This window comes from Dermatophilaceae bacterium Sec6.4 (assembly GCA_039636865.1).
GTDB lineage: Bacteria > Actinomycetota > Actinomycetes > Actinomycetales > Dermatophilaceae > Allobranchiibius.
The window spans coordinates 3,395,332-3,510,674 of record CP144172.1; the positions used below are offsets into that span (position 1 = coordinate 3,395,332).

The 115,343-nt window shown below is 65.3% G+C and carries 100 protein-coding genes, 3 tRNA genes and 3 rRNA genes (2 of these 106 only partly in view); 34 read left to right on the forward strand and 72 right to left on the reverse strand.

Translation table 11 applies throughout. The features are described 5' to 3' along the window. The 7 genes from V3G39_16220 to V3G39_16250 form a co-directional block, all read right to left on the reverse strand. Positions 1–874, reverse strand: partial view of an alpha/beta hydrolase gene (locus tag V3G39_16220; GenBank protein ID XAS76173.1) — the 5' portion only. The gene continues 311 nt to the left of window position 1, outside the view; only the first 874 of its 1,185 coding nucleotides appear in the window; it begins with the start codon at positions 872–874; its stop codon lies off the left edge, out of view. Next, the gene (gene alr / locus V3G39_16225) at positions 874–2,031 is read right to left on the reverse strand and encodes an alanine racemase (GenBank protein XAS76174.1); all 1,158 of its coding nucleotides are present in this window, start codon (positions 2,029–2,031) and stop codon (positions 874–876) included. The genes V3G39_16220 and alr overlap by 1 nt, the downstream gene beginning before the upstream one ends. Before the next feature lie 191 nt (positions 2,032–2,222). Continuing rightward, a complete protein-coding gene (locus V3G39_16230; GenBank protein XAS76175.1) occupies positions 2,223–3,677 on the reverse strand; it encodes a hypothetical protein in 1,455 nt (484 codons plus the stop codon). Beyond that, a complete protein-coding gene (locus V3G39_16235) occupies positions 3,674–5,224 on the reverse strand; it encodes an NAD(P)H-hydrate dehydratase (GenBank protein XAS76176.1) in 1,551 nt (516 codons plus the stop codon). Before V3G39_16235 ends, V3G39_16230 begins: the two co-directional genes overlap by 4 nt. 28 nt (positions 5,225–5,252) lie before the next feature. After that, a complete protein-coding gene (locus V3G39_16240) occupies positions 5,253–6,479 on the reverse strand; it encodes an MFS transporter (GenBank protein XAS76177.1) in 1,227 nt (408 codons plus the stop codon). 16 nt (positions 6,480–6,495) lie between these two features. Continuing rightward, complete coding sequence (locus tag V3G39_16245) at positions 6,496–7,035, reverse strand: GNAT family N-acetyltransferase (protein XAS76178.1); 540 nt, start codon at positions 7,033–7,035, stop codon at positions 6,496–6,498. 82 nt (positions 7,036–7,117) lie between these two features. Next, the gene (locus V3G39_16250) at positions 7,118–7,354 is read right to left on the reverse strand and encodes a hypothetical protein (protein ID XAS76179.1); all 237 of its coding nucleotides are present in this window, start codon (positions 7,352–7,354) and stop codon (positions 7,118–7,120) included. A 294-nt stretch (positions 7,355–7,648) separates the two neighbouring features. On the opposite strand from V3G39_16250, the gene V3G39_16255 reads away from it, so the two are divergent. Together V3G39_16255 and V3G39_16260 are read left to right on the forward strand one after the other, a co-directional pair. After that, positions 7,649–8,227 (forward strand): DinB family protein, encoded by a 579-nt coding sequence (locus V3G39_16255; protein XAS76180.1) that lies wholly within the window; start codon positions 7,649–7,651, stop codon positions 8,225–8,227. A gap of 53 nt (positions 8,228–8,280) precedes the next feature. After that, a complete protein-coding gene (locus V3G39_16260) occupies positions 8,281–8,547 on the forward strand; it encodes a DUF664 domain-containing protein (GenBank protein XAS76181.1) in 267 nt (88 codons plus the stop codon). Between the two features lie 421 nt (positions 8,548–8,968). Here the strand turns inward: V3G39_16260 and V3G39_16265 are convergent, their stop codons facing one another. From V3G39_16265 to V3G39_16295, 7 genes are all read right to left on the reverse strand, one after another. Further along, on the reverse strand, positions 8,969–10,345 hold the full coding sequence (locus V3G39_16265; GenBank protein ID XAS76182.1) for an MFS transporter: 1,377 nt from the start codon (positions 10,343–10,345) through the stop codon (positions 8,969–8,971). A gap of 425 nt (positions 10,346–10,770) precedes the next feature. After that, positions 10,771–11,340, reverse strand: coding sequence for an MBL fold metallo-hydrolase (locus V3G39_16270; protein XAS76183.1), 570 nt, complete (start codon positions 11,338–11,340; stop codon positions 10,771–10,773). A gap of 785 nt (positions 11,341–12,125) precedes the next feature. After that, positions 12,126–12,857, reverse strand: a complete 732-nt coding sequence (locus V3G39_16275) for a HEAT repeat domain-containing protein (GenBank protein XAS76184.1) — start codon at positions 12,855–12,857, stop codon at positions 12,126–12,128. Positions 12,858–13,556: 699 nt separating this feature from the next. Next, positions 13,557–14,531: a class I SAM-dependent methyltransferase gene (locus tag V3G39_16280; GenBank protein XAS76185.1), complete on the reverse strand. Its 975-nt coding sequence runs from the start codon at positions 14,529–14,531 to the stop codon at positions 13,557–13,559. Between the two features lie 554 nt (positions 14,532–15,085). Then, complete coding sequence (locus V3G39_16285; GenBank protein XAS76186.1) at positions 15,086–16,528, reverse strand: multicopper oxidase family protein; 1,443 nt, start codon at positions 16,526–16,528, stop codon at positions 15,086–15,088. Beyond that, on the reverse strand, positions 16,518–16,754 hold the full coding sequence (locus V3G39_16290; GenBank protein ID XAS76187.1) for an SHOCT domain-containing protein: 237 nt from the start codon (positions 16,752–16,754) through the stop codon (positions 16,518–16,520). Before V3G39_16290 ends, V3G39_16285 begins: the two co-directional genes overlap by 11 nt. A 347-nt stretch (positions 16,755–17,101) precedes the next feature. Then, positions 17,102–17,323 carry an SHOCT domain-containing protein gene (locus tag V3G39_16295; protein ID XAS76188.1) on the reverse strand — a complete coding sequence of 74 codons (222 nt, stop codon included), beginning with the start codon at positions 17,321–17,323 and terminating at the stop codon, positions 17,102–17,104. Between the two features lie 259 nt (positions 17,324–17,582). On the opposite strand from V3G39_16295, the gene V3G39_16300 reads away from it, so the two are divergent. Together V3G39_16300 and V3G39_16305 are read left to right on the forward strand one after the other, a co-directional pair. Beyond that, positions 17,583–18,275, forward strand: a complete 693-nt coding sequence (locus V3G39_16300) for a response regulator transcription factor (GenBank protein XAS78264.1) — start codon at positions 17,583–17,585, stop codon at positions 18,273–18,275. Further along, entirely contained in the window at positions 18,272–19,378 is a 1,107-nt protein-coding gene (locus tag V3G39_16305; GenBank protein ID XAS76189.1) for an ATP-binding protein, read from the forward strand. The genes V3G39_16300 and V3G39_16305 overlap by 4 nt, the downstream gene beginning before the upstream one ends. Before the next feature lie 594 nt (positions 19,379–19,972). Here the strand turns inward: V3G39_16305 and V3G39_16310 are convergent. Together V3G39_16310 and glmS are read right to left on the reverse strand one after the other, a co-directional pair. Further along, the gene (locus tag V3G39_16310; GenBank protein ID XAS76190.1) at positions 19,973–20,323 is read right to left on the reverse strand and encodes a holo-ACP synthase; all 351 of its coding nucleotides are present in this window, start codon (positions 20,321–20,323) and stop codon (positions 19,973–19,975) included. Positions 20,324–20,336: 13 nt separating this feature from the next. Continuing rightward, positions 20,337–22,202: a glutamine--fructose-6-phosphate transaminase (isomerizing) gene (glmS, locus tag V3G39_16315; GenBank protein ID XAS76191.1), complete on the reverse strand. Its 1,866-nt coding sequence runs from the start codon at positions 22,200–22,202 to the stop codon at positions 20,337–20,339. A 93-nt stretch (positions 22,203–22,295) separates the two neighbouring features. Here glmS and coaA point away from each other — a divergent pair, with 93 nt between their 5' ends. Next, positions 22,296–23,246, forward strand: a complete 951-nt coding sequence (gene coaA, locus V3G39_16320; GenBank protein ID XAS76192.1) for a type I pantothenate kinase — start codon at positions 22,296–22,298, stop codon at positions 23,244–23,246. Here coaA and V3G39_16325 read toward each other — a convergent pair whose 3' ends face one another. The 3 genes from V3G39_16325 to V3G39_16335 form a co-directional block, all read right to left on the reverse strand. After that, complete coding sequence (locus V3G39_16325; protein XAS76193.1) at positions 23,247–23,609, reverse strand: hypothetical protein; 363 nt, start codon at positions 23,607–23,609, stop codon at positions 23,247–23,249. A gap of 75 nt (positions 23,610–23,684) precedes the next feature. After that, positions 23,685–24,491, reverse strand: coding sequence for a hypothetical protein (locus V3G39_16330; protein XAS76194.1), 807 nt, complete (start codon positions 24,489–24,491; stop codon positions 23,685–23,687). A gap of 197 nt (positions 24,492–24,688) precedes the next feature. Further along, the gene (locus V3G39_16335) at positions 24,689–25,453 is read right to left on the reverse strand and encodes an isoprenyl transferase (protein ID XAS76195.1); all 765 of its coding nucleotides are present in this window, start codon (positions 25,451–25,453) and stop codon (positions 24,689–24,691) included. Between the two features lie 182 nt (positions 25,454–25,635). Here V3G39_16335 and V3G39_16340 point away from each other — a divergent pair, with 182 nt between their 5' ends. After that, positions 25,636–26,340: a hemolysin III family protein gene (locus V3G39_16340; GenBank protein XAS78265.1), complete on the forward strand. Its 705-nt coding sequence runs from the start codon at positions 25,636–25,638 to the stop codon at positions 26,338–26,340. Positions 26,341–26,376: 36 nt separating this feature from the next. Here V3G39_16340 and V3G39_16345 read toward each other — a convergent pair whose 3' ends face one another. Both V3G39_16345 and mca read right to left on the reverse strand, forming a co-directional pair. Next, complete coding sequence (locus tag V3G39_16345; protein XAS76196.1) at positions 26,377–26,589, reverse strand: hypothetical protein; 213 nt, start codon at positions 26,587–26,589, stop codon at positions 26,377–26,379. Further along, positions 26,582–27,553, reverse strand: a complete 972-nt coding sequence (gene mca / locus V3G39_16350; protein XAS76197.1) for a mycothiol conjugate amidase Mca — start codon at positions 27,551–27,553, stop codon at positions 26,582–26,584. The genes V3G39_16345 and mca overlap by 8 nt, the downstream gene beginning before the upstream one ends. A gap of 49 nt (positions 27,554–27,602) precedes the next feature. Between mca and V3G39_16355 the strand changes: the two genes are divergently transcribed. From V3G39_16355 to V3G39_16365, 3 genes are all read left to right on the forward strand, one after another. Continuing rightward, positions 27,603–27,965, forward strand: a complete 363-nt coding sequence (locus tag V3G39_16355) for a DUF4307 domain-containing protein (GenBank protein XAS76198.1) — start codon at positions 27,603–27,605, stop codon at positions 27,963–27,965. Between the two features lie 250 nt (positions 27,966–28,215). Continuing rightward, entirely contained in the window at positions 28,216–28,701 is a 486-nt protein-coding gene (gene greA, locus V3G39_16360) for a transcription elongation factor GreA (GenBank protein ID XAS76199.1), read from the forward strand. Positions 28,702–28,788: 87 nt separating this feature from the next. Then, entirely contained in the window at positions 28,789–29,808 is a 1,020-nt protein-coding gene (locus V3G39_16365) for an alcohol dehydrogenase (protein ID XAS76200.1), read from the forward strand. 140 nt (positions 29,809–29,948) lie between these two features. Here the strand turns inward: V3G39_16365 and V3G39_16370 are convergent, their stop codons facing one another. The 5 genes from V3G39_16370 to V3G39_16390 all read right to left on the reverse strand — a co-directional run bounded on the left by V3G39_16370 (position 29,949) and on the right by V3G39_16390 (position 36,619). Beyond that, positions 29,949–30,776, reverse strand: coding sequence for an ABC transporter permease (locus V3G39_16370; protein XAS76201.1), 828 nt, complete (start codon positions 30,774–30,776; stop codon positions 29,949–29,951). Then, entirely contained in the window at positions 30,776–31,768 is a 993-nt protein-coding gene (locus tag V3G39_16375) for an ATP-binding cassette domain-containing protein (GenBank protein XAS76202.1), read from the reverse strand. Before V3G39_16375 ends, V3G39_16370 begins: the two co-directional genes overlap by 1 nt. Before the next feature lie 166 nt (positions 31,769–31,934). Continuing rightward, the gene (locus V3G39_16380; protein XAS76203.1) at positions 31,935–33,128 is read right to left on the reverse strand and encodes a cystathionine gamma-synthase; all 1,194 of its coding nucleotides are present in this window, start codon (positions 33,126–33,128) and stop codon (positions 31,935–31,937) included. Positions 33,129–33,159: 31 nt separating this feature from the next. Next, on the reverse strand, positions 33,160–33,540 hold the full coding sequence (locus V3G39_16385) for a VOC family protein (GenBank protein XAS76204.1): 381 nt from the start codon (positions 33,538–33,540) through the stop codon (positions 33,160–33,162). Positions 33,541–33,595: 55 nt separating this feature from the next. After that, positions 33,596–36,619, reverse strand: a complete 3,024-nt coding sequence (locus tag V3G39_16390) for a glycine--tRNA ligase (protein ID XAS76205.1) — start codon at positions 36,617–36,619, stop codon at positions 33,596–33,598. 122 nt (positions 36,620–36,741) lie between these two features. On the opposite strand from V3G39_16390, the gene V3G39_16395 reads away from it, so the two are divergent. Then, on the forward strand, positions 36,742–37,944 hold the full coding sequence (locus V3G39_16395; protein XAS76206.1) for a hypothetical protein: 1,203 nt from the start codon (positions 36,742–36,744) through the stop codon (positions 37,942–37,944). 151 nt (positions 37,945–38,095) lie between these two features. Here V3G39_16395 and V3G39_16400 read toward each other — a convergent pair whose 3' ends face one another. Further along, a complete protein-coding gene (locus V3G39_16400) occupies positions 38,096–38,806 on the reverse strand; it encodes a class I SAM-dependent methyltransferase (GenBank protein ID XAS76207.1) in 711 nt (236 codons plus the stop codon). A gap of 359 nt (positions 38,807–39,165) precedes the next feature. Between V3G39_16400 and msrA the strand changes: the two genes are divergently transcribed. Then, positions 39,166–39,837: a peptide-methionine (S)-S-oxide reductase MsrA gene (gene msrA / locus V3G39_16405; GenBank protein ID XAS76208.1), complete on the forward strand. Its 672-nt coding sequence runs from the start codon at positions 39,166–39,168 to the stop codon at positions 39,835–39,837. A gap of 103 nt (positions 39,838–39,940) precedes the next feature. On the opposite strand, the gene V3G39_16410 is transcribed toward msrA, so the two are convergent. Beyond that, complete coding sequence (locus tag V3G39_16410) at positions 39,941–40,804, reverse strand: hypothetical protein (protein ID XAS76209.1); 864 nt, start codon at positions 40,802–40,804, stop codon at positions 39,941–39,943. A gap of 70 nt (positions 40,805–40,874) precedes the next feature. Continuing rightward, a complete protein-coding gene (locus V3G39_16415) occupies positions 40,875–41,876 on the reverse strand; it encodes an alpha/beta hydrolase-fold protein (protein XAS76210.1) in 1,002 nt (333 codons plus the stop codon). Positions 41,877–42,043: 167 nt separating this feature from the next. On the opposite strand from V3G39_16415, the gene V3G39_16420 reads away from it, so the two are divergent. The 5 genes from V3G39_16420 (at position 42,044) to V3G39_16440 (ending at position 50,212) form a co-directional block, all read left to right on the forward strand. Then, a complete protein-coding gene (locus V3G39_16420; protein XAS76211.1) occupies positions 42,044–42,727 on the forward strand; it encodes a hypothetical protein in 684 nt (227 codons plus the stop codon). 8 nt (positions 42,728–42,735) lie between these two features. After that, positions 42,736–44,313 carry a DNA polymerase Y family protein gene (locus tag V3G39_16425; GenBank protein ID XAS76212.1) on the forward strand — a complete coding sequence of 526 codons (1,578 nt, stop codon included), beginning with the start codon at positions 42,736–42,738 and terminating at the stop codon, positions 44,311–44,313. Positions 44,314–44,336: 23 nt separating this feature from the next. Next, positions 44,337–47,795 (forward strand): error-prone DNA polymerase, encoded by a 3,459-nt coding sequence (locus tag V3G39_16430; protein XAS76213.1) that lies wholly within the window; start codon positions 44,337–44,339, stop codon positions 47,793–47,795. Between the two features lie 84 nt (positions 47,796–47,879). After that, complete coding sequence (locus V3G39_16435) at positions 47,880–49,310, forward strand: amino acid permease (protein XAS76214.1); 1,431 nt, start codon at positions 47,880–47,882, stop codon at positions 49,308–49,310. Then, positions 49,307–50,212, forward strand: coding sequence for a universal stress protein (locus V3G39_16440; protein XAS76215.1), 906 nt, complete (start codon positions 49,307–49,309; stop codon positions 50,210–50,212). Before V3G39_16435 ends, V3G39_16440 begins: the two co-directional genes overlap by 4 nt. Before the next feature lie 39 nt (positions 50,213–50,251). Here V3G39_16440 and V3G39_16445 read toward each other — a convergent pair whose 3' ends face one another. From V3G39_16445 to V3G39_16465, 5 genes are read right to left on the reverse strand one after another with little or no spacing between them, the layout of a single operon-like run. Next, a complete protein-coding gene (locus V3G39_16445) occupies positions 50,252–50,971 on the reverse strand; it encodes a gamma-glutamyl-gamma-aminobutyrate hydrolase family protein (protein ID XAS76216.1) in 720 nt (239 codons plus the stop codon). Positions 50,972–50,981: 10 nt separating this feature from the next. After that, positions 50,982–51,749 (reverse strand): 3-oxoacyl-ACP reductase, encoded by a 768-nt coding sequence (locus V3G39_16450; protein ID XAS76217.1) that lies wholly within the window; start codon positions 51,747–51,749, stop codon positions 50,982–50,984. A gap of 31 nt (positions 51,750–51,780) precedes the next feature. Continuing rightward, entirely contained in the window at positions 51,781–53,154 is a 1,374-nt protein-coding gene (locus V3G39_16455) for an aldehyde dehydrogenase family protein (GenBank protein ID XAS76218.1), read from the reverse strand. Continuing rightward, a complete protein-coding gene (locus V3G39_16460) occupies positions 53,151–54,515 on the reverse strand; it encodes a glutamine synthetase family protein (GenBank protein ID XAS76219.1) in 1,365 nt (454 codons plus the stop codon). The genes V3G39_16455 and V3G39_16460 overlap by 4 nt, the downstream gene beginning before the upstream one ends. A gap of 37 nt (positions 54,516–54,552) precedes the next feature. Further along, positions 54,553–55,281, reverse strand: coding sequence for an FCD domain-containing protein (locus V3G39_16465; protein ID XAS76220.1), 729 nt, complete (start codon positions 55,279–55,281; stop codon positions 54,553–54,555). Between the two features lie 133 nt (positions 55,282–55,414). On the opposite strand from V3G39_16465, the gene V3G39_16470 reads away from it, so the two are divergent. The 7 genes from V3G39_16470 (at position 55,415) to V3G39_16500 (ending at position 63,661) form a co-directional block, all read left to right on the forward strand. After that, positions 55,415–56,980 (forward strand): amino acid permease, encoded by a 1,566-nt coding sequence (locus V3G39_16470; protein XAS76221.1) that lies wholly within the window; start codon positions 55,415–55,417, stop codon positions 56,978–56,980. A 43-nt stretch (positions 56,981–57,023) separates the two neighbouring features. Beyond that, positions 57,024–57,176 carry a hypothetical protein gene (locus V3G39_16475; GenBank protein ID XAS76222.1) on the forward strand — a complete coding sequence of 51 codons (153 nt, stop codon included), beginning with the start codon at positions 57,024–57,026 and terminating at the stop codon, positions 57,174–57,176. A gap of 421 nt (positions 57,177–57,597) precedes the next feature. Beyond that, a complete protein-coding gene (locus V3G39_16480; protein ID XAS76223.1) occupies positions 57,598–58,566 on the forward strand; it encodes a substrate-binding domain-containing protein in 969 nt (322 codons plus the stop codon). 226 nt (positions 58,567–58,792) lie between these two features. Then, positions 58,793–59,725: an ABC transporter permease gene (locus tag V3G39_16485; GenBank protein XAS78266.1), complete on the forward strand. Its 933-nt coding sequence runs from the start codon at positions 58,793–58,795 to the stop codon at positions 59,723–59,725. Further along, positions 59,722–60,519 carry an ATP-binding cassette domain-containing protein gene (locus V3G39_16490; protein XAS76224.1) on the forward strand — a complete coding sequence of 266 codons (798 nt, stop codon included), beginning with the start codon at positions 59,722–59,724 and terminating at the stop codon, positions 60,517–60,519. The genes V3G39_16485 and V3G39_16490 overlap by 4 nt, the downstream gene beginning before the upstream one ends. 92 nt (positions 60,520–60,611) lie before the next feature. Then, positions 60,612–61,616 (forward strand): LacI family DNA-binding transcriptional regulator, encoded by a 1,005-nt coding sequence (locus V3G39_16495; protein XAS76225.1) that lies wholly within the window; start codon positions 60,612–60,614, stop codon positions 61,614–61,616. Positions 61,617–61,651: 35 nt separating this feature from the next. Continuing rightward, entirely contained in the window at positions 61,652–63,661 is a 2,010-nt protein-coding gene (locus V3G39_16500; protein XAS76226.1) for a thioredoxin domain-containing protein, read from the forward strand. Here the strand turns inward: V3G39_16500 and V3G39_16505 are convergent. The 6 genes from V3G39_16505 to V3G39_16530 form a co-directional block, all read right to left on the reverse strand. Beyond that, on the reverse strand, positions 63,644–64,576 hold the full coding sequence (locus V3G39_16505; GenBank protein XAS76227.1) for an amidohydrolase family protein: 933 nt from the start codon (positions 64,574–64,576) through the stop codon (positions 63,644–63,646). The genes V3G39_16500 and V3G39_16505 overlap by 18 nt on opposite strands. A 15-nt stretch (positions 64,577–64,591) precedes the next feature. Further along, positions 64,592–68,029, reverse strand: coding sequence for a bifunctional lysylphosphatidylglycerol synthetase/lysine--tRNA ligase LysX (lysX, locus tag V3G39_16510; GenBank protein ID XAS78267.1), 3,438 nt, complete (start codon positions 68,027–68,029; stop codon positions 64,592–64,594). A 166-nt stretch (positions 68,030–68,195) separates the two neighbouring features. After that, positions 68,196–68,313, reverse strand: a 5S ribosomal RNA gene (gene rrf / locus V3G39_16515). A 122-nt stretch (positions 68,314–68,435) separates the two neighbouring features. Next, positions 68,436–71,575, reverse strand: a 23S ribosomal RNA gene (locus V3G39_16520). A gap of 343 nt (positions 71,576–71,918) precedes the next feature. Next, positions 71,919–73,450: ribosomal RNA gene (locus V3G39_16525) — 16S ribosomal RNA — on the reverse strand. Together the 16S, 23S and 5S rRNA genes form the textbook arrangement of a ribosomal RNA operon. Positions 73,451–73,825: 375 nt before the next feature. Continuing rightward, positions 73,826–75,202 carry a cystathionine beta-synthase gene (locus V3G39_16530; GenBank protein ID XAS76228.1) on the reverse strand — a complete coding sequence of 459 codons (1,377 nt, stop codon included), beginning with the start codon at positions 75,200–75,202 and terminating at the stop codon, positions 73,826–73,828. A gap of 119 nt (positions 75,203–75,321) precedes the next feature. Here V3G39_16530 and V3G39_16535 point away from each other — a divergent pair, with 119 nt between their 5' ends. Then, complete coding sequence (locus V3G39_16535) at positions 75,322–76,404, forward strand: SGNH/GDSL hydrolase family protein (protein XAS76229.1); 1,083 nt, start codon at positions 75,322–75,324, stop codon at positions 76,402–76,404. Further along, entirely contained in the window at positions 76,401–76,739 is a 339-nt protein-coding gene (locus V3G39_16540) for a hypothetical protein (protein ID XAS76230.1), read from the forward strand. Before V3G39_16535 ends, V3G39_16540 begins: the two co-directional genes overlap by 4 nt. Before the next feature lie 83 nt (positions 76,740–76,822). Here V3G39_16540 and V3G39_16545 read toward each other — a convergent pair whose 3' ends face one another. Further along, positions 76,823–77,737, reverse strand: a complete 915-nt coding sequence (locus V3G39_16545) for a Bax inhibitor-1/YccA family protein (GenBank protein ID XAS76231.1) — start codon at positions 77,735–77,737, stop codon at positions 76,823–76,825. A gap of 208 nt (positions 77,738–77,945) precedes the next feature. On the opposite strand from V3G39_16545, the gene V3G39_16550 reads away from it, so the two are divergent. Further along, positions 77,946–79,115: an alpha/beta hydrolase-fold protein gene (locus V3G39_16550; protein XAS76232.1), complete on the forward strand. Its 1,170-nt coding sequence runs from the start codon at positions 77,946–77,948 to the stop codon at positions 79,113–79,115. Between the two features lie 20 nt (positions 79,116–79,135). Here V3G39_16550 and V3G39_16555 read toward each other — a convergent pair. The 13 genes from V3G39_16555 to V3G39_16615 form a co-directional block, all read right to left on the reverse strand. Next, positions 79,136–79,212, reverse strand: a tRNA-Leu gene (locus V3G39_16555). A 21-nt stretch (positions 79,213–79,233) separates the two neighbouring features. After that, positions 79,234–80,202 (reverse strand): exopolyphosphatase, encoded by a 969-nt coding sequence (locus V3G39_16560; GenBank protein XAS76233.1) that lies wholly within the window; start codon positions 80,200–80,202, stop codon positions 79,234–79,236. A 4-nt stretch (positions 80,203–80,206) separates the two neighbouring features. After that, complete coding sequence (locus V3G39_16565) at positions 80,207–80,728, reverse strand: DUF501 domain-containing protein (protein XAS78268.1); 522 nt, start codon at positions 80,726–80,728, stop codon at positions 80,207–80,209. Then, on the reverse strand, positions 80,728–81,153 hold the full coding sequence (locus tag V3G39_16570; protein XAS76234.1) for a septum formation initiator family protein: 426 nt from the start codon (positions 81,151–81,153) through the stop codon (positions 80,728–80,730). Before V3G39_16570 ends, V3G39_16565 begins: the two co-directional genes overlap by 1 nt. Before the next feature lie 129 nt (positions 81,154–81,282). Then, positions 81,283–82,563 (reverse strand): phosphopyruvate hydratase, encoded by a 1,281-nt coding sequence (eno, locus tag V3G39_16575; protein XAS76235.1) that lies wholly within the window; start codon positions 82,561–82,563, stop codon positions 81,283–81,285. Positions 82,564–82,676: 113 nt separating this feature from the next. Then, positions 82,677–83,702, reverse strand: coding sequence for a MazG family protein (locus V3G39_16580; protein ID XAS76236.1), 1,026 nt, complete (start codon positions 83,700–83,702; stop codon positions 82,677–82,679). Further along, a complete protein-coding gene (locus tag V3G39_16585; GenBank protein XAS76237.1) occupies positions 83,675–84,199 on the reverse strand; it encodes a hypothetical protein in 525 nt (174 codons plus the stop codon). Before V3G39_16585 ends, V3G39_16580 begins: the two co-directional genes overlap by 28 nt. 55 nt (positions 84,200–84,254) lie before the next feature. Then, positions 84,255–87,839 carry a transcription-repair coupling factor gene (gene mfd, locus V3G39_16590; protein XAS76238.1) on the reverse strand — a complete coding sequence of 1,195 codons (3,585 nt, stop codon included), beginning with the start codon at positions 87,837–87,839 and terminating at the stop codon, positions 84,255–84,257. Between the two features lie 135 nt (positions 87,840–87,974). Next, the gene (gene pth, locus V3G39_16595) at positions 87,975–88,571 is read right to left on the reverse strand and encodes an aminoacyl-tRNA hydrolase (protein ID XAS76239.1); all 597 of its coding nucleotides are present in this window, start codon (positions 88,569–88,571) and stop codon (positions 87,975–87,977) included. 127 nt (positions 88,572–88,698) lie between these two features. Beyond that, a complete protein-coding gene (locus V3G39_16600; protein XAS76240.1) occupies positions 88,699–89,358 on the reverse strand; it encodes a 50S ribosomal protein L25/general stress protein Ctc in 660 nt (219 codons plus the stop codon). Positions 89,359–89,609: 251 nt separating this feature from the next. After that, positions 89,610–90,587 (reverse strand): ribose-phosphate diphosphokinase, encoded by a 978-nt coding sequence (locus tag V3G39_16605; GenBank protein ID XAS76241.1) that lies wholly within the window; start codon positions 90,585–90,587, stop codon positions 89,610–89,612. Then, a complete protein-coding gene (glmU, locus tag V3G39_16610) occupies positions 90,587–92,077 on the reverse strand; it encodes a bifunctional UDP-N-acetylglucosamine diphosphorylase/glucosamine-1-phosphate N-acetyltransferase GlmU (protein XAS76242.1) in 1,491 nt (496 codons plus the stop codon). The genes V3G39_16605 and glmU overlap by 1 nt, the downstream gene beginning before the upstream one ends. Before the next feature lie 93 nt (positions 92,078–92,170). Beyond that, a tRNA-Gln gene (locus V3G39_16615) sits at positions 92,171–92,249 on the reverse strand. 109 nt (positions 92,250–92,358) lie between these two features. Here V3G39_16615 and V3G39_16620 point away from each other — a divergent pair. After that, positions 92,359–93,036, forward strand: coding sequence for a TetR/AcrR family transcriptional regulator (locus tag V3G39_16620; protein XAS76243.1), 678 nt, complete (start codon positions 92,359–92,361; stop codon positions 93,034–93,036). Positions 93,037–93,105: 69 nt separating this feature from the next. Continuing rightward, positions 93,106–93,603 carry a MarR family winged helix-turn-helix transcriptional regulator gene (locus tag V3G39_16625; GenBank protein XAS76244.1) on the forward strand — a complete coding sequence of 166 codons (498 nt, stop codon included), beginning with the start codon at positions 93,106–93,108 and terminating at the stop codon, positions 93,601–93,603. A 28-nt stretch (positions 93,604–93,631) separates the two neighbouring features. On the opposite strand, the gene V3G39_16630 is transcribed toward V3G39_16625, so the two are convergent. The 4 genes from V3G39_16630 to V3G39_16645 form a co-directional block, all read right to left on the reverse strand. Beyond that, positions 93,632–95,485 carry an ABC-F family ATP-binding cassette domain-containing protein gene (locus tag V3G39_16630; GenBank protein XAS76245.1) on the reverse strand — a complete coding sequence of 618 codons (1,854 nt, stop codon included), beginning with the start codon at positions 95,483–95,485 and terminating at the stop codon, positions 93,632–93,634. Between the two features lie 30 nt (positions 95,486–95,515). Next, the gene (locus V3G39_16635) at positions 95,516–96,448 is read right to left on the reverse strand and encodes a 4-(cytidine 5'-diphospho)-2-C-methyl-D-erythritol kinase (protein ID XAS76246.1); all 933 of its coding nucleotides are present in this window, start codon (positions 96,446–96,448) and stop codon (positions 95,516–95,518) included. 8 nt (positions 96,449–96,456) lie between these two features. Continuing rightward, complete coding sequence (rsmA, locus tag V3G39_16640) at positions 96,457–97,317, reverse strand: 16S rRNA (adenine(1518)-N(6)/adenine(1519)-N(6))-dimethyltransferase RsmA (protein ID XAS76247.1); 861 nt, start codon at positions 97,315–97,317, stop codon at positions 96,457–96,459. A gap of 102 nt (positions 97,318–97,419) precedes the next feature. Next, on the reverse strand, positions 97,420–97,956 hold the full coding sequence (locus tag V3G39_16645; GenBank protein ID XAS76248.1) for a resuscitation-promoting factor: 537 nt from the start codon (positions 97,954–97,956) through the stop codon (positions 97,420–97,422). On the opposite strand from V3G39_16645, the gene V3G39_16650 reads away from it, so the two are divergent. Then, positions 97,946–98,368, forward strand: a complete 423-nt coding sequence (locus tag V3G39_16650; protein ID XAS76249.1) for a hypothetical protein — start codon at positions 97,946–97,948, stop codon at positions 98,366–98,368. The genes V3G39_16645 and V3G39_16650 overlap by 11 nt on opposite strands. A gap of 165 nt (positions 98,369–98,533) precedes the next feature. Here V3G39_16650 and V3G39_16655 read toward each other — a convergent pair whose 3' ends face one another. Both V3G39_16655 and metG read right to left on the reverse strand, forming a co-directional pair. Next, the gene (locus V3G39_16655; GenBank protein ID XAS76250.1) at positions 98,534–99,391 is read right to left on the reverse strand and encodes a TatD family hydrolase; all 858 of its coding nucleotides are present in this window, start codon (positions 99,389–99,391) and stop codon (positions 98,534–98,536) included. After that, positions 99,388–101,181, reverse strand: a complete 1,794-nt coding sequence (metG, locus tag V3G39_16660) for a methionine--tRNA ligase (GenBank protein XAS76251.1) — start codon at positions 101,179–101,181, stop codon at positions 99,388–99,390. Before metG ends, V3G39_16655 begins: the two co-directional genes overlap by 4 nt. A gap of 147 nt (positions 101,182–101,328) precedes the next feature. Between metG and V3G39_16665 the strand changes: the two genes are divergently transcribed. Continuing rightward, positions 101,329–101,652: a hypothetical protein gene (locus V3G39_16665; GenBank protein XAS76252.1), complete on the forward strand. Its 324-nt coding sequence runs from the start codon at positions 101,329–101,331 to the stop codon at positions 101,650–101,652. 109 nt (positions 101,653–101,761) lie between these two features. On the opposite strand, the gene rsmI is transcribed toward V3G39_16665, so the two are convergent. Further along, the gene (gene rsmI, locus V3G39_16670; GenBank protein XAS76253.1) at positions 101,762–102,613 is read right to left on the reverse strand and encodes a 16S rRNA (cytidine(1402)-2'-O)-methyltransferase; all 852 of its coding nucleotides are present in this window, start codon (positions 102,611–102,613) and stop codon (positions 101,762–101,764) included. A gap of 134 nt (positions 102,614–102,747) precedes the next feature. Here rsmI and V3G39_16675 point away from each other — a divergent pair, with 134 nt between their 5' ends. Continuing rightward, positions 102,748–104,400: a phospholipid carrier-dependent glycosyltransferase gene (locus V3G39_16675; GenBank protein XAS76254.1), complete on the forward strand. Its 1,653-nt coding sequence runs from the start codon at positions 102,748–102,750 to the stop codon at positions 104,398–104,400. Between the two features lie 16 nt (positions 104,401–104,416). On the opposite strand, the gene V3G39_16680 is transcribed toward V3G39_16675, so the two are convergent. The 11 genes from V3G39_16680 to galU form a co-directional block, all read right to left on the reverse strand. Continuing rightward, positions 104,417–106,099, reverse strand: a complete 1,683-nt coding sequence (locus V3G39_16680) for a PH domain-containing protein (GenBank protein XAS76255.1) — start codon at positions 106,097–106,099, stop codon at positions 104,417–104,419. After that, positions 106,096–106,581: a PH domain-containing protein gene (locus V3G39_16685; GenBank protein ID XAS76256.1), complete on the reverse strand. Its 486-nt coding sequence runs from the start codon at positions 106,579–106,581 to the stop codon at positions 106,096–106,098. The genes V3G39_16680 and V3G39_16685 overlap by 4 nt, the downstream gene beginning before the upstream one ends. 42 nt (positions 106,582–106,623) lie before the next feature. Beyond that, positions 106,624–107,181 carry an HAD-IIIA family hydrolase gene (locus tag V3G39_16690; GenBank protein XAS76257.1) on the reverse strand — a complete coding sequence of 186 codons (558 nt, stop codon included), beginning with the start codon at positions 107,179–107,181 and terminating at the stop codon, positions 106,624–106,626. Beyond that, entirely contained in the window at positions 107,178–107,543 is a 366-nt protein-coding gene (locus tag V3G39_16695; GenBank protein ID XAS76258.1) for a cupin domain-containing protein, read from the reverse strand. The genes V3G39_16690 and V3G39_16695 overlap by 4 nt, the downstream gene beginning before the upstream one ends. A gap of 173 nt (positions 107,544–107,716) precedes the next feature. Further along, positions 107,717–107,792 (reverse strand) — tRNA-Ala (locus V3G39_16700). A 58-nt stretch (positions 107,793–107,850) separates the two neighbouring features. Beyond that, positions 107,851–108,903 (reverse strand): hypothetical protein, encoded by a 1,053-nt coding sequence (locus V3G39_16705; GenBank protein XAS76259.1) that lies wholly within the window; start codon positions 108,901–108,903, stop codon positions 107,851–107,853. 55 nt (positions 108,904–108,958) lie between these two features. Beyond that, the gene (locus tag V3G39_16710) at positions 108,959–109,546 is read right to left on the reverse strand and encodes a GNAT family protein (protein ID XAS76260.1); all 588 of its coding nucleotides are present in this window, start codon (positions 109,544–109,546) and stop codon (positions 108,959–108,961) included. Between the two features lie 44 nt (positions 109,547–109,590). After that, positions 109,591–110,067, reverse strand: coding sequence for a molybdenum cofactor synthesis domain-containing protein (locus V3G39_16715; protein XAS76261.1), 477 nt, complete (start codon positions 110,065–110,067; stop codon positions 109,591–109,593). Continuing rightward, positions 110,060–110,533, reverse strand: a complete 474-nt coding sequence (moaC, locus tag V3G39_16720; GenBank protein XAS76262.1) for a cyclic pyranopterin monophosphate synthase MoaC — start codon at positions 110,531–110,533, stop codon at positions 110,060–110,062. Before moaC ends, V3G39_16715 begins: the two co-directional genes overlap by 8 nt. Next, entirely contained in the window at positions 110,521–111,723 is a 1,203-nt protein-coding gene (gene glp / locus V3G39_16725) for a gephyrin-like molybdotransferase Glp (GenBank protein ID XAS76263.1), read from the reverse strand. The genes moaC and glp overlap by 13 nt, the downstream gene beginning before the upstream one ends. 4 nt (positions 111,724–111,727) lie before the next feature. Further along, the gene (galU, locus tag V3G39_16730; protein XAS76264.1) at positions 111,728–112,672 is read right to left on the reverse strand and encodes a UTP--glucose-1-phosphate uridylyltransferase GalU; all 945 of its coding nucleotides are present in this window, start codon (positions 112,670–112,672) and stop codon (positions 111,728–111,730) included. A gap of 101 nt (positions 112,673–112,773) precedes the next feature. Here galU and V3G39_16735 point away from each other — a divergent pair, with 101 nt between their 5' ends. The 3 genes from V3G39_16735 to V3G39_16745 form a co-directional block, all read left to right on the forward strand. Then, positions 112,774–113,307, forward strand: coding sequence for a 5-formyltetrahydrofolate cyclo-ligase (locus V3G39_16735; protein XAS76265.1), 534 nt, complete (start codon positions 112,774–112,776; stop codon positions 113,305–113,307). Positions 113,308–113,396: 89 nt separating this feature from the next. After that, complete coding sequence (locus tag V3G39_16740) at positions 113,397–114,941, forward strand: potassium/proton antiporter (GenBank protein ID XAS76266.1); 1,545 nt, start codon at positions 113,397–113,399, stop codon at positions 114,939–114,941. 69 nt (positions 114,942–115,010) lie between these two features. After that, a protein-coding gene (locus tag V3G39_16745; protein XAS76267.1) for an FmdB family zinc ribbon protein crosses the window boundary here: on the forward strand, positions 115,011–115,343 show its 5' portion. 117 nt of this gene lie beyond the right edge of the window; 333 of the gene's 450 nt are visible here — the first part of the coding sequence; its start codon is at positions 115,011–115,013; its stop codon lies off the right edge, out of view.

Below are 115,343 nucleotides of genomic sequence, written 5' to 3' on the forward strand. Positions count from 1 at the left end.
GGACGAGCGTCTCGATGCCGATGAACTCTTTCAGCGCCTGACGCTCGTCGTGCAACATCAACGATCCGAGATAGGCTGAGATGGTCGGCATCTTGGTCGCGAAGATCATGTCGGCCACCAACCGGACGATCGACATCGGCACATCGGAGGCGAACGACCACCGGTGCACCAGGAACGCCTCGACGTCCCTACCGGCGTGCCGGGTCGACGTGACCAGCGCCTCCTGATCGGTCAACTGCAGCATCGCGGCCGGGCCCAGGCGGTGCACGATGGCACCCAGTTGACGACCCAGGCCGAAATTCTCACTTGCGAGGTTGCCTGCACTACTGGAGATGAATGCCGCACCGATCACCCGTTCGTGCAGCACTTTCGGATACTGCCGCGCGAACGACATCACCGCCATCCCACCCATGGAGTGCCCGACAAGCACCAGTGGTCCGGACGGCGTGGTCTCCTCGATGACCCGCGCCAGGTCGCGCCCGAGTTGGCCGACGGTGTAGGTCGATTCGTCAGCCTCCTCGCTGCGTCCGTGTCCACGAAGGTCCCACAGGACCACGCGGTAACCGGCGGCACGCAGCATCCGACGTTGGAAAACCCAGAGAGTGAGATTGTGCGTGTATCCATGACACAGCACGACCGTAGGTTTGTTCGCGTGCCAGGTGGACTCGTCGACCTCGACGTGCAATGGGACACCGTCTTCGGAGATGACCACCTGCTCGATGTCGGGTGTATCGACGTAGTCACCCTCGGTGCCCAGCGAGATCGCGGTCTGCCGGGCCCGCCAGAGCCGGTCCACCGTGATACCGGCCGCTGTCGCTGCCGCCGCACCGACCAACCCGGCTCCGATCCCGAGGATCGACCGCGTGGCGCCCACTACATGTCTCCTTCGTAGATCCGCGGCAGTCTGCTGCTCATCCGGGTCACGATCTCGTAGGAGATCGTGTCGGTCGCGTCGGCCCAGTCCTGCGCGGTGGGTTCGCCACCGTCGCCGGGACCGAACAGGACGACGCGATCACCGGCCTGCACCTGCTGGTCACCGACATCCACCACGAACTGGTCCATGCATACCCGTCCGCTGACCGCATGCCGCACGCCTGCGACCTGCACCGGCCCCACGTTCGAGGCGGCGCGTGGCACGCCGTCGGCATACCCTGCGGGCACGTCGACGACCGTCGTTTCCTTCTCCGGCACGTAGGTGTGCCCATAACTGACGCCTTGACCCGCCGGAATTCGTTTGGCAACAGTGATATTCGCGGAGGCGGTCATTGCCGGGCGTAGCCCGAACGAGGCCGGGTCACCGAGCTGCGGGACGGGGCTGAGGCCGTACACCGCGAGCCCCGGGCGCACCATGTCCCAGGCTGCGCTGGGCTGAGTGAGCGTCGCCGCGGAGTTGGACATGTGGCGCACCTCGATCGGGAAGCCGGCCCGCTCCACGTCGCGTACGGCGTCCGCGAATTTCTCCTGCTGAGCGCGCACTGTCGGATGATCGGGAGAATCGGCAAACGCGAAATGCGTGAACACACCGACCACCTCGATGACGCCTTCGGCGCTGAGCGGCTGCGCAGCCTGGATCAGCCGCGGCCAATCCGCTCCGTACGCACCATTACGGGCCAACCCGGTGTCCACCTTCAGCTGAACCCTCGCGGGGCGACCGATCCGACGGGCAGCAGCAGCCAGTTCGGTGAGCTCCCACTCGGCCGGCACGCCGAAGTCGATGTCACGTTCGAGTCCCGGGGTGAAGTCGAGACCGGGGGCATGCAGCCAGGACAGCACCCGAGTCTCGATCCCAGCGTCACGCAGGGCAATGGCCTCAGCAAGCTGCGCGACTCCCAACCAGGTCGCACCGCCGTGCACGGCGGCCTGGGCGCTGGGCACCAGACCGTGCCCGTAGGCATCACCCTTGACCACCGCCATCACCTCGGCGGCACCGGCGAGTTCCTTCAACCGGATGACGTTGTCGCGGATGGCAGTCAGATCAATGGTCAACCGGGCCGGCGCGCCGGCGGGCAGATCCGTGTCGTGGAAGCTCATAGCCGCTCCAGTTTGGCATCCGGGCCAAGGGTTCGCGCGCGGCGAGTCCGCGAGTGCGGCTGCCGGCCGCGGCCGCCACCACTTTCGTGGTGGATGTGTGCGCGATTGACACGGCCATCCAGGGACCGGCCCAGGGTGGCGTCGAGGAACCCTGCACGCACCGCACGAGCGCTCTGCCCTCGGCAATATGACTAGCCGCGACCGCTACCCAGGCCGAGGACCATCGCGATACCGAGGGCGCTGCGCGGGTCATAACCGGTGCGCCACAGCCCGCCGTGCACGGATCGGACGGCTTCCTCACCCCACGCGGTGTCCTGCGGTGCCGGCTCGGCGTACAGGTCATGCACCAGGAGTGCGGCCATCAGGGTGGCGCTGGTGGACGGCGCGAAGACATGGATCCCGAAGCGGTGCGCTCCGGCGTACGCGGCCGCGAGGAGCCGGTTCTTCAGGACCGAACGGGTGCGGGTCGGCGGCGCGACGTTCATCGACACGAGGACCCCGTCTGCACGTGCTGCGGTCGCGCGCCAGCGGTGCACCCTCTTGGCGAGCAGATAGTTCGGCCCCTGCTGCAGCACAATGCTGTCGTTGATTCCGGGGTTCTCCCCCGGTGCGTAGTTGCGTTGCAGCAGGCGCCCCCGCGACGCGGCGCGTACGACCGGGCGCAACCTGCGTAACGCGGTACGTCGCTCGTATTCCGATGTCGCCGCGTCCACGGCGGCGCCCGGTACCGCGAAGCTGTCGGTCGGGGTGGCCAGCCATCCCATCGACAGATCGCCCCTGGTCTGCTGCAGGTGGGCGGTCAGCGCGTCGGCCGCCGCAGACAGGCGCAGATTGACCACCCCGTCGGCATACAGATAGTTACCGAGCACCAGATGTCCGTCCTGCTCGGCGATCCAACGGGTCACCTCCGGCAGATCGTGCAGCAGATCAGCCCCGGTGCTGCCCGAATCTGCGGTGCTGACCGGGTACGTCAGGGTGCCCGCCGATTCGGATGCGAGGCTCAGCACGTCGCGCCACACCCCAGGTCGAGGTAGGTCGACGGCGACCACGTGCCCGCCCCACCGCAGAATCGAGCGCAACGGGCCCATCTCGGAGCTGGCGCCGAGCGCGACGAGCGATCTACCGGGCATCGAAAGCCACTCCGGGTGGTCGATCACCCGCGCGATGGCCTGTTGCGCACCGGGCTCCAACACCCCGTTGACCGCCCACGTGTCGAGCTGATCACGTAACTCCTGCCCGCGCAGTCGACGGCCCTCGTACGGCAGTGTCAGCTCCGTCTCGGCGGCAGCCGCACCGCGGACGGTCTGCGACGTCAGCGCCGCATCGGACGGCGCCGATACCGGTGCATCGAGCAGCGTTCCGAGACTCCGGCGGTCGCTACCGCGCTCGGCGACCATGCGGTGATGCACCGACGTGAGGCCGTCGCGGGCAATGGACGCCGCGGCCGCAGCGTCAGCGACCTCGGCCTCGATCAGTCGTTTGAAATGGGTGAGATAGCCGCTGCGCCAGTTCGTCTCACGCTCCACGGCTGCCGCGCCGACGGGATCGGCAGTTCGCAGGGCGTCACCGACGACCGCCCGACCGAAGGCAGAGCTACTGCGGGTCCCGTCGACCTGCGGCAGGTCGATCCGTAGGTCGGTGTTCATCCGTCCAGCGAACCAGACCGCGACGCGTCATCGGAAATATCGACCTGTGCCAGCTGGGTGGTTCGGGCTGTTCTCAGCAGATAGGCCACGGTTGCCCCCACCTCGTGCGCGATGTCCAGCGCGCGCAGCGGGCCGTCCGGGTTCGCCCGATCCCCCGCGACCCCGTGCACGAGTGCCGCGAGGCTCCCGGCGTCCAATGGCGGCAGACCAGCGGCGAGCAACATGCCGGCGAGCCCGGCGAGCACGTCTCCAGACCCGGCGGTCGCGAGCCAGCTCGGAGCGTCACTCTGGCTGCGGATGGGCAGCCCCGCACCCGCCGGTGGCACGACAATCGTGGTGCTGCCCTTGAGGAGCACTGTGACCCCGAGGTGATCGGCAACGAGTTGCGCGATCTGTACCGGAGCTCGGCGCACCGCGTCGTCCGCGAGTTCGCCGTCATCGCCCAGGTGGCCCGTCGGCCTCAGGTGCAGGCGGCGCGCGAGCCTCAGCAACTCCCCGGCGTGCGGCGTGAGCAGCGTCGGCGCGCTGCGTGGAGCCTCGAGCAGGTCCAGGCCGCCCGCGTCCAGCAGCACAGGAAGGTCGGATGCAATGGCCTCACGTGCGGTGTCCAGCTGCTCCTGCGACGCATCATTCGGCTCCATCCCGGACCCGATGGACCACGCCTGCACCCGGCCCACACCGAAGACCGCTTCGGGTACCAGCTGGCGCAGCAGCCCGGTGGGAGCATCGGGCCCGATGTACCGCACCATCCCGGCCCCCGCCGTGACTGCTGCGGTGACCGCCATCACGGCAGCTCCCGTGTAATGCTCCCCGCCGGCGATGATGCCCAGGACACCCCTGGAGTACTTGTCGTCGTCGCGGCCTGGGACAGGCCACAGTTCGGCGCCGTCCTGGTGGGTCAGCCGCTCGACAACCGGCGCGACCGGCTCGGTGAGCCCGATATCGATGACGGTGAGCAGACCGCACGCCTCCTGAGTCGCAGGGAGCAGATGCACGGGCTTGAGCATCCCGAACGTGACGGTTTCGTCCGCGGCGAACCGATCGGAATCGACCAGCCCGGCGGGATCGCACCCGGACGGCAGGTCCACGGCGATGACGTAGGCACCGGCCGCGCACCGTTCCCGGAGCCCGACCAGGTGCGCCGGAAGTCCGGGCCGACCACCGATGCCGAAAATCCCGTCGATGACCAGATCGGCGTCCGAGAGCGCATCGCGAACGTCATCGGAAACACCCCCACCGCTCCACTGCAGATCGATGGCACCCGCTGACACGGCCGCGTCCAGCCCCCCCTGGTGCACGCTGGCCGCGGTCCGCACCACAGCGACGTTGTGCCCTGCGGACGCGAGGCGTGCGGCGGCGAAGAGCGCATCACCGCCGTTGTTTCCGGCACCGACGAGCACCGCTACCCGCACGCCGTCGCCCAACCGCAAGCCGGCGACCTGCGCGAGCCCCGCGGCAGCGAGCGCCATCAGCTCTCCGTCGGCCTGATCGTGCATGGCCGCCTCCTCGGCAGTCCGAACGTCATCCACTGAATAGGCACGCATCATGCCTGCATCCTCTCGCGTTCACGGGCTCTCACCGATCGGGCGCGTCTCGCAGCGGCGATCCTGCTGCAATCAGCGTCGCGATCGCAAAGACGACGACTACTGCAAAGAACGCAGGCCGGTAGCCGACCGCCCCGACAGCCACACCGGCCAGTACCGCACCCAGGGCGCCCATGGTGCGGTTGACCGAGCGTCTGCTGGCGTTGACCCGGCCGAGCAGTTCGTCCGGGGTGAGGGACTGCCAGTAACCCATCTCGTTGGAGTTCTCGATGCCGGCGGCCAGACCCAGCAGACCCAGCGCGAGGAACAGCAGCGCGTCGCCGGCACCGGTCGCCGGGGAGACCGCAACCAGAATCCAAGCGAACGGATATGCGGCGCGGGCCAGGATGATGGCACGTCCTGACCCGATCCGGGCGCCGATTCGGGCCGCGGTCGATGCGCCAATCAGGCTGGCGAGCCCGAACACCGTGAACAACAGCCCGAACGTCACCGCAGTGAATCCACGCGAGCGCAACGCGAGCAGGGCCAGCGCTGTCATCGCAGCACCGTTGGCGAGGAACCACACATGTGTCGACACCGCGAGCGGGCCCAGGGCGCGGTGGCGGTAGGTCCATTGCAGCCCATCGCGGATCTCGGCGCGAAGGTTGCGGTCGCGGGCAACGGGTGCAGGTTCCTGCACCTGCAAGCCTGCATTCAGCGCGGCATCGAGCAGATAGCTGATCGCGTCGACCCCGATGGCCAACGGTGCTCCGAGCAGCCCCACGAGGCTGCCGCCGATTGCCGGTCCGAGCGTCTGCGCGGCGGCATCACTCTGATCGAGGCGCGCGTTGGCGACGACCAGCCCCGATCGTGGGACCAGGCGGGGAAGTAGCGACTGGGTCGCGGCGAACCCGAATACCGAGAAGGCACCGAAAAGAAGCAGTGCGGCGGCGAGCATCCAGATCTGCAGCGCGCCGGCCAGCCACAGGATCGGGATCAGACCCAGGCAGAGTGCACGCCCGATGCTCGCCCAGACGAGGATGGGTTTGCGACGCCACCGGTCGGTGTACACCCCCGCAATCAGCCCGAGCACGGCGTACGGCAGCAACTGCGCCGCATTCACGACGCCGACCTCGAAGGGTGAGGCACCGAGTGACTGGACCACCAGGACGGGCATCGCGATGGCTGTCACGGCCGTGCCGAGCGAGCTGATGGCGGCCGCAGTCCAGTACCGGGCGAACAACGAGCGAGCAGTGGTGGAGTCCATTTCGGCCGTCACCGCCTCCTTGCGCACCTCACCCCGCCGGGCGATCAGCGGTGAACAACTGCAGTGGCATGTTGTAGTAGCGAGTCGTCTGACCAGCACGGGTCATGCCGATGCGCTCGGCGACGGACTGCGACGGGGTGTTGGCGACATTCGTGACGGCGACCACTTCGTTCAGGCCGACCGCGAAGGCGTACTGCAGGAGGCGTGCAGCGGCTTCGGTCGCGTAACCGTGGCCCCATGCCTCGGGGTGGAAGTGCCAGCCGATCTCGGTGTCCCCCGAAGCGGGCGGCGGGTCCTGATCGCTGGACGCAGGTATTGGCTTGAGGATCACCGCGCCGAGCGGGCGGTCATCCTGGCGGTCGTGGACAACCCACACTCCATGTATCCCATCGTCCAGCGCCCGCCAGCGGGCGATGGCCAGCTGCGCCTCGCTGCGCTGCGCCATCACCTTCGGGAACCGCCCGATGAACCGCTGGACTTCTGGACGGGAGTACATGTCGAAAGCAAAATCGACATCGTCCTCAGACCATCCGCGAAGCAGTAGACGGCGGGTTTGCAGGGCGAGCACCAGCACATCGTGGCACGCCCGATGTGCGGAGACCGCTACTGCGATCAGCTGTTCCGGAGCACAGCAACTGGGCTGCCGGGGGTCAGTCCTGCTGTTGCAACGCGGCTTGGCGCCTGCGCGCGCTGCGCACGAGGGTGAAAAGCGCGTTGCCGCTGGAAATGAAGATCAGGACGAACACCCAAATGATGGCGTCGGAAGAACGATCGAAGATGAAGATCAGCACAATGCCGACCATGCACACTGCAGATACCGCAGCAACGCGGCGAAAGTCTCGAGTCTGCTGCGCCTTGTCGCCTGGCTGAGCACTCTCATCGACCACTACTACCCCCATCGTCAGGTTCCGGTACGACATCCTTGCTCGGCGCACAGGAAATGGCCGCAAATAGCACACGGGTAGATCGAAGACCTGGTTACGACCATCGGAAAACCACCACAACAACCAGCCTCTGTCTTGACCGGGGACCCGTGACATCACTCGTCACCCGTCGAATGGACTTCGTGCTGTTGACGAGGACCGCGGTGCGCAACCAACTGGACCACGAGGTGACCGGCTCGTCCACGGCTCACACCTCGTTCTCGAATCCGGCCAGGGCGCGTGAGAATGTGGTTTCCCATGCTCGATGAGTTGGCAAAAGCGCATCTGCATGAGGACCTGAGGTACCTGCGATCCGTACTGGTACACAAGATCGAGGGCTTGTCGGAGTACGACATACGCCGTCCGTTGACAGCGACCGGCACCAATCTGCTCGGCCTGATCAAACACGTAACCCTGTGGGAATCGCGATACTTCGCAGAAGTATTCGATCGACCGTTCCCCGAACCGTTGCCTGCGTGGGACGACTTCGACGCCAATCGGGCCAGCCTCTGGGTTACCGCAGATGAGACCCGCTACCAGATTCTCGAACGGTACGAGCGGGCAGCACGGCACTCGGATTCGACGATCGAAGCGCTGAGCATCGACGCGGCCGGCATTGTGCCCTGGTGGCCGGGGCCGCAGGTGATGCTGTTCAACGTGCTGGCGCACATGCTCACCGAAACTGCTCGGCACGTCGGCCACGCTGACATCCTTCGCGAACAGCTCGACGGAGCTGTCGGCGACGAAACATCACCACCGTCCAAAAATCCCATCGCGCTACCGCAACTTCGACAACGCATTGACGACGCCGCACGCAGCACTCAACCCGAGAGTTGAGCCGTCACAACGCTGGCCGGGAGGTACCCGACGCATGGCCCGCTATCAGACCCGTGCCCACAGAAGCCGACTTGTTCGTCGACGAAGCCGACACAGTGGACTACTGGGTTGCCTGTTATCGGGAGCAGATCGAGGCTTCTCGCGCTGTGGTGGCGTCCATGGAGTTAGACAGTCTGTGCGCGCGTACCGACATCATCGAATGCAACGTGCGATACGTCATGTTCCACATGATTCAAGAGACCGCACGCCACGCCGGGCACGCTGACATCATCCGCAAGAGCCGCAAGGGCTCGCTCCCCAGCACTATTCACCCGTGTTGACGACGCCACGGGTCATGGTTCCTTGAACGCACGGGCCAGGAGCACTGCGAGAGCCAACCGTGGTGGGTCCAGGGCTGATTCAGATGCGTCCGGCGCAGCGAGCCGACCTCGAGGGTAAATGCAGAAATTGGGTTAAGCCCCGCCACGCGGTGGCGCCGGGTCGCCTGCCGGGCGCTCTGCTCGCGGCGGGCGGCCCCGATACTCGGCGCGGGCGGCACCCGGGGCGATGGCACCTGGACCACTGACCCGTCCGCCAACTTCATCTGCACCATCACCATTCCCAAAAGGGTAGACAGCCCGGGGCCCGCCACGGTGGAGGTTCGCTACGTAACCACCGCACCAGCAGCCAGTTCCATCTCGAAACGGGATCCCGTTTTGCGCACAGCTGGGCCGGGTCGTCGGACAGTCCCGCACGACCGCGTCAGAGCGCGGTGCCGTCGGAGTCTGCGGGGTTGTCGATCAAGGTGTCCTCGGTGACTACCGCCGGTTCGACCGGGAGCACCGGTCGGTTGGTACCGGCTGAGGGATGGTTGCGCAGCACAGTCGGTGCAAGGAATAAGACGGGCAGGATCAGGAACGCGGCAGCTAGGTTCAGACCGCTGAACCCGAAGGTGGACAGGACCAGCCCGGATGCGCCGGCCGCGCCGGCGGACACGATGTTCATCGCAGTGTCAGCCGTACCCTGCACCGCCGTACGGACGTTGGGGTCAACGGAGTCACCGAGCATGGTCGACCCGGACACGAGCGCGAAGGACCAGCCCAACCCGAGGAGGAACAGCCCGACGCTGATCCGGATGATCGAATGACCGGCCAACCCCGCGAAGGCGGCCGCAGCGATGAATACGCCCTGTCCGGCGAGTATTACCTGGAACCGCCCTATCCTGTCGGCCAGCCACCCCACGACCGGGGAAAACGCGTACATCCCCAGGACGTGTCCGCTAATGGTGAGACCTACCAGAGTGAGGGAGTCTCCCATCGAGGTCATCGCCACGGGAGTCATCGTCATCACCGCGCCCATGATGGTGTGCCCGAGGACGATGGCCACGAATGCGAACCGTGCATTGGGCGTCACTGCGATCAACCGAAACACCTCCCGCATGGGCACGGTGGCCGCAGGCTTCCGGCCGGATCTCAGCTCTGCTGCCGCTTCGTGACGGCGCGCCTCCAGCAGTGGGTCGGGCCGCAGTGCGATCCGTAACACTCCGGCAGCCAGTGCCAGGGCGACCGCTGAAATGACGAACGCCCCTCCTAGCTCCGGGATGCGCAACGCTCCCGCCACCACGGCGCCTGGCGCGGCCAGGTTGGGGCCGACGACCGCCCCGATGGTGGTGGCCCAGATGACGACCGACAGCGAACGGGCGCGGTGCATCGGCGGGGCGAGGTCTGCCGCTGCGTAACGGCTCTGCAGATTCGTCGCGCTTCCAGATCCGAACATCAGCATGCCCAGGATGAGGAGCACGATGCTGCTTGTGGTCGCCGAGACCACCAACACCACGGCCCCGACCGCCGACAACGCCCACCCCAAGCTCAGCGCATTGCGCCGTCCTGTCTTCATCGCCAGTAACGCCAACGGAAGCCCGAACGCGGCTGCGCCGAGAGTGGCAGCCGTGCGCGCGACACCGGCGTAGGACTCGGAGTGGGTCACCGACTCCGCCAGCAGCGATCCGATCGAGGCTGCTGCGCCTACACCGACCCCGCCTACGATCTGGGAGCCAACCAGAGCCCGCATCGTGCGCCGTTGGATCAACGACACCGCTGCAGTGTTCTGCCACAGCTGCTCACTACCGTCAGAAATCACCGTCGGTCGGCCCTTTCTTCCTTTCGGCCATTCCGGATCGTGCTAGAGGTTCGGTCCACCCCGCCCAGGCGGGCATCGAAGGCCCGCACGAGGCGGACACCCCGCAGCATTGCTCACCATGCCGCCCAGCGCCTCACTGCCATCGCAGGACTCGTCACCCCGGTCGTTGTGCCAGGGCGGTGAAAGCAGTGAGAACGGCCGCCGTCAACCCCACGGCTGCCCGTGCCGGGTGCACCTGCTGTATCGCCCTGGCCGACGTTGCAGCGCCATCGCCAGTGACGTTGCCAGACTTGTCTCGCCGCTCATGCGCCACAGCATGACATTGACCATCTGGGCGGCTGGGAGACAGCGGCCGGATGACGAGATCACCCCTTAACGACGTCGGGTGCCGCTATGCACCGAGTCCGCACCGAGTCCGCGCCGGGTCAACCCGGGGTACGTCCGCGCAGGTAGTTCTCGATGATCTCGTTGAACCGGTCGGAGTGCAGCACCGGCCCATGTCCGCAGTAAGCGACGTCGACGTCGAGGTCCTTCGACCGATGCATGCTGGCGATGTAGTCGCCGATGTCCGAGCTGCGCAGTTCATCCAGGAGTTGCTCGTCGGTGTCCAGGTCGTAGATGACATCGCCGCTGAACGGTGCGCGGTCAGTCGCGTCGTACCGCGCGATGCTGCCGGGGCTGTGGCCAGTCAGGCGCAGGATCCTGAGGTGCCGGTCGCCGAAATCGATGATCTGGCCATCGGTCAGGTTGGCGCAGTCGCGTGCGGGCCGCAGTGTGTAGTCCTGCGGGCGGTACCCAGGGTGAGGAATCGATGTAAGCAGCCAGTCCGGAACTGGATACGCGCCGCTGAGCCCGAGCCCGTCGACCAGTTCGCGACCACCCAGGGAGCTGCCACCGGATGGGTCGGTGATGTTTTCGAGAGGGTGGGCGTGGCACAGGTCGACGGCCGCGCGTAGCTGACCGCGGTCGGACACAGAGAAGCCGGATGCTGTCATCGCGGACCGCACGCGCGCCCAATGGCCCGCTCGACATTGAGGAGCACACATAGTTGTTCAGGCCGGTCGTGGTGTGGCTGTGGAGCACCTCATTCGCGACCGTCACATCGCCGAACCCGGGATCCCGGGCATACGTCGCGACGAGCCGAGGTGCGATGACCGTTCCATCGCCCAACACCACATTGACCGGGTCTCCGATTTGCGCGCCTGCGGTCTACGCCACATCCGTGCTCAGCGCCGCTATGTCGGCGCCTGCGAGTCGACCGAGCGCACCGCTGGCGACCTTGAGGTGCGGCAGGATCACCGAATTCGCGGTAGCTCAGGCTCGTCTGGCTGGTCACCACGGGGTTCACCGCGCGCACACCCGCCGCGCCGCAATGGATGCAACCGGCCTACTCACACGAGTGACCGGGACGGGATCCTCTACGGTACGAACCCGCCACCCTGGTCGGGGAGTCGCAGGTTCACCGGGCACGGTTCCTTAACTGACACGGTTGGACCGCTGCCCGCTGAACCGTTCCTTCGGTGACGTCACCCGGTTTGGGCCGGGCGAACGAGATCTCACCCGGTCTCTGAATGACCGCGCATCATGGAACCTATTGCCAGCTGAACAACTGGACTCGAAGAAGAATCACCGCATGGAGTCATCAGGTCTCAGTGCCGTGTCGCGTATGAAGTGACGACATCCTGAGCCTGCTGCTCGAGGGAGTAATCCCACGGGTCTTCATCTGGCCAGATAGCAGCACGTACAGGTGACGTGTTCGGATGCTCGACCCGTTGGAACGTCAGGACTGTGCGTGGGTACTCCCCTGAACCTTCTGCTCGGGTCGGCGACGGCTGATCGCGCAGGCAAGCTCGGTGGTGAACTCCTTGGTGAGCTCGTCGTCATCGCCGGCCCACTCATCCCTCAGGCGCCAAAGCAGGGGATGAAGCTGGGGGTCGGCCAGTTCTGCGGCGGCGCGAATCTCCAGCAGACAAATCATTTCATCGTCAACGAAAGCCAGTCGGCGTTGTAGGTCCGTAGCCGCGCGGCGGTCACCGGCCTGGGCGAGGGCAAGAAGCGCCTCGCAGCGGGTGTCATCGTCGGCATCATCCAGCCGGGCAGCCAGTGCGTCTCTCGCTGCTAGGCAGAACGCGTTTATCTGTCCCAGGCCACAGCAAGCCCAATCACGGACATCGGTCTCCTCATCACGGGTCAACGTGATCCGAGCCTCCATAACGGCCGCGCCTACGGGGCCATCGACATCAACACCGCAGGGCAAGGACTGAGCAACCGCGAGCCGGACATCCGCGTCCGGATGATCGATACGAACGTGGTCCAGGATGATCTGGGCGGCTTGAAAATCCCAGCCGAGCCCCAGTGCTCCCACAGCCGCGGCGATGACCTCGGCGTCGGTTTCACCAGCCAGTATTTCGGCAAGCCGGGGCAGAGCGCCCGGGACATTCTCGACGGCACTTCCGTCGAGCGCGTCCCCGAGCTTGTTGGCGAGTGAGACGACCTCCGCGGCCGAGGACATCTGCTCATCATCCTGCAAATCTGTAATGGGTCCAGGTACCCAACCGCCACAGATCACCTCCTGTCCGGTCAACGATCGCTCATCGGCCACCGCCATCACCATGGCGTCCCGTATGGAGCACGCGTTGGGGACGCATCAGCTCGAAGCCCAAACTGCTGCCTGCGGACGCCGGGTCCCGTTCCGCATGTGGGTTGCCGGGGTGGTCGGCTAGGGCTCGACCGGTCCGAGCTTCATGCCCTTCGTTACGACGAGCTAAATCAACCGTGGTGCTGACGAGGAATCGGCTGCACGTTGACGGGCCTGACCCAGCTTCCCGGACGGCCTCTGATCTGCCGAGACACGGCTCAGCAATCGTGGACCATCGCCACTGTTCTAACAGCTCATCTCGGAACGCTCGGGTGACGCCCGGACACGGACCTGTCCGGTCGATGCTTTTAGACCCGGCTTGAGTAGAGACGAAGTGCGCAGGTCGGGCAGCGAGAGCACGACGATGACCAGTCCTCCCCGAGCCTGGGCCAAGGCTCCCCAAGGTAGGGCGTGTACGCCCCGCACAGCCCGACCTTCGAACCGTCGTACGTCGCGTGCGCCAGGCCGGTGAGACCAGGGTTGCACGGGTCGTTGACCCACGCCAGGCGTGGCCACGGTGCACACGAATTTCCGACCCAGGCAAGGCGTTCACACGCTTGGTTGACCGACATCTCAGACTGCTCCTTCGCAGAGGTTCCGCTGCAGGACGCGCGCCCGGCATCCCTGGCAGGCGATACCTCGTTGTGTTGCGGGCAGCGGGTCCGAAGAGTTCCTCGATTGCCTAGTCAAGACTGCAACGATGGGCTGGGATGGGGTAAGAGGCTGAAGTCCCGACCGTGGTGTGACGCGGTTTGGCCGTGGTTCCCGCATGTCGGTTGGCGCGTGTCCGGCGCCGTGCGCAGGGACAGGGGTGGACGTGCTGGTGCGTGCGGCAAGGTGGCGTGCTTCTCGGGTGCGGAGTATGACCTGACACATCGTCCCGTCGAAGCGGATAGTGCTCGACGCGGACCGGTCGCGCGAAGTCCAGCCCTCCGTGAGTGGCTTGGATGCGGTGCCTTCGAACATGTAGCCGAACGGTCCGGATCGGGGGACGGTGTACGTCGTCAGGTGCTGGAGCATCAGCCCGGAGGTGGCGATGATGTCGGGTATCGGCCGGTTCAGGTGGCAGCCGCCAGCGATTCTCTCCCACGTCGGTGTGAGGCGGTCCTGCCATCGGGCCATACGCGGGTCAGCGGCGCGGCCGTGTTCGACGAAGTGCAGTTCTCCACCGGGACGCAGGACCCTGTTCATCTCGAGCAAAGCACGGGCCACATCAGGGATTGTGCACAAGGTCCAGGTAACCAGCACGTGATCCACGATGGCGTCGGAAAGTGATAGTTGCTGTCCGTCCAGCCCGACGAAGTCGATGGAGACAGTGCTCGTGGCGATCCGTTTCGCGGCCATGTCCCATGCGGTGCCTGAGGGGTCGACGGCCCAGACATGGGCGACCGCGTCGGGGTAGTGGGGGATGTTGCGACCCGAGCCGAACCCGATTTCGAGCACCTGGCCGCTCAGCCCACCTGCCACGCGGGCACGGGTCTTCTCAAACGGGCGACCGAGCGCCACATCGACCAGACGGGGTAGAACCTTCTCCTCGTAGAACGCCACCTGTGAAACCTTTCTACTTGCTCTGGGTGGCGAGGGCGCATCAGACATCGCCGAGGCCGGGGTTACTCAAAGGGTGCTGCCTCCTTGCGCGGTGAGGACCAGCTTCCGGCTTTTCTACCTCGGTCAAGCCGAGGCCAGCGCCGTAGAACTGTCGCGCGGTGTCTTCCGATCCCTGAGCACAGGCAACCTGGACATGGTGCGACCTCATGATGTCTCCCTGAATCGTTTCCCTGGATAGTCCGTCGACCGCACGGCCGCAGTGAGTCTCTGGAGGATTCTCTGCGAACAAATTCGTCTGCCTGCTCGGGGCAGCGTCGGCGTCCTCCTTCACCGGCAGGGATCGCGGGCCGGAACGGAATCCGCTTACGGCCGGCTCGGGGCCGACTGAGGACTGAGGCGTGGCGTCTCTTCCGTCAGGTCATCGTGCAACCAGCCCGGTCAGCTTGTGCCGGATCACTGTCAACGATGGTGCAGTCGCGGCGACAGGACCCGAGGGGGTGGACAAAGCCCTGCGGGAGTACACGCAGACCTCAACCTTTGCGCGGTTGGCCCCGTCATCGGGCCTGGACCTGCCCCATCATCCCGAGGTCTTCGTGGTCGAGGATGTGGCAGTGGTAGACGGTCTTCCCGCCGTAGTCACGCACCGGGATGCGGACCGTGACCCGGCCGCCAGCCGGGACGATGATCACGTCACGCCAGTCGGGTGGCCCGTTGGGGTCGCTGTCCGGGGCATCGGTGACCTGCATCGGCCACACGTGCAGGTGAAACGGGTGGTCCATCATCGTGGAGTTGGTGATGGTCCATTCCTCCAATGTGCCCAGGGAGAGCTGTTGGTCGATGCGGGCCGGGTCGAACGGGCGTCCGTCGAAGCCGAAGACCATTCCCATTCCCATGGTGAAGGCGAGCGAGCGGCGCTGATCAACTCTGGCGGAGCGGAGGTCGAGGGGCCCGGCTGCGACCGACGGCCACGACGTGGCCGCTGAACCGGTTCCGACCCCAATGAGGACAGTGGCCAGCACGGTTTCGGCGGAGGTGGCGGAGCCGCCGCCCATCATCATGCCCATCCCACCACGGTCGTGCCCGGCGGTGCGCAACATGAAGGTGCCGGCGACGGTGGGTCGCAGCAATAGGTCCGCCCGGTTACCGGGGGCTAGCAGCACCGACTTCTCATCAGAGGGGGCGTGCAGGCCTTGCCCGTCGTAGCCGAGCATCCCCCAGGTATGCCCGTCCAGGCGCAGATTCAGGAAGCGGGAGGTGCACGCATTGACGACGCGCCACCTCTCCAAGGTCCCGGCCGTCACATCTATACGGGGCTGGTGCTGGCCGTTGACCAGGACGAGGTCACCCTCTCGCCCCCGCATGACTTGGGCATTGCTCACCCCCGCGACCTGCCCACCGGCGGTGAGCGTGGTGTCGCTGATGACGATGACACGGTCTCGAGTGACGCTGGGCTCGTGCGCCCCGGTGACCAGCAGCGCCCCGAACAGGCCGCCGAACACCTGATCGGCGACGCTGCCGTGCAGATGGGGGTGGTACCAGAACGTCCCCAGGGGGTGGTCGGGCGGGATGTGGAATTCGTAGCCGGCGGATGATCCGGGTGCAATGGAGCGGAAGATATTGTCGCTGGTGCCTTCGGGTGAAACGTGCAGACCGTGGGTGTGCAAGTTCGTTGGGCCCGCGAGGTCGTTCTGCAGGGTCACTCGCAGCACATCGCCCGGCTGGACGCGCAGCGTCGGGCCGGGACTAGAGCCGTTGTAGCCCAACGCCTGGGTATGTCGCCCCATGAGGGTGACCCCCCGGGCGGCCCGCAGCGTGACGGCGAGAACGCCACTGGAGCTGGCCAGGCTCGCCGGTTCGCGCATCCCCTGCCCCGTGGGAGCCGAGAACGTACCGCTGGGCCAGAAGGCGCGCCCCGTCCCGACGCCGCCAACGATGGTCCCCACCGCGCCGAAACCCACGATGGCCAGTGCCCGTCGTCTGCTGACCTCACTGCTCATCGAGAACCCTTCTGCGCTGTTCATACTCCGCCTGGTCGATCGCCCCACGGGCGAGCCGCTCGGTGAGGATGGCGCCCGCCATGTCATCGCCCCCGCCCGGCACCCGGCGTGCCGGGCGTCTGACGCCGGCGCGTCGCAGAAGCGCAAGGCCCCACACCAGCACCGCCACACTCAGCAGTAGCACGCCGGGCCAGACCCACATCAGGCCCGAATTTGCAACGGTCATCAGTCTCCATCTCGATGCTGCGGGGGGGGCGGACATACCTGCCCAGGTATCTGGCCGTGCTCTGGACCTCGTCCCTTCGTGGCGGTGAGAGGTCCCCCCACACTGCGACTGCACGTCGGGATCGTCCCTGACCAGGTAAAACACCAACTGCATGACGTTCTCGGGGTTCGATATCGGTGGAGTTTCACTGCAATCGCTGGCTTACCTGCGGCCGTACCGGTCGGGAATGTTGCCCCTGGCTGAAGCAGGGCATGAGCCGGGCCGGGCCGGGCTGGTCCGGCGTGATGGCGAGGACGGTTTTGTGCCCGTTGGGCGTCGGCGGTGTGCCGGTCCTTGAGTCGTCGTGGTCAGCGGCCGCGGAGGGCGGCTTTGCGGCCTTCGTATTCCTCGCGGTTGATCTCGCCCCGCGCGAAACGATCATCGAGGATCCCGAGCGCGCCACGGTCTTGGATGACACCGCCACTGCGGCTCTTGCCGCTACCGCGGAAGATCATGACGCCCGCGAAGATCACCAGGCCCCAGAAGAGCGCCATCACCACAACCATGACGACCCAGCCTCCTGTGCCCATGCCATTTCCGTACCAGCCCATCATTAGCGACACCCTTCTTTCAACTGCCTGAATTTCTTCCATCATGGCCCGCGCGCCCTACTCATCCGGTTGTGGTTGTGTGAAGGTTCGTTGAAGAAGTCCCGCGGGGTGGCATAACGGCACGCTGCCCGGGGGCCGTGTTGGCACCATGGGGGCCATGTCGCCTACAAGCTCGGGTCACCCGGCGGGAGTCCAGGCTGCCGCAGCGACGGTTGCTCCCGCGAAGCCGCGGTCGGGGATGAGAGCCCTGGTGGTTGAGGACGAGGCAGCATTGGCCGGGTTGCTCGTGAACTATTTCGAACGCGACGGCTTCGATGCCTCCTGCACCGGCGACGGGTTGCAGGCGGTACAGCTCGCGCGAGAGATCGATCCCGATGTGGTCGTCCTGGACCTCGGCCTGCCCGGCCTGGACGGGGTCGAGGTCTGCCGCCAACTTCGTACTTTCTGCGACGCGTACGTGATCATGGTGACCGCGCGCAGTGAGGAAGTGGACACCCTCATCGGGCTCTCGGTGGGCGCGGATGACTACCTCACCAAGCCCTTCAGCCCCCGCGAGCTGATGGCCCGCGTACAGGTCATGTTGCGCCGGCCGCGTCTGCGTTCCCACCATGACACCACCGTGGTGCGCCCTGATTCCTTCGGAACGCTCAGTATCGACCGAGCGGGGCGTGAGGTCTGGCTGCAGGGTGAGCGGGTATCACTGACCCGTACCGAGTTCGACCTGCTGGCGACGTTGTCTGAACGACCCAAGATCGTCTTCACCCGGCATCAGCTCATCGACCACGTGTGGGGACCGGGCTGGGTGGGCGATGAGCACCTGGTGGATGTCCACATCGGGCATTTGCGACGCAAACTCAAAGATGATGCATCCGGTAGCCGGTTTGTGCGCACAGTACGCGGTGTCGGCTACCGGATGGGAACCGGGCAATGAGCAAACGCGAACCCTTCCGGACAGGTTTCGGGGCCCGGCTGCTGGGCGCTCAAGCGCTGGTCCTGCTCGCTGGCGCGGTAACCACGTGGGTTGTCGCCGCGATCATCGGGCCCGGTATTTTCCGTGACCACCTGCACCTGGCAGGTATCTCCCGCAACGCCTCCGAAACCCGTTACGTGGAAAGTGCCTTCACCTCCTCCCTCGCCTATTCGATCTCGATCGCGGTGATCGCAGCGACCCTGGCCGCCCTGGGCGTCACGTGGTACTTCTCCCACCGGGTGCAGCGCTCCATCGCTCAAGTAGCTACCGCGTCCGCGCACCTGGCCGCTGGACAATACGAAGCCCGCGTCACCGACCCCGGGCTAGGCCGAGAATTCGCCGTCCTGGCCGCGACAAGCAACGCCCTCGCGAAACGTTTGCAAGCCACCGAAACCACCCGGCGTCGGATGATGGCGGACCTGGCCCACGAGATGCGCACCCCATTAGCCACCGTTGAAGCTCACCTGGAAGCAGTCGAAGACGGTGTGCGCACCCTGGACGAGGACACCCTCTGCGTGATCCGGCTCAGTACCCACCGGTTAAGCCGCCTCGCAGAGGACATCTCAGCGATCTCACGCGCCGAGGAAGGCACGTTGGACCTCACCCGCGGGCCCATTACCGCCTCCACCATCGCCCACAGTGCGGCCCAAACCGCAGCCGACCGCTTCACAGCCGCCGGCTTGGCGCTGGAGACCCTGTTGGACACCAACGCCCAACTCCTGGGCGATCCAGACCGAATCGGCCAGGTACTGACCAACCTGCTCGACAACGCCCTGCGACACACACCACCCGGCGGCACCGTACGGATCACCTGTTCCCTACAACGAGATTGGGTCCAGTACGTGGTGACCGACAACGGCCACGGCATCGCGCCCGAACACCTCAACCACGTCTTCGAACGCTTCTACCGCTCAGACCCCGCACGTACCCGCGCGCACGCAGGCTCCGGCATCGGGCTCAGCATCGCCAAAGCAATCGTCGAGGCTCACGGCGGACAAATCACCGCAACCAGCAACGGCCCAGGACAAGGCGCCGAATTCACCGTCCGACTACCCGCGATCTAAACTCCCCAACCCCGGCGATCGGTCTTCATCAAACCCGCGCTGGGCCCCCGCTCAGGCCCTCCGATGGAGGAACCACCACCGGCGCATCCGCCGTCAGTCACCAGTCCCGGCGGGCACTGGGGCCGGTAGTGCCGTAAGCCCTGTTCGGTGAAAATCTCGCTCAACGAGGGATATTCGGTACGGCGTTGTGCGACGGTCGCGTGCGCTTTGAGGTCCTAAACAATCGGATCAGCGACTCTGCTGGCCAACGCGAGGTGGCCAGCGGACTTCGTCCCAGCAGACCTGGATCTTCCGTGAGGCGAAATAGACACACCGGCGAGTTGAGGATTGAGAAAAGATGATGAGAATTTACGCGTCTCGACATCTCGTCACACCGCAGGTCAGCGCGCTGCGCCGATGACAGATCGTGCAGGAACCGACACGCACCGCGAGCTTCGTCGCGCCGGGCGCTAGTGCGGCGGCCAGGGGTAGTAGGTCGGTTTCGGTGCCGTCCGAACCGTGCAGCAGGACCAGAACAGTATCGGCGGGGTCCGCCCCGGCAACGAGCTGATGGAGGTGCGCTGGGTGGGCATGAGACGACGGTAGGTGCGGCGACTATTTTTCGGCGACGACCATGGCGGTGGCCAGGCCGCCGTCGTGCGAGATGGACAGGTGCGTCGCCAGGACACCGAGCTCAAGCGCTCGCGCGGCGAGAGTCCCGGTCAGCTCCCAGGAAGGCGCACCCGCCGGGCCGACCACCACGACGGCGTCGTGCCACCGCAACCAGCCGGGAGCACCGAACGCTTTGGCGAGCGCCTCTTTCGCCGCGAACCGCCCGGCCAGCGAATGCATCGGTAGGCCCCGCTCGGACGGCGTGAAGAGCCGAGCGCGTAATGCCGGAGTGGTCTGGATCGTGGACGCGAAGCGCGCGATCTCGACCACATCCACCCCGATACCGACGATCACCGAGGCACTCCGATCATTCGACGGTGACAGATTTGGCCAGGTTGCGCGGCTGATCCACATCCAGCCCCTTGGCCGTCGAAAGCTCCAGCGCGAACACCTGCAGGGGCACCACGGTCAACAACGGTTGCAGCATCGGGCTGGTACGCGGCACCCTGATGACCTCGTCCGCAAACGGCACAACTGCCTCGTCGCCGTCCTGGGCGATGACCAGGGTGCGCGCGCCGCGCGCGCGGATCTCCTGGATGTTGGAGACGACCTTGCCGTGCAGGCCGTAGGGCGTATCCGGGCCGGGAGCTATGACGAACACCGGCTGACCGGGCTCGATCAGCGCGATCGGACCATGTTTGAGCTCGCCGGCGGCAAATCCTTCGGCGTGGATGTATGCCAGCTCCTTCAGCTTCAACGCACCCTCCATCGCAACAGGGAATCCGACCTGGCGGCCCAGGAAGAGCACCGAGCGGGTGTCGGCCATGAAGTGGGCGATCTCCTTCACCCGGTCCAACCGACCCAGCAGCTCCTCGATTTTCGCGGGCACCTCCTGCAGCTCGGCCAATACGTCGCGCGCTTTGTCGGCGTATTCCGAGCCCTTCAACTGGGCAAGGTAGAGCCCGAGCACGTAGCACGCGGTGATCTGGGCCAGGAAGGCCTTGGTCGATGCGACGGCGATCTCCGGACCGGCGTGGGTATAGAGCACTGCGTCCGATTCGCGCGGGATCGTCGAACCGTGCGTGTTACAGATCGAGATGGTAAGCGCACCCAGGTCGCGGGCATGCTTGACGGCCATCGCAGTGTCCATCGTCTCCCCCGACTGACTGATGGAGACCACCAAGGTGCGGTCTCCGACAATCGGATCGGAGTAACGGAACTCGTGCGCGAGCGCCACCTCCACGGGGATTCGCGACCAGTGCTCGATGGCGTATTTGGCGACCATCCCGGCGTACGCCGCGGTTCCGCACGCCACAATCGTTACCCGATTGATGTTGCGTAGTTTCTCTTCCGGGATGCGCAGCTCGTCCAGCATGAGCCGGCCGTCCTCGTCGGTCCGCCCGAGCAGCGTGTCCGCGACGGCCTGCGGCTGGTCGTGGATCTCCTTCTCCATGAAGGTGTCGTATCCGCCCTTCTCCGCAGCTGCTGCATCCCAGGTGACGCGGAACTTCTTGCCCTGCGCGGGCGCACCGTCGAACCCGATGACCTGCACCGAATCCGGGGTGATGGTCACGATCTGGTCCTGCTCCAACTCCATTGCGTCGCGGGTGCGGCCGATGAAAGCCGCCACGTCGGAGCCCAGATAGTTTTCACCGTCCCCCAGACCGACGACGAGCGGACTGTTGCGTCGGGCACCCACCACCACTCCGGGGTGGTCGGCATGCACCGCGAGCAGCGTGAAGGCGCCGTCAAGCTGGGAAACCACGGCGCGCATGGCCTGCGTCAGGTCCCCGTCGTACTCCTGCGCGAGCAACTGCGCGACGACCTCGGTGTCGGTTTCGCTCTCGAAGGTCACTCCCGCTTCGAGCAGCCGGGCCCGCATGGGGTGGAAGTTCTCGATGATTCCGTTGTGGATCAGCGCCAGTTTGCCGTCGGTGCCGCCGCGGTGCGGGTGGGCGTTTTCGTCGGTAGGCCCGCCGTGGGTCGCCCACCGGGTGTGACCGATAGCCGTACGCGAGGGGGCCGGCGGGTCGACCTGAATCAGTTCCCGCAGGTTGGCGAGCTTGCCGGACTTCTTGCGCACCTGCACATGAGGGGCGGCGCCGTTGCCTTCGACCAGGGCCACCCCGGCAGAGTCATACCCCCGGTACTCCAGCCTGCGTAGGCCCTCCATGACCACATCGAGAGCCTGACCATCGTCGGATCGACCGACATATCCGACAATTCCGCACATGTCGCGCAGCTTATTGCCTACACAGCTGCCCGTTGCGCCGCGTATCTGGGACGGATGCTGCCAGATCACCGCCGAAGCAGTAAGAATGTGCCCGTGTCGCGCGCAACCGAGGTCGTCAGTCCGTATGTCGAGTTGGACCGCGCAGCGTGGGCACACCTGCGCGACACCTCGCCGATGAGCTTGGACGCGGCGGATCTGCGAAGACTGCGCAGCAGCGGGGACCGTATCGATCTGCTGGAGGTCGAGGAGGTCTATCTGCCCCTGTCCCGTCTGCTCAGTTTCTACGTCGACGCCACCCGGGGTCTGCACCGGGTGACCGGCCGCTTCCTGGGCGAAGCACCTGCCAAAGTGCCGTTCGTGATCGGCGTCGGCGGATCGGTGGCCGTCGGCAAATCGACCACAGCCCGGGTCCTACGCGAGTTACTCGCACGATGGCCGGGGACCCCCCGGGTGGAGCTGGTGACCACGGACGGTTTTCTGTTTCCGAACGCGGAGCTGGAACGCCGCGGCCTGCTGGGGCGCAAAGGGTTTCCGGAGTCCTACGACCGGCGATCGCTGGTGCGCTTCGTCGCAGCGGTCAAGTCGGGCGTCTCTGAGGTGACCGCACCGGTCTACTCCCACCTGACCTACGACATCGTCGCCGGCGAACACATCGTCGTCCACCGGCCCGATGTGCTGATCATCGAAGGTCTCAACGTGTTGGCCGCTCCGATGCCGCAGACCGGGCGCGGAAGCAGTTTGGCATTGTCGGACTTCTTCGATTTCTCGGTGTACGTCGATGCACGCGAGCAGGACATCCGTCGGTGGTATGTCGACCGGTTCCTGGCGCTTCGCGAGACGGCCTTCGCCGATCCCGCGTCGTACTTCCATCGTTATGCCGCGCTCACTGACGAGCAGGCCCGCGCTCAGGCCCAGCGGATCTGGTCGGACATCAACGGGCCCAACCTGGTCGAGAACGTGCTACCCACCCGCAGCCGCGCAAGTCTGGTGTTGACCAAAGGATCCGGCCACGACGTGCGGCGGATCCGGTTGCGCAAGTTGTAACTAGCTCTGGTCGGCTCGGTCGACGCGGTCCTCGTCGGCGTCGAACATCCCCTGGACCTCGGACAGGTCCATATCGCTTGGCTGATGGGCATCTTCACCGTCGTCGACACGTCCACGTCGGTCGCGCGCCCACAGCAGGAAGAAGATCCCGGACGCCAGGGCCAGGGTTGCCAAGCCGCAGATCACCGCGCCGAAGACGGTGTAGAGGGCGCGCGACGCCGACGTCGCGGGGGTCCCGTCGTTGTCGCCGCCCGCGAAGGTCGGAGCCTGCGACAGACCCCACCGCGCACCGATGATCGCGGCGAGCACGGCGAGTAGGAGCGCCACGGCCCAGAAAACCGGACCCAGCCACTTCTTGCCCATCAACATCTCATTACCCCAGACATCCTGCGCACAACCCGGCCAGCCATCAGTGAACCGTCGAGGAAACGGACCGGCTCAGTACCAGTTCGTTGCCTGGGAATGCGCCCACGCCCCGCACGGCGAACCATAGGAGGACTTGATGTATCCCAATCCCCACTTGATCTGGGTGGCCGGATTGGTCTGCCAATCGGCGCCTGCGCTGGCCATCTTGCTACCGGGCAGCGACTGAGGGATGCCGAACGCACCCGAGGATGCGTTCATCGCAGAGGCGTTCCAGCCCGATTCCTTCATCCACAAACTGGACAGGCACCCCATCTGGTCGCTGCCCCACCCGTAGCCGGACAACATGCCCGCCGCGATCGCCTGCGGGCTTCCACCGGACACGGCAGGTGCGGCGGGCGTAGTCGGCGTGACAGGTGTGGTCGGCGTGGCCGCAACCGGGGTTGCGGGAGCGTTCTTCGCGGCCTGTGCCTTCTTCGCGGCTGCAGCCTGCGCGGCTGCAGCTTTGGCCTTGGCGGCGGCCTTCACCGCACTGGCCGATTTTCCGGCAGCAGCCTGGTTGGCTCGCGCCGAGGCCGCTACCTTCGCACGCTGGGCGGACGAGCGCGATACCGAAATATCGCGGGCGGTGGCTGCGCGCTTGACCAGCTCTGCCTTCGCAGCAGCGTCTGCGGCGGTGTTGGCCGTGGCCGGTGCCCTCAGCACTGCAGACGCGGTAAGAGCCGTGGTGTTCCCGACCCCGATCGCGCTGCTCGTCGATGCGTATGCGGTCGCGCCCATGGATACGGTGGCGATCGCTGCAGAGGTGAGGACGGCGGGGCGACGCAGTAGTTCAACACCACTGGGTCGGGCCGCACGGTGTCGACCGACGTTGCGGGGCATGGTGACTGAGGGGCCTTTCGGTGGGGGAGAAGTGCGACAACAGATGGCCACTTCTCGCGACCACTGTGAGTTCTATCGGAGTTGAAGCATCCAGCGTTACCGAATCGAGACCGTGGCTACTGTGCCCGGCCGATCCGATCCTGTCCAATCGGGATCGGATCGGCGAGAGCGGCGACTCTCACGCGCCGGTGGCCGGGTCAGGAGCCGTAGCGACGCTCGCGCTCGGCATACGAGCGCAGAGCGCGCAAGAAATCCACCCGTCGGAAGTCGGGCCAGAACGCTTCGCAGAAGTAGAACTCCGAGTGCGCGCTCTGCCACAGCAGAAAGCCCCCGAGGCGCTGCTCGCCCGATGTGCGGATCACCAGATCCGGGTCCGGCTGGCCTTTGGTGTAGAGGTGCGCCGAGATGTGCTCCACGTCCAGAATCTGCGCGAGTTCCTCGATCGTCACCCCCTGGGCAGCATGCTCCTGCAACATCGCCCGCACGGCGTCAGCGATCTCCTGCCGTCCGCCGTACCCGACAGCGACATTCACGATCAGTCCGTCGGCATCCTGTGATTTCAGCGCGGCATCGGTCAGTACGTCCCGAGTGCGATCCGGAAGCAGGTCGAGTGCGCCGACCGGGTGCAGGCGCCACCTTCCCCGGGCTGCGAGGTCCGCGACCACCGACTCGATGATGGCCAGCAGTGGCGTGAGCTCCGAGGCCGGGCGGTGCAGGTTGTCGGTGGACAACAGCCACAGGGTGACGACCTCGACACCGACTTCTTCGCACCAGGTGAGCAACGGTTCGATGTTGTCCGCACCGGCCTGGTGGCCCGAGGCCGTGTCGGTGCCCTGTTTCCGGGCCCATCGCCGGTTCCCGTCGAGCATGACGCCCACGTGTCGCGGTAGATCCGCACTCGGCAGGGAGCGCGCCAACCGGCGTTCGTACACACCGTAGGCAAGGTCGCGAACACGCCCCATTTCGTCGCCCTCCGCATCGGTTCTCGGCCCAGACCACCGACTGGGGGCAAGGGTAGTCCGCCCCGATGGGCCCGCCTGCGTCGATCAGGCCCGTGAGGATCTCATCGGGTGCCCGGACGCCCTCGTCGAATTCACCGATCCCGGCTCTGTACACAGTTCGCAGGCCTAGGATCGAACCCGTGATCCAACCCATCAGCGAGGCCTTCGAAACCGCCGCCCAGGATGCCGCCGAACTACTGCGTTCGGTCAAACCCAAGTTGCGCGGCTGGTTACACCTGGGAATGGTGCCGCTCACGTTCGCGGCAAGCGTCGTGCTGGTCGCATTGGCACCGGCGGGTGGTCCTCGGGTCGGAGCGATCGTGTTCGGAGTGACGGCGCTGCTGCTGTTCACTACGTCGGCGATCTATCACCGCGGCACCTGGGGCCCGAGGGCCGGCGGCGTGCTGAAGCGGATGGACCACTCCAATATCTTCCTGATCATCGCCGGCAGCTACACGCCATTCGCGATCACCCTTTTGAACAGGGCCCAGGCGACCTCACTGTTGGTGATCGTCTGGTCCGGTGCACTCGGCGGCGTGCTCTTCCGGGTGTTCTGGGTGGGTGCCCCGCGGTGGCTGTACACCCCGATCTATGTGGCGCTCGGGTGGGTCGCGGTCTTCTACTTCGGGCCAATGATGCGCGCCGGCGGACCAGCCGTCATCACTCTCATTGCCACGGGCGGAGTTCTCTACACCCTGGGCGCCGTGGTCTACGGCATCAAACGACCCAACCCGTCACCACGCTGGTTCGGTTTCCATGAGGTGTTCCACGCTTTCACCGTGCTGGCCTTTGCGGCTCACTACATCGCAGCCTCGATGGCTATCTACTCCCACGCCGGCGTGGCCTGAGCCGCCGCCCACTGCACCAGGGAACGGGGCAGCGCACTAGCGACGGGGCGGCAATCCATCACCGGGCGACCCGGCTGCGGTGGCTTTCTCATCCTCTGCAGCCTTGTCCTCGGCCTCCTGCATCAATCGGACATTGCGTAGATGCCCGCTCATGCTCCGGTAGAGGAACCAGCAGACCATCGCCAGGGCGAACAGGGTCAGGAACCCCCAGATTCCTGCCGTGACATTGGTTGCTTCTGCTTCACCCATGGGCTGCCTCTCGTATTACTCGAGCAACGACGTCGTCAGTCAACGGCGCGGCATGCGGACCAACATGCTCCTGCGACAATCGATCCGCCTGGGCGGCACCATTGTGCAGTCCAGCGAACAGATCGTCCTCTTCTGCGGGGACCGGGACGTAGGACACGGCCAAATCCCATTCCTCGGTCGGCCAGACCGCGGCCTGCTCATCCGGGGACAGTGCGAAGAACGATCCGTCCGGGTCGATCTGAGTCGCGTGTGCCAGCAGTGCCCGCTCGCGCACCCCGAAATACCGGCCGCATTCGACATGGGTGGTGACACGCCCCTCCGGGCGGTTCTCCCAGCGCTTCATCCATTCGCCGAACGGCGACTCCCGATCTGAGGCGAGTAACGCTTCGTGCATCGCCAACATCTTGCCGCGCGAAAATCCGCGGTCGTAGTACAGCTTGAGCGGCTGCCACGCGGGCCCCGCGTGCGGAAACTTCTCCGGATCCCCGGCCGCTCGGAACGCCGCCAGCGACACGTTGTGGCACATGATGTGGTCTGGGTGGGGGTAGCCACCGTTCTCGTCGTACGTCGTCATCACGTGCGGACGGAATCGACGGATTACCCGCACCAACGCTTCCGTGGTGACATCCATCGGCTCGAGGGCAAAGCACCCGGCAGGCAGCTCCGGAAGCGGGTCACCTTCAGGCAGACCGGAGTCCACAAAGCCCAGCCAGGTGTGCTGAATACCCAGGATCGCCTGTGCCTCCGCCATCTCACGGCGGCGAACTTGCGGCAGATCCCGCAGGATTTCCGCATCATCCTTCAACCGGGGGTTCAGGATGTCGCCGCGCTCACCGCCGGTGCAGGACACAACCATGATGTCGTGCCCCTCCGCGACGTACCGTGCCATCGTCGCCGAGCCCTTGCTGGACTCGTCATCGGGATGCGCATGCACTGCCATCAGACGCAGGCTGCCGGTCGTCATTGCCACCTCATTGAATTCGTTTTTGGGACACCGCCTAGTGTCTCATCCCATGCAGTTACCCACGCCCGCAGCCGGTCAGGGCAAGTGGTGGGTGATCGGCACTATCGGTGTGATCGTGATGAGTGCGATCGCCGTGTGGTTCGGACTCGCCGCCAGTAGCGGAGTGCAATGGTCGGACGCCGGAAACGATGTGGTCAGCGACACTCAGGTGAAGGTGATCTTCGACGTCACCAACCAGAACGGCCGACCCGTTACCTGCACCATCGAAGCTCAGGACATCAACCACTCCCAGGTCGGCGTCACCACTGTTCAATTACCAGCCAGCTCCTACAACTCAGTGCGCTACACCAGAACTGTGCGCACTGTGACGCGCGCCGTGACCGGAACCGTCGACAAATGCGTGTACAGCTGACACACCTACCGATCGTCACGGCTATCCGGTCAAGCGGAGTCGATGTGACATTTGAGCAGCAGACGCTAGGGTGAATGTTTACGTCCGGTCCGGTTCCCCGGCGCACCGTAACCTCTTCTGAGGTTTCATTGCTTCGTGGGTCCGGGCCAGTTCGTTACCCGGCGCGGGACCTCCGCCCCGGTAAGCAACGGGCTTCAACCCGCGCTGAACACCACATTCAGCACCAGTCGCCACAGCAAGGAGAAGGTCCGTGACGAGCACTACAGCCAGCTTCCTGACCCAGGAGGCCTACGACCGGCTCAAGGCTGAGTACGCCCACCTGACCGGTGAAGGCCGCACAGATATCTCCCGCCAGATCGAAGAAGCCCGAGAGGAGGGTGACCTCAAGGAGAACGGCGGATACCACGCTGCCCGCGAAGAGCAGGGCAAGATGGAATTACGCATTCGACAGCTGGATGCCCTGCTACGCGACGCCGTGGTGGGCGGCCCCGCCAGGGCGGAAGGCACCGTCACCCCGGGCACCGTGGTGACGGTCACCATGTTCGGCGAAACCGAGCGCTTCCTGCTCGGCAGTCGCGAAATCGTCGGCGATTCCGACGACCTGGACGTCTACAGCGAGAAGTCACCCCTCGGTGCTGCGATCAACGGTAAGAAGATCGGCGAAAGCACCTCCTATGAAGCGCCGAACGGCAAGACGGTCACCGTCGATATCGTTGATGTAGCCGCTTACAGATAACCTCCAACGAACACGCGAAGACCCCCGGCAGCGCATCTCGCGACCGGGGGTCTTTGCATGCTCTCAGGCGGTGCTTAACTGGTTGTCATGAGCAATCGATCACGTGTTGTGCAGGTATCCGGTCCGGGCCAGCCATTGGAGTTGACGGAGCGAGAGTTGCCCGAGCCGGCTCGGGGGCAGGTCCTGGTGCGGGTCGAGGCCTGCGGGGTGTGCCACTCCGATGCAATGACCGTCGAAGGTGGGATGCCGGGGATCGAGTATCCGCGGGTGCCCGGCCACGAGATCGCCGGAAGCATCGAAGCCGTCGGGGACGGCGTGGACCACTGGGAAATCGGCCAGCGTGTCGGTGTCGGCTGGTTCGGCGGTAACTGCGGGCACTGCGACTCGTGCCGACGCGGCGACTTCATCAGTTGCCCCAACGGTCAGGTGCCCGGAATCGCGTATGACGGTGGTTATGCCGATCACGTCGTGGTGCCGGTCAGTGCGCTCGCATCGATTCCGGACGAGCTGGCATCACAGGATGCTGCCCCGTTGCTGTGCGCCGGCATCACAACGTTCAATGCGCTGCGCGAGAGCGGTGCCCGGCCAGGCGATCTGGTGGCCATTCTGGGCATCGGTGGGCTGGGACACCTGGGGGTGCAGTACGCCCGGCACATGGGTTTTGAGACCGTTGCCATCGCCCGCGGTACCGACAAGAAGGAGCGGGCGACCGCCCTCGGAGCCCATCACTACATCGACTCCACCGCCTCCGACGTCGCGCAGGAACTGCAGGCCCTCGGCGGCGCACACGCGATCCTGGCCACGGTGACCGCGCCGGACGCCATGAGTGCCGCGGTCGGCGGTCTGGCGCCGCGTGGGCGGATGCTGGTCATCGGTGCCTCGGCAGACCCGATGCAGATCCCCCCGTTTGCCTTGATCCCAGGCAGCACCGGGGTCATCGGGCATGCGTCGGGCACGTCGAAGGACTCCGAGGACACCATGCACTTCAGCGTCCTGCAGGACATTCGACCGACCATCGAGACCTACCCACTCGAGCAGGCACCCGAGGCCTACGCGCGGATGATGAGTGGCGACGCCCGGTTCCGGGTCGTCCTCACAATGAGCTGACCCACCTCACAGCCTCGGGAGCCGAACGTGCCCGCCCAGCCGGTGCGTTCGGCTCGGGTTGCATTTTGTGCCGAGGGTGCTGCTATTGCCGCACCCTCGGCACAAGTTGCAACCCGACATCGTCAGAAACATCGCACCCGCTACTTGGCGACGGCCTTCTTGTAGGTCGCAGTGGACAGCGGCACGAAGATCGCGAGCAGCGCCACCACCCAGATGAGTGTGTAGATGTCCGGGTGTTGCAGGGCCCACGTGTATCGGATGGCCTTCAGCTGTTCGGCCGGCGTGTCGGCGACCTTCAGCGCGAACAGGTTGCCGAAGTGCTGTCGAGCCGACTGGGTGATGGTCGACACGGGGTTCCAGCCGGCGATGAGCTTCAGCGGGCCGGGCAGGCTCTGAGCACTGGTGAAGGTGTTCGCAATAAACGTCAACGGAAAAATCACCATGAATGAGGCGTTGTTGACGGTCTCGGGGGCGCGAACTTTCAACCCCACGTAGGCGAACAACCAGCTCACGGCGTAGGCGAACAACAACATCAGGGCAAAGCCCCACGCTGCGTCGAAGACATTGGTACGGATGCGCCACCCGATCACCAGACCGGTCAGTGACATCACCACCAGCACGATGACGTTGTTGAGCACATCGGAGATGGTGCGCCCGAACAACACGGCACCGGGGTGCATCGGCAGCGTGCGGAATCTGTCGATAACACCTTTCTGCATATCCTCGGCCATCCCGAATCCGGTGATCGTCGCGCCGAAGATGATGGTCTGCGCGAAGATGCCGGCGATCAGGAACTCCCGGTACCCGCTGGCATTGCCCGGCCCCGCAAGGCTGCCGAAGATGAACCCGAAGAGCAGCACGAACATGATCGGTTGCAACGTGGTGAAGATGATCAGATCGGGGACCCGTTTGATCCGGATGAGGTTGCGTCGGGCGATCGTCAAACCATCGGAAATGAAGGTATTCATTACCGCTCCCCCTTTTTCTTCTTGGTCTTCTTCTTCGTTTCGTCGGCCTCTTCTTCAGCTACGTGACCGGTCATCGCCAGGAATGCATCGTCCAGGGTCGGACGTCGGATACCGATGTCCTGCACCTCGATACCAGCGTCGTCCAGTCGGCGGACGGCGACCAGTAGATCCTTGGTCCCGCCAGTGACGCCCACCGTGATGGCACGAGTGTGCTCGTCAGCAGTGGGTTCCGCGTCGACGATTCCGGCCAGCAGCATTGTCGCCTCGGCCAGCCGCGCCGGATCGGTCACCGTCACCTCGAGGCGCTCCCCACCGGCCTGCACCTTCAGCTCGTCCGCCGTCCCTTCGGCGATCACGACCCCGCGATCCACAACGATGATGTTGTTGGCGAGCCGGTCGGCTTCCTCCATGTACTGAGTGGTCAAGAGCACGGTGGTGCCCTCGCGGACCAGCGTCGCAATGACGTCCCACATATCGCCCCGACTACGTGGATCCAAACCCGTCGTGGGTTCGTCCAGGAAGATGACCGGTGGTCGCGCGACCAGTGCTCCGGCCAGATCCAGCCGGCGACGCATCCCGCCCGAATATCCCTTGGCCGGTCGATCGGCTGCATCGTCCAGCCGGAACTGGGTCAGCAACTCCCTCGCCCTCGCGCGCGCCTGCGCCTTGGGCAGGTGGTAGAGGCGACCAACCATCTCCAAGTTCTCATAGCCCGTGAGGTACTCATCGACTGCGGCGTACTGGCCGGACACCCCGATACACCGACGGACCGCGGCGGGATCCTTGATGACGTCGTGCCCGGCGACCGTTGCAAAGCCCGAATCGGGCCGGATCAACGTCGTCAGGACCCGGACGGTCGTCGTCTTGCCGGCCCCGTTCGGACCGAGCACGCCGAGCACGCTGCCCTCGGGCACGCTGAGGGAAACCCCATCGATGGCCGTGACGGCCTTGTAATGCTTCACCAGATCATGGGCGACGACAGCGTCCGCCATGCCAACCTCCTCCTTGGCGGCAAACCTGCTACCGCACGCACCCTGGTCAGTCGTTGTAAAAGCTGCGGGCGACATCGTGCCACGCGGCGCCGACAGCGAGTGCCATCCCTCTGCGAGAGCGCCATGCCTCTCGGGTCTCTCAGGCCTTTCCCGTTGGACAGGTCACTCAGCTGTCCAACGCCTGCTCGAGATCGGCGATCAGGTCGACCGCGTCCTCGATGCCGACAGACAACCGGATCAGGTCACCGGGCACTTCCAGCTCGGTGCCTCGGACGCTGGCGTGCGTCATCCGAGCCGGGTGCTCGATCAGTGATTCAACTCCGCCGAGCGACTCCCCCAGTGTCCACAGCTGCGTACGGCCGATTGCGTCGACGGCGTGCTGCTCGCCGCCCGCGAGCTGGAAGCTGACCATTCCGCCGAACCGCTTCATCTGGGTAGCAGCAATGTCGTGGCCGGGATGGGAATCCAAGCCGGGGTAGTAGATCTGGGTGACGTCCCCGCGTCCCTGCAGAAATGAGACAACTTTCTCCGCGTTGTCACAGTGTCGCTCCATCCGCAGCGACAGGGTCTTCAGTCCGCGCAGCACGAGCCACGAGTCCATCGGCCCGGAGACGGCACCGAGGCTGTTCTGATGGAACGCGATCCGCTCGGACGCATCCTGCATGTCAGGAACGCCGATCTGCTTGGCGACAACGACGGCTCCCCCGACGACATCACTGTGCCCTCCCGCGTACTTGGTGGTGGAGTGCATCACGATGTCCGCGCCGAGCCGCAACGGCTGCTGGAGGTAGGAGGACGCGAAAGTGTTGTCGACCACCAGCAATACGCCCGCTTCGTGTGCAATCTGGGCAATGGCCGCGATGTCAGCGATACCGAGCAACGGGTTCGTCGGCGTCTCGATCCAGATCAATTTGGTGACGCCGGGTCGAATCTCACCGCGAATCGCATCGGCCTGCCCCACCTTGGCGAGGCTGTAGTCGACCCCCCACGCCTTCACGACCTTGTCGACGAGTCGAAACGTGCCGCCGTAGGCATCGGTCGGGATGATGATGTGGTCACCCGGCCGTAGCAGCCCGCGCAGGATCGCATCCTCTGCCGCCAGGCCGGACGCGAAAGCAAACCCCTGCGACCCGCCCTCCAGGTCGGCGATGCACTCCTGCAGCGCCGTGCGGGTCGGGTTCGCGGAGCGGGAGTACTCATACCCCTCACGGAATCCGCCGACACCGTCCTGTTTGTAGGTCGAGGTCTGGTAGATGGCGGGTACGACCGCGCCGGTGCGAGGATCCGGCTCCTGCCCCGCGTGGATGGCGCGAGTGGAGAAGCCGTGCTCAATACGATCAGTGTGGTCAGCGGTGCTCATGAGCCAAGGTTAATGCGGCGACGGGTGCGACTCAGGCGCCCGGCTGGTACGGGCCGAGCACGCAGAACTCGTTGCCCTCAGGGTCGGCCAACACCGCCCATCCCTTCTCGCCGTCCCGTCGGTCATCGACCATCGATGCTCCGAGCGCCAGAATCCGGTCGACTTCCGCGTCGCGAGGGCAGTCGACCGGCCGGACGCACAGATGCATCCGGTTCTTGACCGTCTTGACCTCTGGCACCTTCAGGAAGAGCAGATACCGGTCATCGGGGCCGGTCAGCCCGCATTCCTCATCCCCCGGTTGCATCTCATCAGCAGGATCGACGACAAAGTCCGTAAGTACCTGCCCCCACCACATCGTCAACGCGTAGGGGTCGGCGGCATCGATACAGAAATTACTTGCGCGAGAAGCCATACCCCACCGTGCCACCGGCCCCGACTGGCACGCAACGGGGTTGCCGGCGTTCGGTTCACAGCGCCGAGTTCAACGCCTGCCAGTCGATACCGCCCGGGGCCCGGTCCACGATGGTCTGCAGCAACCCCAGACGTGCTGCGCGTAGCTCCTCGTCAGGGGCCATGACGAGCACCTCGTCGAAGAAACGCGCCAACGGCTCCAGGAGGTTCGATGCAGTCAACAGCCACTGCGGGAGCGTGTCACTGCGGTGGTCGGCAAGCACGGCCACCATCGCAGCAAGGTGGAGCTCGGCGGGGTCCCTCAACAGCGTCTCGTCGTATGCCGCAGCCGTACCGGCCGGAACGATGCGGGTGATGCGCTGCACCGACTCCACCAGGGACGCGAGCCTCGGGTCGACCCTGGCAGCTGCAATGTCACGTAGTGCGGCCTGCGCCCGACCCGGAGTCGCTGCCAACGGCGCGACTGCATCGACCATCCTGGCATCCACTCCCTCGTCGCGCAGCTGCTGCTTGAGTCTGCCCACAACGAAGTCCGCTGCTGCATCAACCGATTCGACCCTGACCTCGATCCCCTGCTCACGAAGCCTGATCGCAGCCACCGCCAGGCCCGAGTTGATCGTGACCGCCGACAGCGCCTCGTGCGCGCGCAGGATCGCGACCACACCCAGCGCCGCGCGACGCAGCGCGAACGGGTCGGAGGAGCCGGTCGGTTTCGCGCCGAGCGCGAACATTGCGGCCAGCAGATCAAAGCGATCCGCGAGCGCCAGCAGCGCGCCCGGCAATCCGGCCGGCACCGCATCACCGGCTGTCTTCGGCTGCTCCATCTGAGCCAGCGCCTCAGCGACCGCCGCGCTCTCACCGGCGCGGGCGGCATATTCCCGGGCCATCGTGCCGGCGAGGGATGACAGCTCGATGACCATCTGGGACGAGAGATCGAACTTGGCCAGTTCGCCTGCCCGAGCGAGGGTCTGGCGCTGGTCATCGTCCAGTGCGATATCAACCGCGAGCGCCGAGGCCACGTCGGCGATCCGGTCAGCACGCTGCGCCACCGACCCGAGCCGGTTCTCGAACGTCAGCTTCGCGATACCGGCGCGCAGGTCGGCGAGCGGCATCTTCAAATCGGCGTCGTAGAAGAACGCGGCGTCCTCGTACCGTGCGCGCAGCACCTTCTCGTTGCCCTCTCGCACCACGTCGTCATCACACGAGCCGTTTGCCATCGTGATGAAGTGCGGCAGCAGCGAACCGTCGGCGGCACGCACCGGCAGGTAGCGCTGGTGTTTGCGCATCACCGTGGTGAGAATCTGCTCGGGGAGCTGCAGATAACGCTCTTCGTAGGCGCCGAGGATGCCGTGGGGTACCTCGACCAGGTTGGTGATCTCGTCCACCAGATCGGACTCGGCGTCGAAATCGACGATGCCGCCGACCTTCTCGGCCAGGGCGCTCGCCTGCGAAATCACCGCTGCACGTCGCGCGCCCGGATCGAGGACGATGCCGCGCTCGGCCAGGATCGGGGTCAGGGTCTGTGCGTTCTCTATGCGGACCAGCGGATCGGCGTCGCCGCGCTGCGTGTACGTCGTGCGTCCGGTACGCAGGCCCGACGCCTGGGCGGGCACCAGGTGCGCGCCCCACAACGCCACCACCCACCGGATGGGTCGGCTGTAGGTCAACTCGGCATCCGACCAGCGCATGTTGCGGTCGGCGCGGAGCCCGGTCACCACCGTGGTGACGATCTCGCCGAGTACTGTGAGGACGTCGCGGCCAGGCAGGTCGAGCTGCACCGCAACGTGCTCGGCACCGTCGAATTGCGCCTTGATCAGGCCTGCCGGATCGACCTTCTGCCCGCGGGCGAATCCTTGGGCAGCCTTGGTCAGATTTCCGTCGGCGTCGTAGGCCGCAGCAACTTTCGGGCCCTTTCGCAGCGTCTGCGCGTCCGGCTCGCGGGCCGACACGTCGCGCACCTGCGCCACGATCCGTCGTGGGGTACCGAGCACCGATACCTCACCGGATGTCAGGCGGCTGGCGGCGAGGCCGGTAGTGAGAAGTTCGCGGACCTGCCCGATGGCCTGCTCCACGACGTGCGGGGGAAGTTCTTCCACCCCCAACTCGAACACGAAGTCCTGAGCCGACGCATCGGCCTCGATGCTCGTCTCCTCCTGTGCACCGGCAGCTGGTGGCATGAGCGCCGAGCCGGCCACGATGGGCGCGCTGTCGGACTTCAACAGCGGGAAGTCCAGCTCCGCGCGACGCTCCACCCAGAGCGCCGCGACGTCGCGTGCCAACCCGCGCATCGTAGAGAACGCCTGCGCCCGCTCCGTCGTGGAGATCGCGCCACGCGAATCGAGCACGTTGAAGGCCTGGCTGGATTTGAGCACGAAGGTATGCGCCGGCACCGGCAGTCGCGCTTCGACCATCCGCTGCGCCTCGGCCGTGAACCGCTCGAACAGATCCCGGTTGGTCTCGACGTCGGCTTCGTCGAGGTAGTACCTCGACATCTCGTACTCCTGCTGCCCGAATGCCTCGCCGTAGGTGATTCCCGGCGCGTAGATCATGTCCTTGAAGTGGCTGACACCTTGCTGCGCCATCATGATCCGCTCGATGCCGTAGGTCAGCTCAACGCTCACAGGGTCGAGGTTCTGGCCGCCGACCTGTTGGAAGTAGGTGAACTGGGTGACTTCCATACCGTCCAGCCACACCTCCCAGCCCAGCCCCCACGCACCGATCGCGGGCTGCGCCCAGTTGTCCTCGACGAACCGCACGTCGTGCGCGCCCAGGTCGATACCGATTGCCTCGAGGGACTCCAGGTAGAGCTCCTGCGGGTTGCCGGGGTCGGGTTTGAGGATCACCTGGAACTGGGTGTGCGTCTGCAGCCGGTTGGGGTTCTCTCCATACCGGCTGTCATCGGGTCGGACGCTCGGTTCCACGTACGCGACCCGCCACGGCTCGGGACCGAGCACTCGCAACAGCGTGGCGGGGTTCATCGTGCCCGCTCCCACCTCGGTATTGAAGGGCTGGACCACCATGCATCCACGGTCGGTCCAGAACTTCTGCAGGGTCAGCAGGGCATCTTGCACAGTCAGCACCGGGCAAGGCTATCGACGGCCGGTGCGGGTAACGAATCGATTTGGTAACGGTGCCAACCCATCCGAGCAGGTCGGAGTCTGAGAAGGCGACTCATCATCAGGCAATTTCTAAGGGGAATCTCATGCACGCAGTGCGGCGCACGACTCGAACACTTTCGGCTGGTGCACTGCTACTCGGCCTGGCTGCGTGCGGCCCGGGCAGCAACTCCGCCTCGACGTCATCGTCGACCGCCGCTCCCGCCGCTACAGGTACCACCACCTCGGCTTCGTCTTCCTCCTCCCCCACGACGACGGCCTCTGCGACCGCACGCGGTCCGGTCTCGTCGTCGGCTGCCGCCACATCGCTTCGCGCACGCAGCGGATACGCGACGCCGGCCGTCGTAAGAGTCGGGTCGGCTTACGAGGCGGCAACTCTTGCGGCAGGGAACAAGGTGGCCTTCTGGACCGGCGACGGGACAACCTGGAAGCCCGCAGGAAGCAGCCCCCACCTACCCGTGTTCTCCTCGGCCGCAGCCGCCCCCACCGTGACCGGTGCACTCCTGTCGGGCGCCCCACACGCCATGTTCATCGTGGACGGCGCATTCACCGGCGACGGCACCGGCCAGGCCATTGCATACGGCAGAGGGCGCTCCGGGTGGTCGGCTTACACCGCACAACGAGACGGCTCTCTGGCGCCGTCCGGGCACGGTGTCAGCACCTTGAACGGCGCCCCCGGCCTCGAGCTGAAGATGAAGTTCACCAGATCCGGCTTTCAGACCTCTTCCCTCTGGGGTCCGGACAGCGCCGCCTCAAACGCGGGCCAGACTCACAACCCCACCATCAGGAACTGGCACGCCCAGCGTTCCAGCTTGATGCTCACCTCGAGCAACGTCTTCACCGCACAGCGGGTAGCCGGCGCCAAGATCGTCGACAGCACCCCCACCCACAGCGGGACGACACTTCCGAACGGGACGTGGATGGGCCGGTTGGACGGTGTCAGTTCTGACGGCTCTCTCAAGGTGCAACCGATTCGACTCGCCACCTGCTCTGCACCGGACGGCTACTGCACCACCCCGGTCGGTCGTGATGTGCAGGTCGTCGTACCGGACCAGTTGTCCACAGTGGTCCTCGACGGAACCACCTCTTTCACCGCGCCCGGGTGGTTCTTCACGCAGACTGCGGCAGAGGGCGCCGATAACTCGGGCGTGCTGTTCAAGGCTTACAGCCCGGGCGCTCCGTACGTGGTCTCCCCCAAAGTGGCCATGTCTGCGCGCGTCAACGGGCTCCTGCGCTTCACGGTTTCAGGTGGACGCGTCACGGCGTTGGCGAGCGTCTTCACCCCCTGAGAGTCCGGGTGGACGGCTTCTTCGGGTTGGTGCAGCTCTGCCATTGCACATCGGTCGACCCCGCACACCCCTGCACCAGAGCCGGAACACACGAGAAAGGGTGCGCAGTGTCACTGCGCACCCTTTCTCGACATAACTCAGCAGGTGCCGCTCAGGTCGCAGCGGACTCCGCGCGCTCGAAGCGGTAGGCCGAGAAGATTCTGATGCCCGAATCGTGGGCGGTTTCCGGGAAAGCCGACATCGGCTTGGTGGACACCAACTCCAGCCCCCGTGATGCAAAGATCTTGGGCACGTCGTGCGGGTACTGACGGTGCGAATTACGCCCGGGTGGCTCAATTGCCAGGACCGACCTGCCGATGCGGACGATGTCGTCGAACACGCGCGTGCTGGAGGGGTGGATGTGCTCGATGACGGCCATCGTGAAAACGAGGTCGAAACTGTCGTCGGAGAAACCGGAGAGCACGTCCTCAGCTGCACCGACGTGAATCGTCGTGTCGCTCAACTGCGGGTAGGTGCGGCGCAGTAGCTCGACGGCATGCGGACTGATCTCGACCCCTTCGACGTTGGGGTAACCGTGGTCGACCAGGTAGGCCAGGTTGCGGCCGACGTTGCATCCGACCTCGAGGATGCGCGCGTCGGAGGGGAGGTCGGAGATGAGTTGGAGCAGAACCTTACTTCGACCCTCGACCTGGGTGTATGTCGACGGGACGTTGTCAACAGGTGCCGGCTGCCGCCAGAACGCGTGCAGCGTCTCGATGTCGTCAATGCCCTTCGTCGGGGCCGCGGCGGGCTTGGGAGCCGGCGCGGGCTTGGGGGCCGGGGCTGTACTGGGGGCTGAACCGCCGGCGGCCCGAACTTTCACGCGGTGCGCTGCTTCCCAGATAGCAGGTGGCGCCCAGCGCCTCACCTGGTGCTTGTGTGAACCCCAAAACGACGCTTGCCCCATATTTTTTTCCCTCAATCTGCTGAAGCTGGTTCCCGACCGTCGCATCAGGTGCGCACGGATGGCGGGACGGTGCTCGGACCGTAACACGACCGGCCGCATATTCACCGGAAACTCGCGCTGTTTTCGGCCTCGGTCGGACCACTTCACTCACAGGCAACGCCGGACGCAGGTAACCCATTTCTCCCGGCAGCAGAGTTGCGTATTTCTGCAGGAAGGTTCTGGACCGTTCATCCGTTGAAGCAGACATGATCTTCGGTTTCGGACGAGTTGGCACGATGGTTTCTGCTACTGACGCGCTTCCCGGGCGCCCTACTGCGATGCAGCACGTTCCTGCTGACCACGCGGTGCTCGGAACTTCACTGAAAGGACCGTGGCCCGAAGGCACCCAGGTGATGTACGTCGCGATGGGCTGCTTCTGGGGAGCGGAGCGCTTCTTCTGGAAAATGCCCGGGGTGGTGACGACCGCTGCGGGGTACATCGGTGGATTCACGCCGAACCCGTCGTACGAGGAGACCTGCACCGGCCGCACCGGGCACACCGAGGCCGTTCTCATCGCCTATGACCCCAAGCAGACGGATGCCGAGCACCTGCTCAAGACCTTCTGGGAAAACCACGACTCAACCACCAAATACCGCCAGGGCAACGACGTCGGCACCCAGTACCGGTCGGCTATCTACTGGACCACGCCCGAGCAGGAGGCCGCCGCGAAGGCGACCCGCTCGGCGTTCCAGGAAGTGCTGACCCAGCACGGACACGGCGAGATCTCGACCGAACTCGCCCCCGCCGGGGAGTTCTACTACGCCGAGGGGTACCACCAGCAGTACCTGCACAAGAACCCCGGCGGCTACTGCAACCACGGCCCCAACGGAATGACCTGCCCGGTCGGTCTGGTCAAGCAGGACGAGCTGCCCAGCCAGGAGTCGGTGCTCCCACCGACCAGCGGTTGATCTCACCGAGATGTCAGTTTCGGAGGGTCACATCGCGTCTCGACCCTCCGAAACTGACATCTCGACGCGCAGGGTGGCCGTGGCCCTTACCTGAACGCTGCGCTCACGCCAGTGGTAGCTGCGATTGCGAGACGCGGGTCGCGTCCTCGTGCAGCCGTAGGACGACTTCCTGGTCACCGGTGGCGGGAGCACCGTGCGACGCGATCTTGGCGCACACGGCGTAGTCCGCGCTACCCGCGGAGTAGTCCTTCAACCACGCATCGGCGCGACGACGTGCTTCAGCGGATCCGTAGGGCCAGCGCACAGTGGGTGCCTGCTGAGGTGGCCGCAAACGCCAGGGTTTGGGCGTCAGGCGCGCGCGGTAGGTGCCGTGGGCGGCGCACAATCGCAGGTACACGGGGTCGGTCCCCAACTGCTCCAGGATGTCCGTGGCCGCCGGCGAGCTGGGGTCGACCTGCTCACCGGTGATGATGACGCGCAGCCCGGCGGCGGTGCGGTAGACGTGCGTACCCCGCTGCGGTGACCGGTCGGCGTACGCCGCGATCCGCTGCAGTGCCAGCGCTTCGGGGCTGAGCGCAGGGTCCTCGGCGCCGCTGCCGAAGATCCGACGCAGCCGCCCGCGGGACCGACGCTGCGCGGGAAGGTCGACATCGGCGATGACGACGGCCTGCGTGCACAGGACCTCCGCTCCGTACCGGTTGCGGGTGACCACCGCGAGCAACTGCCCCGACGTGCTGCTCACCTCCCGCAGTATTTCCTCGCGCAAGGGCAGCCGGGGGTAGTAGTTCTCGCGTTCCGCTCCGGCGTGCAAGTTGGCGAAGGCCGTCGTGAGCCGTTCTGCAGCAATGGATTCGGCATCCTCTTCCGAGGTCCACGACCACCCCCACACTGTGAGAGCGATCTTGCGACCATCAGGTTGGAAGGCTGAATCGGTGCGCTGACGCCAGTACGGCGGAGGACCCTGCATGAGCTCGATCCTGGCATGACGAAGCACGCGTTGGGACCGGTGAACAGGATTCGGTCGCCCTGTCAGTCCCTCACGTCGAGTGCCCCGGCACGGCGGGTGCTGAATTCCACAACCACGGCAACATCAACTTCAGGGCATCGCTCCATACCGCCCAGGAATGACTACCGGCATACAGCGATGCATGCACCGGGATATGGGCAGTCCTGGCGGCAGCAACGAGCCGCGCCTGAGCGGCGTAGACCACGTGGTCTGTATCACCGCACTCGAACCATCCACGTAGATCGGGGTAGCGCCGATGCGTCAGTAGCCACAGCGGATCATGTGTGCGCATAGCGACCGGATCACTTCTGTACAGCTGCTCGTTCGAAGCCGCGGTCTTCAGACCACTCACACTCAGGTTGGCGAGACCGGAGAAGTCGCCGAATGCTGAATAGGTGCGCGGGTGGCGCATCGCGAGCATCAACGAGCACGTTCCGCCCTCGGACAAGCCGGCGATCCACCATTTCTGCGTTCCGACCGCAGCTGCAAAGTGGGTACGCACCCAGGAGACGACATCGGAGCTGAGATAGTTCTCGGTGCTCTTGCCATTCTTGGTACGGATACATTCCGAGTCCGAGCCTTGCGTTCCGTTGATGTCAGGCATGACGACAATCGGCGCTTCACCGTGGTGGGTGCTGGCAAATGCATCTTCGGTACTCACCAGTTTTCCGCGGACACTCGGCCAGTCCAAGGGTGCACCCGGCGTGCCATGCAGCAACTCGAGCACAGGTAGGTGCAGATGCGGATCGCGCACGGCGGCAGGAGGCAGGTAGAGGTAGGCCGGCCGCGGTGTGAAGCCATCCTTTGCCGGGATCACGACCCGTAGCAGCTTCGCACCGCCGGTGGGGTGCTGGAGCTTCAGGAGTTTCAGGTTCGGCTTCGGCTTCGCGTGCGGCGACGCGGACACCACCGACGGCGAGGACGGTGAAGGCAGTGAGGGCAGCGCGGACCCGGACGGGGCACTGCTGCAGCTGGCCAGCAGCGCAGCAGCAACCGTGATCAGGGCAGCTTTGCGGACTCGAGGACTTCTCACATCACTGATGACGATGCTCTCTTGTTTCAATGCTCACTTGTTTGCCGATTACTGGTCCATCAGATGAACGGGGCTGAACGCTAGCAACGCACCATGAAGCAACCCTGAGAATCCTGGTGTCGATCTCGGACTTGACGTAATTCGAACGCGTGTTCGATCATTGGGAGATGCCGCATGCTGTCGCTCCGACCTCCCGCGAGGACACGATCGCCCATCTGCAGAGTCTGCTGCAGCGCGAATCCGGTGGCCTCGCGGGGTCTCGGAGTCCCGGTCGACCCCACCAGTCAGGGCCCTGCGATTCAAACCTCACGATGATGCTCGGCCTGCCGGTGCATCCTGGTCTGCGCAGTAGTTTCCCCACCGGTCTGCGACACGGTGGCGTCTACACCCTCTCCGGCTCGACCACCGTGGCCATGGGCCTGTTGGCCGAACCGACGAAGGCCGGCTCCTTCTGCGCAGCGGTCGGACTACCTAATTTCAGCGTCGAGGCGGCATTGTCGTGGGGCACCGATCTGGACAAGCTGGTCCTGGTGCCGCATCCCCCGGCGCAGGACTGGGTCAGCGTCATTGCCGCCCTGACCGAGATCACAGATCTGATCCTCGCCGGCCGCCCACCGCACGTCACACCCGGTGAGGTGGAGCGGCTGCACGCCCGCTTACGCACTCGTCGTACGACGTTGGTCGTGGCCGGCGCATGGCCGCGGGCCGTAGCCCATATCGATGCCGTGACCACCGGGTGGGACGGCCTGGGGCAAGGCCACGGAGTGCTACTGGGCCAACGGGTGCAGATCACCGTCACCGAGCAGCACCGGCAACGCACCCAGGACCTGAACTGGCCGGTCGCGGCATGAGAGGAGCCATGAGAACACTGCCTGCCACCTCGACACCCGTGCGGGTACTGGCCCTGTGGTGGCCCGGTTGGTCGCTGATCGCAGCCCGAGAAGCTGCCGGCACCCCACCTGAGGCACCTCTGGCGGTGGTGTCCAAGAGCATCGTGGTCGCCCGCTCGGCAGCCGCGGCCGCAGAAGGTGTCACCGAAGGCCTGCGGATCAGGCATGCCCAGGCCCGATGCCCCGACCTGCAGGTGCTCACCTACGACGTAGGCATCGAGCAGCGGGCCTTCGAGCCGGTGCTGCGGATCATCGAGACGCACGCGCCGTTGGTGCAGGTGATCCGTCCGGGGCTGGCCGCAGTGCGCGCCGGCGGCCTTACCCGGTTCTACGGCTCCGAAGCCGCGGCGGCAGACGTCCTGGCCGGGGCCGTGCAGGAGGAATTCGAGCACGACGTGCGGATAGCGGTCGCCGACGGTCTGTTCGCTGCCGAGCACGCGGCGTATGCCACCACCGGCGACGTGCCTTGGCGACAACTGCCACCGGGTGAGTCCGCCCGCTTCCTCGCCCGGCTACCGGTGACCGTTCTCGCTCCTGCCATCGGCGACTCACGCATGCCGAACACGTTGCGACGTCTGGGTATTCGCCACCTCGGTGATTTGGCGGCACTCCCCCGCAGTGACGTACACGCCCGCTTCGCAGCAGCCGGCCTGCATGCGCATCAGCTCGCGTGCGGGCACGACGCACCCACCATCTCGCCACGCTCGGTGCCGCTGGACCTGGATCTGCGCATCGTCTGTGATCCGCCGACGGTCGATATCGAACCGTTGATCGCGCACTGCACCGCTGCCGTAGACCGCCTCGTCACTGCGTTGATGGAACACGCATTGATCTGCAACCAGATCAGACTCGCCCTGCACACCGAGGGCGGACTGATCCATGAAAAACTCTGGCGGCATCCGTGGCAGTTCACTGCCGGCGAACTGTTGGATCGAATTCGTTGGCAATTGGATGAATTCGCCGCCGAAACCAGCGAGCGGTACGACGCCATCTCACTGGTGACGATGGCGCCGGAGTCGCTGGAGAGCGCCTCGCACCACGCCGAAGGTTTATGGGGTGACCGGCCGGACGAGCACGTGGTGCGCACCATCACCCAGTTACAGGCACGCCTCGGACACGATGCGGTGCTGTCGGCCAGCGTCGGCGGCGGCCGGTTGCTCGACGAACGCCGGGTGCTACGCCCGTGGGGTGAAGCAGTCCCCGCACCGGCAGGGCGCCGCACCGATCAACCATGGCCCGGGTCACTTCCCGGACTGTCTCCTGCGACCGTCTTCGCCCAGGCCCAACCTGGCTCGGTGCGGGGCGCCGATGGCAGCACCGTGCGTGTCAGCGAGCGCGGGAGTCTGTCGACACCACCGGCCACTCTGCAATGCAGCGACGCGCCCGCCCGGCACATCGCCGCCTGGGCCGGACCGTGGCCGATACAACAGCGCTGGTGGCGAAATCCTCTGACCGTCCATCGTTTTCAATTCGTCGACGACTGCAACCAGGCCTGGCTGCTACTGACCGGCGGCGGACTCTGGTGGGTGGAGGCCCGGTATGACTGAGCATTCACGGAAGGGTTGCAGCAATGGGGTTCAGTAATCCGCCGATCCCGTGGTCGGAGCTGGAACGACTGCTGTCCGAAGGCACCCGGCCTACCACAAGCACCGGCAACCGGTCCTCGTACACCGCCGACGGCGGTGACGGGCCGGCGTTCTCGCGCAAGCGCAAACCCTTCCGGGCTCCCGAACAGCTGACCGAAGAGTCGGCCGACCCACCGGCCGACGACGGACCCTTCGTGCCGTACGCCGAGTTGCATGCCCATTCCCACTACAGCTTCCTGGATGGGGCCTCCTCCCCCGAGGACCTGGTCACCGAGGCCGTCCGGCGGCGGTTGCGCGGTATCGCGCTGACCGACCACGACGGGCTGTACGGCGTGGTGCGGATGGCCGAGGCAGCAGAAGGTTTCGGCGGGATCGAGACTGTGTTCGGCGCCGAACTGTCGCTGGACCTACGCACTGCGCAGAACGGCATACCCGACCCCGAAGGCAGTCATCTGCTGGTGCTGGCGCGCGGACAACAGGGTTACCACCACCTCGCCGCAGCCCTCACCGACGGTCATCTGGCACCCGGTGCGGAGAAGGGCCGGCCGATCTACGACCTGGGTTCGCTGGCCGATACCGCCGCCGGTGACTGGATGGTGCTCACCGGCTGCCGCAAGGGGACGGTACGACAAGCCCTGGAACGTGCCGGCGATGACGCGGCATTGGAGCAGGTACGTCATCTGCAGGATTTGTTCGGGGCCGCCAACGTGCTGGTCGAGCTGACCGATCATGGCGATCCGCTCGACAGCCTGCGTAACGACCGGCTCGCTGCGATCGCCCGACGCGCGGGCGTCGATACGGTGGCAACCAATGCCGTGCACTACGCGACACCCGAAAACTTCCGGTTGGCCAGCGCATTGTCGGCGGTGCGCGCCCGCCGCAGCCTGGAGGATCTGGACGGGTGGCTACCGAGCAGCGACCAGGCTCATATCCGCAGCGGCGCCGAGATGCAGGCACGATTCGCGCGCTTCCCCGGAGCGGTCGAGCGCACCGCTGACATCGCTGCCGATCTGGGCTTCCGGTTGCGCTCGGCCAGTCCCCGGCTGCCCCGCCAGGAGGTACCGGACGGGCATACCCCGATGAGCTGGTTGCGTGAGCTGACCTGGCAGGGCGCCGAACAGGCGTGGAAAGAAGTGACACCCGCCCACCGCGAGCGCCTCGAACACGAGCTGCGGGTCATCGAGGCCAAAGACTTTCCGGGTTACTTCCTCATCGTGCATGAGATCGTCAGCTTTGCCCGAGAGCGCGAGATCCTCTGTCAGGGAAGAGGATCCGCGGCTGCATCAGCCGTCTGCTACGCACTGGGCATAACCGTCATCGACCCGATCTTCTACGGTCTGCCCTTCGAGCGGTTCCTGTCCGAGCTACGCGAAGAAGCACCCGATATCGATGTCGATTTCGACTCCGGGCGCCGCGAGGAGGTCATCCAGCACGTCTACGCCAAATACGGCCGTCGCAATGCTGCGCAGGTTGCCAACGTGGTGACCTACCGCCCCAAGAACGCCGTCCGCGATATGGCCAAAGCGCTCGGATACAGCCAGGGTCAACAGGACGCCTGGTCCAAACAGGTCGAGCGCTGGGGTGGACAGATCGCGAGTGACACCCACGACATCTCCCCCGCGGTCGTGCAACTCGCGCAACAGGTACTGACTTTCCCCCGACACCTCGGCATCCACTCCGGCGGCATGGTGCTGACCGATGAACCGGTCGGCAATGTCTGCCCGATCGAACCCGCCCGGATGACCGACCGCACTGTCCTGCAGTGGGACAAGGACGACTGCGCATGGATGGGGCTGGTCAAATTCGACCTGCTCGGTCTCGGAATGCTCGCCGCTGTGCAACACACCTTCGACCTGGTGAAGAAGCACTTCGGGCAGGTATGGCGGATGCAGACGATCCCGCGTAACGAGCCGGGCGTCTACGACATGCTCTGCCGGGCGGATTCGATCGGGGTCTTCCAGGTGGAGAGTCGCGCGCAGATCGGCACCCTGCCCCGCCTGAAACCACGCTGTTTCTATGACCTGACCGTCGAGATCGGGTTGATCCGACCCGGCCCGATCCAGGGCGGCGCGGTACACCCGTACATCCGTCGGCGTACCGGCGAGGAAGCCATCACCTACCCGCATCCGCTACTGGAAAGCGTGCTGGAACGGACGCTGGGCATTCCGCTCTTCCAGGAGCAGCTGATGCAGATGGCCACCACGATCGGTAACTGCACCCCGGCCGACGCCGACCTGCTGCGGCGGGCAATGGGCTCCAAGCGCGGGGTCGAGAAGATCGAGACCCTCAAAGCCAAGTTGTACGACGGGATGGCCGCCAACGGGATACCCCCCGACACCGCCGATGAGATCTACAACAAGATCGAAGCATTCGCGAACTTCGGCTTTGCAGAGTCGCACTCGCTCAGTTTCGCGGTGCTGGTCTACGCCAGTTCCTGGCTCAAACTGCATTACCCGGCAGCGTTCCTGGCGGCCCTGCTGCGAGCGCAACCCATGGGGTTCTACTCACCACAGACCCTGGTGGGTGACGCCCGGCGGCACGGGGTCGCGGTACTGCCACCCGATATCCACCGCTCGAATGTGTACGCCGACCTGGAGGCAGAGACGGACGCGGCAGCAGGCGGTGATCACGCCGATGGCGGCGGGATGGACTCCTGCCTGCACGACTACGCGCAGGAGCAGATCGGCGGGTTCGATGCGACTGCCCCACCGGACACCGACCGGCACCGCCGCGACCAGAAGCACAGCGTGCGTCTGGGACTGGACGACGTGTCAGCGCTCGGCCAGGACGTCGCGGAGCGGATCGTCACGTGCCGCGAGCGTGGCGGTCGATTCACCGATCTCAGCGACCTGGCTCGACGGGCTGAACTGGATACCGAACAGATGGAGGCTCTGTCGCTCGCGGGAGCACTTGACGAACTGTCCGGATCACGACGCGGCGCCCTGTGGCAGTCCGCCGACGCGACAGCCGTCAAGCAGGGCCAACTCGACATCAATGTGCCCTACCAACCGCCGCTACTGCCCGAGCTGACCCTGGGTGAGCTGCTGATCCACGACCTGCAGGCGACCGGCATCAGCCCGGCGGATCACCCCATGCAACACAGCCGGGCAGTGATGCGGGAGCGGGGTGTGCTGCGTACCCGCGACCTGCTCACCATGGAGTCCGGGCGGCGGATCGAAGTGGCCGGCGTGGTGACCCACCGGCAGCGACCGGCCACCGCCAGCGGCATCACCTTCCTCAACCTGGAGGACGAGACCGGATTGATCAACATCATCTGCAGCCGAGGCGTCTGGCACCGCTACCGGGTCGTGGCGAGATCGGCACCCGCGATGATCATCCGCGGCATCCTGGAACGCTCTCCGGAGAACATCGTCAATATTGTCGCGGACCGACTGGAGAAGCTGCCGATCAATGTGGAGCTGACCTCCCGCGACTTCCGCTGAATGCCCAGGGAACACCCATATATGTCTTTTCGCTGTTAGATTCGGCGCCAGTTGACTGCCAGGCCACAGCGAGAGAGGTATGCGATGTCACTACGGGGTGACCTGCTACGACGCAAGCCCATCGCGAAGGTCGATGAAGAATCCGGGGATGGAGGGTTGGCCCGAACCATCGGGGTCTTCCAACTCACCATGTTCGGCGTCGGAGCCACCATCGGCACCGGCATCTTCTTCATCATGTCCGAGGCCGTTCCGGTCGCCGGGCCGGCGGTGATCTTCTCGTTCGTCATCGCCGGTGTCGTCGCAGGTCTGACGGCCCTGTGTTACGCCGAACTGGCGAGCGCCGTGCCGGTATCGGGTTCGTCCTACTCCTACGCCTACGCCACCCTCGGCGAGCTGCCGGCGATGGTCGTCGCGGCCTGTCTACTGCTCGAGTACGGCGTGTCCTCGGCAGCGGTTGCGGTGGGCTGGTCGCAGTACGTCAACGAGCTGCTCAACAACTTCTTCGGCTTCAAACTGCCGGAGGCGATCTCGCAGGCACCGGATGCCGGCGGTTTCATCAACCTACCGGCCGTCGTGCTGATCGCGCTGTGTGCGCTGCTCCTGCTGCGCGGCACGAGCGAATCCGCCGAAGCCAACACCATCATGGTGCTGATCAAGCTGACGGTGCTGGGCATGTTCATCGTGGTCGCGTTCTTCGGCTGGGACTCCAACAACTTCGCCGACTTCGCGCCGTTCGGTGTCGGCGGCGTGACCACGGCGGCCGGGGTCATCTTCTTCTCCTACATCGGCCTCGACGCGGTCTCCACAGCCGGAGAAGAGGTCAAGAACCCGAGCCGGACGATGCCGCTGGCCATCATCAGCGCCCTGATCATCGTCACGACCGTCTACCTGCTCGTTGCACTGGCCGCGATCGGCGCCCAGGCCAGCGGCAAGTTCAAGGACCAGGAAGCCGGTCTGTCCGCGATCTTGCGGGCCGTCACCGGATCGTCGGTGCCGGCCACGATCCTGGCTGCCGGCGCGGTGATCTCCATCTTCAGCGTCACCCTGGTGACCATCTACGGTCAGACCCGGATTCTGTTCGCGATGTCCCGTGACGGGATGGTCCCCGCGATCCTGAGCCGGGTGAACCGCCGCACGCTTACCCCGGTTCCCAACACGATCATGGTGGCCTGCATCATCGGTCTGCTGGCCGGACTGCTGCCGATCAGCTTCCTCGCCGAGATGACAAGCATCGGTACCCTGATCGCCTTCATCGTCGTATCGGCGGGCGTCATCATCCTGCGTCAGCGTGAACCCGACCTGTTGCGCGGCTTCAACGTGCCGGGGTACCCGGTGACCCCGATCCTCGCGATCCTCGGCTGTCTCTGGATCATCACCAGCCTGCGAATAGTGACGATCCAGGTCTTCGTCGGCTGGGCAGCGATAGTGCTCGTCTGGTACTTCACCTACGGCCGCAAGCACGCCACGCTGAACAACCAGCCATCCGCTGGGCCAGTATCCGAGGACCGGTCATGACGCTGCTGGTCGGCTGCCCGGTGGAGGATTCGTCCACCGGCGCCGTCCGGTTGGCGGTGATGCTGGCCCGCCCCGGGGAGAACCTCGTGGTCGTTGCGGTGCTCTCCAACCCATGGACACCGGGGATGGCCCGGGTCGATTCGGAGTACCAGTCCTTCCTCGATGCACGCGCAGACGATGCCCTGGAACAGGCGCGGTCCGAGCTGACCGGCGACGTCAGTGCGACCTTCGTCCGGCGTCATGCCCGCTCCGTTTCCGCCGGTCTGCTCGAGGTTGCCGAACACCACGATGCCCGGCTGATAGTCCTCGGGTCCTCGACCTCGGGCATGCTGGGCCGCGTTGCCCTCGGCGGTGTCGGCGAGCGTCTGCTGCATAGTTCGCCGCGACTGGTCGCGCTGGCCCCTCGCGGATTCCGGTGTACTGCTGCCCGCGTCACCCGGGTGACGGCGGCTTACGGCGGTGGTGACCAGAGCGAACACCTGGTGCTCGCCGCTGCAGCCCAGGCTGAACAGATCGGCGCGGCACTGCGACTTGCCTCCTTCGCGGTGCGACCGAGGTCCACGATCCTCGCGGGCATCGGTAGCCGCGGGGAGGACGGCGTGGTGCAGGAGTGGATGCATGAGATCGCGAACCGAGCGCGTGAGACCGTCGCCGTGGTCGCGCAGCTGCCGCAGCCGCCGCGTATCGATCCGTCGCAGATCGGTCGGGGCATCACCTGGGAGGACGCGATGAACGACGTGGAGTGGATCGACGGGGATGTCCTGGTCGTCGGGTCCAGCAACCATGGTCCGTTGGCTCAGGTTTTCCTGGGGGCACGTGCCTCGAAAATCATCCGGCACTGCCCCGTGCCGGTGGTCGTCGTACCCAGAGGTCAGGCGACAGCCGGGCGCAACGTTGTGTGAACGGGTGCGCTCTATGGGGCGCACCCGTTCACACAACTTTCAGCGGGCAGCAGCGACGAGTGCTTCGAACAGTCGCAGGTCCTCACCTTGCTCGGGATGCCACTGGACACCGAGCCGCCAGCGGGCCGCCGGGTCGTGCAGACCCTCGATGACGCCGTCCTCGGCGCGCGCGACCACGTCGTATCCGGGAGCGGTCGCCACGCCCTGGTGGTGGTAGGTCGGGCAGGACACCTGCGGTCCGAGCAGGTCCGCGAGCACTGTCCCGGGCTCGGTGATCACCCGGTGGGTGGACCACACCCCTGGTGACGGGCAGTGTTCTTCGTGGCCGACCACGTCCGGAAGGTGCTGGATCAATGTGCCGCCCGCCTGCACCGCCATGATCTGCATGCCCCGGCAGATACCCAGCGTCGGTAGATCGATCTCTGCACTGACCGCTGCGAGCGCAAGCTCGCTGCCGTCCCGGTCCGGACGGGCCTGCTGCGCCGACCCGTCCGACGTGGCCCCGTAGCGGGACGCCTCGACGTCGGCGCCGCCGGAGATGATCAACCCGTCGAGAACGCCCAGCACCTGCCGCGCCCACGCCGCATCGGCGTCCGGCATCGGTGGGATCACCACGGGTAGCCCGCCGGCGGCAATAACCTTTTCGGCGTACGTCGCGGGCAGCGTCACACTGAGCTGCCCGCGCCACGGAGCGCGGTCCACCGGCTCCAGATACGACGTGATGCCGATGACCGGTCGGAGCGGTGACCGGTTACTCACAGCGCGTCACTCACAGCGGAGTGACGTACGCGTTGGAGATGCCACCGTCCACCAGGAAGTCGGTCGCCGTGATGAAACTGGACTCATCAGAGGCCAGGAAGAGCACCGCGTTGGCGATCTCCTCCGGCTCGCCGAAGCGCCCCACGGGGATGTGCACCAGTCGTCGGGCAGCGCGTTCGGGGTCGGAGGCGAACAGCTCCTTGAGCAGCGGGGTGTTCACCGGACCCGGGCACAACGCATTGACGCGTACTCCTTCACGCGCGAACTGCACCCCCAGCTCGCGCGACAGGGCAAGGACCCCGCCCTTGCTCGCGGTGTAGGAGATCTGCGAGGTGGCTGCCCCCATGATCGCCACGAACGACGCGGTGTTGATGATCGAACCACGCTTCTGCTCCAGCATGTAGGGCAGCGCTGCCTTGCAGCACAAATAGACACTGGTCAGGTTCACCTCCTGCACCCGCCGCCACGCCTCGATGCCGGTGGTCAGAATCGAGTCGTCGTCCGGCGGGGAGATGCCGGCGTTGTTGAACGCGACATCCACGCTGCCGTAGGTGGAATTGGCAGCCGCGAAGAGCACCCCCACGTCATCTGCGTTCGTGACGTCGCACCGCACGAACAGACCCTCGACCTCATCCGCGACGCGCTCACCGGAATCGACGTCGACGTCGCCGATGACGACCCGCGCGCCCTCCTGCGCGAACCGTCGCACGGTGGCGAGACCGATCCCCGAGCATCCTCCGGTAACGACCGCGACTTTACCTTCGAGCCTTCCTGGCATGATTACCCTTCTCTCTCAGATTGCTTCGTAGTCAGAGTTCAGTGGAGATGAAGACGTTCTTGGTTTCGGTGAATGCCGCGAGCGCATCCGGACCCAGCTCGCGGCCGAGTCCGGAGGACTTGAAACCACCGAACGGCGTGGAGTAGCGCACCGCGGAGTGGGAGTTGACCGACAGGTTCCCGGCCTGCACTGCGCGGGCCACGCGTAGTCCGCGACCCAGATTGTCGGTCCAGATCGATCCGGCGAGTCCGTATGCGGTGTCGTTGGCCTTGGCGATCGCGTCGGCTTCGTCCTCGAAGGGCAGCACGGCGACGACGGGCCCGAACACCTCGTCGCGCCAGACCGCATCCTGCACCCCACCGGGCAGCACGACGGTCGGCGGGTACCACCAACCCGACCCGCCCGGTGCTTCGCCGCGAAAAGCGATATCGACGTCGGCGTCCTCAACGAAACCGATCACCCGATCGCGCTGCGCTGACGAAATGAGGGGGCCCATGTCGGCATCACCGATCTGGGCTGGATCTGCGACCTTGACTGCTCGCACTGCCGGTTCGAAGTGCTCCATGAACCGGTTGAAGACACTACGCTGCACCAGGATCCGACTACGCGCGCAGCAGTCCTGGCCGGCGTTGTCGAAGACGGCTCCCGGCGCGGCAGCAGCAGCCGCCTCGACGTCGCAGTCGTCGAAGACGATATTTGCGTTCTTGCCGCCCAGCTCCAGTGTCACCCGGGTCAGGTCGTTGGAGGCCAGTGCCATGATGCGTTTGCCGACCGCGGTGGAACCGGTGAAACACACCTTGCGCACGTCCGGGTGCGTCACGAATCGTTCTCCGACAACGGCTCCCTCACCTGGGATGACGTTGAAGACTCCCTCGGGCAGGCCGGCCTCCAGAGCCAGCTCGGCGAGCCGCAATGCAGTGAACGGCGTCAGCTCGGCCGGTTTCAGGACGACGGTGTTACCTGCAGCGAGAGCGGGCGCGAAACCCCAGCCGGCGACGGGCATCGGGAAGTTCCAGGGCACGATGATGCCGACCACGCCGAGCGGTTCGTGGAACGTCAGGTCGATCCCTCCAGCGACTGGAATCTGCCTGCCGCACAACCGCTCTGGTGCTGCCGCGTAGTAGTGCAGCACGTCGCGGACGTTGCCCGCCTCCCAGGTCGCATTGCCTCGGGTATGCCCCGCGTTCTCGATCTCCAGATCAGCCAACTCGCCGACGTGCGCATCGACGACGTCGGCAAAACGTCGCAGCAGTCGCCCGCGGTCGACCGGTGCGACCGCCGCCCACGAGGGTGCGGCTGAGGCGGCCAGCGCAATGACTGCGTCGGCCTCCTCGAGGCTGGCGTGCTCGATCGAGCCGATTGCCTGCTCGGTGGAGGGGTTGATGACGTCGTACGAAGTGCTCACAGTCGCTCGAATCCTCGCTTGCGTTCCCAATCGGTCACTGCCGCAGCGTAGGCGGCTACTTCTACCTCGGCGGCGTGAGCGTAGTGCTCCACCACGTCGTCGCCGAAGGCGTCCCGCGCTACCGCTGAGGTAAGGAGCAACTCGCGTGCCTCGCCCAGCGTCGAGGGCACCTTGTCCTTGTCGCTGGCATACGCGTTCCCCTCGAACGGCGGCTCCAACTCCAGCTCGTGCTCGATTCCGTAGAGACCACCCGCGAGCATCGCAGCCGTCGCCAGGTAGGGGTTCGCATCACCACCGGGGATTCGATTCTCCAGCCGCAACGACGACCCGTGACCGACGACCCGGAAGGCGCAGGTGCGGTTGTCCCGGCCCCAGGCAACCGCCGTAGGAGCGAAGGAACCGTCCGCAAAACGCTTGTAGGAGTTGATATTCGGGGCGTAGAAGTACGTCAGTTCACGCGCTGTCGCGATCATGCCCGCGAGGAACTGGTCGAAAAGCACGCTGTGCCCGCCCGGACGGGAGTCGTCAGTACAGACAAGCTCCCCCTCAGCGCCTCGCAGCGACATGTGGATATGGCAGCTGTTGCCCTCACGCTCGTCATATTTGGCCATGAAGGTCAGGGACTGCCCGTGCTGAGCAGCGATCTGCTTGGCCCCGGTCTTGTAGATGACGTGGTTGTCGCACGTGCGCGTCACCTCGTCGAAGAGGAAACCGATCTCGTGCTGACCCAGATTGCACTCGCCTTTGGCGCTCTCGACGACCATCCCGGCGGCCCACATCTGATTGCGGATATCGCGTAGCAGCGGCTCGACCCGACTGCCGCCGAGCACCGAGTAGTCGATGTTGTACCGGTTTGCGGGCGTCATGGCGACGTACTGCTTGTCCCAGGCCTGCTCGAAGGTCTCTTCGTAGACGTTGAACTCCAGCTCGGTACCCGCGAATGCCGTCCAGCCAGCAGCAGACGCGCGCTCCACCTGGGCACGCAGCACCGAGCGTGGAGCCTGCCGCACCGCGCCGGAGCCGTCGATCCAGGCGAGATCGCACTGGATCGTCGCGCAGCTGGGCTCGGCCGGGGTGCGGCGCAACGTCGAGAGATCCAGCTCGAACAGGAAGTCGCCGTAGCCGCGCTCCCAAGAGGTCATCTCATAACCATCGATGGTGTTCATCTCGACATCGACGGTGAGCAGATAGTTGCACCCTTCGGTCGCGCCCTTCAGGGCGTGATCCAGAAAGTAGTGCGCGTGCAGGCGTTTGCCCTGCAGCCGACCCTGCATATCGGTGAAAGCGACGATGACGGTGTCGATGGACCCTGCCTCGATCTGCGTTCGTAACTCATCCAGCGTGAATTTCGGTGCTGTCATGATCGTCCTCTTCTGGAGGTGGTTCGCGGGACGCTGCTCATCCGAGCAGCCCTGTCAAGAGCTCTCCGGTCGCGTCACAGTGCTCGCGCATTGCGTCGGCTGCCTGCCGCCCGGCTCCGTGCAGCACCGCGTCGACGATGCGGTGGTGCTGGTTGTGCGAATGGTTGATGTTCCGCGGCAGCACCGGGATCGCTGCGAGCAGGTCGCCGAGAGCCGCCTGCGCCTGGGTGACCGCATCCACCAGCATCGAACTGCCCGACAGGGTGGCCAGTGCAAGATGCAGCCGGGAATCGGCGATGCGGTGCTCGGCGGAGCCGATGTCGCCGCGGGTGTCGGCCAGGCACGACGTGAGCCACGCCCGTTGTTCGCCGTCCAACGGTTGCCGGGCGGCCAGTTCGACCGCGCCCGGCTCGACGACCCGACGGAACGCCAGCACATCGGCCACGTCGTACTCGCTCACCGGCCGCACACCGACCAGGCTCGTACCGTCGTAGGTCACGACAGTGCCACCACCCCGCCCGCGCGTGGTGTGCACGAGGCCCGCTTCGCGAAGGGCCGCAATGGCATCACGCAAGGTCATCCGGCTTACCCCGAGTCGCTCGGACAGCTCCCGCTCGGGGGGCAGCTGCTCGCCGTCCGCGAAGACCCCGAGCCGGATCGCGGTGGCGAGTTGCCCGACCACTGCCTCGAAGACGTTGCCCACCGCGGGATGCAGAGTTGCCTCCTGCAAGCCCCTTCGGGGTAGGTCGTGCAGCGCCGCGGTCACGCGGACAGTCTTCCGATCACGCCCCCGGACGTCAATGGTCCGAAATCACACCTTTCTTTCCAGATTCCGTAGACGCCACGATTCCTGTGGGTCTAGCCTCGCGCTCAACGACTCTCGACACCAGGAGCCACCCATGGCGCAAGAAGCCGCCGAAGACACCCCCCTCTCCGATGACGACGCGCTGCTCGCAACCCTCGGCTACAAGCAGGAACTGAGCCGAAGTTGGTCCAGTTTCTCCAACTTCGCGATCTCGTTCTCGATCATCTCGATCCTGGCCGGCTGCTTCACGACCTTCGGGCAAGCCTGGAACAACGGCGGTCCGGTCGCGATCTCCTGGGGCTGGCCGGTCATCTCCGCACTGATCCTCATCATTGGTCTAACGATGAGCGAACTGGTCTCCGCCTACCCCACCTCTGGTGGTATCTACTGGTGGGCATCGAAGATGGGCGGCCCAGCAGCCGGCTTCTTCACCGGTTGGTTGAACCTCATCGGCCTCTTGGCCGTGACGGCGTCCGTCGGGTACGGAGCGGCCACCTTCCTGGACCTCACGCTGGACACCGTGAGCACGTCGTGGGCCAAGCATTCAGGGCTCAAGGTGGTGTTCCTCATCTTCGTCGTCATCATGGTGCTCGGGGCTTTGGCGAACATCTTCAGCAGTCATCTACTGGCCGTCATCAACAACATCTCGGTCTGGTGGCACGTCGCGGGCGCAGCCTTCATCATCGGGATTCTGTTTCTGATCCCGAACAAACACCAGAGCGCGAGTTTCGTCTTCACCGACCGGATCAACAACTCCGGGTACCTCGACAACAAGTACTGGTTCCTCGTACTCCCCCTCGGGCTGCTGCTGACGCAGTACACGATTACCGGGTTCGACGCCTCAGCCCACCTGTCGGAAGAAACCCAGGGAGCAGCAAAGGGTGCCGCCCAAGGCATCTGGCGCTCCATCTTCTACTCCGCGATCGGCGGATACGTGCTCCTGCTCGCGTTCCTCTTCGCGGTGCAGGACCCGGCCGCCGTGACGAAGGGCGGCGGCGCGGTCGATCTCATCTTCGGCCAGGCGCTACCGCAGAAGTGGCACTTCGTGGTGCTGTTCATCGCCACGGCCGGCCAACTCTTCTGCGCCACCGCCTGCCTCACCAGCGCGTCCCGGATGACGTTCGCGTTCAGCCGTGACCGCGGTATTCCGGGGTCCACCTGGCTCGCCAAGGTCAACCCGCGCACGCACATCCCAGCAAACGCCGTCGTCTTCGTGGCCGTGATCGGCGTTCTCATCACGTTGCCCGCACTGGTGGAGGTCGACGTCAACGGCGCCCCGGTGCCGGTGGCCTTCTACGCGGTGACCTCGGTAGCCGTCATCGGTCTCTATCTCGCGTTTGCGATCCCCATCTTCCTGCGCTGGCGGATGGGCGACGCTTTCGAGCCCGGTTCGTGGACCCTGGGATCGAAGTACAAGTGGATGAACATCGTTGCTGTTGCCGAGATCACGATCATCTGCATCTACTTCATCATGCCGTTCACCCCCAGTGCGATCCCGGGCAACAAGGACTTCTCGTTCAAATTCGTCAACTATGCACCTGTGCTGACTTTCGGCAGCCTCGCAGTCCTGGCGATCTGGTGGTTTGCGTCGGCTCGTAAGTGGTACACAGGGCCGCAGCACACCATCGACAAGGCCGTGACGGCGGCGTTCGACGATTAATACCTCCTCTTCGTCCGCCTCATTGGCGACACTTCAGCGCTGGGTGGAGTTCGGCGGCACCTGGACCCTGCTGCACCGCACCGACACCACGGTGATCATCTCGCTGCGCCGCTGCGACGGCGGCGAAGAAGTCGAGCGTCTCTGCAGCGCTGACCCGGACCTGATCGCATACACCGCCACAGCTCCAGAGAACTGAGTCGCGCTCCGCGATCACCGTGCTCACAGCCTGCCTACGGCCCCAGTTGGGCCACTCGCAGAAATACGTGTCGCGACGTCATCTTTCCTACTCGCGTGCCCAGCCGACGGTGCCCGCCTGCACGTTATTCAATTGTTACGTCCCGATCACCCCGAGGGTCTTGAGGTACTTCTGTTGCGTAGGTCACACTGTCGAGACAACGTTGTCTCAAGGGGCCAACGTCGATGAGAGGACATATTTCATGCTGAAGACATCGAGCGCCAGTAGGACTTTCAGGTCGGGAGCGGTGACCTCCAGTGTGCTGGTCGGGGCGCTTACGCTGGCCGCCTGTGGATCATCAGGCGGTGGTGGCAGCAGTACAGCTGGTGGTGCCACTGGAAGTGGTTCAGCCGGCAGCGGTTCGTCAGGCAAATCAGTGGGAGTGTCTCTCATCTTGAAAACTCTGAGTAATCCCTATTTCGTCTCCATGCAGAAAGAGGCGAAGACTGCTGCTGCAAAGAACAACGTCAAGCTCACCGTCGCGGCAGGCAAGACCGACGGCGACACGCAGACCCAGATCAGCGCCATCGACAACGCGATCTCGCGCGGTGACAAAGGAATCCTCATCACCGAGAACGGCGATGCGGTAAACGCGGAACTCGCGAAAGCGAAGCAGGCTGGACTATTCGTTATCGCCCTCGATACCGTGCCGACGCCGCCCAGCACCGTTGACGTCACCTACGCGACGGACAACGAGCAGGCAGGCAAGCTGATCGGTAAGTACGCTGCGACAAAATTGGGCGGAAAAAAGGCTGTCGTCGCCATGCTCGACCTGTTCAACGACCAGGTCGTGTCCGTGGATGTCCAGCGAGACCACGGATTCCTCGAAGGTATGGGCATCGATCCGGGTAGTAAGACGCAGAACGGCAAAGAAGCCAAGAGCGGGAAGTACACGGGTGGGAAGGGTGGCCAATACGAGATCGCGTGCCACCAGCCGACGACCGGCGCTATCCCTGGCGGCAAGACTGCAATGGAGAACTGCATCTCCAAGAACAGCAACATCAACGTGGTTTACACGATCAATGAGCCTGCCGCAGAAGGGGCGCTGCAGGCCCTGCAGGACGCCGGAAAGACCGATGTGATGGTTGTCACGATCGACGGTAGCTGTAAATATGTCAACGGCCTGGTCAAGAGCGGCAAAATCGCTGCTGACGCTGTGCAGTACCCCGGGATGATGGCAGCCGACGGGGTCAAGGCAATCGCCAAGCTGGCCCGCGGTGGCGCAAAACCAGCACTCCCGGACGGCAAGGACTTCATCAACACCGGCACCGCCCTCACCACCGCTAACCCCATCGACGGTGTGGAGAGCGAGACGCCCGCGAAGGCTGCGCAGTCCTGCTGGGGCAGCTGACAACTGCACTCCCGCTGGATGCGCGAAGCCTGATGTTCCGCGCATCCAGCATGGGCGGGTGCGCCATATCCCCCTGTCCGACCTTGCCGTTTTGTACAGCTGACCGTGAACGATCTTTGAGAATGGAAGTCGCATGACTCAGGCAGTCCAGGCACCCAGCTCGACCGACGGATCCGGATCGTCGAAGAACAGCGTGTCAGGCCGTATTCACGACACCCTGCACCGGATGCCTGCACTGAGCCCGCTGCTGGTCCTGATCATTGCCTGCCTTGTGTTCGGTCTCGCAAACGACCGTTTCCTGCGGCCGGCGAACTTATCGATCGTGCTGCAACAGGCGGCAGTCGTAGGGGCTCTTGCCGTAGGGCAGACGCTGATCATCCTGACCGCCGGTATCGATCTGTCCGTGGGGGCGGTCATGGTGCTCGCGACCCTGGTGATGAGCAAATTGGTTCAGAACAACGGCCTTCCCGGTCCCGTCGCCTTTCTCATCGGGTTCCTGATCGCGATGCTGGCCGCGTATTTGAACGGAATACTCGTCACCAAAATCAGACTGCCGCCATTCATCGTGACCCTGGGCACGCTGAGCATCTTCACCGCAGCAACCCTGATCTACGCCCAGGGCCAGACCATCACCCTGAACAACGGTGGATTCATCACGTGGACGGGCACCGCCATCAAGTTCGGTAGCTTCAGCATCACAGTGGGCGTGTTCATGATGCTTCTGCTCTACGCGGTCTTCGCGTTCGCGCTGCGGCAAACGGCCTGGGGCCGACACCTCTACGCCACGGGCGATGACCCCGAGGCAGCACGACTTGCCGGGATCCGCACGGACCGCGTACTTCTCAGTGCCTACGTCGTCGCCGGTGCTGTCTTTGGAATTGCTGCCTGGATCCTCGTCGGACGCATCAACGGAGCTGATCCCAACGCCGGCGTCAACCTCAACCTGCAGAGCATCACCGCCGTCGTCATCGGCGGCACCAGCTTGTTTGGCGGTCGTGGCGCAATCGTCGGATCACTGATCGGGGCGCTGATCGTGCAGGTCTTCAACAATGGGCTTGCTCTGGCCGGCGTCGATCCCAACTATCAGGTGCTGGCCATCGGGGTTCTCGTATTGATCGCCGTCGGTGCCGATCAATGGATCCGGAGCGTGAAGTCATGACCGAACCGCTGCTGGAAGCCCGCCACCTCGTGAAAACATTCGGCCGGGTCGTCGGCCTCGATGACGTAGATCTGACCTTGTATCCAGGGGAGGTCCTGGCCGTCATCGGCGACAATGGTGCAGGTAAGTCCACGCTCATCAAGTGCCTGTCCGGTGCGATGGCTCCTGATTCCGGCGAGATCCTCATCGAGGGTCGGCCAGTGACCTTCGGCAGCACCCAGGAAGCACGCGAAGCAGGAATTGAAACGGTTTATCAAACCCTGGCTGTTGCCCCAGCCCTCGATATTGCGAGCAACTTGTTCCTGGCTCGCGAAGAGCGTCGCCCGGGAGTGCTGGGTTCAGTGTTCAGAATGCTCGACACGGGCGGGATGAAAAAGAAAGCCAAGCAGCACATCGACGACCTGGGCATCAGCACCTTGCAGAACATCAATCAGGCAGTCGAAACGTTGTCCGGCGGTCAGCGTCAGGCCGTCGCGGTGGCCCGCGCAGCTGCGTTCGGCGGCAAGGTCGTGATTCTCGACGAACCGACAGCAGCTCTGGGCGTGCGTGAATCAGGCCAGGTCCTGCGGCTGGTCCAGAATCTACGCGAACGTGGTCTCGGCGTTATTCTCATCAGCCACAACATGCCCAACGTGTTCGAGGTGGCCGATCGGATCCACGTGCAGCGTTTGGGCCGCGGCATCGGAGTCATCACCCCCAAGACCCACACTCCGGCGGAGGGAGTGGCAATCATGACCGGTGCGACCACCCTGCAGGAAACACCCGGGTCCCAGGTCTCGATCACCGAGCAATAGCCGCAGGTGAAGATGGCACCAGACCGACAGAGTCCCAAATAACCTTGCCCACACCACAAAAAGCGAACACTGATCGCACCGGACGTCCGACGATGAAGGATGTCGCAGCCCGCGCCGGCGTGAGCATCAAGACGGTCTCGCGTGTGCTTGCTCAGGTGCCAACGGTCGATCCTGTCATTGCTGGACGCGTACGAGACGCAGCCGACGGCCTCGGCTTCCGGCCAAACCTGATGGCGTCCAACCTGCGGCGATCAGACGGGCGGACCAACACCATCGGTCTGCTCCTGGAGGACGTCAGCAACCCGTTCTCTGCCCTTGTCCATCGCTCCGTCGAGGACTATTTCCGCAGTCGCGGAGTGCTTGTTCTGGCCGGCAGCGTCGATCAGGACCCCGATAGGGAACGCGAGATGGCCCGCACGCTGATCAACCGTAGGGTGGACGGCCTGATTGTGATGTCCTCCTGCACCGAACCGCGCTACATCGTCGCCGAGCAGCAGACCGGTACGAGCTTCGTTTTCATTGATCGCGCACCGGCGCCGTTGCTCGCGGATGCCGTCGTGGCCGACAACCGGGTCAGTGCGCGCACGGCTGTCGCACATCTGTTGGAGACCGGTCGACGTGTCGTAGCCTATTTCGGCGATGATCTGAGGATCCCCACTGCCGACGAACGTTTCAGCGGTTACCAGGACGCTATGGCTGCCGCCGGTCTGGATCTTGAAGAGAAGGTGATCCGGCACGGAATTCGCACGGTGGGCCAGGCCAGAGACGCGACCCGCACAATGTTGCAGACGCAATACCCGGAGGCGGTTTTCACCAGTCAGAATCTCGTCACCATCGGTGCGCTCGAAGCTATCCACGACCTCGGTCTCCAGGATGAGATCGCGCTGGTTGGTTTCGACGACATCCCTCTGGCAGGCCTCATCAAGCCCGGCACGACCGTCATGGCGCAGGACCCGGTTGAGATGGGGCGGTGCGCCGCAAGCCAACTCCTCGATCGGATCAACGGTGACATCTCGCCACCCTCGATCCACACCATCCCTACCCGGCTCATCGTGCGCGGATCGGGAGAGCTGCCGCGGCACACTTCACGAGCGTGACGAGAGCGCACCCGAGGGCCGCCTACCGTGGAGGGATGATGAACCGGCTCGCGTCCGCAACCAGCCCGTATCTGCTCCAGCACGCTGACAACCCGATCGACTGGCGGGAGTGGTCTGATGCCGCGTTGGCCGAAGCCCGCGAGCGCGACGTGCCGATCCTGCTGTCCGTCGGGTATGCCGCCTGTCACTGGTGCCACGTGATGGCGCACGAGACCTTCGAGGACGAACGCGTCGCGGCAGTCGTCAACGCAAATTTCGTCGCCATCAAGGTCGACAGGGAAGAACGCCCCGACATCGACTCGGTGTACATGGACGTCACCATGGCGCTGACCGGCAGCGGTGGGTGGCCGATGACCTGCCTGCTCACTCCGTCGGGGGACCCCTTCTTTGCTGGCACCTATCTGCCACGTAGTCAGTTCCTACGGCTGCTCGACGCCGCGAACGACGCGTGGCGCGACCGCAGGGCAGACGTGCTCGCCTCCGGCACATCCATCTCGGAAAAACTACGCGCTGCCGCCGCACCCGAGTCGCATCCCGTCAGTACCTCCCTGATCCGCCGCAGCGTCGACGCGATGGCGCGCCGATTCGACACGAACTACGGCGGGTTCGGCGGTGCGCCGAAATTTCCCACGACCTCGGGCCTGGAGTTTTTGCTCCGCGCCGCCGTCCTGACCGGTGACGAAAATCCCCGCGACATGGCAACGCAGACTCTCGAATCGATGGCCAGGGGTGGGATCTACGACCAGCTCGGCGGCGGCTTCGCACGCTACAGCGTCGATGCCCAGTGGGTCGTGCCACATTTTGAGAAAATGCTCTACGACAACGCGCAACTCGTGCGCGTCTACACCCATGCGTGGTGCGCGACCGGCAACGACCTCTTCGAGCGTGTCATCGCCCAGACGATCGATTTCATGCTGCGTGAGTTGCGCACGCAGCAGGGTGCGTTCGCCTCGTCACTGGACGCGGACACCGAGGGTGTCGAAGGACTGACCTACGCCTGGAGCCCTGGTGAACTCATCGACGTGCTCGGCGAGGACGACGGCACCCGCGCCGCGCAACTACTGTCCGTGACCGACACCGGCACCTACGAGCACGGCGCTTCCACCCTTCAGCTGCCCACCGACCCCGACGACGCGCACTGGTGGGAAAGCACCCGGACAAAGCTGCTTGTCGCGCGTGACCAACGGCCACAGCCTGGTCGGGACGACAAGATCATCGCCGGTTGGAACGGTATGGCGGTCGGTGCGCTCGCCGAGGCGGGCGCCATCTTCGGGCGAACCGACTGGCTCGATGCTGCGTCTCGTTGTGCGCTCGCGGTGCTCGAGATCCACCGGGTGGACGGGCGGCTGCGTCGTACCTCCCGGGACGGCGCCGTCGGGAGCTCGCTCGCCGCAGCCGACGATCTGGGCAATCTCGCAGAGGGACTACTCACCCTGCATCAGGCAGCACCGGACGCCGGATGGCTCACCGCAGCCGACGAGGTGTTGCAGAGTGCAGCCGCCCATCACGCAGACGGGCGCGGCGGGTTCTACGACTCGGCCGACGACGCCGAGGCCCTGATTGTTCGGCCGCGCAGTCATGTCGATGGCGCCGAACCCTCAGGCACCGCCGCGTTGGCCGGTGCGCTACTGACCTACGGCGCATTGACCGGGAACTCGGACTGCCTGAATCGTGCCCAACGCGCAGTCGATGCTGTCGCCTGGCTCGCCGAACGCGACCCCGGCATGGTCGGTCACGGATTGAGCGTCGGAGTCGCTCTCGTGCATGGGCCGCTTCAGGTGGCGATCGTCGGTGCTGACGCAACTGCCGACGAGCTCGCCGCGACGGCCTGGCGCAGCACAGCACCGGGCCGCGTTGTTGCCGTCGGCGGTGCTGCCGGGGTAGGCAGCGGCGACGACGCCGGGCAGCCGTTGTTGACCGACCGGCCGCTGGTCGCCGGCCGATCTGCGGCCTACGTCTGTCGCCAGTTCGTCTGCGACGCGCCGGTTACCTCGGTGCCCGACCTGCGCGCTGTGCTCGGACAACCTTCATCGCAGACCCAGTAGACGGGCCCCGTTGCGCCACAGCACAGCTCGCATCCAATCGTCACCAAGGTCGAGTCGGGTCAGTGCCGACAACTGATGCGCGTACGGGTAGGGGATGTTCGGGAAGTCCGAGCCGAGCACGACCTTGTCCTGCAGCGACGTCAGTCGGGCCCGGTACGCCGCAGACGTCGGGGTGCGCGCCTCCACGAAATCGGTGAAGGCCATCGTCGTATCGAGATGCACCCGCTCATAGGCCAGTGCCAGGTCCGCAAATTCGTCGTACTCCGGCATTCCCATATGGGCGATGACCAGCGTCAGCCGGGGCCAGCGCCGCAGCACCGACGCAATGCGGCGTGACCCGGTGAATGCGCCCGGCAGTGGGGCAGATCCGGCATGAATGACCACCGGCACCCCCGCAGCCTCCAAGAGCTCCCAGGCCGGATCGAGCAGCGCGTCATCGGGCGCATACTGCCCCACCTGGACATGCATCTTGAACAACCGCGCGCCTGCTCCCAACGCCTGCGCGACGTAGTCCGCGACGTCCGGCTCGGGGTAGAGCGTGCCGCAGTGGATTGCGTCCGGCACCCGCCTCGCGAAGTCGGCGTTCCAGTCGTTCAGCCACTTCGCCATCCCAGGTTTGTGCGGATAGGTCAGCGCAGGGATCGCCCGTATACCGAGTGAGCGGACAATCTGCAGCCGGGCCCGCTCATCGAAGCGGTACCGGATGGGCCATGCCTGCCCGTAGTGCGCCGCGGCCTGGTCGAAGAAGCCCCAGACCTTGATCTGCATCTGTTCGGGAAGAAAGTGCACATGCACGTCGGCCAGACCCGGCAGGCCCACAGCGTCCAGGTATGCCGGGACATCCGCATCGTCGAGCGGTCCGGCTGTGGTGGCAATCTTGGCCCCGGCGGGTGTATCGGGTGTACCCGGCGTCATGGACATAGTGCCGACTCAACCCTGCGGTTTCACGAAGGGGAACGCCAGCGTCTGGCGGATGGATGCTCCGGTCAGCATCATCACGATGCGGTCGACCCCCAACCCCAACCCACCGGTCGGCGGCATGGCCAGCTCCAGTGCGGCCAGAAATGCTTCATCGATCTGCATTGCCTCCAGGTCGCCGGCCGCCGCTGCGAGCGACTGCGCGGTCAGCCGTGCGCGTTGGTCGACCGGGTCGACCAACTCGCTGTATGCGGTCCCGATCTCCGCGCCGAAGGCCACCAGGTCCCAGCGCTCGGACAGCGCCGGGTCGGTACGGTGGGTGCGGGTCAGCGGGGAAGTCTCCAGCGGGAAATCGGTGTAGAACGTCGGGAACTGGGTCTGCTTCTCCACCAGTGCGTCGTAGAGCTCGACGACCAGCATGCCCACGGTTGCCTCAGCGGGCGCTCCCACTGCATGCCGAGCGCAGATCGCTTCGATCTGGGCGCGCTCGGTCGTGGACGTCACTGTCTCTCCGACGGCTTGCGACACCGCGTCGTGCACCGTCGTGACCGGCCAGTCACCCTCGAGGTTGACGTCGTGGGATGTCCCATCGGCAGCTGTCCGGCGGGCCACGGGCGCGCCATTGACTGCGGTGGCAACGCGCAGGATGACGTCGCGGGTGAGCACCCTCATCGAGTTGTAGTCGCCGTACGCCTCATAGGCCTCCAACGAAGTGAACTCCGGGTTGTGTGTCGCGTCGACGCCTTCGTTGCGGAAGTTGCGGTTCATCTCGAACACCCGCTGCATACCGCCTACCGCCAGTCGCTTCAGGTACAACTCCGGGGCGATGCGCAGGTACAGGTCCATTCCATACGCGTTGATGTAGGTCCGGAACGGCCGGGCCGTCGCACCGCCGTGTACCGCCTGCAACATCGGCGTCTCGACCTCGGTGAACTCCCGCTCCTGGAAAGCCTCCCGCAGGGCGCGGACGCCGGCCGCCCGACGTCGCAGCAGGTCCAGCGACTGGGCGTTGACGAGCAGATCCAGCGACCGCTGTCTGCTGCGAACATCGTCGCTCAACACCGACCCGAGCGGGGGAAGTGGTCGCAGGCACTTCGCCGCCATCTGCCAGTCGTGCAGCACGACCGACAGCTCACCGTTACGCGACGTCCCCACCCGCCCCGTCACACTCACCATGTCACCGAGATCGACGCACTGACGCCACAACGCCCGAGCGTGCTGCGGCGACTGGTCTGCGGTCACCATGATCTGAATGCGGGATCCCTCATCATCCAGGACCGCAAAAGTAACGCCACCGAGATCACGCAACGCGCGGATCCGACCGCATACCGACACGGACTGGTTGGTCACGACGTTGGGGTGCAGTTCGGGGCACTTCGAAATGACATCGGCGACCCGTGCCGTCCGCGGAACCTGCACGGGGTAACCCTGCATACCTGCGCTCCGCAGGGCCTCCAGCTTCGCGCGGCGTACCTCCTGCTGCTGGGACAACCGTGCCGCCACGGGTACCGGTACCAGCAGCTGCTGTTCCTGTTCACAGACCCGGCGCACGAAATCGGGCTCCGTACGAGGGGCCTGAGTCTCCGCAGCGATCTGGCCGGTGAGGAACTTCGGCCCGATGGTCGGAACGAAACCCTCAGCGATGCCCATTGCCAGCGCGGCGCGGGTGACCGTCAGCGCGGGGTCGTAGCAGAGCCACCGAGGCACCCATGCCGGGTGGTATTTGTCGTTCGAGCGGTACAAGGTCTCCAGCTGATAGAACCTCGATGCGAAAGACAGCGCAGCATCGCTGACTTTCGTGATCGGTCCGGCCCCGACCTGATCAGCATTGTCGAAGATACTGCGAAACACGGCGAAGTTCAGCGACACCCTACGAATGCCGTGCTCAGGTCCGTGTTCCATCAATTTCGCGACAAGGAACTCATTCAGTCCGTTCTCCGCATTACGGTCGCGCCGCATCAGGTCCAGGGAGACCCCCCGTACGCCCCACGGCACGAACGACAGCAGTCCCCGGATCTCACCGTGCGTGTCATGTGCCGTCACGATCACACATCTGCCGTCCGCGGGGTCACCGAGCCGGTTCAACGCCATCGAGAATCCACGTTCGGTCTCTTCGCCCCGCCATTTCTCGGCAAGGATCTCCACCTCCCGCAGTTCCTCGGTCGACAGCTCACTGTGTCGGCGGATCTGAGTCGTGTAGCCGGCTCGGCTGATCCGCGTCACGGCCTGCCGCACGGGTCGCATCTCGCGGCCCCGCAGACTGAAGGAATCGACTTCGAGAATGGCCTCGTCGCCAAGTGCGAAGGCACGCAGCCCGGCCGCCTGGTAGTGAGCGGTGCCTACCTCGCTGCTGGACAGCACGGCGGCATACCAACCGTTCTCCCGACACTGCCGCAACCACAGCGCGATGAGTTCCGGCCACGAGCCACGATCGCCCACCGGATCAGCACTTGCCACACAGGTGGTGCCCTCGGTGCGGTAGGTCAACGCCGCGCGGCCATCGGTGGAGAACATCACGCTCTTGTCGCGACGCGTCGCGAAGTAGCCCAGCGAATCCTCTTCGCCAAACTGAAGCAGTAACTTTCGCACCGCCAGCTCTTCATCGGCGGACTGCATCTCCCGACCGCGCCCAGAGCGCCAGAACACCAGGATTGCCAGCAGGAGCGCCAGGCCCGATAACAGCCCAGCGAGTCCGAACACCCACATGGAACCGACATGGTCACTGAGCCCGAACGTCCCGGCGGGGCTACTGACCCCAAATGTGGACCGCACCGACCACCGCACCCGCTCGCGGACGCCGACCAACGAACCGTCGATTGCCGACGACAACAACAACGTAACGCCGAATGACGTCAGTAAACCCGCTACCAGGACGAAGAGTGCTGCCCTTCGTGAGCGTGGAGCCAACTTCGCGGGGAACGACCTGCGACTCGCGATGACGGCGACGAGAACGGCGATCCCGAGTATGAGGGCGGGAATGGTCACATATCGCGAGGAGGTGAACTCCACGTACTGGCGTTCACTGACGCCGTACATCGGTCGGCCACCGAATCTACGCATCTGGCCGCCCAGAACGGCGCGGCCCTCCACCACCTTGCCTGCGATTACCACCACCAGGCTGTAGAACACATTCAGCGCCATGACGATGACCACCACCGTGTGGGCAGCGCGCAGCCGACGACGTGCGGCTCCCGCCAATGCGAACAGCAGTGCGACCAGGAAGAGGCTCGGCTCCACCGGCAGGTTGAGCAGGCCCAATGCGTCGGACACGACTCGGACTACCAGCCCGCCGGCAAACACGATCGCGAGCAGCGAGAAGAACGCACTGATCAACAACAGCCGGCCCAGCCAGTGGGCTACCTGTTCGCGCCACGGGCTGCGGACCCGCTCGCGCCGGCCGCCGTCGGGCCCGCCGTAGGCGTTGAATGACCCCTTGAACAACCGCGACACGACACTCAAATTCATAAGATACCCCGTCTCATCAAGACCAGACAGTATCTCAGCGTCCTGAGCGCTACCGGAGAAAGATCCCGAAGGGCGGATACACAGAAAAGGCAGACAACGCAAAAAGAGCTACCCGACAACGCGGGGCGTTGTCGGGTAGCTACTAAAAGATGTTCGGCGGTGTCCTACTCTCCCACACACTCCCGTGTGCAGTACCATCGGCGCTGAAGGGCTTAGCTTCCGGGTTCGGTATGTGACCGGGCGTTTCCCGCTTCGCTATGACCGCCGTAACGTTATGAAACTATGACCACACTCCCCCCGACCCGAACACGAACATTCGTGTTGAGTGGGGGTGGTGGTGTTGTTTCAGAATCACACAGTGGACGCGAACAGCTCGTTATAATTAGTTGTGGTGTTCAAGTTGTTGGCAGATTAGTACCGGTCAGCTACACACCTTACGGTGTTTCCACATCCGGCCTATCAACCCAGTAGTCTAGCTGGGTGCCTTCACACCCCAAAGGGTGATGGAAACCTCATCTTGAAGCGTGCTTCCCGCTTAGATGCTTTCAGCGGTTATCACTTCCGAACGTAGCGAATCAGCCGTGCCACTGGCGTGACAACTGACATACCAGAGGTTCGTCCATCCCGGTCCTCTCGTACTAGGGACAGGTCTTCTCAAGTTTCCTGCGCGCGCAGCGGATAGGGACCGAACTGTCTCACGACGTTCTAAACCCAGCTCGCGTACCGCTTTAATGGGCGAACAGCCCAACCCTTGGGACCTACTCCAGCCCCAGGATGCGACGAGCCGACATCGAGGTGCCAAACCATGCCGTCGATATGAGCTCTTGGGCAAGATCAGCCTGTTATCCCCGGGGTACCTTTTATCCGTTGAGCGACGGCGCTTCCACAAGCCACCGTCGGGTCACTAGTCCCGACTTTCGTCTCTGCTCGACGTGTCTGTCTCACAGTCAAGCTCCCTTGTGCACTTACACTCGACACCTGATTACCAACCAGGCTGAGGGAACCTTTGGGCGCCTCCGTTACTCTTTAGGAGGCAACCGCCCCAGTTAAACTACCCACCAGGCACTGTCCCTGATCCGGATCACGGACCGAAGTTAGGTGCTCAGAACGATCAGAGTGGTATTTCAACGATGACTCCACCCGCACTGGCGTGCGAACTTCATAGTCTCCCACCTATCCTGCACAAACCGTACCAAACACCAATACCAAGCTATAGTAAAGGTCCCGGGGTCTTTCCGTCCTGCTGCGCGTAACGAGCATCTTTACTCGTACTGCAATTTCGCCGAGTTCATGGTTGAGACAGTGGAGAAGTCGTTACGCCATTCGTGCAGGTCGGAACTTACCCGACAAGGAATTTCGCTACCTTAGGATGGTTATAGTTACCACCGCCGTTTACTGGCGCTTAAGTTCTCAGCTTCGCCACAAGTGACTAACCGGTCCCCTTAACGTTCCAGCACCGGGCAGGCGTCAGTCCGTATACATCGAATTACTTCTTCGCACGGACCTGTGTTTTTAGTAAACAGTCGCTTCTCCCTGGTCTCTGCGACCCTCACCCCTAGCACGTAAAGTGCTTCAAGGATTGGGCCCCCCTTCTCCCGAAGTTACGGGGGTATTTTGCCGAATTCCTTAACCATGATTCACTCGATCGCCTTGGTATTCTCTACCTAACCACCTGAGTCGGTTTGGGGTACGGGCGGCTCGAACCTCGCTAGAAGTTTTTCTTGGCAGCATAGGATCACCCTACTTCCCCCATTCGGGGTCACTATCACGTCTCACCCTATATGACTGGCGGATTTGCCTACCAGCCGGGCTACACGCTTAGACGTGGACAACCATCGCCACGCGGAGGCTACCTTCCTGCGTCACTCCATCGCTTACCTACTACAAGATCGGGTCCCACGCTGAACCCACACACACTCCCACACACCCCGAAAGGCACATGAAAGATAACGGTAGGACAAGATGGTTAGCATCCCCTGATTCGATATGGGCGGTTCTTCGCCGGTTCCGGAATATAAACCGGATGTCCATCGACTACGCCTGTCGGCCTCGCCTTAGGTCCCGACTTACCCAGGGCAGATTAGCTTGACCCTGGAAACCTTGGTTATTCGGCGGACGGGTTTCTCGCCCGTCATGCGCTACTCATGCCTGCATTCTCACTCGTGTGGGCTCCACACCTGGGTCACCCCGGCGCTTCACTGCCCACACGACGCTCCCCTACCCATCCACACCCCTGAACCACCAAACGTATTCGGTGACTAGAGAATGTGTGAATGCCACAGCTTCGGTGGTGTGCTTGAGCCCCGCTACATTGTCGGCGCGGAATCACTTGACCAGTGAGCTATTACGCACTCTTTAAAGGGTGGCTGCTTCTAAGCCAACCTCCTGGTTGTCACAGCAACTCCACATCCTTTTCCACTTAGCACACGCTTAGGGACCTTAGATGGTGATCTGGGCTGTTTCCCTCTCGACGACGAAGCTTATCCCCCGCCGTCTCACTGCCACGCTTAAACTTACCGGCATTCGGAGTTTGGTTGACGCCAGTAACCTGGTGAGGCCCATCAGCCATCCAGTAGCTCTACCTCCGGTAAGAAACACGTGACGCTGCACCTAAATGCATTTCGGGGAGAACCAGCTATCACGGAGTTTGATTGGCCTTTCACCCCTACCCACAGCTCATCCCCTCAGTTTTCAACCTAAGTGGGTTCGGTCCTCCACGCCGTCTTACCGGCGCTTCAACCTGGCCATGGGTAGATCACTCCGCTTCGGGTCTAGACCCAGCGACTCAATCGCCCTATTCGGACTCGCTTTCGCTACGGCTTCCCCACACGGGTTAACCTCGCCACTGAGCACTAACTCGCAGGCTCATTCTTCAAAAGGCACGCCATCACCCCACAACGGAGGCTCTGACGGATTGTAAGCACACGGTTTCAGGTACTATTTCACTCCCCTCCCGGGGTACTTTTCACCTTTCCCTCACGGTACTTGTCCGCTATCGGTCACCAGGGAATATTTAGGCTTAGCAGGTGGTCCTGCCAGATTCACACGAGATTTCACGGGCCCCGTGCTACTTGGGTATCAACTCGAACAGTCACACATGTTTCGGTTACGGGAGTCGCACCCTCTACGCCACACCATTCAAGATGCTTCACCTACATGCACAATTTTTTACTGTCCTCCATCATGTCAGTAATGGAAAAAGTCAACCCCACAACACCACAACTGCAACCCCTGACAGGTATCACACAGCTGCGGTTTAGCCTGATCCGCTTTCGCTCGCCACTACTCACGGAATCACATGTTGTTTTCTCTTCCTGTGGGTACTGAGATGTTTCACTTCCCCACGTTCCCTCCACACACCCTATGAGTTCAGATGCGGGTAGCACGACATATCTCGTACTGGGTTTCCCCATTCGGAAACCCTCGGATCACAGCCTGGTTATCGGCTCCCCGAGGCTTATCGCAGATTCCTACGTCCTTCATCGGTTCCTGGTGCCAAGGCATCCACCGTGCGCCCTTAAAAACTTGAGCCACAAAAAATAAAGATGCTCGCGTCCACTGTGTAATTCTCAAACAACACACACCCACCACACCAACCCACCACACAACGTGGAAGGCGATGACAATGGTGCTCAAACAAGAAGACCCAACCGTGACAAACACGATCGTTTCCTCATAACCCCAACAGCGTGTCGACACGCAACCCCAGATCACATACTCAGCCTCCACACCACCACCAACAACCCCGAAAGGCCACCAGTAACAGCAGTACTACCAAACACGTCAACCAACAGGTCACGCACAATGATTGATGATTCCACCCATGAGCACACCCGGTCGCACATTCGGCAACCGATGGTGTATCGCTCCTTAGAAAGGAGGTGATCCAGCCGCACCTTCCGGTACGGCTACCTTGTTACGACTTAGTCCCAATCGCCGATCCCACCTTCGACCACTCCCTCCACACAAGGTGGTTAGGCCGTGGGCTTCGGGTGTTACCAACTTTCGTGACTTGACGGGCGGTGTGTACAAGGCCCGGGAACGTATTCACCGCAGCGTTGCTGATCTGCGATTACTAGCGACTCCGACTTCATGGGGTCGAGTTGCAGACCCCAATCCGAACTGAGACCGGCTTTAAGGGATTCGCTCCACCTCGCGGTATCGCAACCCTCTGTACCAGCCATTGTAGCATGCGTGAAGCCCAAGACATAAGGGGCATGATGATTTGACCTCATCCCCACCTTCCTCCGAGTTGACCCCGGCAGTCTCCTATGAGTCCCCACCATTACGTGCTGGCAACATAGAACGAGGGTTGCGCTCGTTGCGGGACTTAACCCAACATCTCACGACACGAGCTGACGACAACCATGCACCACCTGTACACCAACCAAAAGGAAACAACATCTCTGCTGCGATCTGGTGTATGTCAAGCCTTGGTAAGGTTCTTCGCGTTGCATCGAATTAATCCGCATGCTCCGCCGCTTGTGCGGGCCCCCGTCAATTCCTTTGAGTTTTAGCCTTGCGGCCGTACTCCCCAGGCGGGGCGCTTAATGCGTTAGCTACGGCACGGAACTCGTGGAATGAGTCCCACACCTAGCGCCCAACGTTTACGGCATGGACTACCAGGGTATCTAATCCTGTTTGCTCCCCATGCTTTCGCTTCTCAGCGTCAGTAATGGCCCAGAGACCTGCCTTCGCCATCGGTGTTCCTCCTAATATCTGCGCATTTCACCGCTACACTAGGAATTCCAGTCTCCCCTACCATACTCTAGCCTGCCCGTACCCACTGCAGACCCGGAGTTAAGCCCCGGGCTTTCACAGCAGACGCGACAAACCGCCTACAAGCTCTTTACGCCCAATAATTCCGGACAACGCTCGCACCCTACGTATTACCGCGGCTGCTGGCACGTAGTTAGCCGGTGCTTCTTCTCCCGCTACCGTCACCCCGAAAGGCTTCGTCACGAGCGAAAGGAGTTTACAACCCGAAGGCCTTCATCCCCCACGCGGCGTCGCTGCATCAGGCTTTCGCCCATTGTGCAATATTCCCCACTGCTGCCTCCCGTAGGAGTCTGGGCCGTATCTCAGTCCCAATGTGGCCGATCACCCTCTCAGGCCGGCTAACCGTCAAAGCCTTGGTGAGCCACAACCCCACCAACAAGCTGATAGTACGCGAGTCCATCATCCACCACCCGAAGGCTTTCCACCCCCCACCATGCGGCAAGGAGTCATATCCAGTATTAGACCTCGTTTCCAAGGCTTATCCCAGAGTGAAAGGCAGGTTACTCACGTGTTACTCACCCGTTCGCCACTAATCCACCACAACAAGTTGCGGCATCATCGTACGACTTGCATGTGTTAAGCACGCCGCCAGCGTTCGTCCTGAGCCAGGATCAAACTCTCCAAAAAAAACTCTTCTTGCAAAATCCGAACCCAGCTGACATCAAAGAAATAACTTCCATCAACATCAACCAAACATTAATCTGGCATCAATCATTCAACACGCTGTTGAGTTATCAAAAAACGATCGCGCATCTGCCGCGGGTGCAAGATCTGCACCCGAAACTGAAGCTGTCATATTTGATCCGAAATCTTGGGCGTCAGACCGAGGTCCTCGCGCACTTGGCTTCGAACAAGAGTGAATCTAGCAGGTGATCTATGCCCTCTGCAAACTCGCTCTGCCGCTGTGTTGCTGCGACATGTGGAACAGTACGGCACCTTCTGCGACGTTGGCAAATCGGCGCGCAGAAGGCCCGAAACCACTGGTAAACACCGGGATTGGCCCTATACGGCGAACTCCCCGAGCAGGTCGGCCCGCGTCAGCACGCCGGTTGGCTTGCCATCCGCAACCACCAGAACAGCATCCGATGACGCCAGATGGGTGCGCAGTTGGGAGATCGACTCGCCGCTGCCCACCAAAGGCATCGTCGCCTCCATGAAGCTGCCTACCGGGTCGGTCAGACTGGCTCTTCCCCCATACAGGGCATCCAGCAACGACCTCTCGCTGACAGATCCTGCGACCTCACCCACCATGACCGGCGGCTCGGCCTTGACCACAGGCATCTGGGAGACCCCGTATTCCTGCAGGATCGCGATTGCGTCCCGGACCGTCTCACTCGGGTGTGTGTGCACGAGGTCGGGCAACTCCCCGGCCTTGTTGGCGAGCAACTCCCCCGCCGTGCGTTCACCATGGGCACTGAGGAACCCGTAGGAGGACATCCACTGATCATCGAAGATCTTCGCGAGGTAACCACGCCCGGAATCGGGCAGCAGGACCACGACCGTCGCCTCGGCCGGCAGGGTGGCGGCGTGGCGTAGTGCGGCGACGACTGCCATCCCGCATGATCCGCCGACCAGCAGCCCTTCTTCTTCGGCGAGGCGTCGCGTCATGGCGAACGACTCAGCGTCGGAAACCGCGATGATCTCGTCCACCACGCTCGGGTCGTACGCCGCCGGCCACATGTCTTCTCCGACGCCCTCCACCAGGTAGGGCCGTCCGTCGCCACCGGAGTAGACCGACCCTTCCGGATCCGCGCCGACGATCTTCACCCGGCGCTCACCCTGGTGGGCTGAGATCTCACGCAGATAGCGGCCGGTGCCGGTGATGGTGCCCCCCGTACCGACGCCTGCCACGAACGAGGTCAGCTCGCCGTCGGTGTCGGCCCAGATCTCGGGACCCGTCGTGCGGTAGTGCGCCAGTGGCCCCTGCGGATTGGAGTACTGATCAGGCTTCCACCCTCCGGGCGTCTGGGCAGCGATCCGGTCCGAAACCGAGTAGTAACTGTCAGGGTGGTCCGGTGCCACCGAGGTCGGGGTGACTACGACCTGGGCCCCATAGGCCCGCAGCACCCGCCGCTTGTCCTCGCCCACCTTGTCCGGACACACGAAGATGCACTTGTACCCCTTGCGCTGCGCGATGAGTGCGAGTCCCACTCCTGTGTTGCCGGATGTCGGCTCCACGATCGTGCCGCCCGGCTGCAGCGCACCAGATGCCTCAGCGGCCTCGATCATCCCGAGGGCGATCCGATCTTTCACCGACCCACCGGGATTGAGATATTCGACCTTGGCCAGGACAGTCGCAGCGATGCCCTCAGTCACGCGGTTGAGCTTGACCAGCGGGGTGTTACCGACCAGGTCGGCAATATGTTCGGCGTATCTCATGTCCCCATCGTGGCAGGCTCTTCGACTACTGGACACCTGGACGTACCGAACGAGTGAGACCATCGAGCCAACAGGTCACGCCAGCATCGAGGCTCGCCGTCAGGGAGGTACGCACGCAGATGGGCAGAGCGCGCAGAGCACGCAAGATCGCCTCCCGCGCGGCGTACGGCGGGGGCATCGGCGCCGTGAGCGCCGCAGGCATCGCCGTCACCGGCTGGGCGGTCCTCAGGGGTGAAGCGGCAATGGCGCGGCGCCTGGTCGGGCACCACTTCGACGGCGCACCCGATGACCAGGGCACCTACGGGTCCGGCCCGGGCAAATTACTGGACCTGCTGGTCCTGGGTGATTCCAGTGCCAAGGGGCTCGGAGCGGACATTCCAAGTCAGACGGTCGGCGCGGTCAACGCCAACGCGCTCGCCGCCATTTCCGGCCGACCGGTGCGACTGACCAACGTCGCCGTTATCGGGGCTGTCTCAACCGACCTGGACCGTCAGGTCGATGAAGCGTTGTCGCTGGTGCCACACCCCGCGATCTGCATCATCATGGTCGGCGCGAACGACGTCGCGAATCGGCTACCGAGAGCGACTTCAGTGCAACACCTCGCCTCGGCGGTCCACGCGCTACGCGCCGCCGACGCGCAGGTGGTCGTGGGCACCTGTCCCGACCTCGGCGCCGTCCGCCCGGTGCCCCAGCCGTTGCGTCAACTCGCCCGACGGTGGTCTCGCGATCTGGCGGCGGCCCAGACCGTCGCAGTCGTAGAGCACGGCGGACGGACCGTGTCGCTGGGGGACCTGTTGGGCCACGAGTTCCAGAACATCCCGCAGGTGATGTTCAGCGCGGATCGTTTCCACCCCTCCGCCGCTGGCTACGCCCGAGCCGCGTCGGCGCTGCTTCCCAGCGTGCTGGACTCACTCGGCTTCGTATCAGTGGACACCGGTCGCAGCCCGGACGTCCGCCGCGGTGAAGGGGTGAACCCGGTCTCGGTAGCCGCCATGCACGCAGCACGCGATCCTGGTACCGAAGTTGTCGGCACCCAGGTGCGCGGGGACGAGCGCGGGCGACAAGGTCGCTGGGCGGTGCTGCTACGACGTCACCGCACTGCGATGCCCGCAACGATCCCGCCGGATACCGCGGCGGTCCAAGACCTGCAGCCACCCACACCACACGACCCGAGGGTCGGCCCATCGAACGCCACCTCGTGACGGCGTCGACGGGCGATGCTGCGGATGGGGCCGCGGCCCTGCAAGACCCCCGGCCCGACGGCGTGCGCGCGGCACTCGACCGGGTAACCGGGCGATGGCGTCAGTTGCCGTTGGCCACCGCGCAGCGACGAAGCGACGTGGTACGCCGGCTGGCACAGCAGTGGGTCGACCTGAGCGCCACTTCGTCAGAAACGACGTCTGCGCTCCCGGATCTGGGCCCAGCTGTCGCTATCGACCAGCTGACGGTGGCGGTCTACGACGCATGCCACACCGGCTCCGTCCCGAGCGCCGTGGTCGTCGACCAGTTGAAAGAGCTGCTGGCGCAATTGCATTGAGGGCACAACACCTGCACTGATCCGTTTGACGAAGGGTCGGCACCGCATCAGCGATGCCGACCCTTGGTCGTACGGGGCGGACTTCAGTTCCGCATCCGTGCAAGCAACCGCAGCAGCTCCAGATACAGCCAGACGATCGTCACGATGAGGCCGTGCGCCATCAGCCATGAGTACTTCTCGGGCAGCCCGGCCTGCACTCCACGGGTGATCGAGTCGAAGTCGACCGCCAACGAGTACGACGCGAGCGCTATACCCAGCAGACACAGGGCAATGCCGATGCCGCCCATCCCGAAGAATCCAAACTGCCCCAGCACCCCGGTGAAGGACAACACCACGTTGACCACTCCGAACAACAGGTAACCCATCGCCGCGAAAAAGAAGATCTTGCGACTGCGCTCGGTAACTCGCACCAGGCCGAACTTCCAACCTGCGAACATCGCGACGAATACGCATGCGGTGCCGAGCAGGGCCTGCGCCACGACGCCGGGCCACATGGAGTTGAAGAACTGGCTGGCGGCACCGACGAAGACGCCCTCGATGACGGCGTAGAGCAGGATCAGCGGTACCGACACCTTCTTCATGAAGGCAATCGCGAAGCCGAGACCCAAACCCAGGACCATGCCGCCCATCCACAGCGCCACGCCCACGGACCGGTTGCCCTCGGAGACGAACCAGGAAGCGATACCGGACACCACCAGGATCGCGAAGAGGATCAGTGTCTTGACCACGACATCGTCAAGGGTCATGGCCCGACCACTGGCTGCAGGACCCGGTGCACCTGCCCATTGCTGCTGGCCCTTATCAGGGACTGGAGCCTGGTGGTAGCCCTGCGGGGCCTGTTGGCCGTAGCCGGCCACCGGAGCGCCGTACGGGTCGCGAGCCGGCGGCTGATACGGCGCACCTTGGCCGCGTCGGCCGAACCGCGGCTGACCGAATTCGGCGTACTTGCCCTGCGACAGCTCGCGATCGAACCGCGAGAACACCGGGTTGTTGGACATTGCTCCTCCGAAGCCGAACGGTCTGCCTGAGCGGCACACGCCTGCTCATATTCTAGGACGACCGGCGTCCACGACTGCCCGCCGACGCAGCCCCGGGCCCGGCCAGCCAATGACGTTCGGCCCCGGAACCAGCCGGATCTGCCCTGGGATCAGCTGTTCTTCGTGGTCCTCTCATCAAATTCTCACATCAAACTCATACCCTCTTGCAATGGCTTTGACTGGGGGACTTTTTCTCACGCTGCTCGCGGTGGCACTCGTGGTGGCGACGGGGGCTGCCATCTTCTACAAACCGCGGTGGGGTCCGATCCTGGCCCGCACCGCGCAACGGGCATTCCTGGTGGTGCTCGCGCAGGCCCTCGCGATCCTGGTGGCGGCCGTAGCTGTCAACAACTGGGGGTCGTTCTACGGATCATGGAACGACCTGTTCGGTGGCGGCACCACGCTGACGACCGCGACCGCAGCCGGTGGCGCCTCATGGAACGCCGCCACCCCGAAGAAGGGTTCGGCCAAGAATCCCAAAGCAGGCCGGCCGACAGGCCTGAGCCCGACCTCGTGGTCCACCCCGAATCAGTACGCCACCAAAGGTCAGGTCGGCTCGGTGGAGATCAAAGGCGTCAAATCCAAGTTGAACGCCGACGCTCTGGTCTACCTGCCCCCGCAGTACTTCCAGCCCAAATACGCGAACACGAACTTCCCGGTCGTCGAGGTCTTCACCGGATACCCCGGATACGTCAAGCAGCTCATCCGCAACATCCGGTATCCGGATGCGCTTCTCACCGCCATGGGCAAAGGCACCGCGAAGCCCATGATCATGGTCTTCTTCAACCCGGCCCTGGTGCCCCCCCGGGACACCGAGTGCACGAACGTGCCCCACGGACCCCAGGTAGCGACGTATTTCATGCAGGACGTCCCGGCCATGATTGAAGCCAATCTGCGCACCACAACGTCTGGTTGGGGCCTGATGGGTCACTCGACCGGCGGATACTGCGCGACCAAGATGGCAATGATGGCGCCCAAGATGTTCAATACGGTCGTCTCGTTGTCCGGCAACTATCAGGCGACCCGGGACTACAACACCGGCAGCCTGTGGGGCGGATCGCAAAGCTTGCGCAACCTCAACGATCCCGAGTGGCGCTTGCGGCACCTGCCCATTCCGCCCATCGCCGTGCTGGCCAGCGTCGGTTCACTGGAGCGTGGCTCTGACGGGCTGACAGACACCCGACGATTCATCGGCCTGGTGCGCCCGCCGATGCAGTCTCAGCTGATCGTCGTACAGGGCGGTGCGCACAACTTCGCGGACTATCGCAGGGTGTTGCCTCAGGCGTTCGCGTGGCTTTCCGCGCATCTGTCGCCGAGCACGGCAACGCCCGCGGCCTGAGGATCGTGAGAATCGACGGATGGTGCCCCCGACGGGACTCGAACCCGCACTTGGGCGATTTTAAGTCGCCTGCCTCTGCCGATTGGGCTACAAGGGCGACGACAGGATAGCTGCGACGTCAGGGGCGGTCCAGCACCGACTGCGCGATGCCGTCGAGAATGTCGGCTTCGCTCGCGCGGACCTGCGTAATGCCCGCCCGCTGCGCGACACGGCTGACGACCCGGCTCCAGATCAGTGCGCCGGCAGCGATGACGTCGACTCGACCCTCATGCAGGAACGGCATTGCGATACGGGCCTGCCGGTCGGCGCGAACGAGTGCTGCACACGAGGCCAGCACATCCGACACTGACAGCGTCGCCCCGTCGATGGCCTCCGGGTCGTACGCCGGTAGTTCCAGTGCATGCGCGAAGACCGTGGTCACCGTGCCCGCGAGTCCGACGAGGGTGGCAACCTGGTCGAATCCGACGACGTCCTGAGCCCTGTCCAGGGCAGCGTCGATGTCACGGGTTGCGGCAGCGATCTGGTCGGCCGTGGGCGGGTCGGCGCTCAGATGCCGCTCCCTGAGTCGTACCGAACCGATATCGGTCGAGAGCGCCGCCTGCACCGAGCGCGACCCTCGGACGAACTCAGTCGATCCGCCACCGAGATCCACGACGAGGTAGGGGGCCGCGACATCTGCCGCGAGCAGCGCACCGGTCGCTCCCCGGAAGCTGAGCTGCGCCTCCACGTCGCCCGGTACCACTTCGGGAGACACTCCCCACCTCGCGAAAGCCTCCCGGACACCTGCCGTGAATTCATCGGCGTTCGCGGCGTCCCTGGAGGCGGACGTGGCCACGAACCGGATCCGTTCAACGCCGAGCAGCAGACACTGCGCGGCATATTCTTGTGCCGCGTCCAGGGTCCGCTGCATCGCGTCGGGGGCAATTCGACCGGTGGCGTCGATGCCCTGGCCCAGTCGGACGAACTGCATACGTCGCACGACATCGTGCAGGCCGCCGGTGCCAGCACCGGGCACGCGCTCGGAACTGTCGGCGATCAATAGTCGAATGGTGTTGGTGCCGCAGTCGATCGCCGCAATACGGGTCATCGGGTTACTCCCCTGACGGGGCGCAACAGCCCGCAGACCACCACTGGGGTAGGGCAGCGAGCGCCTCATCCCCCAGTGGATTGACACCCGGTCCAGCGGCGAGCGAGTGGGCGACGAGCACGTGCAGACATTTTACCCGGGTCGGCATACCACCGGCTGAAACCCCGGCGATCTCCTCGACCTGCCCCAACTGAGCGCGTCGGCGCAGGTAGTCCTCGTGAGCCCGCTGATGACCGGCCGCCAGTTCTTCGTCCTGCCCGAGGCGCTCGGTCATCTCCCGCATCATGCCCTGCGACTCCAAGGTACTGATGGCGCCGGTCAACCGTGGGCAGGTCGCGTAGAAGGTCGTCGGGAAGGGGCTACCGTCCGGCAACCGGGGACTCGTGGCCACGACCGTCGGACAACCGCAGGGACAACGTGCCGCAACGCTGAGAGCGCCGCGCGGCACCCGCCCGAGCTGGTGCTCGATGGCGACCAGATCAGCGCCGTCGATCGAGGTCGGCACGTCGCCGTCCGGGGTCGACATCACCGGGGTGGGGTGCGAACCAGGGACTGCCACAGCTGGCCGTACCACGGGTGTGCCCCAGAACCGGTCGCCGCTTCGACCGCTGCAGAACCACCGGTCTTCGACGGTGTGTTTTTCGGATCGACGAGAATCGTGATGGTGCCGCCCGGCGCGGCGAAACCCAGGCGCTTCGCGGCCTGCTCCTTCACGTAGGCCGGATCGTTCCAGCGCTGCTGCTGCGCCTGCATCGATGTGATGTCGGCCTGTTGCGCAGCAACCTGGCTACGCAGGCCGTCGATCTCATTCTGCGAATGCAGATAGCTGCGCAGCGTCGGAGTGATGAGCACCGCGAGGAACACCAAGAGCGCGCCGAAGACCGTCAGGCGACGCATCGAGCGTGGATTTCGACGCGCCCGTGCAGCCCTGCCGGTGGCCTGCACGGGCATCCGCACGCCCCGCCCGTCCCGGGATCCACGGCCCGTTGCAGGTCGTGAAGCCCTGGGACGGGACGCGGCTTTGCCTCGCGCTGGTCCGGAGGTGCGTTGATCGCGTGGCATCGGCGGTGCTCCGCCCGATCAGGCTGAGAACCGGGGGAACGCGGAGGACCCGGCGTAGATCGCCGCATCGTCCAGTTCTTCCTCGATACGTAGCAGTTGGTTGTATTTTGCGACCCGGTCCGAACGCGCGGGCGCGCCGGTCTTGATCTGGCCGCAGTTGGTGGCGACCGCCAGGTCGGCGATCGTGGTGTCCTCGGTCTCGCCGGACCGGTGGCTCATCACGCATCGGAAACCATTGGTCTGCGCCAAGGTCACTGCGTCCAGCGTTTCGGTCAGGGAACCGATCTGGTTGACCTTGACCAGCAGTGCGTTCGCCGCGCTCGTGTCGATACCGCGCTGGATGCGCTCGGGGTTGGTCACGAAGATGTCGTCACCCACGACCTGAACCTGACTGCCGACCTGCCCGGTCAGCGTCGTCCAACCGGCCCAGTCCTCCTCGTGCAGCGGGTCCTCGATCGAGACCAGCGGATAGTCGCTCACAAGTCCGGCGTAATACGCGGACATTTCCTCGGCCGACTTCCTACCGCCTTCGAACCGGTAGGAGCCGTCCTCGTAGAACTCGCTCGCAGCGGCATCCAGGGCCAGGCCGATGTCTTTACCCGGTCGGTAACCGGCTTTCTCGATGGCTTCCAGGATCAGATCCAGCGCGGCGCGGTTGCTCTCCAGGTTCGGGGCGAAGCCACCCTCGTCACCGAGGCCGGTCGACAGGCCCTTCTCCTTCAGCACGGCTTTGAGGTGGTGGTAGGTCTCCGCGCCCCAACGCAACGCCTGGGCGAAGGAGTCGGCCCCGACCGGCACGATCATGAACTCCTGGATGTCGACATTGGAGTCCGCGTGCGAGCCGCCGTTCAGGATGTTCATCATCGGCACCGGCAGGATGTGCGCGTTCGGTCCGCCGACGTAGCGGAACAGCGGCAGGTCGGCCGATTCGGCGGCAGCGCGCGCCACGGCCAGGGAGACGCCGAGGATCGCGTTCGCACCGATATTGCCCTTGTTGGCGGTGCCGTCGATACCGATCATCTCGGCGTCGATCAACCGCTGCTCACTGGCCTCGAAACCGAGCAGGTGCGGCGCAAGTTCTTCCCCGACTGCGTCGACGGCGTCCTGCACACCCTTGCCGAGGTAACGCAATGTGTCGCCGTCGCGACGCTCGACAGCCTCGAAAGCGCCGGTCGATGCCCCGGATGGAACCGCGGCCCGCCCCACGGTGCCGTCATCCAGCACGACCTCGACCTCGACCGTGGGGTTTCCACGGGAGTCCAAGATCTCGCGAGCGAGAATTGCGTCGATGGTGGCCACTGGTAACACTCCTGGGACGAGGCAGAAAACGAACGCTCCGACCCTAGCCCGCGCTACGCCGATCACCCTGCCGCGACCCGCCAATGAGACGAACCACCTCAGGAAGGCGAGGTTCAGACCTCGCGGGCGGCTTCCCGGAAGGTTGCGGCGACGTCGTGAACCTCACGTCGCACCAAAGACTCCGCGCTCAAGCCCGCTGCGTTCGCCTCCACCACGAGCTCGACCAATCTCGCGCCCAGCGCCGTGCTGTCGGCGTATGCGGGCGCCGCACCGCGCCGCGCCAGTCGCGTCACCAGCTTTTGCGCCGTGAGTAGCGCCGGCAGGCTCGACGGCACTCCGGCAAGTAGATCGGCACTGTCCCGATCGGACTTCTCGACTGCCTTGATCTGCTCCCAGGAAGCTTCGACCTCAGCTGACGTACTCGCCTCGCCATCAGCGAAGACATGAGGGTGGCGACGGATCAGCTTGGCTACCAGAGCGCCTGCAACATCGTCGATGTCGAAAGGCTCACGCTGGTCCTCGGCGGCCACGCGGGCGTGGAAGAGCACCTGCAGCAACACATCTCCCAGTTCCTCGGCAAGATGCTGACGATCGCGGTTCTCAATGGCTTCCAGCGTCTCGTAGGTCTCTTCGACCAGGTACTTCGCCAGGCTGTCGTGCGTCTGCTCGGCATCCCAGGGGCAACCTCCCGGTGATCGCAACGTGTCCATCACGGTGACCGCGTCCAGGAGTCGGGCGCCGGGCAGATCCCAGGACCCCACGACCATCTCGACGGTGGGCGGGTCACTCAACACCGTCCACTCAGCCGCCAGCGCGTCGGTCAGGCCCGGGTCGCCGTCCGTCGAGCCGATCCACACCACCTGGCCCTGGTGGTGTGCCAGCATCTGCGCGATATGCGCGGGAGCCGTGTCCGAAACCACTCGAACCGTGAGTCCGCTGGTCAGGACGGCCGCCGCCTGCCCGTCGTCCAGGTCGGCTGCGTAGATCGCATCAGCCGATGTGAGCACCTGCCAGGCCGAGCGCGTCAACACACCGGCGGGGACTCGTGGAGAACTGAGCAGAATGAACAGCGACGCGCCAGCTCCTGCTGGCTGCTGCTCCGAGGCGATACTCAGCTCTTCTTCGCGGAGAGGATCCACGGTTCGTTCGTCGCGATGACGCCGTTGGATTTGGACCAGGTGCCGAACCGCGGGTTGACCTGCACCGACTGCTGCTGGAGCAACTTGTTGATCTCGGCGACGCCTTGCGGGTTGCGGCCGATGTTGCCGAGCGCGATATTGCTGCGCAGTGCAGTGACAGCGGCTGTCGAGGGGTTGCTCACCTTGCGCTGCGCAAACTCGCCACGTGCCTGCGCAGCCGAAACCGCACCGCCGTTCTCACCGGCGACGCGCTGGAACTCGTCGGCGAACAACAGGTAGGTGATGGCCGTCTTCGCATCGAAGGTCGCGGCGTTGGCCCCGAAGGCCGTCTTGATGCCCTGGACCGCCTGGTCCACCTGATCGACGCTGACTCTCCCGCCCTGATAGCTGGCCGCGGTCGTGCTGTCGTGGAAGAGCTGACTGCTCCCGCAGCCGGCAACACCGGTAACCATGACAAGTAGGGCGGCAGCGCCTGTGGCGCGACGCGACGTACTCACGTATAGACCTCCATTGCAGAATCTGGCTTGGCCATCATGCCAGCCTGGCGCAACCTCATGCGCTTGCGGTCTGCGCAGCGACAGCGATGTCGTCCAGTAGTACGGCCTTGACCACGGCAGCAGCCCAGCGCAGCACTTCGAGGTTGCGCAGCGGCACCCCGCCGACCGGCGCGGTTTTCGGCGTCGGCACCAGGGCCTGGTTCACCTTGACCAGTGCACCCGGAAAGAGCCGCTGCAGTCGCAGGGTCTGACTCTCACGCAGCTGCACTGGCCCGAAACGGATGTATCGACCCTGTGAGGTGATGTCACCGACTCCGGCCTGACGCGCCACGATCCGCAACCGAGCCACTTCGAACAGGTTGCGCACCGGCTCCGGCGGGGTGCCGTAACGGTCCTGCAGCTCTGCCTCGATCTCGGCCAACCCGGGCTCGTCCTCGACGGTAGCGAGCTTCTTGTAAGCCTCCAGGCGCAGCCGCTCACCGGGCACGTACTCGTGCGGTAGATGCCCGTCGACCGGCAGCTCGATCTTGACCTCCGCAGGCGAGGTGTCCTTCTCGCCGCGGAAGTCTGCGACAGCCTCACCGACCATCCGCACATACAGATCGAAACCGACACCGGCAATATGACCGGACTGCTCGCCGCCCAGCAGATTGCCGGCGCCACGGATCTCCAGATCCTTCATCGCGATCTGCATACCCGCGCCGAGGTCGGTGTGACTGGCGATCGTCTGCAGCCGGTCGTGGGCCGTTTCGGTCAACGGCTTCTCGGGCGGAAAGAGGAAGTAGGCATACGCGCGCTCCCGGCCGCGGCCCACCCGCCCACGCAGCTGGTGCAATTGCGAGAGCCCCATCAGATCCGAGCGCTCGACGATGAGGGTGTTGGCGTTGGCGATGTCCAGACCCGTCTCCACGATGGTCGTGCAGACCAGCACGTCCGCGCGACGCTCCCAGAAATCCACGACCACGTCTTCCAACCGGTGCTCGGCCATCTTTCCGTGAGCAGTCACGATGCGGGCCTCGGGCACCAACTCGCGCAACCTGGAGGCTGCCTTCTCGATGGTGGCAACCTTGTTGTGGATGAAGAAGACCTGGCCCTCACGCATCAGCTCCCGTCGCAGGGCTGCGCCGATCTGCTTCTCGTCCCATCCTCCGACGAAGGTGAGCACAGGGTGACGCTCCTCCGGTGGTGTTGCCAGAGTTGACATCTCGCGAATGCCGGTAACGGCCATCTCCAATGTGCGCGGGATCGGCGTCGCCGACATCGCCAATACGTCAACGGCCGTGCGCATCTGCTTGAGCTGCTCTTTGTGCTCGACGCCGAACCGCTGTTCCTCATCGACGACCACCAGGCCGAGATCCTTGTACTGCACCTCTTTGGACAACAACCGGTGGGTACCGATGACCAGGTCGACGGCGCCGGTCCGTAGGCCCTCTATCACCTCGCGCGCCTGTTTGTCGGTCTGGAACCGCGACAGAGCGCGCACGATGACCGGGAACCCGGCATACCGTTCGGTGAAGGTCTGCACGTGCTGTTTCACCAGAAGCGTCGTCGGGACCAGGACAGCGACCTGTTTCCCGTCCTGAATCGCCTTGAACGCCGCCCGGACCGCGATCTCGGTCTTGCCGTAGCCCACGTCACCGCAGATGAGACGGTCCATCGGCACCGACTTCTCCATATCGGCCTTGACCTCGTCGATGCTGGAGAGCTGATCGGGGGTCTCGACGTAGGCGAAGGAATCTTCCAGCTCCCGCTGCCAGGGAGTGTCCGGACTGAAGCGATGGCCCTCGGTCGCCATTCGCGCGGAGTAGAGCCGGATCAGCTCGCCGGCGATCTGCCGAACGTGCCGTTTGGCACGCGACTTCGTCGTCTGCCAGTCCGAGCCGCCCATCTTGTTCAGCGTGGGCATCTCACCACCGACATAGCGGGTGATCTGATCCAGCTGGTCGGTCGGCACGAAGAGCCGGTCACCCGGTTGGCCACGTTTGGACGCGGCGTACTCCAGGACAAGGTATTCGCGGGTCGCGCCACCGACAGTGCGCTGCATCATCTCCACGAATTTGCCGACCCCGTGCTGCTCGTGAACCACGTGATCGCCGGGGCGCAACTGCAGTGGGTCGACGACGTTGCGGCGACGGGCCGGCATCCGCCGCATGTCCTTGGTACTGGCGCTACCGCGACTGCCGGTGAGGTCCGTCTCGGTGATCACCACCAGTTTGCTGGACGGCAGGGCGAAACCGTTGCCGAGGGATCCGGTGGCGACCTCGACCATGCCGACGTCGAGATCCTGTAGCTCTCGCGCGGCGACGCTGGCTTCGGCGAGAACCTCCAACACGCGCTTGGCCAGCCCGGGACCCTCGGTGACGACCAGCACCCGTTGGCCCCCGGCCGCCCAGCCGCGCAGATCCTGCACGGCATTCTCGGTGTTGCTGCGGTAGGCGGGAATCTCCTTGGTATGCAGAGTGATCCGCTCCCCCGGCAGATCATCCTCGGAAAACTCCACCAATTCGGCGTCGGATGCGAAGGACGACAGTGACCACCAGGGGCGACCGGTGACCAACGCATGGTCGCGCAACTGCGAGAGGCTCCAGTACGACGCGGTGCCCAGGGTGCCCTGCAGATCCACCGGCACCGTGTTACCCGCTGCCGCATTCGCCCAACTGGCCTCCAGGAACTCCGCGCTGGTGGTGACCAGGTCGGCGGCGCGGGTGCGCACGCGCTCCGGGTCGCACAGCACCACGTGGGTTTCGGCACGCAGGACGTCCAGCAACGGCACCATGGCGTCGCCCAGCAGAATCGGCGACAGCGATTCCATCCCCTCCACGGCAATGCCCTCGGCCACCTTCAGCAGCATGTCCTTCACACCGGGCAGGCCCGGTGCGAGCTCGCGGGCGCGCTCACGGACGTCGTCGGTCAGCAGCAGCTCTCGGCACGGCGGCGCCCATAGCCCGCCATCGGCAATCTCCAGGGAGCGCTGATCGGCGACCTTGAACCAGCGGACCTCCTCCACGGTGTCGCCCCAGAACTCCACCCTCAGGGGGTGCTCCTCGGTGGGCGGGAACACGTCGAGGATCCCGCCACGTACGGCGAAGTCACCACGCCGCTCAACCATGTCCACCCGGGCATACGCGGCCGCCGCGAGCGCTTCGACGACGTCCTCGAGGCGGGCGTCGTCGCCCGGGCCCAGCTCGACCGGCTGCAGATCGCCCAGTCCCGGCGCGATCGGTTGCAGCACCGCGCGCACACTTGCAACGACCACATCCAACGGGCCGTGCTCGGAGTGCTCCTGCGCGTCGGGATGCGCTAGTCGCCGCAGCACTGCAAGCCGGCGCCCGACTGTGTCGCTGCGCGGACTGAGTCGTTCGTGCGGCAGGGTCTCCCAGCTGGGGAACTCCGCGACCGCATGCTGCGGCAACATGCTGCGCAGGGCGTCGGCAAGATCTCCGGCCTCGCGCCCGGTCGCAGTCACGGCCAGCAACGGCACCCGCTTCGCATCGCCATCGCGGGTCAGCAGCGAGAGGATCGCAGCTCGAACCCCGGGTGCGGCAGCTACGTCGACGACATCGGCCGTACCGCGAAAGTCCAGCACCCGGCGTACGGCGGGGTCATCGGCCAGCAGATCGAGCAGAGGGTCAAGACGCACAGGATTCTTCCGGTTCGACAGCACGAAAAACCCCGGAACTCAAAGAGGTGGGGTGTGTTTCCACTGTAAGCCAGCGGTCTGACAGGCGCGCACCGCACCGACTCGCCGGCCCAGCGCGCGCCCTACCCTGCCTGGCTACCAGCCGTGCACGACGTTCTGAGCTTCGGACAGGCCGCGCTCGACCAGCAGATCCACCGCGTCCAGCGTCGAGGGAAGCAGGAAGTCCAATTCCTTGCGCTGCTCTGAGTTGAAATCCTTCAACACGTATGACGCCGCGTCCATCCGCCCCGGCGGCCGACCGATACCGAGCCTCACCCGCAAATAGTCCCTGGTGCCGATCGATGCGCTGATGGAGCGCAATCCGTTGTGCCCACCCTCACCCCCGCCGCGCTTCAATCTGATGGCGCCGAAGTCGATATCGAGCTCGTCGTGCATCACGATCAGCCGCTCGGGCGCAATCTTGAAGAACCGCATCAGCGCAGCGACCGGCCCACCGGATTCGTTCATGTAGGTGCCCGGCACCGCAATCACCGCAGCCGGACCGGGGACACCGCGCGCGGTGCCAGTGAGCCTGATCTGAGCGCCGCGGGCCCGCGCCTTGTGTGCCTTCAAAGTCGCGCCCGCGCGGTCGGCCAGCGCGTCGACGGCCATCGCGCCGACGTTGTGCCGGTTGCCGGAGTACGACGTCCCGGGGTTGCCGAGTCCCACGATCAGCCAGGTATCCACGGGCATTCAGTATGCCCGGCCCGCTCGACTACCCCGTCGGCACGTCCGGCACGTCCCACCGGCAACGAAGACGCGCCCCGCCGCTGGAACCCGTGGGCTCCGGCGGCAGGGCGCGCGATCGTGGATGCAGTGACTACTTGGCATCCTCTGCAGGCGCCTCGTCCTTTTCGGCGGCGTCCTCATCGGACTCGTCACGCTCGATACCGGCTTCGGCCTCGGCCTCCTCCAGCTCGCTCTCCATGTCCTCGACGGACTGCTGCTGCACGATGTTGATGATCAGCAGCTCCTCATCGGCGTCCAGCTCGGTGCCCGCGGGCAACGTGATGTCCTTGGCCAGGATCTGAGTACCGGCCTTCAAGCCCTCGACGGAGACGACGACCGACGTCGGGATATCGAAGGCATCGGCGAGCACCGACAACACAGAGTTCTCGACGGCGACGACGGTCTCGATGGCTGCCTCACCCTCGATGTGCACGGGGATCTCGACGACGACCTTCTCGCCACGACGAACAACGATGAGGTCGATGTGCTTGATGACGGGCTTGATCGCGTCGCGCTGCACGTCCTTGGCCAGCGCGAGGTGCTCAGTGCCCTCCAGGTCGATCGTGAGGATCGCGTTCGCGTTCTTCAGCACGAGCATGGTCTCGTGGCCGGGCAGGGTCAGGTGCACGGGGATCGATCCGTGACCGTAGAGGACGGCGGGGATCTTGTGCTCGCGACGGATACGTCGGGCGGCTCCCTTACCGAATTCGTTGCGGGCCTCGGCGGTGAGCTTGTTCTCGGCGCTAGCCATGGTGTTTTCCTTCGACAGTAGATCTACGGGCACATGAGGGCCTCGACGCGGGACATCTGCGTGAAGCAGGGGCGGTGGGTGCAGCAGTTGACTTCAGGCACGGAGTTCGAACTCGACGCGCGACACCGCCGGGTTGTGACCGGGCAGTGCAGCTTCGTCGATCACGGACCCAGTGCTTCACGCACCGTCCCTCGCCGAGGCAACAGCGCAGATCGTATGCCGATCGGCGGCCCCGGCCCAAATCGCCGGGACTAGCTGTTGAACATGCTCGTCACCGAACCGTCTTCGAAGACCTGGCGAATGGCCTGGCTCAGCAACGGCGCAATGGACAGCACGGTGAGCTTGTCGAACTGCTTCTCAGTGGGCACCGGAAGTGTGTCCGTCACCACGATCTCGGTGGCTACCGAATCGCGCAGCCGCTGCACGGCAGGGTCGGACAGGATCGCGTGCGTGGCCGCGATGACGACCCCTGCTGCGCCGTCCTTCATCAGGGCGTCCGCCGCGTGACAGATGGTGCCGCCACTGTCGATCATGTCGTCGACCAGAATGCACAACCGGCCCTCGACCTGGCCGATCACCCGGTTCGCAACGCTCTTGTTGGGCTGGGTCATGTCGCGCGTCTTGTGGATGAAGGCCAACGGCACCCCACCCAGTCGCTTGGACCACGACTCGGCCACCTTGATCCGACCGGCGTCCGGAGACACCACGGCGAGCTTCTGGTCGCCGTACTTCGCACCGACATGGTCGGCCAGGATCGGCAACGCCTGCAGGTGGTCCACCGGGCCGTCGAAGAACCCCTGGATCTGGTCGGTGTGCAGGTCGACCGCCATCAACCGGTCGGCGCCGGCGGTCTTGAACATGTCGGCCATCAGCCGCGCGCTGATCGGCTCGCGGCCGCGGGATTTCTTGTCCTGTCGGGCGTAACCGTAGAACGGGGTGACGACGGTGATGCGCTTGGCCGATGCGCGCTTGAGCGCATCCACCATGATCAGGTGCTCCATGATCCACTTGTTGATGGGCGCCGTGTGACTCTGCAGCACGAACGCGTCACAACCACGCACCGACTCCTCGAACCGGACATAGAGCTCGCTGTTGGCGAAGTCGTAGGCCGCTGTGGGCACGAGCGTGGTGTTCAACTCCTGGGCGACCGTCTGCGCGAGGGTTTCGTGCGCGCGCCCGCTGAACAGCATCAGGTGCTTTTCGGTAGTTTTCTTCACATCGCTGCCCATCAGAGGTCGTCCTGGCCGGTCGGATTCTTCTCGGTCTGCTTTTTCTCGGTGGAGGTGCCGATCGCGTCCAGCGCCGCCTGCGCGGCGAGCGCCTGAGCCGTTCCCGCCCGCTTGGCGAGCACCCAGCCTTCGATATTGCGTTGCGGGGCAACGGACAGCGCCAGCGCACCGGGTGGCACGTCTTTACGGATCACCGCACTAGCGCCGGAGCCTGCCCCGTCCCCGACGGTCACCGGGGCGACGTACATGTTGTCGCTACCCATTCGGCAGTCGTCACCGACCTGCGTGCGATGTTTGGCGACTCCGTCGTAGTTGACGAAGACGCTGGCAGCGCCGATGTTGGTGCGCGCACCGATCGTCGCGTCGCCGACATAGGACAGATGCGGGACCTTGCTGCCCTGCCCGATCTGGGAATTCTTCGTCTCCACGAAGGTGCCGACCTTGCTGCCCGCTCCCAGTTCACTACCTGGCCGCAGATAGGCGAACGGTCCGACACTCGCTCCCGCGCCCACCACCGACAACTCGGCGTGGGTGCGCACGATGCGCGCGCCGTCGCCGACCTCCATGTCGGTGAGGGTGCAGTCCGGCCCGATCGTGCATTCGGAGCCGATGGTCGTGGCTCCCCGCAACTGGGTGCCGGGCTCGATCACGGTGTCCTGGCCGACCGACACGTCAACGTCGACCCAGGTCGTGTCGGGATCGACCACGATGACGCCCTGTTCGGTCATCAACCGGTGCACCGTCCGCCTGTTGAGCTCTTTACCGAGCCTGGCCAACTGGGCCTTGTCATTGACCCCTTCGGTCTGCCACAGATCGTCCAGGACGTACGCCGAGACCGCGCGGCCCCGTCCGACGAAAACCTCCACGACGTCGGTGAGGTACTTCTCTCCACCCTGCGAGTGCAGGCCGACCGCAGCGATCGCCTCGCGCAGTGCATCAACGTCGAAAGCGAAGATCCCGGAGTTGAACTCGCCGATCGCGCGCACCTGGGCGGACGCGTGCTTGTGCTCCACGATGGCTTCGACACCACCGTCAGCGCCCCGCACGATGCGGCCGTACCCGGTGGCGTCGGCCACGATCGCCGTCACGACCGTCGCGACGGCGGGGGATGCTTCGTGATGTGCCGTCAGCTCGTTCAGCGTCTGCCCACTCAACAGCGGGGTGTCGCCGGTGATGACCAGCACTGTGCCACTCAGATCGCCCGGTAGCGCGGCCAGTGCGCACTCCACCGCCCGACCGGTGCCGTAGACCTCATCCTGATGCGCGATGACGACATTCGGCGCGCTTTCGCGGGCCGCCGCTGCCACGGCATCGGCTTGAGCACGCACCACCACGCACACGTGAGCGGCATCGGTGGCGTGCGCGGCCCGGACACAGTGGCCCACGAGCGGACGACCGCCGATACGGTGCAGGGCTTTGTTCAACGTCGATCGCATCCGAGTGCCGTCACCGGCGGACAGGACGATGACGGCTGCGGGGGTGGGGCTCACTGGTGGTGCTCCTCAGAGGCTGCGCATGTGCAGCGTTGCGACCGATTGCTTTCGCGATGCTATCGCTGCGTCCTTAAAGGGACACATCATCGGCTCCCCGGGTTGGAATCGAACCAACGTCGCTAATCCTGATTCAAAGTCAGGCGGCCCCTACCAGCAGAGCAACCGGGGAACGGCGGCAGGCAACCGAAGTCGGCAACACCGTCGAACGCCGACCAGGGTAGATCACCCGCGACTGCAAACGTGCACCACGCAGGGCACCCAGCCTCCACACTAGAGGTATGAAGTCACCACCGCGCCGCACTCGAATGACTGCCGATCAACGCCGCGAGCAGCTCATCAGCGTGGGCCGTGAGGTCTTCGCCGCAGACGGAGTACAGGGCGCAACCGTCGAGGACATCGCCACCCGGGCCGGCGTGACCAAACCCGTCGTCTACGAGCATTTCGGCGGTAAGGAAGGGCTTTACGCCGTCGTCGTGGATCGGGCCATTACCGACATCCTGGCCAGCATCACCGACGCGCTGGCCGAGCCTGCGGAATTCCGGGTACTGATCGAACGGGCTGTACTCGCCCTCTTCACCTTCATGGAGACCTCCCCTTCCTCCTTCGAGGTGCTGGTCCGCAGTTCACCCGCCTGGTACAGCGGCGGCTCGGCCGCCTCACTGATGTCCGCGATCGCCGGGCATGTGGAGAAGATGTTCGATGCGGCTTTCGAGCAGGATGGTTTCGATCCGGCAGCTGCACCGATCTACGCGCAGGGCATGATCGGGGCCATCACCCTCTCGGGGGTCTGGTGGATCCATCAGCCGGACCGCCCATCCAAAGAATTCGCGGCCTCCCATGTGGTCAACCTCATCTGGAACGGTCTGCGCGGACTGAAGAAAGAGCCCAGCCTCAGCAGTCAGGCGAGCATCGGCACCCCGTCGATTCCGGTCAGCACCGTGGCGCCGGTGGCCTGAGGCACGCGAACCCGGGGTCGCCGCACGTTTCTTGACGTCAAGAAACTTGACGGTGAGTAGACTCGCGTTATGCCCGCGCCCCCCGACGACGTCGATGCGATCGTCGATGCCTGGTCGCGCGAACGCCCGGATCTGAACGTGAATCCGCTACACGTGTTGTCCCGGATCACCCGACTTGCCCGTCTACTGGATCAGGCTCGCGGCACTGCATTCGCCGAGTACGACCTGGACGGTTGGGAATTCGACGTGCTCTCGGCGCTACGGCGGGTCGGCGCTCCCTACCAACTCTCCCCCGGCGCGTTGATGCAGCAGACCCTCGTCACGAGCGGAACGATGACCAACCGGGTGGACCGCCTCGAACAACGCGGCTTCGTCCGTCGCGGCCCCGCCCCACATGACCGTCGCGGTGTACTGGTGCAGCTCACTGACTCGGGTAGAACCGTGGTCGACTCGGCAATGGCGGACCTGCTGCGGCACGAGGAGACCCTCTTGGCGCACCTGGCCGATGCCGAGCAGCAGCAACTTGCCGCCATCCTGCGCACGCTGCTCGCCGCCGTCTCCAGCTGAAGCAGAATCCGGCTGAGCCGGCGACTCGCTAACCCTCCGCGACCTGCGCGGCCTCCAGCCAGTTGATCTCCAGCTCCTCACGTTCGTCGTGCAGCGTCCGCAGTTCGGCGTCCAGGGACGTCACGCGGGCATGGTCGGCCGCGGCCGATACCAGCGCGTCGTGCAACGCCTTCTCCCGGTCGACCAACTTGCTGAGCGACCGCTCGAGGCGGCCCATCTCCTTGCGTGCTTCCCGGGTCCGGGCCGGATCCACGCGTGCTGCGTCCTGCGCGCCTGAGGCGCTGGACGCCGTCCCGCCCTGCGCTGCGGCCGCTGCTCTCGCCGATGTCGCGGCTGCACCGACCCCGGACCCGGCGCGCTGCTGAGCGCGTAGCTCCAGGAACTGGTGGACCCCGCCCGGAAGCTCCCGGATCTGGCCATCACCCAGCAGCGCCACCTGCCGGTCGCACATCCGTTCCAGCAGGTACCGGTCGTGGGACACCACCACGAGGGTGCCCGCCCATCCGTCCAGCACGTCCTCCATCGAGGTGAGCGTCTCGATGTCCAAATCGTTGGTGGGTTCGTCCAGCAGCAGCACGTTGGGTTCCTGCATGAGAAGCCGCAGGAACTGCAGCCGCCGACGTTCTCCACCGGACAGCTGCGCCACCCGGGTCTGCTGGCGCGGACCGTCGAAACCGAGCCGCTTGGCCAGACTGCTCGCGCTGACCTCCTTGCCCTCGAGCATGATGAACGACTTCACGTCGGTGATCGCGTCGATCAGGCGCATGCCGTCGAGCTGCTCCAACTCGCGGACCTCCTGGGTCAGCATCGCCAGGGAGACGGTCTTGCCCTGCTTGCGTTTGCCCGCGTCGATGGGCTGGGTGCCCTCGATCGCGCGCAGCAGGGTGGACTTGCCCGCGCCGTTGGCCCCGACGATGCCGGTGCGTTCTCCCGGCGCCAGCCGCCAGGTCTGGCGGTCCACGATCGGGCGTCCGTCGAAACTGATCGTCGCGTCGATCAGATCGATGACGTCTTTGCCGAGCCGGGTCGTGGCGAACCGGACCAGCTCCACGGAGTTACGCGGATCGGGCTCACCCGCGATCAACTCGTTGGCCGCGTCGATGCGGAAGCGCGGTTTGCTGGTGCGGGCAGGCGGACCGCGGCGCAACCACGCAAGCTCTTTACGCATCAGGTTGGTGCGGCGCTCCTCGGTGACCGAGGCCATCCGGTCACGCTCGTTCTTTGCCAGCACGTAGGCCGCGTAGCCACCCTCGTACTGTTCGACACCGCCGTCCACCACCTCCCAGGTGCGCGAGGCGATCTCATCCAGGAACCACCGGTCGTGAGTGATCACCACGAAGGCGCCGGAGCTACCGGCCCGGTGACGCACCAGATGCGCAGCAAGCCACTGCACACCTTCCACGTCGAGGTGGTTGGTCGGCTCGTCCAGCAAAAGCAACGCCGGGTCGTCGATCAGCAGACGGGCCAGGGCGACCCGGCGTCGTTCCCCGCCCGACAACGGCCCCACGGTGGCATCCGGTCCCCCGACGCCTGTGAAGCCCACCCCACCCAGGAGTCCGTCCAGAATGTCGCGCACCCTGGAGTCGGCGGCCCACTCGTGCTCAGCGCGGTCGCCGACCACCGCGTCGTGCACGCGACTGGCAGGGTCCAGTGAGTCGTCCTGGCTCAGCATCGCGACGCTGAGACCACCGACCCGGGTGACCCGACCGTCATCGGCCTCCTGGATGCCGGCGAGCACCCGGAGCAGCGTCGATTTGCCGTCCCCGTTGCGCCCGACCACACCGATCCGGTCTCCGGTGCCTATCCCGAGAGAGACCTCGTCCAGCAGTTGACGTGTGCCCAGCGCGAGGGATACCCGCTCGCAGGCAAGAAGATTTGGCATATGGGAAAAGGTTAGGCCAGATCCGCCCGGTCAGACGCCGTGCGGGTGAGTCACGACGTGCGCGCCCGGCGCCGGGCCCACCGCCGACACGATCTCATCGGCCACCTGGGAGGCGTTCAGGGCCCGCGTCAGATCCACCGACGCACGGCGATCGGCGCACAGAAATGCGACCGTCGGGCCGGATCCGCTCACGATCGCGCCGCGGGCACCCGCTGCCAGCCCCGCGTCGAGGACCTGCTGCAGCCGCGGCATCAACGACAGGGCCGCCGGTTGCAGGTCGTTCTGCAACTGCGCCGCCACCGCATCCACCTCGCCGGAACGCAGCGCCGCCATCAGGGATTGCGACGGCTGCGGCTCGTGCACAACCTGCCCGGCGCGCAGCCGGTCGCATTCCGCGTACACCCGCGCGGTGGACAGACCCTCGTGCTGCAGGGCGAACACCCAGTACAGATCGACATGCGCCAACACCGGCACGAGCTGCTCGCCGCGACCGATTCCGAGCGCGGTGCCGCCGGCGATACCGAACGGCACGTCCGACCCCACCTGAGCTGCGACCTGCATCAACTGTGCTGGTTCGTGCCCCAGGATCCAGAGTGCATCCGCACCGACCAGAGCGCCTGCGGCGTCGGCCGACCCGCCGGCCATCCCGCCCGCGACCGGAATTCGCTTGTCGATGTCGATCTGCAGGGCTTCTTCGATGCCGACCTGCCGGGCCAGCCGCTGGGCTGCCTGGACGGCGAGGTTGTCCGGGCCGGCCGGCACGCGGTCGGCGTAGGGACCTCGAACGGTGCACCCCCAGTGCGCGGCGGGCGTGACGTAGACATCGTCGAACAAGTCGACGGCGTGGAAGACCGTTGCGAGCGAATGGAATCCGTCATCGCGCAGTGGCCCGACACGTAGCTCCAGGTTGACCTTCGCAGGCACGCGGACTCGAACGGCGAGCCTGGACGGATCCGGTGACATGGCGCCCACTATGCCGGACGATGCGCGGCGATCGCGGCAAACTCATCGATGCCGAGACGCTCACCGCGCAGCCCGGGATCCACCCCTGCGGCCCGCAACGCCTGTTCGGCCAGCACCGGGCTACCTGCCCAGGTGGCCAGTGCTGACCGCAGCGTTTTACGACGCTGGGCAAATGCCGCGTCGATGACCTTGAAGACGACGTCGCGCGGTACCGACGTCTCGGGTGGCTCACGTCGGATCATCTCCACCAGCCCGGAGTCGACATTCGGCGCCGGCCAGAAGACGTTGCGCCCTACGCGGTCCACGAGGCGCACCTGCGCGTACCAGGCGGCTTTGGCGCTCGGGACGCCGTAAGTGCGGCTGCCGGGCGGCGCGGCCAGCCGCTCGGCGACCTCCCACTGCACCATCACCAGCACCCGCGTGATGCTCGGGAACCACTCGAGGTAGGACAGCACCACCGGCACGGACACGTTGTAGGGAAGGTTGGCGACCAGCGCGACCGGCGCCGGATCCGGCAACTCCCGGGTACGCAGCGCGTCGCCGTGCACCACCTGCAGATTCGCAGCGCGCGTCGGCGCGAACCGCGCCACGGTCACCGGCAGGCGTCGCGCCAACTTGGGATCGACTTCGACGGCCGTCACGCCACCCGCCCGCTCCAGCAGCGCCAGCGTGAGCGAGCCCAACCCCGGGCCGACCTCGACCACCTGATCTGTGGGACCGACGCCGGACAGCCGGGCGATCTTGCGTACCGTATTGGCGTCGATGACGAAGTTCTGGCCCCACTGCTTGGTGGGTCGCAGTCCGAGCTCGGTCGCGAGCCCTCGCACCTGGGTGGCGCTGAGCAGACCATCGCTCTGCGGTGTTGTCACCGCGCCACCCTACGGTGAACGTGACGCTGGCGGTGGCACAGCAAACCCCGAGGGGCTCACGTTCAGCTGAGCCTCTCGGGGTTGCCTGAGCCATGGTGCTGATCAGGCGCAGCCCCACGGTGAGCCGCCGGCCTGGTCGTACAGGTGGTTGGCAATGGTGATCTGCTGACCGCGCGATGCGAGATCGGCGCGCGCCGCGAATCGGCCACCACCGTTGGCCAACCAGGTCTGGGCGTTGAACTGCAACCCGCCGTAGTAGCCGTTACCGGTGTTGATCGACCAGTTTCCGCCGGACTCGCAGGCCGCGATCTTGTTCCACATGCCGGAGCGACGCAGGTCCAGTCCGCTGGTGCTGGAGCCACCGCCACCGGTGGGCGGGGTCCTGACGGGTGGGGTGGTGCGCGGCGGACTGGCGACCGGTGCCTTGGTACCGAACGCGATGATGCGGTCGACAGCGGCTCTGGTGGTGACACGCTTGATGACGTTGGATGCGGTGACCCGTTGGCCGACGGAGGTACGACGGGTCGTTACCTGCTGAATACCCGACACGCCCTCACGCAGCACCTTCTGCCTGCCCTTGGCCAGAGTCGAGTCCGTGCGACGCACGGTGTTCGGCGCAATCCGGACGGTGTCGGTCACGACACTGACCGATGCGGTCGGGCGCACGGTGGAGCGGGAGACCTTCTTCTGGGCCGCCCGGCTCGTGGTGGAGCTCGACGTGGAACTCGTGGTGGAGCTCGACGTCGAGGACGTGGAGGGGGAACTGGAAGGGCTGGCAGCACTCGGGGCGCTGCTGGGAGCCGACGTACTGCTGGTGGGCACGAATGCGGCGGTGTTGCCGGTGCCTGCGCCGCCGCATGCGGCGAGCACGGTCGCGCCGGCTACAGCTACTGCAGCAAAGGATGCGCGACGGGGGAAACGGGTGGACAGGGTGGGACGAGAAGTCACAAAATCTCCGGGAACGAACTGGCCCGGACGTCACGACTTCTCTTCGGACGCGCAGCGATGTCGGCGCGAGCGCAATGCCCACGTCGTACAGATCGGCTACTGATGACGCAGGCCCCCGCCGTTGTCATCGGGACACTACGCGTCAGCGCGGACCCCGTCCGAGAGACAGTTGCTCCCGGGTTGGACTCCCCAACGATGGGTCAGAAGCACGACAAGGTCAAGTTTTGGTAACGAAAGATACATCACACTGTGAGAGCCCGACGGCAGATCACCAGGGTCCGTAGACGCGTTCGCTGTTGTCGGACAAAGCTTTTGCGAGCACCGGCACCGCGACACCGAGCACGGTCGCCATCGCTCGGACCGTCAGCGGAATGAGGTAGGAGGCGTTGCTCGCACCTCGGTGCGGTGACGGAGTGAGGAACGGTGCGTCCGTCTCGACCAACAGATTCTCCAGCGGTGTCACCGCGAGCGCGTCGCGTAGACCCTGCGCATTCTTGAACGTCACGGTGCCGGCGAAGCTGAGGAAATAACCGCGGTCGACGCACTCACGGGCCATCGCCGCATCACCGGAGAAGCAGTGCAGGACCGTGCGGTCGGGTGCGCCCTGTTCGTTCAGAATGCGCAACACGTCTTCGTGCGCGTCGCGGTCGTGGATCTGCAGGGCTTTACCCAGGCGCTTGGCGAGCTCGATGTGCTCGCGGAAAGAAGCCTGCTGAGCCGGTCGCCCGTCGTCGTCGGTGCGGAAGTAGTCCAGCCCCGTTTCACCGACCGCACGGATGCGGGGTTGCCCCGCGATGCTCGCAATTTCGGCGAAAGCGGCGTCGAACTCTCCTCGAGCCACCAGTACCGGAGCCTCGTTCGGGTGCAGGGCGACCGCGCCGAGTAGCTCCGGGAACTGCTGCACGACCTGCGCGGTGAACCGCGCTCCCCGCAGGTCGCAGCCGACCTGCACGAACCTGTCCACCCCGACTGCCCTGGCTGCCCCGATCGCTGCAGCGACGTCGGGTGGGCTCTCGTCACCGCGCCCCAGGTCCCAGTGCGTGTGGTTGTCGACAACAGCTACCGGCAACGGTTCCGGCGCCGGTGGCGGCACGCTGCGGGAGCCGGTCTCGTGGCCCTTGCTCACGGCAGCTCGCCTCGCAACCGGGCCAATTCGTCATCGACCACCGACGGGTCGAGTTTGGTGAACACCGGCACCGGCTTGGCGACGGGCGTGCCAGGCACGATCGCGCGCCGCGCCCACCGCGGCGTCGAGGTGTAGTCGCCGGTGATGACGGGGTAGGTGCGCTCGGGCGCATCCAGGTCGCGGACCTGCTCCACATGCGGCATCGGCATGAAGACGCCCTCGCCGCCGAACACCGCGTGGATCGTGTTGGCGCTACCTGGCAGAAACGGAGCGAGCATGGTGTTCAGATCGCTGACCGCCTGCGCCAGGGTGTGCAGCACCGTAGCGAGCCGCTCGCGCTCGTCGTCGCCCTTGAGTTTGAAGGGCTCGGTGTCGGTGACGTATTTGTTCGCCTCGCGGACCAGCCGCATCGCCTCCTGCAGGGCGGCCTTCTGGCGATGCGCCTCAATCAGCTGGCCGACCTGCTCGAAACCGGCGAGAAGGCCATCGAGCAGCGCCTCGTCGATCGGCTGCGACGGTCCCGGCGTCGGGATCTGCCCGAAACTCTTGGCGATCATCGACGCCGTGCGGTTGACCAGGTTGCCCCACCCGGCCACCAGCTCGGAATTGTTGCGCTGCACGAACTCCGCCCAGGTGAAGTCCGAATCCTGCATCTCCGGTCCGGCGGCGCTGATGAAATAGCGCAGCGCGTCGGGGCCGTACCGCGCCACCATGTCCTGCACGTAGATCACGTGACCGCGCGAGGTCGAGAACTGGGTGCCCTCCATCGTCAGGTACTCCGAGGAGACGACCTGAGTGGGCAGGTTCAACTCCCCGAACTCCCCCGGCTGCCCACCGCGGCTACCGGCTCCGTTGTTGGCCAACAGCTCTGCCGGCCAGATCTGGGAGTGGAAGACGATGTTGTCCTTGCCCATGAAGTAGTAGGACCGGGCGGCGGGATCGTTCCACCATTCGCGCCACCGCTGAGGCTCGCCGATCCGGCGCGACCATTCGATCGACGCCGACAGGTAGCCGATGACCGCATCGAACCAGACGTAGAACCGCTTGGTCTCCCACCCGTCGCGGGGTATCGGGATGCCCCAGTCGATGTCACGCGTCATGGCACGGGGGCGGATCTCTTTGAGGATGTTCTGACTGAATTTGATGACATTCGGCCGCCAGTCACCGCTGGCCTCGCGCTCGTTCAACCAGGCCCCCAGCGCATCCGCCAACGCCGGCAGGTCAAGGAAGTAGTGCTGGGTTTGCACGAAGTTGGGGGTTTCGCCGTTGATCTTGCTACGCGGGTTGATCAGATCGGTCGCGTCGAGCTGGTTGCCGCAGTTGTCACACTGGTCGCCACGGGCCTCACCGAACCCGCAGATCGGGCAGGTGCCCTCGATGTAGCGGTCGGGCAGGGTGCGGCCGGTGCTGGGGCTGATCGCGCCACTGGTGGTCTGCTCGACGAAATAGCCGTTGGCGTCGATGGCCTCGAAGAGTCGCTGCACGACCGAATAGTGGTTGAGCGTCGTGGTCCGGGTGAAGAGGTCGTAGGACAACCCGAGGTCGGCCAGGTCCTGGGCGATGATCGCGTTGTACTTGTCGGCGATCTCCTGCACACCGACGCCTTCCTGCTCGGCGAGCACCAGGATCGGGGTGCCGTGCTCGTCGGTGCCGCTGACCATCAACACGTCGTGCCCCGCCATCCGCATGTACCGGCTGAACACGTCGGACGGCACTCCGAACCCGGCGACGTGACCGATGTGGCGGGGACCGTTCGAGTACGGCCAGGCGACTGCAGACAGGATCTTCATAGCAGGCTGAGTCTAGAGAGCCCGGAGATTGCCACCGCACACCGATCGTGTACCCAACAGGGCCGGCCTGGGATCATCGACCCTATGACCGTGTCGGCACCTCGAACTCCTCGCCGGCCCGGCCCTCGAGCCGCCCGTAGACACCCGATGTTGGCCGTCATCGCCCTGATCGTCGCGGTCGCGATGATCGTGGCGGCCGTGGTCCAGTTCCGCTCAACTGTGTCGTCCACCGGCTCGGGGAACGCGGCGACCGGGATGACCCTCGGCACCGTCCGCACCTCCGATGTGCAGTCCGAGGGTCGACTCGAGCTCACGGTCGGGTACGTGGTTGCGGGTGCCCAGCGGACGCTGACGGGCAAGGTGAGCGGAGCGGCATACGAGGGCCAGGGCAAGACGGTATGGGTGTGCTTCGAGCCCGCTGACCCAGCGCACGCCTACCTACGGTTGCCGATGGACGACCTCTGCTCCTGACACCCCCGCGCTCCTACACCCGCGCGCAGCCTGTGGTTGCATCTTTTGGTGAGGGGTGAGCAATAGCCGCACCCTCGTCAAAAGATGCGACCACGGTGCAGCGCCCGCGTCAGTGGGGCAGTGGTGGGGCGGGCTGCTTCGCGGCGATTGCGGCGTCGTACAAGGCCTTCTTCGACAACCCGGTCTCCGCGGCGACGGACGCGCAGGCCTCTTTGAGGCGTACCCCGTCCGCAACCTGTGCAAGCACCTGCGGCAGAGCGTCGTCCACCGTCGACTGCACCGGCGGCGCGCCCTGCACCACCACGGTGATCTCGCCGCGAACGCCGTCGGCAGCCCATCCCGCAAGCTCGGCGAGACCGCCCCGGCGTACCTGCTCGTACGTCTTGGTCAGTTCCCGACAGACCGCCGCGGGCCGGTCATTACCGAACGCGGCCGCCATCGCGGCGAGGGTCTCCGCGATGCGGTGCGGCGCCTCGAAGAAGACCATGGTGCGCGGCTCGCGTGCCAGGGACTGCAGCTGACGGGCCCGCTCCCCCGCCTTGCGCGAGCAGAATCCCTCGAAACAGAACCGGTCCACCGGCAGGCCGGACACCGCGAGTGCCATCAACACCGCGGACGGCCCGGGCACGCAGGTGACGGGCAGGTCCCGCGCGGCACACGCCACGACCAACCGGTATCCGGGGTCGGACACCGAGGGCATGCCGGCGTCGGTCACCAGCACGATCCGCGCCCCCGCAGCGATCCGCTCGACCAGGTCCGGGGTACGACGTGCCTCGTTGTGCTCGTGGTAACTGATGATCGAGCCACCGACCGTCACGCCGAGCTCGTCCGTCAGGCGTCGTAGCCGGCGGGTGTCCTCGGCGGCCACCACATCCGCCGACGTGAGTTCAATGGCCAATCGCGGGGCCGCATCCCGCGGGTCGCCGATCGGCGTGGCGGCCAACACCAGAGCTCCAGTCACGCCCACAACCCTGGCACGGGAACGAGGTCGCCGACGCGATGGGCGCCGCGCCGGCACGTCGGCTAATCTCGCCTCGCGGCATCGGCACACCGATCCAGGGCCGCACAGCGTACCGACGAGGCAGGAAATCACCCGTGATCCAGACTCTCGTCCGCCCTGCGCGACCGCCCAGACCAACGCCGGACAGGCCGCTCAGCACGACTGAGCAGTGGCGTCGGCGGCTGCTCGGCCGCCCCCGCACCGCGAACGAGAAGCTCTGGGCCTGGCTCGGCCCGGCAATCCTGACCGTCATCGGTGGCGTCCTACGTTTCTGGAATGTCGGCCGACCCCACCAGCTGGTCTTCGACGAGACGTACTACGTCAAAGAGGGCTGGTCCCTCATGCTGTACGGCTACGAGCGCAAGCAGGACAAGTCCACCGGTATCTCCAACTTCCCGGACAACCTGTTCACGATGGGCAATCCGCACGTCTTCGGCACGAACGCCGACTTCGTGGTCCACCCGCCGATGGGTAAGTGGCTGATCGGTCTCGGCGAGTCGATCTTCGGGATCAACAGCTCCTTCGGGTGGCGGATCGCCGTGGCCGCGACGGGCACGCTGGGCATCTACCTGGTGGGTCGAGCCGCCTGGCACCTCTTCAGATCGCCGCTGCTGGCCACCATCGCTTCGCTGCTGTTGTGCTTCGAAGGCAGCGAGTTCGTCATGTCCCGCACCGGGATTCTCGACATCATGGTGATGTTCTGGGCACTCGCCGGGTTTGTCGCACTCCTGGCCGATCGGGACCGCACGCGGGCGATCCTGGCCCGCAAGGTCGCGGCTGCGAAAGATGCCGGTACCTGGGCCGCCAACGAGACCGCAGGACCGTGGCTCGGATGGCGACCGTGGCGGTGGGTGGCCGCAATCTGTCTCGGGCTGGACACCTCGACCAAATGGTCCGGCGGCTGGTTCCTGGCCGTGTTCTGCCTGATGTCGGTCTGGTGGGATCTGGGTGCGCGTCGCAGCGTCGGGGCACGCCGCTGGATCAGCGCGACCTTCATCAAGGATGCTCTACCCGCTGCGGTGTACATGGTCGCGACGGCGTTGGGCACCTATGTGATCACCTGGATCGGGTGGCTACGCAGCTCCGACGCGTGGGACCGGCAGTGGGCACTGACCAACCCCGCGGTCAAGGGGGGTTTTGCCCCCGACAGCCATCTGTTCGCCTGGTTACCGAACGCCCTGCGCTCGATGTGGCAGTACAACATCGAGATGTACAACTCGGCGGTCAGCATCACCTCGACCCACCCGTACGAGTCCAACCCGTGGTCGTGGACCCTGCAGACCCGACCCACGTCGTTCTTCTACGAGAGCCCGCACAACTGCGCAGGCGGCAACTGCAGCAAGGCAATCACCTCGCTGGGCAACGTCGGTATCTGGTGGTTCGGCACTGTGGCGCTGGTGATTCTGGTGTTCTACTGGCTGCTGCGCCGCGACTGGCGGGCGGGCGCCATCTGGGCGGGCGTGGCCGCAGGCTGGTTCCCCTGGTTCATGTACCAGCAGCGCACGATCTTCACCTTCTACAGCGTGGCTTTCGTTCCGTATGTGGTGCTGGCCTGCGTGTTCGTGCTGGGGCTGGTCCTCGGGCCGGTCACCGCGAACGCACAACGAATTCTCTACGGCAAGATCGCTGTCGGGGGCTACGTGATCCTGGTGGTCGCGCTGTTCGCGTTCTTCTGGCCCATCTGGACCGCCGAAGTCATCCCGCAACCGCACTGGCAGTGGCGGATGTGGTTCCCCAGCTGGGTCTGAGCGGGGCCACGTCCGGTCAGGGCAGGGCCTGATCAGGGCCGGGTCTGACGCGGCTGTCCGCGACCATGAACTGACCAGCCAGGCCCCCGCTGACCTGGTCGGCCAGCTCGTCCCCGCGCTGATCGGTTACGTCGATGATTTCGTAGGACCCCGAACCGGCGGCAGTCGCGAGCAGCACCGAGCACACACCGGCTCGACGTTGGAAGACGGACCGACGCAACGTCAGCGCAACGACACCGGATCGTTCCAGTACGAAGGTCGAGCGCATCAGGGCGCCTGCCCGGCCGACCACGAACCGTTGGTCCACGTCGTGCCCCAGTGCGGCAATCCGACTGCGCGCCAGCGGGACGGCAGCCACCAGCACCAGGGCGGGCAGCACCATCAACCCCCACAGTCCGAACCACCACGCCGCGCCAGCCAGCACCGCCGCCAGGATGCCTGAGCTGCTGAACGCGCGAGTCCACCGACGACGGACAGCGGACGGCCCGTGGGTGCGTAACCGCGCCTGCAACCGTCCCGGTGCCCGCAACACCTGCTCCGCGGTCTGCTGCACGACGAGCCTGGGGGACGGCGGAGTCAGTAGCGCGCTCATCCCGGTCCCCTCGTCCTTGACGCCGGTGGTGATGGCACGCAACCGGGCACCACTCGCCCAGCGCAACGGAACCGGCTCGTGCATCTCGATACCTCGCAACCGCCGCACCTCCAGCGAGGTGGCCCGGGTCGTCAGCAGTCCGCGCGATACGTGGAAGGTCTCACCGCCGCGGCTACGGGTCAGCCTGAAGTTGAAGAACGCCAGGGCATACGCGATCAGCGAGAGCAGCACGACGATCACGAGCAGCCCGAGCAGTCCGACCACGACAGCAGCCGCCAGTCCATAGCTGGAGAGGGTGTTGCTGGTGTCCTGGAACACCCCTGACCCCGACGGGTCCAGACCGGTCTCCTGAAGCAGCTGACTGCCCAATCCGAAGATCGCCAGCGCAGCGATCAACCCGCTCGGGCTGAACGGCGCGAACCGCAACCACGACGCATGCAACCGGTAGAGAGTTTCGTCGTCGACCGTGCCCAGGTCGACCCCACCGAAGTGGTCCGGCGCCGATGCGGCGTTGTCGGCGCCGATGGCCGAAATCCCGGTGGACGACGCGACCGGGGCGCTGTGATGAAGCAGGTCGCTGCGTAGGGCAGCCGCCTCGCTCGACGTCAGGCCGTCCAGCTTCATCTCCTTCTCGCCTGCGGCGGTCCCGATCTTGACCTCCGCCAAGCCGAGGGCACGATGCAGGATGGATGCGGTCACATCGACCGACCGCACCCGGTCGGCCGGCGCAGACACGGTCGACCGCCGCAGCAGTCCCGATCGCAACTGCACTTGCGACGTTGTGAAGCGGTATCGGGTCGTGAACCATCGGGCGATGCCCGAACCGATGGCCACCGCGGTCACGACCAGGCCCCACCACTGCTGGCCGCCGCTACGACCCGCGAAGACCACCGCGATGAGCGCGGGAAGGAAGCGGATGACCTCGCGGACGGGGTGGATCAGCAGCATGCGCGGGCTGAGGCGCCGCCACACGCCGTCCTCGGGGATGTCCGCGATCGTCGGTATGGCGTCAGGCACGGCGTTCTCAGGCACGGCTTTCTCAGGTGCGGCGTTGTCGGGCTTGGTCAGGTCGTGGCCGTAGTGGGACGACGCAGGGGGCTGGGTCATGTGGCATCTCCGGGAATTGCCGCCGTGGTCGCCGTCAGATCGCGTACGAGCCGCTCGGCGTCTGCGCGCAGCAGCCCTTCGATGCGTAATTCACCCTTGGCGGATGCCGTGGTGATGGTGACCGTGCTCAGGCCGAAGAGCTGCGCGAGTGGGCCACGCTCGGTGTCGACGGTCTGCACCCGTGAGACCGGCGCGATCCGACGCTCCTGCACCAACCAGCCGCGCTGCGTGTAGACGGCCGTCTCGGTCACTTCCCAACGGTGCACCGCGTACCGCCAGAACGGCACCACCAGCACCCCGACGAGAACCTCCAGGACGACGGCCGCGCCCGCGAGGTAGAGCCAGACACCCTCCAGCACCTGAAAGTAGGCCAGTGCACCGACGACGACCGCGCCGACGACGGCGAAAATGGCGGAATCCACGGCCCACATCGCTTTCGCGCGCGGCGCCACCAGGTTTGCAGGTTGCCGTAGCTGATCCACGCGCAAACCTTCTCACGCAACCCGCTGAGGCACCGATCGAGATCAACGCGGGCCGCCGAGACCGATGAGCAGCTGCACCGCCGATGTCACGTCGCGACACACGTGTGGCGCGTCCTGCCGGTCCTGCAGGGTGGTCTGCGGGCCCGGACACAGGACTGCGCGGACTCCCGCTGCACCGGCGGCACGGATGTCGCTGCCGGCATCACCGACCAGGGCGCACTCGGCGGCGGAGACGCCCAACTGCTGCAGGGCAGCCAGCACCATGCCAGGTGCCGGTTTGCGGCAGGCGCACCCCTGCCAGGGCGTATGCGGACAGTGCTGCCAGGCATCGAAAGGTCCGAGAAGCTGATCGACCCGCGCGTTCACGGCCATCAGTTCGGCGCTCGTGAGCAGGCCGCGGCCGATCCCGGACTGGTTGGTGACGACGCCGGTCAGCAGGCCGGCCGAACGGGCGACCTGGATGGCTTCGCGCGCACCAGGAAGGGGTACGACCCGTGCTGGATCGCCGTTGTACGGCACATTCTCGATGAGCGTGTCATCGCGATCGAAGAGGATGGCGCGCAGCGGGACGCCCCTGCCCGCAACCGGCCGGCGAGTCACGCCTGTTGCGTGTCCTGCGCCTTCGGCATCGAGTTCACCAGGGCTGCGGTCAGCACGATGACCGAGTCCTCCAGCGCAAGTAGCGAATGGCGGCACTGCGGGACCACCAGCAGGTGACCTGCAGCGCCCTCCCACGACTCGCCGCCACCCTCCACGCGGACGCGACCCCGCAGCACCTGCACAGTGGCCTCCCCAGGGTTCTCGTGCTCATCCAGGGCCCGCCCGTTCGCCAGGGCGATCATCGTGTGCCGCAGGATGTGCCCGTGGCCGCCGTACACCGTCCGCGCAGCTCGACCGCTGCTGGCGGTGAGCGACTCCTGCCCCAGCTCTCGTGCCAACGCGGTCAGTGACGTGTTGTCCATGCGCATCCTTCATTCGTGGTCGCGGACCATCCGGCCCGCACACCTGCAACTCTTCTACAAGACCACCGCAGAGTCCAGGGACCTGCGTCCCGCATCGGTAGGACACTCAGGCCCCGGTCATCAGACCGGGGCACAACGCACGTTGCCCCGGTCGGATGACCGGGGCAACGTCGTGGTGGAGCTGAGGGGAATCGAACCCCTGACCTTCTCATTGCGAACGAGACGCGCTACCAACTGCGCCACAGCCCCAAAAGCAGGGCAACACTAACACCGGAGCGGCCGTAGTCCGAACCGGTAGGTGCTGCTCTCAGCCTGCACGGAAGACGGAGGGCAGATCCTCTTCCTCGGGGTCCAGTGCGAGCCCGTCGAACGGCAGTTCCTCCACCGGCACATTTGCGTATGACGCAGCGGCGACTTCTGCCCGCTCCGGTGCCTTGGCCTTCATCGTGTAGGTCGGCTTCGGCACCTGCACCGGCGACCAGGTGCCGTCCGCAGCCGAAGTCCGGGTGGAGGTCGAGGACGCCCGGGTGTCCGACGCGACGGCTGTCGAGATAGCACTGGCCGCTATCGGCACCTGCGGTGCGACCGGTGCGGGGTCACCGTCGAAGGGCACATCGCTGCGCGCGAAGGTGAGCTTCCGACCCTGCCCGATGTCCGCTGCAACGGTGCTGGTCGCAACTGCGTCGACGCCACGGTCGTGGGCCGGTGCCTGCAGTGGTGGCGCCTCGGGAATGGACCGGGTGCGACGCAGTTGCGGCCGGGCAGGCGCCGCCCGACCGCTGCGACGGGCCTCGGCGAGAGTTTCAGTGCGCAACCACAGCACGACAGCGCCGATCAGTACGGCAGAGCCGAGCAGCGTCACAGCTGAAAGGCCGCCGGCGATGACGCCGATCAACGTCAGCGGGAAGAGCGCCACGGCGATCAGCAGTGCGATGCCGCGCGTTCGTCGCGTGCGCATCACTCGGCGCAGTCGAACGGCCATCTCGTGGGTCTTCGCAGGCGTTTCGGAATCGCCGGTCATGGCAGCCTCACTCGTTTCGTCGGCAGCTGGGGCATCGAAGAAGACATCGGATAAGGACGCCGACGCGCGGTTCGTCAGCTCGGGGCGGTCCTCCTGCTCGTTTTGTTCGCCGAACAGCATTGTCCCGGCGCGCAGTGACGGCCGTCGGGTGACCGTCGAGGGGTCCATCGCTGAGATTGCCACCGGGGCACGCCGCTCCAGGACCCGCATGGCGTCGGAGAACGTCTCGACATTGCGGGCTGTCAACAACAACTGTCTGCGGCGGATCTGGTGTTGTAACAACCATCCCGCCCAAAGAACCACGATCGCGACGAAGATCAGGCTGCTCGGGATGGTCACAGGCGAAGGCTATGGGCTTCGGAATGGCTTGTCGGGCAGGGTCGCCGGTGTGTCGTCAGACCGTACGTTCGAACTGGTCGCGGAGCCGTTGCACCGCGCTCTGCGGGGCACCCGGACCGGCCTTCAGATCCTCGGTGACGATGGCGAACGAGCGGTGGTCTTCCCACTGCCCGTTGATGTGCAGGTAGGAGGCACGCACCCCTTCGGCGCGAAGACCCACCTTGCGCACCACGGCGAGGCTGGACGTGTTGTCCGGACGGATGTTGACCTCGACCCGGTGCAGGCGTAGCTCATCGAACGCGTAGTCGATCACGGTGGCGAGCGCGAACGGCGTAACACCACGCCCGGCGTACCGCTGGGAGATCCAGTACCCGGCACCGGCCGATCGCAGAGCACCCCGGACGATGTTGAACAAGTGCATCTGACCGGCCAGTTCGCCGTCGATCGCGACCGCGAACGGCAGCAGTTCGCCGCGCGCCGCCTGCCGGTCGTGGTCGCGCACCATGCGGGCGAACGACATCGGCCCCGACTGGGTCGGCGACGTGGAGTCCCACGGTTTGGTCCAGTCGGCGTTGAGCGAGCGCAGTCGGACGAACTCAGCGCGGTCGGCGCGGACCCGCAAGGGACGCAGCACAATACGCATTCCGCGCCAGTCGCCTTCGACGGCAACAGGCCAGAACCGGTCGCTCAATGGGCGCCCGCGCCCTGGATCTGCGCCACTGCGTGCACCACGACGTCGGCCAGCACCTCGATCGCATCTTTGACCCCGCCGGTCGACCCGGGCAGGTTGATGACCAGGCTTCCGCCGGCAACGCCCGCCAGGCCGCGCGACAGCACCGCGGTGGCTATTCCTTTGTGGGCGCCCGCAGCGCGCAGCGCCTCCGGTATGCCGGGAACCACACGGTCCAGCAGCCCGGCCGTCTGCTCGGGGGTCTGATCGGTCGGCGTCAGACCGGTGCCTCCGGTCGTCAACACCAGGTGAGCGCCTGAGGCGATGGCGTTGCGCAGAGCCTGCCCCACCGGGGCCCCGTCGGGCACGACAACAGCGTCACCCGTCTCGAAACCCCAGGCGCGTGCCGCCGAAACCAGCAGCGGTCCGGACCGGTCGGCGTACACCCCGCTGGATGCCCGGTTCGAGCAGGTGATCACTACGGCGCTAGGCATCTTCGGTCCAGTCCCCGGAACGACCGCCGGATTTCGCGGTAACCCGGATATCGGTGATGCGTGCGTGCTTGTCGACGGCCTTGACCATGTCGATCAGCGCCAGGGCCGCGACCGAGACGCAGGTGAGAGCTTCCATCTCGATACCGGTGCGGTCCGCCGTGCGCACCGCAGCGGCGATGTCGACCCCATCGTCCTGCACGACCAACGTCACCGCGACCGCGTGGATAGCGACCGGATGCGCCAACGGGATCAGCTCGGGGGTGCGTTTGGCGGCCTGGATGCCGGCGATCCGGGCCACGGCGAGCGCATCGCCCTTGGGCACGGTGTCATCGCGCAGGGCGGCGACCGCAGCACCTGAGAGCAGCACCCGCCCGCGTGCCTCCGCTACCCGTGCAGTGATGGCTTTGGCCGACACGTCGACCATCCGGGCATCACCGTCGGCGTTGAGGTGGGTCAGCCGATCCATGCCGGATCACCTGCCAGCGGGTAGACGTCCAGCACGTCACCCTCGTGGACCTGGGTAACGTCCGCAGCGACGTAGGCGAGCGCATTCGCCGCCGCCAGGGCGCCCATGATGTGCGAGGCCTGACCACCGGAGGACACGATGCGCCGGTCGGAGTCCAGGACGACACGGGCGAACTGCACCCGTCCCGGTGGGGAGGACCAGCCCTGCTCGACCGTCGCACGCAGCACGGGCGCCACCGCGGGACGGCCGGCCATTGCACGCAACGCGGGCGCGACGAACACCTCGAACGACACCAGCGAGCTGACCGGGTTGCCCGGTAGCGCAAAGACCGGGACGTCGTCGATGAGCCCGAAACCCTGCGGTTTGCCCGGTTGCATCGCCACCTTGCTGAATTCGAATTCGTCGGCGAAGGCCAGTTTCAGCGGTTCGAAAGCGCCCGCACTGACCCCGCCGGAGGTCACGATCGCGTCGACATCGGCTGCCAACGCCTGCAGCGCCGCCCGGGTGCCGGGTCCGTCGTCGCCGACCGTCAGTACCGGGCCGAGCTCGAAACCATGCGCGAGCACCAACGAGGCGAGCATCGGACCGTTGGAGTCGATGATCTGGCCGGCGGCCAAGCTGCTCCCGGACGGCCGAAGCTCATCACCGGTGCTGACCACCCCGACCCTCGGCCGCGGGATTACCGACACCTGGGCAAGACCGGAGGACACGATCGCCGGGACGTGGCGTGGTGCTGTCCGGGTGCCGGCCAGCGCCACAACGTCTCCTGGTACGACGTCGCCGCCGCGTCGGCGCACCGACGCACCCAGGGTGACGGCCTGCTCGATCCGCACGTCCGTGGTGCCGCCGTCGGTCAATTCCACCGGCACCACGCTGTCGGCGCCGGACGGCATGGGCGCGCCGGTCATGATGCGCCACACCGTACCGGGCGCCATCGAGGAACTGCGGGTGTCGCCGGCCGGGATATCGCCCTGCACCGGCAACGTCACCGGCGCACCTGCAACATCGGCGGCCCGCACCGCGTACCCGTCCATCGCCGAGTTGTCGAACCCGGGTAGCGCAACCTGCGAGACCACATCGGTGGCCAGGATCAGGCCCAGCACGTCCGGTGAGCTCACCGACAGCAGTCGTGCCGGCAACGGCCGTACCTGACTGAGCAGATGCTGGCGGTAGTCCTCGACCGAGGGCATCGCCTCAGTGCTCCATGTAACGGTGCTCAGGATGGCCGTGGGCTTCCTCGGACGTTGCCCAGTCACGGATCCACTCGCGGAAGCTCTCACCGAACTCGCGGTGCCGGGCAGCCAGCCGCACGACGGCCTTCAGGTAGTCCAGCCGGTCACCCGTGTCGTAGCGGTTTCCCCGGAAGATCACCCCGGTCACCCCGCCGCCGGGCACGCTCGGGTCGGTCAACTGCAGCATGGCGTCAGTGAGTTGGATCTCACCACCGGCGCCCGGACCAGTCTTCTCCAGTGCGGCGAAGATCGCCGGGTCCAGGACGTAGCGACCGATGATGGCCAGATTGCTCGGTGCATCCTGCGGCTGCGGCTTCTCGACCATGGACGTCACCCGCACAACATCATCGGTGCCGTCGATCGGCTCGACCTGCGCGCAGCCGTAGAGCTGCACCTGGTCCCGCGGCACCTCCATCAACGCCACGACCGTCCCCCCGTAGTCCAAGCGCGCCTGGATCATCCGCTCCAGCAGATCCTCGGTCTCGTCGATGAGGTCATCACCGAGTAGCACTGCGAAGGGCTCGTTACCGACATGCGGGCGCGCACACAGGACCGCGTGCCCCAGACCGAGCGGTTCACCCTGCCGGATGAAGTGCACGTTGCCGAGGTTCGCAGATTTGCGGACCCGGTCCAGCCGTAGCTCGTCGCCCTTCTTCTCCAGCGCCTGTTCCAACTCCCAGTGCCGGTCGAAGTGGTTCTCCATCGCCGTCTTGTTGCGCCCGGTGATGGTGAGGATGTTGTCGCATCCGGCGCGGATGGCTTCTTCGACGACGTACTGGATAGCCGGCTTGTCAACGACCGGAAGCATCTCTTTCGGGATCGCCTTGGTCGCGGGCAGAAAGCGGGTGCCGAGCCCGGCCGCGGGGATGACCGCCTTGTGTACGTCGCTGTTCTTCGGTGCCGTCATGCTCGAAGGCTAACCGTTACCGATGACAGTGAGGTTGCGTTGATCGGGGCGCCAGAGCAGGCGGCCGACGGTGCCGGTCGATCGTAGGCAGAATGTGGTGCATGTGGCGCGAGATCCCGGATCAGAAAGTCGCCGCGCGGGCGCTGATCCGTGCGGGTCGCCGGGCCCGGCCAGCCGCCGCGCGAGAGGTCGATGGGCAGTCCATCGCTGAACACCTGGGCACGCTCCTGGGCGGGATGGCGATCGGCCACGTGGCGGCATACACCGCACTGCCCACCGAGCCGCCCACCGAGGCCTGTCTCCAGCTGCTGCGCGCGCTGGGCTGGACGGTGATGCTGCCGATGTTGTTGGCGGACAACGACCTTGCATGGGAGGACGGCACAACTCACGGCCCGGAAAACATCGCACACGCCACTGTGCTGGTGGTGCCTGCACTGGCCATCGACCGCTCCGGACAACGTCTCGGGCAGGGCGGCGGCAGCTATGACCGGGCGCTGGCCCGACGCGCGCAGGACTCGCTCGTCGTCGCCCTCGTCTACGACGACGAGCTCGTGGCCGCGGTGCCCAGCGAGCCGCACGATCTCGGCGTCGATGCCGTGATCACGCCCGGGCGCGGTATCACCCGGTTCGACTGAGGTCCCCCCACCGATCCGAGTCCTGAACACCGCAGCACCCACACCCAGCGACCTGACAGAATGGCGCGCTCGCAGCGTTAGGAGGCGCCATGTTCGCTTCCGGGGTTTCTGCAGTGGCGGGCAGCTTCGGCACCGACGACCTGGCCGTGGCGCTCATGGTGGGTTCGGTCGTGCTGCTGGTCTCGATCGCCGCCGTGCGCCTCGCGACCCGTTCGGGGTTGCCCACCCTGCTGCTCTACCTCGCGATCGGTGCTGCGATCGGCGAAGCGGGCCTTGGCATCAACTTCGAGAACCCGAGACTGACCCAGGTTCTCGGCTACTCGGCGCTGATCCTCATCCTCACCGAGGGCGGGCTGAGCACACGATGGTCGACCATCAAACGCTCGGTGGCGCCCGCTGCGGTGCTGTCCACCGTCGGAGTGCTCGTCTCGATCTCGGTCATCGCAGTCGCCGCGCATTTCCTACTGGACCTGCCGTGGCAGATCGGGTTACTGCTCGGCGCGATCGTGTCCTCCACCGATGCTGCGGCCGTCTTCTCCGTCCTACGCAACGTCCCGCTGCCCGCACGGCTGACCGGGGTCCTGGAAGCCGAGTCCGGCTTCAACGACGCTCCCGTGGTGCTGATCGTCGTCGCGCTGGCGCACGCCGCCACCCCCGGCGCGGACAGCAGCCCCTGGTGGGTCGTCCTGGTGATTGCCGTCGTCGAACTGGTGGGCGGCGCCGTGGTCGGGGTGGCCGTCGGATGGGGCCTGGGCACGCTGTTCAAGAAGGCGTCTGTCGGCTCCTCCGGGTTGTTCTCGATCGGTGTCGTCGCAATCTGCGTGCTGTCCTACGCCGGTGCCACGCTCGTGCATACCAGCGGTTTCATCGCCTGCTACCTGACAGCGCTGGTGCTGGGCAATCTGGACCTACCGCACCGGTCGGCGACGCTGGGCTTCGGGCAGGCACTCGGATGGCTGGCCCAGATCGGTCTCTTCGTGCTGCTCGGCCTGCTCGCTTCACCCTCGCGCCTGGAGAAGCAGTTCCTCCCCGCGTTGGTCATCGGCCTGGTCCTGCTCCTGGTCGCCCGCCCGCTGTCGATCCTGGCCAGCATGTCGTGGTTCGGATTCCGTTGGCGCGAGCAGGTGTTCTTGTCCTGGGCGGGGTTGCGTGGCGCCGTGCCCGTGGTGCTGGCCACCGTGCCGTTGACAGTCGGCACGCCCCGCACCGAGTGGATCTTCGATCTCGTCTTCGTGCTGGTGGTCGTCTTCACATTGCTGCAGGCGCCGACCCTGCCCGCCCTGGCCCGCTATCTGGGTCTGATCGTCGACAGCCAGGCGTTGGACGTGCAGGTCGAGTCCACCGCGCTGGAGGAGCTGCACGCGGAGATGCTGCAGGTACGGGTCGGCCCGCACTCGCGCCTGCACGGCGTGGAGGTGCACGAGCTGCGCCTACCCCCCGGGGCGAACCTGACCATGATCGTGCGCGACAACGCCAGCTTCGTGCCGGGCCGCCGCGACGCGTTGCGGCACGGCGATCAGTTGTTGCTGGTGACTACGGCTGCCACGCGGGCACACGCTGTGCGACGTATCCGCACCGTCAGTGCAGGCGGCCGACTCGCGGAGTGGCGACGACGCCCGTCCGAACCGCACTAGTGCAGTGACTCAGGACGAGGGCGGTGCGGATGTGGGCGCGCGCCTGCCCGCGTCCTAGACTGTGCAGTCGTGCCCACCTACTCATATGCGTGCAAGGACTGCGGTCACGCCTTCGACATCGCCCAGGCCTTCACCGACGACGCGCTGAGCGTCTGCCCGAACTGCGACGGTCGCCTCCGCAAGGTGTGGGGCTCGGTCGGTGTGGTCTTCAAGGGATCCGGTTTCTACCGCAACGACAGCCGTGACGCCGACAAGAAGAAGAAGACGGCAGCAGCCGGGTCGAGCACCTCAGGCGCGGCATCGTCATCCAGTGACTCCGGCTCGAAGGACTCGCCCGCATCGGGCAGCTCGAACGCCGGTTCGGGATCCAAGGACTCCTCGGCGACGAGTGGGTCAAGTTCT

Coding starts and splice junctions, on each gene's coding strand:
- V3G39_16735 (XAS76265.1), top strand. CDS start 112,774: ATGTGGCGCGAGATCCCGGATCAGAAAGTCGCCGCGCGGGCGCTGATC.
- V3G39_16665 (XAS76252.1), top strand. CDS start 101,329: ATGTTGGCCGTCATCGCCCTGATCGTCGCGGTCGCGATGATCGTGGCG.
- V3G39_16740 (XAS76266.1), top strand. CDS start 113,397: ATGTTCGCTTCCGGGGTTTCTGCAGTGGCGGGCAGCTTCGGCACCGAC.
- V3G39_16355 (XAS76198.1), top strand. CDS start 27,603: ATGCAGTTACCCACGCCCGCAGCCGGTCAGGGCAAGTGGTGGGTGATC.
- V3G39_16375 (XAS76202.1), bottom strand. CDS start 31,768: ATGGCGGACGCTGTCGTCGCCCATGATCTGGTGAAGCATTACAAGGCC.
- metG (XAS76251.1), bottom strand. CDS start 101,181: ATGAAGATCCTGTCTGCAGTCGCCTGGCCGTACTCGAACGGTCCCCGC.
- V3G39_16450 (XAS76217.1), bottom strand. CDS start 51,749: ATGCCAGGAAGGCTCGAAGGTAAAGTCGCGGTCGTTACCGGAGGATGC.
- V3G39_16495 (XAS76225.1), top strand. CDS start 60,612: ATGAAGGATGTCGCAGCCCGCGCCGGCGTGAGCATCAAGACGGTCTCG.
- galU (XAS76264.1), bottom strand. CDS start 112,672: ATGACGGCACCGAAGAACAGCGACGTACACAAGGCGGTCATCCCCGCG.
- V3G39_16410 (XAS76209.1), bottom strand. CDS start 40,804: ATGCAGGGTCCTCCGCCGTACTGGCGTCAGCGCACCGATTCAGCCTTC.
- V3G39_16530 (XAS76228.1), bottom strand. CDS start 75,202: ATGAGATACGCCGAACATATTGCCGACCTGGTCGGTAACACCCCGCTG.
- V3G39_16620 (XAS76243.1), top strand. CDS start 92,359: ATGAAGTCACCACCGCGCCGCACTCGAATGACTGCCGATCAACGCCGC.
- V3G39_16550 (XAS76232.1), top strand. CDS start 77,946: ATGGCTTTGACTGGGGGACTTTTTCTCACGCTGCTCGCGGTGGCACTC.
- V3G39_16600 (XAS76240.1), bottom strand. CDS start 89,358: ATGGCTAGCGCCGAGAACAAGCTCACCGCCGAGGCCCGCAACGAATTC.
- V3G39_16330 (XAS76194.1), bottom strand. CDS start 24,491: ATGCCCCGCAACGTCGGTCGACACCGTGCGGCCCGACCCAGTGGTGTT.
- V3G39_16680 (XAS76255.1), bottom strand. CDS start 106,099: ATGACCCAGCCCCCTGCGTCGTCCCACTACGGCCACGACCTGACCAAG.
- V3G39_16715 (XAS76261.1), bottom strand. CDS start 110,067: ATGCCTAGCGCCGTAGTGATCACCTGCTCGAACCGGGCATCCAGCGGG.
- V3G39_16295 (XAS76188.1), bottom strand. CDS start 17,323: ATGGGCACAGGAGGCTGGGTCGTCATGGTTGTGGTGATGGCGCTCTTC.
- V3G39_16470 (XAS76221.1), top strand. CDS start 55,415: ATGGCGCAAGAAGCCGCCGAAGACACCCCCCTCTCCGATGACGACGCG.
- V3G39_16385 (XAS76204.1), bottom strand. CDS start 33,540: ATGGCTTCTCGCGCAAGTAATTTCTGTATCGATGCCGCCGACCCCTAC.
- glmS (XAS76191.1), bottom strand. CDS start 22,202: ATGTGCGGAATTGTCGGATATGTCGGTCGATCCGACGATGGTCAGGCT.
- V3G39_16420 (XAS76211.1), top strand. CDS start 42,044: ATGCCGCATGCTGTCGCTCCGACCTCCCGCGAGGACACGATCGCCCAT.
- V3G39_16370 (XAS76201.1), bottom strand. CDS start 30,776: ATGAATACCTTCATTTCCGATGGTTTGACGATCGCCCGACGCAACCTC.
- V3G39_16365 (XAS76200.1), top strand. CDS start 28,789: ATGAGCAATCGATCACGTGTTGTGCAGGTATCCGGTCCGGGCCAGCCA.
- V3G39_16435 (XAS76214.1), top strand. CDS start 47,880: ATGTCACTACGGGGTGACCTGCTACGACGCAAGCCCATCGCGAAGGTC.
- V3G39_16460 (XAS76219.1), bottom strand. CDS start 54,515: ATGACAGCACCGAAATTCACGCTGGATGAGTTACGAACGCAGATCGAG.
- V3G39_16305 (XAS76189.1), top strand. CDS start 18,272: ATGAGCAAACGCGAACCCTTCCGGACAGGTTTCGGGGCCCGGCTGCTG.
- V3G39_16335 (XAS76195.1), bottom strand. CDS start 25,453: ATGGGGCGTGTTCGCGACCTTGCCTACGGTGTGTACGAACGCCGGTTG.
- V3G39_16485 (XAS78266.1), top strand. CDS start 58,793: ATGCCTGCACTGAGCCCGCTGCTGGTCCTGATCATTGCCTGCCTTGTG.
- V3G39_16560 (XAS76233.1), bottom strand. CDS start 80,202: ATGACCCGTATTGCGGCGATCGACTGCGGCACCAACACCATTCGACTA.
- V3G39_16505 (XAS76227.1), bottom strand. CDS start 64,576: ATGACGCCGGGTACACCCGATACACCCGCCGGGGCCAAGATTGCCACC.
- V3G39_16345 (XAS76196.1), bottom strand. CDS start 26,589: ATGGGTGAAGCAGAAGCAACCAATGTCACGGCAGGAATCTGGGGGTTC.
- V3G39_16270 (XAS76183.1), bottom strand. CDS start 11,340: ATGACAGCATCCGGCTTCTCTGTGTCCGACCGCGGTCAGCTACGCGCG.
- V3G39_16490 (XAS76224.1), top strand. CDS start 59,722: ATGACCGAACCGCTGCTGGAAGCCCGCCACCTCGTGAAAACATTCGGC.
- mca (XAS76197.1), bottom strand. CDS start 27,553: ATGACGACCGGCAGCCTGCGTCTGATGGCAGTGCATGCGCATCCCGAT.
- V3G39_16625 (XAS76244.1), top strand. CDS start 93,106: ATGCCCGCGCCCCCCGACGACGTCGATGCGATCGTCGATGCCTGGTCG.
- V3G39_16430 (XAS76213.1), top strand. CDS start 44,337: ATGGGGTTCAGTAATCCGCCGATCCCGTGGTCGGAGCTGGAACGACTG.
- pth (XAS76239.1), bottom strand. CDS start 88,571: ATGCCCGTGGATACCTGGCTGATCGTGGGACTCGGCAACCCCGGGACG.
- alr (XAS76174.1), bottom strand. CDS start 2,031: ATGAGCTTCCACGACACGGATCTGCCCGCCGGCGCGCCGGCCCGGTTG.
- V3G39_16285 (XAS76186.1), bottom strand. CDS start 16,528: ATGAGCAGTGAGGTCAGCAGACGACGGGCACTGGCCATCGTGGGTTTC.
- V3G39_16635 (XAS76246.1), bottom strand. CDS start 96,448: ATGTCACCGGATCCGTCCAGGCTCGCCGTTCGAGTCCGCGTGCCTGCG.
- V3G39_16570 (XAS76234.1), bottom strand. CDS start 81,153: ATGCCCGTGCAGGCCACCGGCAGGGCTGCACGGGCGCGTCGAAATCCA.
- V3G39_16630 (XAS76245.1), bottom strand. CDS start 95,485: ATGCCAAATCTTCTTGCCTGCGAGCGGGTATCCCTCGCGCTGGGCACA.
- V3G39_16545 (XAS76231.1), bottom strand. CDS start 77,737: ATGTCCAACAACCCGGTGTTCTCGCGGTTCGATCGCGAGCTGTCGCAG.
- V3G39_16710 (XAS76260.1), bottom strand. CDS start 109,546: ATGCGTATTGTGCTGCGTCCCTTGCGGGTCCGCGCCGACCGCGCTGAG.
- V3G39_16605 (XAS76241.1), bottom strand. CDS start 90,587: ATGGGCAGCGATGTGAAGAAAACTACCGAAAAGCACCTGATGCTGTTC.
- msrA (XAS76208.1), top strand. CDS start 39,166: ATGGTTTCTGCTACTGACGCGCTTCCCGGGCGCCCTACTGCGATGCAG.
- V3G39_16300 (XAS78264.1), top strand. CDS start 17,583: ATGAGAGCCCTGGTGGTTGAGGACGAGGCAGCATTGGCCGGGTTGCTC.
- V3G39_16395 (XAS76206.1), top strand. CDS start 36,742: ATGCACGCAGTGCGGCGCACGACTCGAACACTTTCGGCTGGTGCACTG.
- V3G39_16380 (XAS76203.1), bottom strand. CDS start 33,128: ATGAGCACCGCTGACCACACTGATCGTATTGAGCACGGCTTCTCCACT.
- glp (XAS76263.1), bottom strand. CDS start 111,723: ATGCCCTCGGTCGAGGACTACCGCCAGCATCTGCTCAGTCAGGTACGG.
- V3G39_16230 (XAS76175.1), bottom strand. CDS start 3,677: ATGAACACCGACCTACGGATCGACCTGCCGCAGGTCGACGGGACCCGC.
- V3G39_16535 (XAS76229.1), top strand. CDS start 75,322: ATGGGCAGAGCGCGCAGAGCACGCAAGATCGCCTCCCGCGCGGCGTAC.
- moaC (XAS76262.1), bottom strand. CDS start 110,533: ATGGATCGGCTGACCCACCTCAACGCCGACGGTGATGCCCGGATGGTC.
- V3G39_16565 (XAS78268.1), bottom strand. CDS start 80,728: ATGTCGACCCCGGACGGCGACGTGCCGACCTCGATCGACGGCGCTGAT.
- V3G39_16440 (XAS76215.1), top strand. CDS start 49,307: ATGACGCTGCTGGTCGGCTGCCCGGTGGAGGATTCGTCCACCGGCGCC.
- V3G39_16695 (XAS76258.1), bottom strand. CDS start 107,543: ATGGACAACACGTCACTGACCGCGTTGGCACGAGAGCTGGGGCAGGAG.
- V3G39_16290 (XAS76187.1), bottom strand. CDS start 16,754: ATGACCGTTGCAAATTCGGGCCTGATGTGGGTCTGGCCCGGCGTGCTA.
- V3G39_16275 (XAS76184.1), bottom strand. CDS start 12,857: ATGTCCTCGGCCGCGGAGGTCGTCTCACTCGCCAACAAGCTCGGGGAC.
- V3G39_16325 (XAS76193.1), bottom strand. CDS start 23,609: ATGGGCAAGAAGTGGCTGGGTCCGGTTTTCTGGGCCGTGGCGCTCCTA.
- V3G39_16425 (XAS76212.1), top strand. CDS start 42,736: ATGAGAACACTGCCTGCCACCTCGACACCCGTGCGGGTACTGGCCCTG.
- V3G39_16235 (XAS76176.1), bottom strand. CDS start 5,224: ATGATGCGTGCCTATTCAGTGGATGACGTTCGGACTGCCGAGGAGGCG.
- V3G39_16255 (XAS76180.1), top strand. CDS start 7,649: ATGCTCGATGAGTTGGCAAAAGCGCATCTGCATGAGGACCTGAGGTAC.
- V3G39_16500 (XAS76226.1), top strand. CDS start 61,652: ATGATGAACCGGCTCGCGTCCGCAACCAGCCCGTATCTGCTCCAGCAC.